Origin of the sequence: Streptomyces sp. NPDC048254, from assembly GCF_043201895.1 — a bacterium.
GTDB lineage: Bacteria > Actinomycetota > Actinomycetes > Streptomycetales > Streptomycetaceae > Streptomyces.
Genome location: NZ_JBICZJ010000013.1, coordinates 181,509 through 284,845 on the forward strand (window position 1 = coordinate 181,509; position 103,337 = coordinate 284,845).

At 71.2% G+C, this 103,337-nt stretch carries 86 protein-coding genes and 1 pseudogene; 50 read left to right on the forward strand and 37 right to left on the reverse strand.

Annotation, left to right across the window (positions count from 1 at the left end; translation table 11 throughout):
- The first annotated feature begins 351 nt into the window (after positions 1 to 351).
- The 4 genes from glgC (at position 352) to ACGFZQ_RS32890 (ending at position 7,159) form a co-directional block, all read left to right on the forward strand.
- On the forward strand, positions 352 to 1,572 hold the full coding sequence (gene glgC, locus ACGFZQ_RS32875; RefSeq protein WP_351744298.1) for a glucose-1-phosphate adenylyltransferase: 1,221 nt from the start codon (positions 352 to 354) through the stop codon (positions 1,570 to 1,572).
- 178 nt (positions 1,573 to 1,750) lie between these two features.
- Positions 1,751 to 4,072: a GH92 family glycosyl hydrolase gene (locus tag ACGFZQ_RS32880; protein WP_393843377.1), complete on the forward strand. Its 2,322-nt coding sequence runs from the start codon at positions 1,751 to 1,753 to the stop codon at positions 4,070 to 4,072.
- Between the two features lie 158 nt (positions 4,073 to 4,230).
- Positions 4,231 to 5,562, forward strand: coding sequence for a wax ester/triacylglycerol synthase family O-acyltransferase (locus ACGFZQ_RS32885; protein WP_393843378.1), 1,332 nt, complete (start codon positions 4,231 to 4,233; stop codon positions 5,560 to 5,562).
- 103 nt (positions 5,563 to 5,665) lie between these two features.
- Entirely contained in the window at positions 5,666 to 7,159 is a 1,494-nt protein-coding gene (locus tag ACGFZQ_RS32890) for an SDR family NAD(P)-dependent oxidoreductase (protein WP_393843379.1), read from the forward strand.
- Positions 7,160 to 7,250: 91 nt separating this feature from the next.
- Here ACGFZQ_RS32890 and ACGFZQ_RS32895 read toward each other — a convergent pair whose 3' ends face one another.
- Both ACGFZQ_RS32895 and ACGFZQ_RS32900 read right to left on the reverse strand, forming a co-directional pair.
- On the reverse strand, positions 7,251 to 8,009 hold the full coding sequence (locus tag ACGFZQ_RS32895) for an SDR family oxidoreductase (protein WP_393843380.1): 759 nt from the start codon (positions 8,007 to 8,009) through the stop codon (positions 7,251 to 7,253).
- 25 nt (positions 8,010 to 8,034) lie between these two features.
- Positions 8,035 to 8,412: a hypothetical protein gene (locus ACGFZQ_RS32900; protein ID WP_393843381.1), complete on the reverse strand. Its 378-nt coding sequence runs from the start codon at positions 8,410 to 8,412 to the stop codon at positions 8,035 to 8,037.
- 486 nt (positions 8,413 to 8,898) lie between these two features.
- On the opposite strand from ACGFZQ_RS32900, the gene ACGFZQ_RS32905 reads away from it, so the two are divergent.
- Both ACGFZQ_RS32905 and ACGFZQ_RS32910 read left to right on the forward strand, forming a co-directional pair.
- A complete protein-coding gene (locus ACGFZQ_RS32905; protein ID WP_351703577.1) occupies positions 8,899 to 9,072 on the forward strand; it encodes a hypothetical protein in 174 nt (57 codons plus the stop codon).
- Between the two features lie 54 nt (positions 9,073 to 9,126).
- On the forward strand, positions 9,127 to 9,609 hold the full coding sequence (locus ACGFZQ_RS32910) for a GNAT family N-acetyltransferase (protein WP_351744280.1): 483 nt from the start codon (positions 9,127 to 9,129) through the stop codon (positions 9,607 to 9,609).
- Positions 9,610 to 9,615: 6 nt separating this feature from the next.
- Here ACGFZQ_RS32910 and ACGFZQ_RS32915 read toward each other — a convergent pair whose 3' ends face one another.
- The 3 genes from ACGFZQ_RS32915 to ACGFZQ_RS32925 all read right to left on the reverse strand — a co-directional run bounded on the left by ACGFZQ_RS32915 (position 9,616) and on the right by ACGFZQ_RS32925 (position 12,575).
- Positions 9,616 to 10,572 carry an SDR family NAD(P)-dependent oxidoreductase gene (locus ACGFZQ_RS32915; protein WP_393843382.1) on the reverse strand — a complete coding sequence of 319 codons (957 nt, stop codon included), beginning with the start codon at positions 10,570 to 10,572 and terminating at the stop codon, positions 9,616 to 9,618.
- A gap of 79 nt (positions 10,573 to 10,651) precedes the next feature.
- Positions 10,652 to 11,539, reverse strand: coding sequence for an MBL fold metallo-hydrolase (locus ACGFZQ_RS32920; protein WP_393843383.1), 888 nt, complete (start codon positions 11,537 to 11,539; stop codon positions 10,652 to 10,654).
- A 52-nt stretch (positions 11,540 to 11,591) separates the two neighbouring features.
- Complete coding sequence (locus ACGFZQ_RS32925) at positions 11,592 to 12,575, reverse strand: aldo/keto reductase (RefSeq protein ID WP_393843384.1); 984 nt, start codon at positions 12,573 to 12,575, stop codon at positions 11,592 to 11,594.
- A 104-nt stretch (positions 12,576 to 12,679) separates the two neighbouring features.
- Between ACGFZQ_RS32925 and ACGFZQ_RS32930 the strand changes: the two genes are divergently transcribed.
- A complete protein-coding gene (locus ACGFZQ_RS32930; protein WP_351744268.1) occupies positions 12,680 to 13,261 on the forward strand; it encodes a TetR family transcriptional regulator in 582 nt (193 codons plus the stop codon).
- Here ACGFZQ_RS32930 and ACGFZQ_RS32935 read toward each other — a convergent pair.
- Positions 13,258 to 14,601: an amidase gene (locus tag ACGFZQ_RS32935; protein WP_393843385.1), complete on the reverse strand. Its 1,344-nt coding sequence runs from the start codon at positions 14,599 to 14,601 to the stop codon at positions 13,258 to 13,260. The genes ACGFZQ_RS32930 and ACGFZQ_RS32935 overlap by 4 nt on opposite strands.
- 255 nt (positions 14,602 to 14,856) lie before the next feature.
- Between ACGFZQ_RS32935 and ACGFZQ_RS32940 the strand changes: the two genes are divergently transcribed.
- The 3 genes and pseudogenes from ACGFZQ_RS32940 (at position 14,857) to ACGFZQ_RS32950 (ending at position 17,836) form a co-directional block, all read left to right on the forward strand.
- Positions 14,857 to 17,235, forward strand: coding sequence for an alpha-L-fucosidase (locus tag ACGFZQ_RS32940; RefSeq protein WP_393843455.1), 2,379 nt, complete (start codon positions 14,857 to 14,859; stop codon positions 17,233 to 17,235).
- A 243-nt stretch (positions 17,236 to 17,478) separates the two neighbouring features.
- Positions 17,479 to 17,616 (forward strand): annotated as a pseudogene (locus tag ACGFZQ_RS32945) (hypothetical protein); the annotation flags it as partial.
- Positions 17,612 to 17,836 (forward strand): hypothetical protein, encoded by a 225-nt coding sequence (locus ACGFZQ_RS32950; protein ID WP_393843386.1) that lies wholly within the window; start codon positions 17,612 to 17,614, stop codon positions 17,834 to 17,836. The pseudogene ACGFZQ_RS32945 and the gene ACGFZQ_RS32950, both read left to right, overlap by 5 nt.
- On the opposite strand, the gene ACGFZQ_RS32955 is transcribed toward ACGFZQ_RS32950, so the two are convergent.
- Genes ACGFZQ_RS32955 through ACGFZQ_RS32965 form a run of 3 tightly spaced genes read right to left on the reverse strand, consistent with a single transcriptional unit; the run spans position 17,833 to position 23,918 of the window.
- Positions 17,833 to 22,533, reverse strand: coding sequence for a trypsin-like peptidase domain-containing protein (locus ACGFZQ_RS32955; RefSeq protein WP_393843387.1), 4,701 nt, complete (start codon positions 22,531 to 22,533; stop codon positions 17,833 to 17,835). The two genes, ACGFZQ_RS32950 and ACGFZQ_RS32955, sit on opposite strands and share 4 nt — an antisense overlap.
- Positions 22,534 to 22,535: 2 nt before the next feature.
- Positions 22,536 to 22,871 (reverse strand): CU044_2847 family protein, encoded by a 336-nt coding sequence (locus ACGFZQ_RS32960; RefSeq protein ID WP_382531867.1) that lies wholly within the window; start codon positions 22,869 to 22,871, stop codon positions 22,536 to 22,538.
- Between the two features lie 21 nt (positions 22,872 to 22,892).
- Positions 22,893 to 23,918, reverse strand: a complete 1,026-nt coding sequence (locus ACGFZQ_RS32965) for a LacI family DNA-binding transcriptional regulator (protein ID WP_393843456.1) — start codon at positions 23,916 to 23,918, stop codon at positions 22,893 to 22,895.
- Between the two features lie 263 nt (positions 23,919 to 24,181).
- Here ACGFZQ_RS32965 and ACGFZQ_RS32970 point away from each other — a divergent pair, with 263 nt between their 5' ends.
- From ACGFZQ_RS32970 to ACGFZQ_RS32995, 6 genes are read left to right on the forward strand one after another with little or no spacing between them, the layout of a single operon-like run.
- Complete coding sequence (locus ACGFZQ_RS32970) at positions 24,182 to 25,474, forward strand: ABC transporter substrate-binding protein (RefSeq protein ID WP_393843388.1); 1,293 nt, start codon at positions 24,182 to 24,184, stop codon at positions 25,472 to 25,474.
- Positions 25,475 to 25,484: 10 nt separating this feature from the next.
- Entirely contained in the window at positions 25,485 to 26,372 is an 888-nt protein-coding gene (locus ACGFZQ_RS32975; RefSeq protein WP_393843389.1) for a carbohydrate ABC transporter permease, read from the forward strand.
- The gene (locus tag ACGFZQ_RS32980; RefSeq protein WP_393843390.1) at positions 26,369 to 27,235 is read left to right on the forward strand and encodes a carbohydrate ABC transporter permease; all 867 of its coding nucleotides are present in this window, start codon (positions 26,369 to 26,371) and stop codon (positions 27,233 to 27,235) included. The genes ACGFZQ_RS32975 and ACGFZQ_RS32980 overlap by 4 nt, the downstream gene beginning before the upstream one ends.
- Positions 27,236 to 27,260: 25 nt before the next feature.
- Positions 27,261 to 28,508 (forward strand): glycosyl hydrolase, encoded by a 1,248-nt coding sequence (locus ACGFZQ_RS32985; protein ID WP_393843391.1) that lies wholly within the window; start codon positions 27,261 to 27,263, stop codon positions 28,506 to 28,508.
- Positions 28,505 to 30,511 (forward strand): endo-beta-N-acetylglucosaminidase, encoded by a 2,007-nt coding sequence (locus ACGFZQ_RS32990; protein ID WP_393843392.1) that lies wholly within the window; start codon positions 28,505 to 28,507, stop codon positions 30,509 to 30,511. The genes ACGFZQ_RS32985 and ACGFZQ_RS32990 overlap by 4 nt, the downstream gene beginning before the upstream one ends.
- A 28-nt stretch (positions 30,512 to 30,539) precedes the next feature.
- Positions 30,540 to 33,554, forward strand: coding sequence for an alpha-mannosidase (locus ACGFZQ_RS32995; RefSeq protein WP_393843393.1), 3,015 nt, complete (start codon positions 30,540 to 30,542; stop codon positions 33,552 to 33,554).
- Positions 33,555 to 33,648: 94 nt separating this feature from the next.
- On the opposite strand, the gene ACGFZQ_RS33000 is transcribed toward ACGFZQ_RS32995, so the two are convergent.
- Positions 33,649 to 34,350 (reverse strand): FadR/GntR family transcriptional regulator, encoded by a 702-nt coding sequence (locus ACGFZQ_RS33000; RefSeq protein ID WP_351744354.1) that lies wholly within the window; start codon positions 34,348 to 34,350, stop codon positions 33,649 to 33,651.
- Between the two features lie 177 nt (positions 34,351 to 34,527).
- On the opposite strand from ACGFZQ_RS33000, the gene ACGFZQ_RS33005 reads away from it, so the two are divergent.
- Genes ACGFZQ_RS33005 through ACGFZQ_RS33035 form a run of 7 tightly spaced genes read left to right on the forward strand, consistent with a single transcriptional unit; the run spans position 34,528 to position 42,193 of the window.
- Positions 34,528 to 35,598: a sugar ABC transporter substrate-binding protein gene (locus ACGFZQ_RS33005; protein WP_393843394.1), complete on the forward strand. Its 1,071-nt coding sequence runs from the start codon at positions 34,528 to 34,530 to the stop codon at positions 35,596 to 35,598.
- Entirely contained in the window at positions 35,595 to 37,127 is a 1,533-nt protein-coding gene (locus ACGFZQ_RS33010) for a sugar ABC transporter ATP-binding protein (protein WP_393843395.1), read from the forward strand. Before ACGFZQ_RS33005 ends, ACGFZQ_RS33010 begins: the two co-directional genes overlap by 4 nt.
- On the forward strand, positions 37,120 to 38,154 hold the full coding sequence (locus ACGFZQ_RS33015) for an ABC transporter permease (RefSeq protein WP_393843396.1): 1,035 nt from the start codon (positions 37,120 to 37,122) through the stop codon (positions 38,152 to 38,154). Before ACGFZQ_RS33010 ends, ACGFZQ_RS33015 begins: the two co-directional genes overlap by 8 nt.
- Positions 38,155 to 38,195: 41 nt before the next feature.
- A complete protein-coding gene (locus ACGFZQ_RS33020) occupies positions 38,196 to 39,587 on the forward strand; it encodes an L-fuconate dehydratase (RefSeq protein WP_393843397.1) in 1,392 nt (463 codons plus the stop codon).
- Positions 39,584 to 40,339 (forward strand): SDR family NAD(P)-dependent oxidoreductase, encoded by a 756-nt coding sequence (locus tag ACGFZQ_RS33025; RefSeq protein WP_393843398.1) that lies wholly within the window; start codon positions 39,584 to 39,586, stop codon positions 40,337 to 40,339. The genes ACGFZQ_RS33020 and ACGFZQ_RS33025 overlap by 4 nt, the downstream gene beginning before the upstream one ends.
- On the forward strand, positions 40,336 to 41,322 hold the full coding sequence (locus ACGFZQ_RS33030; RefSeq protein WP_393843399.1) for an aldo/keto reductase: 987 nt from the start codon (positions 40,336 to 40,338) through the stop codon (positions 41,320 to 41,322). The genes ACGFZQ_RS33025 and ACGFZQ_RS33030 overlap by 4 nt, the downstream gene beginning before the upstream one ends.
- Before the next feature lie 40 nt (positions 41,323 to 41,362).
- Positions 41,363 to 42,193 carry an amidohydrolase family protein gene (locus ACGFZQ_RS33035; protein WP_393843400.1) on the forward strand — a complete coding sequence of 277 codons (831 nt, stop codon included), beginning with the start codon at positions 41,363 to 41,365 and terminating at the stop codon, positions 42,191 to 42,193.
- Here the strand turns inward: ACGFZQ_RS33035 and ACGFZQ_RS33040 are convergent.
- Positions 42,181 to 43,602 carry a lipase maturation factor family protein gene (locus tag ACGFZQ_RS33040; protein WP_351744209.1) on the reverse strand — a complete coding sequence of 474 codons (1,422 nt, stop codon included), beginning with the start codon at positions 43,600 to 43,602 and terminating at the stop codon, positions 42,181 to 42,183. The two genes, ACGFZQ_RS33035 and ACGFZQ_RS33040, sit on opposite strands and share 13 nt — an antisense overlap.
- 158 nt (positions 43,603 to 43,760) lie before the next feature.
- On the opposite strand from ACGFZQ_RS33040, the gene ACGFZQ_RS33045 reads away from it, so the two are divergent.
- Both ACGFZQ_RS33045 and ACGFZQ_RS33050 read left to right on the forward strand, forming a co-directional pair.
- Positions 43,761 to 45,851 carry a SpoIIE family protein phosphatase gene (locus ACGFZQ_RS33045; RefSeq protein ID WP_393843401.1) on the forward strand — a complete coding sequence of 697 codons (2,091 nt, stop codon included), beginning with the start codon at positions 43,761 to 43,763 and terminating at the stop codon, positions 45,849 to 45,851.
- 31 nt (positions 45,852 to 45,882) lie between these two features.
- Positions 45,883 to 46,746, forward strand: coding sequence for an Fpg/Nei family DNA glycosylase (locus tag ACGFZQ_RS33050; protein ID WP_393843402.1), 864 nt, complete (start codon positions 45,883 to 45,885; stop codon positions 46,744 to 46,746).
- A 7-nt stretch (positions 46,747 to 46,753) separates the two neighbouring features.
- On the opposite strand, the gene ACGFZQ_RS33055 is transcribed toward ACGFZQ_RS33050, so the two are convergent.
- The 3 genes from ACGFZQ_RS33055 to ACGFZQ_RS33065 form a co-directional block, all read right to left on the reverse strand.
- Complete coding sequence (locus ACGFZQ_RS33055; protein ID WP_393843403.1) at positions 46,754 to 47,410, reverse strand: zf-HC2 domain-containing protein; 657 nt, start codon at positions 47,408 to 47,410, stop codon at positions 46,754 to 46,756.
- A gap of 148 nt (positions 47,411 to 47,558) precedes the next feature.
- Positions 47,559 to 48,074 (reverse strand): hypothetical protein, encoded by a 516-nt coding sequence (locus tag ACGFZQ_RS33060; RefSeq protein ID WP_351744197.1) that lies wholly within the window; start codon positions 48,072 to 48,074, stop codon positions 47,559 to 47,561.
- A gap of 144 nt (positions 48,075 to 48,218) precedes the next feature.
- Positions 48,219 to 48,767, reverse strand: coding sequence for a sigma-70 family RNA polymerase sigma factor (locus ACGFZQ_RS33065; protein WP_393843404.1), 549 nt, complete (start codon positions 48,765 to 48,767; stop codon positions 48,219 to 48,221).
- A gap of 221 nt (positions 48,768 to 48,988) precedes the next feature.
- Between ACGFZQ_RS33065 and ACGFZQ_RS33070 the strand changes: the two genes are divergently transcribed.
- The gene (locus ACGFZQ_RS33070; protein ID WP_393843405.1) at positions 48,989 to 50,161 is read left to right on the forward strand and encodes a CapA family protein; all 1,173 of its coding nucleotides are present in this window, start codon (positions 48,989 to 48,991) and stop codon (positions 50,159 to 50,161) included.
- Between the two features lie 6 nt (positions 50,162 to 50,167).
- Here ACGFZQ_RS33070 and ACGFZQ_RS33075 read toward each other — a convergent pair whose 3' ends face one another.
- Entirely contained in the window at positions 50,168 to 50,641 is a 474-nt protein-coding gene (locus tag ACGFZQ_RS33075; protein WP_393843406.1) for a MarR family winged helix-turn-helix transcriptional regulator, read from the reverse strand.
- A gap of 98 nt (positions 50,642 to 50,739) precedes the next feature.
- Here ACGFZQ_RS33075 and ACGFZQ_RS33080 point away from each other — a divergent pair, with 98 nt between their 5' ends.
- On the forward strand, positions 50,740 to 51,555 hold the full coding sequence (locus ACGFZQ_RS33080) for an alpha/beta fold hydrolase (RefSeq protein ID WP_393843407.1): 816 nt from the start codon (positions 50,740 to 50,742) through the stop codon (positions 51,553 to 51,555).
- On the opposite strand, the gene ACGFZQ_RS33085 is transcribed toward ACGFZQ_RS33080, so the two are convergent.
- Both ACGFZQ_RS33085 and ACGFZQ_RS33090 read right to left on the reverse strand, forming a co-directional pair.
- Entirely contained in the window at positions 51,552 to 52,964 is a 1,413-nt protein-coding gene (locus ACGFZQ_RS33085) for an amino acid permease (protein ID WP_393843408.1), read from the reverse strand. The genes ACGFZQ_RS33080 and ACGFZQ_RS33085 overlap by 4 nt on opposite strands.
- Positions 52,965 to 53,024: 60 nt before the next feature.
- Positions 53,025 to 53,975 (reverse strand): LysR family transcriptional regulator, encoded by a 951-nt coding sequence (locus tag ACGFZQ_RS33090; protein WP_393843409.1) that lies wholly within the window; start codon positions 53,973 to 53,975, stop codon positions 53,025 to 53,027.
- A 102-nt stretch (positions 53,976 to 54,077) separates the two neighbouring features.
- Between ACGFZQ_RS33090 and ACGFZQ_RS33095 the strand changes: the two genes are divergently transcribed.
- Positions 54,078 to 55,334, forward strand: a complete 1,257-nt coding sequence (locus ACGFZQ_RS33095; protein WP_393843410.1) for an MFS transporter — start codon at positions 54,078 to 54,080, stop codon at positions 55,332 to 55,334.
- Here the strand turns inward: ACGFZQ_RS33095 and ACGFZQ_RS33100 are convergent.
- Positions 55,270 to 55,725: a universal stress protein gene (locus tag ACGFZQ_RS33100; protein ID WP_382531891.1), complete on the reverse strand. Its 456-nt coding sequence runs from the start codon at positions 55,723 to 55,725 to the stop codon at positions 55,270 to 55,272. The two genes, ACGFZQ_RS33095 and ACGFZQ_RS33100, sit on opposite strands and share 65 nt — an antisense overlap.
- Before the next feature lie 126 nt (positions 55,726 to 55,851).
- Here ACGFZQ_RS33100 and lysX point away from each other — a divergent pair, with 126 nt between their 5' ends.
- Positions 55,852 to 59,124, forward strand: coding sequence for a bifunctional lysylphosphatidylglycerol synthetase/lysine--tRNA ligase LysX (gene lysX, locus ACGFZQ_RS33105; protein WP_393843411.1), 3,273 nt, complete (start codon positions 55,852 to 55,854; stop codon positions 59,122 to 59,124).
- 150 nt (positions 59,125 to 59,274) lie between these two features.
- Entirely contained in the window at positions 59,275 to 60,108 is an 834-nt protein-coding gene (locus ACGFZQ_RS33110) for a polysaccharide deacetylase family protein (protein WP_393843412.1), read from the forward strand.
- Positions 60,109 to 60,163: 55 nt separating this feature from the next.
- Here ACGFZQ_RS33110 and ACGFZQ_RS33115 read toward each other — a convergent pair whose 3' ends face one another.
- Positions 60,164 to 60,838: a class F sortase gene (locus ACGFZQ_RS33115; protein WP_393843413.1), complete on the reverse strand. Its 675-nt coding sequence runs from the start codon at positions 60,836 to 60,838 to the stop codon at positions 60,164 to 60,166.
- A gap of 351 nt (positions 60,839 to 61,189) precedes the next feature.
- Here ACGFZQ_RS33115 and ACGFZQ_RS33120 point away from each other — a divergent pair, with 351 nt between their 5' ends.
- Positions 61,190 to 62,128 (forward strand): hypothetical protein, encoded by a 939-nt coding sequence (locus ACGFZQ_RS33120; RefSeq protein WP_393843414.1) that lies wholly within the window; start codon positions 61,190 to 61,192, stop codon positions 62,126 to 62,128.
- 81 nt (positions 62,129 to 62,209) lie between these two features.
- Here ACGFZQ_RS33120 and ACGFZQ_RS33125 read toward each other — a convergent pair whose 3' ends face one another.
- The 4 genes from ACGFZQ_RS33125 to ACGFZQ_RS33140 all read right to left on the reverse strand — a co-directional run bounded on the left by ACGFZQ_RS33125 (position 62,210) and on the right by ACGFZQ_RS33140 (position 64,522).
- Positions 62,210 to 63,058, reverse strand: coding sequence for a hypothetical protein (locus ACGFZQ_RS33125; RefSeq protein ID WP_393843415.1), 849 nt, complete (start codon positions 63,056 to 63,058; stop codon positions 62,210 to 62,212).
- Positions 63,059 to 63,287: 229 nt separating this feature from the next.
- The gene (locus tag ACGFZQ_RS33130; protein WP_351744161.1) at positions 63,288 to 64,052 is read right to left on the reverse strand and encodes a DUF4239 domain-containing protein; all 765 of its coding nucleotides are present in this window, start codon (positions 64,050 to 64,052) and stop codon (positions 63,288 to 63,290) included.
- A gap of 31 nt (positions 64,053 to 64,083) precedes the next feature.
- On the reverse strand, positions 64,084 to 64,212 hold the full coding sequence (locus ACGFZQ_RS33135; protein WP_351744158.1) for a hypothetical protein: 129 nt from the start codon (positions 64,210 to 64,212) through the stop codon (positions 64,084 to 64,086).
- A gap of 145 nt (positions 64,213 to 64,357) precedes the next feature.
- Entirely contained in the window at positions 64,358 to 64,522 is a 165-nt protein-coding gene (locus tag ACGFZQ_RS33140) for a hypothetical protein (protein WP_393843416.1), read from the reverse strand.
- 457 nt (positions 64,523 to 64,979) lie between these two features.
- Between ACGFZQ_RS33140 and ACGFZQ_RS33145 the strand changes: the two genes are divergently transcribed.
- From ACGFZQ_RS33145 to ACGFZQ_RS33155, 3 genes are all read left to right on the forward strand, one after another.
- Entirely contained in the window at positions 64,980 to 65,948 is a 969-nt protein-coding gene (locus ACGFZQ_RS33145; RefSeq protein ID WP_393843417.1) for an SCO0930 family lipoprotein, read from the forward strand.
- 349 nt (positions 65,949 to 66,297) lie between these two features.
- Positions 66,298 to 67,110, forward strand: a complete 813-nt coding sequence (locus tag ACGFZQ_RS33150; RefSeq protein ID WP_393843418.1) for an SAM-dependent methyltransferase — start codon at positions 66,298 to 66,300, stop codon at positions 67,108 to 67,110.
- Positions 67,107 to 69,251 carry a putative bifunctional diguanylate cyclase/phosphodiesterase gene (locus ACGFZQ_RS33155; RefSeq protein ID WP_393843419.1) on the forward strand — a complete coding sequence of 715 codons (2,145 nt, stop codon included), beginning with the start codon at positions 67,107 to 67,109 and terminating at the stop codon, positions 69,249 to 69,251. Before ACGFZQ_RS33150 ends, ACGFZQ_RS33155 begins: the two co-directional genes overlap by 4 nt.
- Positions 69,252 to 69,276: 25 nt before the next feature.
- On the opposite strand, the gene ACGFZQ_RS33160 is transcribed toward ACGFZQ_RS33155, so the two are convergent.
- A complete protein-coding gene (locus ACGFZQ_RS33160) occupies positions 69,277 to 69,600 on the reverse strand; it encodes an L-rhamnose mutarotase (protein ID WP_351703832.1) in 324 nt (107 codons plus the stop codon).
- Positions 69,601 to 69,832: 232 nt separating this feature from the next.
- Between ACGFZQ_RS33160 and ACGFZQ_RS33165 the strand changes: the two genes are divergently transcribed.
- From ACGFZQ_RS33165 to ACGFZQ_RS33190, 6 genes are all read left to right on the forward strand, one after another.
- Positions 69,833 to 70,675: a FadR/GntR family transcriptional regulator gene (locus ACGFZQ_RS33165; RefSeq protein ID WP_393843420.1), complete on the forward strand. Its 843-nt coding sequence runs from the start codon at positions 69,833 to 69,835 to the stop codon at positions 70,673 to 70,675.
- Between the two features lie 283 nt (positions 70,676 to 70,958).
- Positions 70,959 to 74,168 (forward strand): discoidin domain-containing protein, encoded by a 3,210-nt coding sequence (locus tag ACGFZQ_RS33170; protein WP_393843457.1) that lies wholly within the window; start codon positions 70,959 to 70,961, stop codon positions 74,166 to 74,168.
- Positions 74,169 to 74,216: 48 nt separating this feature from the next.
- Positions 74,217 to 75,314, forward strand: coding sequence for an enolase C-terminal domain-like protein (locus tag ACGFZQ_RS33175; protein ID WP_351744143.1), 1,098 nt, complete (start codon positions 74,217 to 74,219; stop codon positions 75,312 to 75,314).
- 25 nt (positions 75,315 to 75,339) lie between these two features.
- On the forward strand, positions 75,340 to 76,713 hold the full coding sequence (locus tag ACGFZQ_RS33180; protein WP_393843421.1) for an ABC transporter substrate-binding protein: 1,374 nt from the start codon (positions 75,340 to 75,342) through the stop codon (positions 76,711 to 76,713).
- Positions 76,710 to 77,642: a carbohydrate ABC transporter permease gene (locus tag ACGFZQ_RS33185; protein ID WP_393843422.1), complete on the forward strand. Its 933-nt coding sequence runs from the start codon at positions 76,710 to 76,712 to the stop codon at positions 77,640 to 77,642. The genes ACGFZQ_RS33180 and ACGFZQ_RS33185 overlap by 4 nt, the downstream gene beginning before the upstream one ends.
- Positions 77,639 to 78,556, forward strand: coding sequence for a carbohydrate ABC transporter permease (locus tag ACGFZQ_RS33190; protein WP_393843423.1), 918 nt, complete (start codon positions 77,639 to 77,641; stop codon positions 78,554 to 78,556). Before ACGFZQ_RS33185 ends, ACGFZQ_RS33190 begins: the two co-directional genes overlap by 4 nt.
- A gap of 113 nt (positions 78,557 to 78,669) precedes the next feature.
- Here ACGFZQ_RS33190 and ACGFZQ_RS33195 read toward each other — a convergent pair whose 3' ends face one another.
- Positions 78,670 to 79,554, reverse strand: a complete 885-nt coding sequence (locus ACGFZQ_RS33195) for a LysR family transcriptional regulator (RefSeq protein ID WP_393843424.1) — start codon at positions 79,552 to 79,554, stop codon at positions 78,670 to 78,672.
- 119 nt (positions 79,555 to 79,673) lie between these two features.
- Here ACGFZQ_RS33195 and ACGFZQ_RS33200 point away from each other — a divergent pair, with 119 nt between their 5' ends.
- The 5 genes from ACGFZQ_RS33200 to ACGFZQ_RS33220 all read left to right on the forward strand — a co-directional run bounded on the left by ACGFZQ_RS33200 (position 79,674) and on the right by ACGFZQ_RS33220 (position 85,010).
- Entirely contained in the window at positions 79,674 to 80,345 is a 672-nt protein-coding gene (locus ACGFZQ_RS33200; protein WP_351744349.1) for a succinate dehydrogenase, read from the forward strand.
- Positions 80,346 to 80,347: 2 nt separating this feature from the next.
- A complete protein-coding gene (locus tag ACGFZQ_RS33205) occupies positions 80,348 to 82,297 on the forward strand; it encodes a fumarate reductase/succinate dehydrogenase flavoprotein subunit (RefSeq protein ID WP_393843425.1) in 1,950 nt (649 codons plus the stop codon).
- Positions 82,294 to 83,043, forward strand: coding sequence for a succinate dehydrogenase/fumarate reductase iron-sulfur subunit (locus tag ACGFZQ_RS33210; protein ID WP_351703725.1), 750 nt, complete (start codon positions 82,294 to 82,296; stop codon positions 83,041 to 83,043). Before ACGFZQ_RS33205 ends, ACGFZQ_RS33210 begins: the two co-directional genes overlap by 4 nt.
- A 309-nt stretch (positions 83,044 to 83,352) precedes the next feature.
- Complete coding sequence (locus tag ACGFZQ_RS33215; protein ID WP_393843426.1) at positions 83,353 to 84,126, forward strand: GNAT family N-acetyltransferase; 774 nt, start codon at positions 83,353 to 83,355, stop codon at positions 84,124 to 84,126.
- Positions 84,126 to 85,010: a lysophospholipid acyltransferase family protein gene (locus ACGFZQ_RS33220; RefSeq protein WP_393843427.1), complete on the forward strand. Its 885-nt coding sequence runs from the start codon at positions 84,126 to 84,128 to the stop codon at positions 85,008 to 85,010. The genes ACGFZQ_RS33215 and ACGFZQ_RS33220 overlap by 1 nt, the downstream gene beginning before the upstream one ends.
- Here the strand turns inward: ACGFZQ_RS33220 and ACGFZQ_RS33225 are convergent.
- The 3 genes from ACGFZQ_RS33225 to ACGFZQ_RS33235 all read right to left on the reverse strand — a co-directional run bounded on the left by ACGFZQ_RS33225 (position 84,965) and on the right by ACGFZQ_RS33235 (position 88,976).
- Positions 84,965 to 86,332 carry a DUF3500 domain-containing protein gene (locus tag ACGFZQ_RS33225; RefSeq protein WP_393843428.1) on the reverse strand — a complete coding sequence of 456 codons (1,368 nt, stop codon included), beginning with the start codon at positions 86,330 to 86,332 and terminating at the stop codon, positions 84,965 to 84,967. The two genes, ACGFZQ_RS33220 and ACGFZQ_RS33225, sit on opposite strands and share 46 nt — an antisense overlap.
- 43 nt (positions 86,333 to 86,375) lie before the next feature.
- On the reverse strand, positions 86,376 to 88,712 hold the full coding sequence (locus tag ACGFZQ_RS33230) for an ATP-binding cassette domain-containing protein (protein ID WP_393843429.1): 2,337 nt from the start codon (positions 88,710 to 88,712) through the stop codon (positions 86,376 to 86,378).
- Between the two features lie 69 nt (positions 88,713 to 88,781).
- Positions 88,782 to 88,976 carry an antitoxin gene (locus ACGFZQ_RS33235; RefSeq protein WP_393843430.1) on the reverse strand — a complete coding sequence of 65 codons (195 nt, stop codon included), beginning with the start codon at positions 88,974 to 88,976 and terminating at the stop codon, positions 88,782 to 88,784.
- 164 nt (positions 88,977 to 89,140) lie between these two features.
- Here ACGFZQ_RS33235 and ACGFZQ_RS33240 point away from each other — a divergent pair, with 164 nt between their 5' ends.
- The gene (locus tag ACGFZQ_RS33240) at positions 89,141 to 91,615 is read left to right on the forward strand and encodes an ATP-dependent Clp protease ATP-binding subunit (RefSeq protein WP_393843431.1); all 2,475 of its coding nucleotides are present in this window, start codon (positions 89,141 to 89,143) and stop codon (positions 91,613 to 91,615) included.
- On the opposite strand, the gene ACGFZQ_RS33245 is transcribed toward ACGFZQ_RS33240, so the two are convergent.
- Together ACGFZQ_RS33245 and rpmF are read right to left on the reverse strand one after the other, a co-directional pair.
- Positions 91,616 to 92,614, reverse strand: a complete 999-nt coding sequence (locus tag ACGFZQ_RS33245) for an LLM class flavin-dependent oxidoreductase (RefSeq protein WP_393843432.1) — start codon at positions 92,612 to 92,614, stop codon at positions 91,616 to 91,618.
- Between the two features lie 43 nt (positions 92,615 to 92,657).
- Complete coding sequence (gene rpmF / locus ACGFZQ_RS33250) at positions 92,658 to 92,828, reverse strand: 50S ribosomal protein L32 (protein WP_393843433.1); 171 nt, start codon at positions 92,826 to 92,828, stop codon at positions 92,658 to 92,660.
- 132 nt (positions 92,829 to 92,960) lie between these two features.
- On the opposite strand from rpmF, the gene ACGFZQ_RS33255 reads away from it, so the two are divergent.
- On the forward strand, positions 92,961 to 93,452 hold the full coding sequence (locus ACGFZQ_RS33255; RefSeq protein ID WP_393843434.1) for a hypothetical protein: 492 nt from the start codon (positions 92,961 to 92,963) through the stop codon (positions 93,450 to 93,452).
- A gap of 27 nt (positions 93,453 to 93,479) precedes the next feature.
- On the opposite strand, the gene ACGFZQ_RS33260 is transcribed toward ACGFZQ_RS33255, so the two are convergent.
- From ACGFZQ_RS33260 to ACGFZQ_RS33270, 3 genes are all read right to left on the reverse strand, one after another.
- A complete protein-coding gene (locus ACGFZQ_RS33260; RefSeq protein ID WP_089106102.1) occupies positions 93,480 to 93,695 on the reverse strand; it encodes a dodecin in 216 nt (71 codons plus the stop codon).
- Between the two features lie 99 nt (positions 93,696 to 93,794).
- The gene (locus ACGFZQ_RS33265; RefSeq protein WP_393843435.1) at positions 93,795 to 94,973 is read right to left on the reverse strand and encodes a GDSL-type esterase/lipase family protein; all 1,179 of its coding nucleotides are present in this window, start codon (positions 94,971 to 94,973) and stop codon (positions 93,795 to 93,797) included.
- A 72-nt stretch (positions 94,974 to 95,045) separates the two neighbouring features.
- Positions 95,046 to 95,615 carry a TetR/AcrR family transcriptional regulator gene (locus tag ACGFZQ_RS33270; protein WP_393843436.1) on the reverse strand — a complete coding sequence of 190 codons (570 nt, stop codon included), beginning with the start codon at positions 95,613 to 95,615 and terminating at the stop codon, positions 95,046 to 95,048.
- A gap of 71 nt (positions 95,616 to 95,686) precedes the next feature.
- Here ACGFZQ_RS33270 and ACGFZQ_RS33275 point away from each other — a divergent pair, with 71 nt between their 5' ends.
- Both ACGFZQ_RS33275 and ACGFZQ_RS33280 read left to right on the forward strand, forming a co-directional pair.
- Positions 95,687 to 96,178 carry an FBP domain-containing protein gene (locus tag ACGFZQ_RS33275; RefSeq protein WP_393843437.1) on the forward strand — a complete coding sequence of 164 codons (492 nt, stop codon included), beginning with the start codon at positions 95,687 to 95,689 and terminating at the stop codon, positions 96,176 to 96,178.
- Between the two features lie 135 nt (positions 96,179 to 96,313).
- Positions 96,314 to 97,576, forward strand: a complete 1,263-nt coding sequence (locus ACGFZQ_RS33280) for an extracellular solute-binding protein (RefSeq protein ID WP_393843438.1) — start codon at positions 96,314 to 96,316, stop codon at positions 97,574 to 97,576.
- 1 nt (position 97,577) lies between these two features.
- Here the strand turns inward: ACGFZQ_RS33280 and egtD are convergent, their stop codons facing one another.
- From egtD to egtA, 4 genes are read right to left on the reverse strand one after another with little or no spacing between them, the layout of a single operon-like run.
- Positions 97,578 to 98,540 (reverse strand): L-histidine N(alpha)-methyltransferase, encoded by a 963-nt coding sequence (gene egtD / locus ACGFZQ_RS33285; RefSeq protein ID WP_393843439.1) that lies wholly within the window; start codon positions 98,538 to 98,540, stop codon positions 97,578 to 97,580.
- Positions 98,537 to 99,433 (reverse strand): ergothioneine biosynthesis protein EgtC, encoded by an 897-nt coding sequence (egtC, locus tag ACGFZQ_RS33290; RefSeq protein ID WP_393843440.1) that lies wholly within the window; start codon positions 99,431 to 99,433, stop codon positions 98,537 to 98,539. The genes egtD and egtC overlap by 4 nt, the downstream gene beginning before the upstream one ends.
- The gene (gene egtB, locus ACGFZQ_RS33295) at positions 99,433 to 100,761 is read right to left on the reverse strand and encodes an ergothioneine biosynthesis protein EgtB (protein WP_393843441.1); all 1,329 of its coding nucleotides are present in this window, start codon (positions 100,759 to 100,761) and stop codon (positions 99,433 to 99,435) included. Before egtB ends, egtC begins: the two co-directional genes overlap by 1 nt.
- Positions 100,758 to 102,086: an ergothioneine biosynthesis glutamate--cysteine ligase EgtA gene (egtA, locus tag ACGFZQ_RS33300; protein ID WP_393843442.1), complete on the reverse strand. Its 1,329-nt coding sequence runs from the start codon at positions 102,084 to 102,086 to the stop codon at positions 100,758 to 100,760. Before egtA ends, egtB begins: the two co-directional genes overlap by 4 nt.
- A gap of 279 nt (positions 102,087 to 102,365) precedes the next feature.
- On the opposite strand from egtA, the gene ACGFZQ_RS33305 reads away from it, so the two are divergent.
- Positions 102,366 to 103,193: a TIGR02452 family protein gene (locus tag ACGFZQ_RS33305; RefSeq protein ID WP_393843443.1), complete on the forward strand. Its 828-nt coding sequence runs from the start codon at positions 102,366 to 102,368 to the stop codon at positions 103,191 to 103,193.
- The last annotated feature ends 144 nt before the right edge of the window (positions 103,194 to 103,337 follow it).

Consider the following 103,337-nt stretch of genomic DNA (forward strand, 5'->3'; position numbering starts at 1 on the left):
TGACGGACAGCCCGTCTCTGCGAGGGGATCCCCAGGCAGGCGTGACGGACAGCCCGTCTCTGCGAGGAGATCCCCAGGCAGGCGTGACCGACAGCCCATCTCCGCGAGGAGATCCCCAGGCAGGCGTGACGGACAGCCCGTCTCTGCGAGGAGATCCTCAAGCAGGCGTGACCGGCGGTGAGTCGCCGCCGCGAGGAGAGGGTCAGGCAGTCGTAACCGGCGGGACCGCCGTTGCGAGGAGATCCTCAAGCGGCCGTAACTGGCAGGCCGCCTGTTCGACGCGATCCAGGTGCAGGCTTAGCGGGAGTGCTCCGAGGGCAAGCATGGAGCACCAGGGTGAGGGGAGCGGCCATGCGTCGTGGTGGGCCTTCGGTACTCGGGATCGTGCTCGCGGGCGGGGAAGGCAAGCGCCTGATGCCCCTGACCGCCGACCGCGCCAAACCAGCTGTCACTTTCGGCGGGACGTACCGTCTGGTCGACTTCGTCCTGTCCAACCTCGTCAACGCGGACGTGCTGCGCATCTGCGTGCTGACGCAGTACAAGTCGCACTCGCTGGACCGGCACATCACCACCACCTGGCGGATGTCCAGCCTGCTCGGCAACTACGTCACCCCGGTCCCGGCCCAGCAGCGGCTCGGCCCGCGCTGGTACCTGGGCAGCGCCGACGCCATCCTGCAGTCGCTCAACCTCGTCCATGACGAACAGCCCGACTACGTCGCGGTGTTCGGCGCCGACCACGTCTACCGCATGGACCCCAGGCAGATGCTCCAGCAGCACATCGAGGGCGGCGCCGGGGTCACGGTCGCGGGAATCCGCGTTCCGCGCGTGGAGTCCTCGGCGTTCGGTGTGATCACCCCGGGCTCGGACGGGCAGACGATAGAGACCTTCCTGGAGAAGCCCGCCGACCCGCCGGGGCTGCCGGACGCCCCCGACACGGTCTTCGCCTCCATGGGCAACTACATCTTCACCACCAAGGCTCTCGTCGAGTCCCTGCACCGGGACGCCGAGGACGACGACTCCGTGCACGACATGGGCGGCTCGATACTGCCCCAGCTCACCGCCCGCGGCGAGGCCCAGCTCTACGACTTCGGCACCAACCACATCCCCGGCGAGACCAGCCGCGACCGAGGCTACTGGCGGGACGTCGGCACCCTCGACGCGTACTACGACGCCCATATGGATTTGATCGCCGAGCGGCCCGCCTTCAACCTCTTCAACCGCAGCTGGCCCATCTACACGCACTCCTACCAGCTCTCCCCGGCCCGCTTCAACGCCGGCGGCATGGCGAGCGAGTCCATCATCAGCGCCGGCTGCCTGATCCGGGGCCAGGTCACCCGGTCCGTGCTGTCACCGGGCGTGCGCGTCGACCCGGGTGCCGTGGTCCAGGGGTCGATCCTGCACGACAACGTGGTCGTGGGCCGGGGCGCGGTGGTGCGCGGCGCGGTCCTGGACAAGAACGTCGAGGTCCCGCCCGGCGCCACCATCGGCGTCAACCCGGACCGGGACGCGGAGCTGTACACCGTCTCCAAGGGCGGGGTGATCGCCCTCGGGAAGGGCCAGCTGGTCTCGTAGCCCCTCTCCCCGCCCCGGGCCCGGCGCCGTTCCCGCGCCGGGCCCCACTCGTCGCGCCTCCTCCCGTCCCGTCCGCCCGCGCGACGCGCTGCGCGTGAAAAGCCCTATGTGCCGGGCTTTGCGGCTTTCCCCCCTCACGATGCAGACAACGATGTCGAACCTTCGGAGGTCATCCGACATGAGAGGGACCCGGCGCACACGGCTGTGCCTGGCCGGCGTGCTGACAGCGTCCGCGCTGCTCACCGCCCCCGCCGCAGGGGCCGCCGAACCGACCGACGGCCACCTCACCGACCTGGTGAACCCCTTCATCGGGACCCAGGACGAGGGCAACACCTTCCCCGGCGCGGCCGTGCCCTTCGGCATGGTGCAGCTCTCCCCGGACACCGGGCACAGCACCGGCTACGACTACGCCCAGCACCGGATCCGCGGCTTCTCCCTGGTCCACCTCTCGGGCGTCGGCTGCCGCATCGGCGGCGACCTGCCCGTGCTGCCCACCACCGGGGACGTCACGCAGACGGACTACGCCCGGTACGCGGCCGGGTTCGACCACGCCGACGAGGCGGCGAGCCCCGGCTACTACCGCGTCGGCCTCGACTCCGGTGTCCGCGCCGAGCTGACCGCGACCGCCCGCACCGGCGTCCAGCGCTACACCTTCCCGGCCACCGACAAGGCCAACGTCCTGCTCAACGCGGGCCAGGCGCTGCACAAGCCGGTGAGCAGCGAGGTCGAGATCCTCGACGACCACACCGTACGGACGAAGATCACCGGCCATGGCTTCTGCCGGGAGACCGCCCCCTACACCGTGTACACCGTCACCCGCTTCAGCCGCCCCTTCACCGCCTACGGCACCTGGAAAGGCACCGCGATCACCCCCGGCGCCCGTACCGGAGCCGACGGCGCCTATGTCCGCTTCGACGCCACCCGGGACCGTACCGTCGAGGCGACCACCGCCCTGTCGTACGTCGACGCGCGCGGCGCCGAGGTCAACCTGCGCGCCGAGGGCGGCCGTTCGTTCGACACGGTACGCGGACAGGCCCGGGACGCCTGGGAGCGGCGGCTCGGCGGGGTGCGCGTCCAGGGCGGCGGCGCGACCCTCCGCCGTACCTTCTACTCGTCCCTGTACCGCGCCTTCCTGGCGCCCAACGTCGGGGACGACGCGGACGGCCGGTACACCGGCTGGGACCGGCGGATCCACCGCTCCGCCGGGTTCACCTACTACCAGAACTGGTCGCTCTGGGACACCTACCGCACCCAGGCCCAGCTGCTCGCCCTGCTTGCCCCGCGTGAGGCCCGGGACATGGCGCTGTCGGTGCTGAAGGTCGACGAGGACGGCGGCTGGCTGCCCAAGTGGGGCTACGGCACGGTCGAGACGAACATCATGACCGGCGACCCGGTCACCCCGTTCCTGACCACCGCCTACCAGGCGGGCCTGCTCAAGGGGCACGAAGAGCGGGCGTACCGGGTGCTGCGGAAGAACGCCGACGGCGTGCCGCCGGCCGCCAACCAGGGCGTCGGCCGCGAGGCCAACGCCGAGTACCTCGCCGGCGGCTTCGCGCCCTACGCCAAGGGCCGCCCGCACACCAAGGTCGGCGACTCCGACTACGACCACGGCCCCTCCGTCACCCTGGAGTACGCGCTCTCCGACGCGATGCTCGCCCAGATGGCCCGGGACCTCGGCCATGGCGCGGACGCGGCCCGCTATGCCACCCGGGCCCAGAACTACCGCAACGTCTTCGACCCCTCCACCGGCTTCTTCCGCGCCCGGGACGCCTCCGGCGCCTTCACCGGCGACCCCGACCCGGCCCGCGGCATCGGCTTCCACGAGGGCACCGCCTGGCAGTACCAGTGGCTGGTCCCGCAGGACCTGCCCGGCGTGATCTCCCTGATCGGCGGCGAACACGCCGCCAACCGGCGGCTCGACTCCTTCTTCGCCTACGACAGGCTGCTCGCCGACCCCGAGAAGACCGCGCGCGAGGTGTGGGTGCACGGCAACGCCTACGCCTACTACAACGCGGCCGTCTACAACCCGATGAACGAGCCCGACCTCACCGCCCCGTACACCTACCTCTCCACCGGCCAGCCCTGGAAGACCACCGACGTGGTGCACGCGGCGCTCACCCTCTTCACCGACGGCCCTTCCGGGATGACCGGCAACGACGACCTCGGCACCATGTCCGCCTGGAACGTGCTGTCGTCCATCGGCCTCTTCCCCGTCCAGCCGGGATACGGCACGTGGGGCCTGTCGACGCCCGTCTTCGACCGGGTCGACGTCCGCCTCGACCGCCGCTACTGGCCGAGCGGCGGCTTCACGGTGACCGCGCCCGGCACCTCGGCCGCCGACCGGTACGTCCAGACGGCCCGGGTCGACGGATCGGACTACGGCCGGACCTATCTGACGAACGGTTCGCTGCGCACCCTGCGCACGCTGGCGTTCACGGTCGGCCCGCGCCCGTCAGAGTGGGGTACGTCACCCGAGGCGGCGCCACCGGCGCTGAGGTGACCTCAGGTGTCCCTTGAGTCCCGCCTCTTTCGGAGGAGGCGGGGCTTAATCTGCTGTTAACTGAGCGTAGCGTGATCGTACTTGACCGTAATCAGGTGTCGGCGCTTGACTGCGGTTGACTGCTGATCCCCCTCCGTCGACGCGAGGCACCCTTTTTGATGACTGCGACTGCTGATCTGCTCGCCCCTCTCGATCTGGCGTTCTGGAACATCGAGTCCGACCGGCACCCGATGCACCTCGGCGCGCTGGGCGTCTTCTCGGCACACTCGCCGACCGCCGGCGCCCACGCGGCCGACCTGCTCGCGGCCCGCGCCGCCGCCGTGCCCGGACTGCGCATGCGCATCCGCGACGTCTGGCAGCCGCTCGGGTTCGGCGGTGCCGCCCGCGAGACCGACCCGGACTTCGACCCCCTCGACCACGTCCGGCTGCACGCCCCGACCGCCGACTTCCAGGCCGCCGCCGGCCGGTTGATGCAACGCCCGCTGGAGCGCGGCCGGCCGCCGTGGGAGGCGCATGTGCTGCCCGGCGAGGACGGGGTGTCCTTCGCGGTGCTGTTCAAGTTCCACCACGCCCTCGCCGACGGGCTGCGCGCCCTCAAGCTGGCCGCCGGGGTCATGGACCCGCTCGACCTGCCCGAGCGCGCCCCCCGCCCGATCGAGGCGACACGCCGGCTCCCGGCGCTGCCGGACGTGCGCAGGATGCCCGAGCTGGTGCGCGGCGCGCTCTCGGACGTGGGCCGCGCCCTGGACATCGGCGCCTCCGTCGCCCTGTCCGCCCTCGGGGTGAGCTCCTCCGCCGCGCTGACCTCGGAGCCCACCGGCACCCGCAGCATCGCCGGCGTCGACCTCGACATCGACGATGTGCACCGGGTCCGCAAGGCCGTCGGCGGCACCGTCAACGACGTCCTCATCGCCGTCGTCGCCGGGGCACTGCGCCGCTGGCTGGAGGAGCGCGGCGACCGTACCGAGGGTGTCGCCCCGCGCGCCCTGATCCCCGTCTCCAAGCGCCGCCCGCGCACCGCGACCCCACAGGGCAACCGGCTCTCCGGCTATCTGATACGGCTTCCGGTCGACAACCCCGACCCGATCGCCCGTCTCGACCGCGTCCGCACGGCGATGGTCCGCAACAAGGACGCCGGCCCCAACCGGGGCGCCGGTGCCGTCGCGCTGCTCGCCGACCATGTGCCCGCCCTCGGGCACCGGCTCGGCGGACCGCTCGTCGGCCAGGCCGCCCGGCTCTGGTTCGACATCCTGGTCACCAGCGTCCCGCTGCCCGGCGTGGGCCTGCGCCTGGGCGGTCAGCCGCTCACGGCCGTCTACCCGCTGGCCCCGCTCGCGCCCGGCCAGTCCCTCGCCGTCGCCATTTCCACCTACCGCAACCAGGTCCACTACGGCCTCGTCGCCGACGCGGCCGCCGTCCCGGACCTCGACGTACTGGCCCGCGCGGTGACCGACGAGGTGGACTCGCTGGTCTCGGTCTGCGGTCCATGATCCGGTCGGGTTTGGAGGTATTGCCCGGCGCTCCGTAAAATTCCCTGTTCGAAAGCGGGCGCGAGTCGGAGCGCCGCTGGTGGATCAGGGAAGCGGCAGCGCGATGACGGTGACACAGGACGGCCCGACGGCCGAGGACCAGGTGGTCTACGGCCCGGGCATCGCCCCCGAGCGGCTCGCCGTCTGCCTCAGCGTGCTCGACGAACTGGACAAGCTGGAGGTCGACCACCCGGACGCCATCGCGGTGCGCCGGGCCACGGCCGGCGTCTACCGCACGGTCAAGCAGCGCCGCCGCCAGGAGCGCCGGGCCGCCAAGACCGCGCACGACAAGGCGGTCACCGAGGCCACCGCGACCGGCTCCGCCCAGCGCATCGACGACGAGACCGAGGGCCTGCTGCCCTCCTCGGGGACCGAGGAGGGCAGGATCGCCGGGATACTCCAGCGCCCGCGCTCCTGCTACACCTGCAAGAGCCGCTATGTCGAGGTCGACTACTTCTACCACCAGCTCTGTCCGGACTGCGCCGGCCTGAACCGGGCCAAGCGGGACGCCCGCGCCGACCTCACCGGCAAGCGTGCCCTGCTCACCGGCGGCCGCGCCAAGATCGGTATGTACATCGCGCTGCGCCTGCTGCGGGACGGCGCGCACACCACGATCACCACGCGCTTCCCGAAGGACGCCATCCGCCGTTTCAAGGCGATGGAGGACTCCGCGGACTGGCTGCACCGCCTGGAGGTCGTCGGCCTCGACCTGCGCGACCCGGCGCAGGCCGTGGCCCTGGCGGAGCGGGTCGCCGAGGCGGGCCCGCTCGACATCCTGATCAACAACGCGACCCAGACCGTACGCCGGCTGCCCGCCGCCTATGCGGCCCTGGTCGACGGCGAGAGCGCCCCGCTGCCCGCCGGTGAACTCCCCGCCCACCACGTGATCGGCGCCTTCAACTCGGGTGCCGTGGACGGCCTCGCCGCGCTGCCCGCCGGCATCAGCGGCCTCGACGCCCAGCAGGTCGCCGACCTGGCGCTGGTCGCGGGCAACGCCAGCGTCGCCCGGCACCTCGACGGCACCGCCATCGACGCGGGCGGCCTCGTCCCGGACGTCGTCGACACCAACACCTGGGTACAGACCATCGACCAGATCTCCCCGGTGGAGCTCCTGGAGACCCAGCTCTGCAACTACACCTCGCCGTTCATCCTGATCAGCGCGCTCCGGCCGGCCATGGCCGAGGCCGCGAAGAAGGCGGCGCGCGGACGGTCGTACGTCGTCAACGTCTCCGCGATGGAGGGCGTCTTCGGCCGCGGCTACAAGGGCGCCGGGCACCCGAACACCAACGCGGCGAAGGCGGCCATGAACATGGTCACGCGGACCAGCGCGACGGAGATGTTCCAGACCGACGGCATCCTCATGACCTCCGTCGACACCGGCTGGATCACCGACGAGCGCCCGCACTTCGACAAGCTGCGGCTGGCCGAGGAGGGCTTCCACGCGCCCCTCGACCTGATCGACGGCGCGGCCCGCGTCTACGACCCGGTCGTGCGCGGCGAGCAGGGCGAGGACGTGTACGGGGTCTTCCTGAAGGACTACGAGCCGGGCAAGTGGTGATTCCGGCTCGGACGCGCGGGTGCGGGTGCGTGGGGGGCCGGTCGCGCAGTTCCTCCCCCAGCCTTCGGCCGGGGGTACCCCCAGCGCCCCTTCAGGTGGGGACACGCGCCGCTCTGACCCTCGTGCCGCCGTCCACCACGAGGTCCGCTCCCGTCACCCACTCCGCCGCGTCCGAGGCCAGCCACAGCACCGCCCCCGCCACGTCCTTCGGCTCTCCTATCCGCCCGAGCGGCAGACCGCCGGCGATCTCCCGTTCGCGTGGCTCCCACATGAAGCGGGCCATCTCCGTGCGCACCAGGCCCGGGGAGACCGAGTTGACCCGGACTCGGGGTGCCAGTTCGCCCGCCAGCTGCTGGGTCAGGTGCAGCAGCGCCGCCTTGCTGGTGCCGTAGGCGCCCACGTCGGGGCCGACGTGAACCGCGCCCTCCGTGCAGATGTTGACCACCGAACCGCCGTGCTCCCGCATCCAGCCCCGCCACGCGCACTGCGTGAGCCGCAGCGGTGCCTCCACGTTGACCGCGAACGCCTCCCGCCACAGGCCCGGGTCGGCGTCCATGAGCGGGCCGTACGGGCGGTTGGTCGCCGCGTTGTTGACGAGAATGTCCAGCCGCCCGAACTCGGTCAGCGCCAGCCGGGTCAGCTCCCGGGCGTGCTCGGGCTCGGCGACACTGCCGGCCAGGCCGGTCCCGCCCAGCTCCGCGGCGGTACGCCGGACCTCGTCCGCGTCCCGCGCGCTCACGCACACCAGCGCCCCGGCCGCCGCGAGCGCCCCGGCCACCGCGCGCCCGATCCCGCGCGTGCCGCCGGTGACGACGGCCGCCCTGCCCCTGAGCCCGTACGACGACGTCATCGCCGTACCGTCTCATGACGGACCGTCAGTCAACAGCCCCGAGGCGGGAGTTGCGGGCCGCGACCAGTTCCAGGACGGTCCGCCAGTCCTCCAGTACGCCCGCGTCGAACCCCGCGGTGCGGCTCTCCTCGTCGGCCTGCCGCAGCCGCAGCACATCGTCGTCGGCGGGGGCGCCGTCTCCGCGCACCAGGTGGTAGACCCGCTCCCCGAGCAGATGCCGTACCGCGTGCGCGGCGCCGTCGGCCGGGCCCAGCAGTTCCTCGATGCCGTGCACCAGGCCCGCGACCTGGAGCTCCTTGTCGGCGGGGCGGCTGCGGCGCAGCAGAGCCGCGGTGCGCAGTGCGTGCTGGTGCCGGCAGGCGTGCAGCAGATCCATCAGCTCCTCGACGCTGCGCAACTCCATGCGTCAGTCCTTCCGCGAGACAGCCTTCGTCCTGTGCCATCGGATCATGCCGAGTTTTCGACCCGGCCAACGCAGCCTGAACTGCACAGCCTGTGAAGGGAGCGCCGGCCCGTCCATTCGAAGATGTGTTCGCCAGCTTAGGTTGAGCGGGTGGAGCGCAAACGGTGCATCATGTTACGAACAGGTGTATTTGCGGGCGCCGCGAGTGCGGAGCGACTCGCGATAGTTACACCTTGTTTGCACTCCCTATCGAGCGGACCCGCGCTCATTTGGTTAATCTATAGGGGACGGACAGCAGTAAGGGGTCCCACCCACACCCACGGTCCGTCCCGGGACAAGCCGGTCGACAACGGCCTGCTCTCTTGTGAGTTACCGGCGCCACCGCGTCCGAACTGGCCTTCCATCCAGACCCGAGCGGGCGCTCAGGCACCGGACCGCAGACTGTCCGGTACGCCCCGAGGGTGACCGACACATAAGGAGTGCGCGGTGACACCGGAGAAGACGAATCGCGAGCAGCGCCCCAAGGAACGCACGGAGCGCTCGGGCAGCCGGCCCGGACAGCTCGGCAGCCTCGACGTGTGGGCCCGGTCCGCCCCGATCCGCCTCGCGGGTTACGAGGAGGATCTCGCCGAGCCCCACATCCTGCCGAGCGTGGACTGACCGCCGGTCGATAATCCGCGATCGCCGTCGCATGGGCGTGCGAGACTCACGCCCATGCACATCAGAGCAGCCACCGCGGCCGACTGGCCGCAGATCTGGCCCTTCTGGCACCAGATCGTCGCCGCCGCCGAGACGTACGGCTGGGACCCCGACACCTCGGAGGAAGCGGCCCGCGCCCTGTGGATGAGCCCGGCGAAACGTGTCTACGTCGCCGAGGACCCCACCGGAGCCGTCGTCGGCTCCGCCTATCTCACCCCCAACTACGGGGGCCCCGCCGCGGGCGTCGCCAACGCCGGCTTCATGGTCGACCCCGACCAGGGCGGCCGGGGCATCGGGCGGGCTCTCGCCGAACACGTCCTGGCCGAGGCCCGGGCACACGGTTACCGGTCCATGGTCTTCAACGCAGTCGTCGAGACCAACCCCGCCGTCGCCCTGTGGACCTCCCTCGGCTTCACGGTCATCGGCACGGTCCCGGCGGCATTCGACCATCCGAAACACGGACCGGTCGGCCTGCACATCATGTACCGCGCACTCTGAGCGCGGTCACGCCACGAGCGCCTCGGACACGGTCCACAGCCGGGCCGCGTTGTCCCGGTCCAGGGCGTACGGCGCGACCCCGCCGACGGCACCGGCCCGCTCGGTGACCGGCTCGGCCTCCGCACCGTCCTCGAAGTAGCGGCCGCTGACGCCCGCCACCGTCGGGGCGGCGGCCAGCAGCACCGAGGTCGCGGCGCCCTGCTCCACCGTCTTCTGCGGCGGCAGCGCGAGTTCGCCCGAGGCGATGAAGGCCTCGACCTGCTGCATGTCCATGTGCCGGGCCAGGTTGGTGTCGGCGATGTTGCCCGGCATCAGGGCGTTGGCGGTGATGCCGTCGGCCGCCCAGCGCTCGGCGGCGGCCACCGCGAACAGGATGTTCGCGGTCTTCGACTGCCCGTAGGAGGTCCACGGGTCGTAGGGGCGGAACCGGTAGTCCAGGTCGTCGAAGACGACCGGGGAGAAGAGATGGCCGGTGGAGCTGACCGAGACGATCCGGGCGCCGTTCGCCGCCGCCAGCGCCGGGTGCAGGCCGGTGGTGAGGGCGAAGTGACCGAGATGGTTGACGCCGAACTGCTGTTCCCGGCCGTCGGGCGTGCGGGTGATCTCCGACGGCGCCATCACCCCGGCGTTGTTGACCAGGATGTGCAGCGGGCCCTGCCAGTCGGCCACGAAGGCGGCGACCGTCGACCGGTCGGCCAGGTCGAGCCGGGCCACGGTCAGCTTGCCCGACTCCGGCGGCAGATCCGCCGTCAGGCGGGCCGCCACGCGGTCGCCCGCGGCGGTGTTGCGCACGGCCAGGGTGACGTCGGCGCCGGCCGAGGCGAGCGCACGGGCCGTCTCCACCCCGATCCCGGAACTGGCTCCGGTCACCACGGCCCGTCGGCCGTGCAGGTCGACGCCGTCGACGACCTCGGCGGCGGTGGTGGTGGCGGTGAAGGTGCGGGGGGTTTCGGGTACGGACATGTCGGGTGTCTCCAGAGATGAGAAGTTGATCCGGTGAGATGAGAAGTGGATCCGGCCGGGCTGTGCCCGGCCCGGTCGCCTACCGGGACGCAGGTGTGTCGCCGGCGGGACTCCAGCGCCGGCCGTCGCCGTCGCGGGTGACCCGGCCGAACACCTCGTCCGTGAAGTGCCCGGCGGCGATCACCGTGTCCGGCCGCCCGAGGACCCGGTCGCGTACCTGCCGGGCCTGGTCGGGAGCGACGTCGGAGGCGAAGGCCAGGCCGGGGTCCGCTATCTGGGCGGGGGAGTGCACGATGTCCCCGACGATCCAGACCTCCTCGGTACCGGCGCCCGACGCGTCCCGTACGACGACCGCCAGATGGCCGGGGGTGTGGCCCGGCGTGGCCTCGACGGTCACCCCGGGCGCGATCGTGTCGCCGCCTGCGACGAACTCGACGACACCGGTGAGCGGCTTGAGCACCGCCTCGGCGTCCGGTCCGCCCAGGTCGGCTTCCCGCGTCGTCCAGTACCGCCACTCGGCCTCCGACATGAGGTGGCGGGCCCGGGCGAAGGTGAGACCGCTGGGCGCGTGCGCGGCCGGTGTGCCGGGGAGCGGGGCGACATCGCTGGTCCAGCCGACGTGGTCGAGGTGCAGATGCGTGTAGACGACGGTGTCGATGTCGGGGGCGGACAGCCCTTCGGCGGCGAGGCTCTTGAGCAGCGCGCCCCCTTCGAGGTGAGCGATGCCGGGCACGTCCACATCGATCTTCCCGGTGGCCAGGTCCACGAGGATCCGCTGGTCCCCGGCCTGGATCAGGAACGATCCGAAGGTGAGGATCAACTGCCCCTCGTCGAGATGGCCGGGGCGCGTCGTCCAGTCCACGCCGGGGAAGAGGGTGTCGGGGTTGTGGGCGCCGAAACCGTCGGGAAGATAGGTGATCGTCGTGTCGCCGACGGAGATCCGGGACCGCTTCGCGGGCTGGGGCATGGGTGATGAGGTCCTTTCGAAAAGCTGCAGGTCCGGGAGGGAGGGAGGGCGCTCAGCCGCCCAGGGTGCCCATGTGCTCGGGCGCGTAGCGGTCGCCGGTGACCACGCCGTGCGGGGCGACCGCCTCGATGGCGGCGAGGTCGGCGGCGGTGAGCGTCACCCCGGTCGCGGCGGTGTTCTCCTCCAGGTAGCGGCGGCGCTTGGTGCCGGGGATGGCGACCGCGCCCTGGTGCTGGACCCAGGCGAGGGCGAGCTGACCGGGAGTGATGTTCTTCTCGGCCGCGATCCGGCGGACCTCGCGGACGACGTCGAGGTTGCGGTCGAAGTTCTCGCCCTGGAAGCGCGGGTCGGTACGGCGCCAGTCGTCGTCGGCGAAGTCGTCCGGGCTGGTGATCGCGCCGGACAGGAAGCCTCGGCCGAGCGGGGAGTAGGCGACCAGGCCGATGCCCAGCTCCTTGAGGGTGTCCAGGACGCCGTCGTGCTCGATGCCGCGCTCGAAGAGCGAGTACTCGATCTGGAGGGCGGCGACCGGGTGGACGGCGTGGGCCCGCCGGATGGTCGCCGCGGAGGCCTCGGACAGGCCGATGTGCCCGATCTTGCCCTCGGCGACCAGCTCCGCCATGGCGCCGACGGTCTCCTCGATGGGCACCTGGGGGTCGATGCGGTGCAGGTGGTAGAGGTCGACGTGATCGGTGCCCAGGTGCCGCAGTGAGCGCTCCAGTGCGTGCCGCAGGTACTCCGGCCTGCCGTTGAGGCCGACCATCCGGCCGTCGTCGGTGATCTCCACGCCGGTCTTGGTCGCGACCACGGCGGCCTCGCGGCGCCCGGACAGGGCCTTGCCGAGCAGCTGCTCGTTGACGAAGGGGCCGTAGCTCTCGGCGGTGTCCAGCAGGGTGACGCCCAGCTCCAGCGCCCGGTCGATGGTGGCCAGGGACTCGGTCTCGTCGGTGGCGCCGTAGAAGACGCTCATGCCCATGAGGCCGAGGCCCTGGACACCGACGGTCAGACCCTGGCCGCCGAGTGCGCGCTGTTCCATGATGAGGTTCCCTCGATTTCATAACTAACTGGATAGATACCTTGACCGTAGACCGGCCCGCCGACGATGTCAATAACTAGATAGTTACTGCTAGGGTGGTGGGCATGTCACGCGATTCCAGTGCCACCAAGGCCCGGCTGCTCGACGCGGCCTTCAGCGAGTTCGCCGCCTACGGCATCGCCGGTGCCCGGGTGGACCGGATAGCCGAGACCGCGGGGGCGAACAAGCGGTTGATCTACGTCTACTTCGGCAACAAGGAACAGCTCTTCGACGAGGTGTTGCAGCGGGCGATGACGGCGGGCGCCGAGTCCGTGCCGTTCGACGTCGAGGACCTGCCGGGATACGCGGGCGCGATCTTCGACCACCTGGTGGCACGGCCGGACCTGATGCGCCTGCGGCTGTGGAAGCTGCTGGAGCGCCCCTCCGCCACCGGACTCGAACACGACGCGTTCCGCGACAAGGCGGCACTCGTGGCCGAGGCGCAGCGACGCGGCGACCTCGATGGGGACATGGCGCCCGACGACCTTCTGACCATGGTGCTCGCCGCGGCCCAGGCCTGGTTCTGGGCCGCCGAGGGCGTCGACCCCAAGGAGGTCAGCGAGTCCTGGCCGCAGGAGCGGCTGGCCCTGCACCGCGCGGCGGTCGTCGAGGCGGCCCGCCGGATGACCGAGCCCAAGAAGCCCTAGTCGACGGGTGCCGTCCGCTGCCACGGCCGCAGGGTCTCCAACGTCTGGGCCAACGCCAGCAGGACCGCCTCCGAGCCCGGCCGTGCCACCAGCTGTACGGCGCACGGGGCGCCCGAGGGCAGCGTGCCGAACGGCACCGACATCGCCGGCCAGCCGGTGAGATTCCAGGCCGGGGTCAGTGGCGAGTAGGCGGAGCCGGCCAGCGCGTTGCGCAGCCAGCCGCGCTCGTGCCACGGGGCCGCCTCCGGGGCGCGGCGCGCCAGCGCCGGGGTGAGCAGCACGTCGTGCTCGGCGAAGAACGGGGTGAGCCGGGCGCGCAGCCGGTCACGGGAGTCGCTCGCCCGGACCCCGCTCAGGAAACGGCGGCCGATCGCCGCGTGCACCCGGGTCCGCCGGGTCAGCAGCGCCGGGTCCAGATCGGCCGCGTCCACGGCCGTCCCCGCCGTCCAGTGCCGGAGCGCGGTGACGCCGATCGACATCGGGTACGGCGGCTCGGCACGACGTACCTGGTGCCCGGCGCCCGCCAGCAGCCCGGCCGCCTGCGCCACCGCGTTCGTATACGGCCTGCTCACGGCCGTCCCGACCAGCGGGCTGCGTCGCGAGACGGCGATCTTCAGCGGAGTGCCCTGCGTGGTGTTCTCGAATCCCTGGCCCGCGAGGACCGAGAGCATCAGCCGGGCGTCCTCGACGCTGGTCGCCAGCGGCCCGTTCTCCGACATGCCGAACCAGTCACCGTTGCCGATCCCGGCCGGGACCACCCCGAACCCCGGCTTGATGGTGACCAGACCGCAGTTGGCCGCCGGGATGCGCAGCGAGCCCATGCCGTCGTTGCCGAGGGCGATCGGCGCCAGCCCGGCGGCGACCGCGGCCGCGCTGCCGCCCGAGGAGCCGCCCGCGCTGCGCAGCGTGTCCCACGGGTTGCGGGTGACGCCGTGGACCCCGTCGGTCGTACCGAAGACGCAGAGTTCGGGCACGTTCGTCAGCCCCACGACCACCGCGCCCGCCGCCCGCAGCCGGGCCACGGTGGCATGGTCGGCGCCGGCGGGCGTGTCCGGCGTCGCGGCCGAACCGTCCAGATGCGCCTCGTCGCGCACCGCCAGATTGTCCTTCACGGCCAACGGCACACCGGCCAGCGGGAGTTCGTCGAGGTCGGTGCGGGCCGCGACCTCGTCCGCCTCGGCGAGCGCGGCCTCGGCCCGGACCTTCCGGAACGCGCCGATCCGCCCGTCAAGCCGCGCGATCCGCTCCAGATGCTCGGCCACCACCTCCCGGGGAGTGACCCGCTTCTCTCGTACTGCGGTGGCGATTTCGGCGGCGGTCCGGCCGACCCAGCTGGTCACGGGCGCTCCTGGGGGTGCGGAAGAGAGGCTTACTCGTCGGTACGAAAGGGCACTCTGCCTCGCGGCGGGCTCCGCGTCGAGAGCAACCGGCGCCGGACATGCGGGTGGAGTGTGCCGCGGGCCGGCCGTCGGTGTCTGTGCTGTTCCCGCAGATCATCCGACCACTTCCTCAACTCCTGCACGTGCACACCCCATTGACAGGTTTCTGAGCCCGCTCAATCATCAGACATCCGATGAATGGAGCCGCGCATGAGCATGTCTCCCTATCCAAGACGTCAGGTGCTGGGGGCCGCGGCGGGCGTCGCCGCGGCGGCCGCCCTGCCGCTCGCCGCGACGACCACGGCACACGCCGCCGAGCCTGCTGAGGCCCGCGCCGCCGGTGCGGGGGCCGGCGAGCCTGCCGCGTCGTCCTGGGTCCCCGTCCCCACTCCGGTCCCCGTCCCGCTCGACTCCCTCTACGACAACGACGGCATCGACACCGCCGACGCCCGGGGCGGTGACTTCGACGGCTCCGGCTACACGTTCCCGGGCGAGGAACTCCCGGCCGGCCGTATCGAGGTCGACGGCATCCCCTTCGACTTCCCCGCGGCGACGGCGGGCGCCAAGAACAACGTTGTCGCACGCGGCCAGCGCGTCGACCTCCCCAGGGGTCACTACCTGTCCGCCGTCTTCCTCACCGCCGGCAGCTACGGCAACGCCTCCGGCCGGGCCACCGTCCACTACGCCGACGGCACCACCACCACCGCCGGCCTGAGCGGCGGCGACTGGTACGCGGTGGGCGGCCCGCTGACGGCGCCGTACCGCTACCAGCCGGACGGCGGCAAGGACCAGCACAGCGTCGGGATCGGCACCTCCGAGGTGTGGATCGACCCGCAGCGCGAGGCCGTCGCCGTCACCCTGCCGGTCGGCGACCCGGCCGAGGCCGGCAAGAGCGCCCTGCACGTCTTCGCGCTCTCCCTCCAGCCCGTCGCCCAGGGGCGGGCGCTGGCCCTGCGCGACGCCCGCTCCACCGGTTCGCTGCTGGACGCCACCGGTGCCCAGAGCATCGAGGCCACCGTCGTCAACGCGGGCACCGTCGCGATCCTGGCCCGCGACGCGGTGTCCGTACGCGTCGACGTCCCCGGCGCCCGTACCGTCGAGCCCGCCCGCATCCGCCGCCTCGACCCCGGCGAACAGGCACGCGTCCACGTCGGCATCCGCAGCCGCACCGGCACCGCGCCGGGCACCGAGCGGGACGGCACGGTGAGCGTGCGCGGACACGGCGCCCAAGTCGCCGCCGCCAAGCGCACGTTGACGCTCGGCACCGCCGACTACCAGCCCAGCGAGACCTCGTTGGCCGGTCACCAGGCGCCCTACTGGTTCAACGAGGCCAAGTTCGGCATCTTCATCCACTGGGGCGTCTACTCGGTGCCCGCGTGGGCGCCGGTCGGAGTGCAGTACGCCGAGTGGTACTGGGACCAGATGCAGGACCCGAACAACCCGACCTACGCCTACCACCGGGACACCTACGGCGAGGACTTCGCCTACGACGACTTCATCCCGCGCTTCACCGCCGAGAAGTTCGACCCGCGGGCGTGGGTGGAGCTGTTCCGGGACGCCGGTGCCCAGTACCACGTACTGACCTCCAAGCACCACGAGGGCTTCGCCCTGTGGGACACCAAGGTCTCCGACCGCAACGCCGTCAAGATGGGCCCGAAACGGGACCTGGTCAAGGAGCTGTTCGAGGCGTCCCGCCGGTACACGCCCGAACTCCACCGCGGCCTCTACTTCTCCATGCCCGAGTGGTTCAACCCCGACGACCCCTGGATGGGCCACGCCCCGCGCAACCCATACACGCTGGACCCGCTGCCGTACACCGGATACACCTCCGGCAAGGACTACGTGAGGGACTTCCAGGCCCCGCAGATGCTCGAACTGATCGACGGCTACGACCCGGAGATCATCTGGTGCGACATCGGCGGCGCGAACGACAGCGTCCACGTCCTCGCCGAGTACTTCAACCACGCCAAGAACCGGGCCCGTCCGGTCGACGTGACCGTCAACGACCGCTCGGGCATCGGCTTCCACGACTTCACCACGCCCGAGTACACGACGTACGCCGACACGGTCGTCGCCAAGTGGGAGGCCAGCCGCGGCCTCGACCCGCGCAGCTACGGCTACAACCGGGCCACCCCGGACGACGCCTACATGACCACCGAGGAGGTCGTGCACAGCCTGGTCGACATCGTCTCCAAGAACGGCAACTTCCTGCTCGACATCGGCCCCCGCGCCGACGGCACCATCCCGGAGATCATGCAGACCCGGCTGCGGGAGACGGGCGCCTGGCTCGCGGTCAACGGCGAGGCGATCCACGGCACCACCTACTGGTCGCGCATGGCCCAGCTCGGCGAGGACCTGCGGTTCACCGTCCGCCCGAACGAGGCCTTCTACATCCACTCCCTGACCCGGCCCGGTGCCAAGCTCACCGTCGAGGCACCGGTGCCGGTCCGGGCCGGCGACAAGGTGACCATGCTCGGCCACCACCGGCCGCTGACCTGGACCGTCAGCAACGGCTCGCTCGTCATCGACGTGCCCGAGGCGGCCCGGCGGGCGGGACAGCACGTGTGGGTGTTCAAGGTCGAATGGCATGCTTGAGGCACTCGGCGGGAGAGTGCTGCGCCTGGTCGGCGCCGTGGCGGCACTGACGCTGCCGGCGGCCCCGACCGGCGGTCGCACACCAGCGGCAGGCGGCCCCGCCGGTCACCGTGCCCGCGCTGGCCAACTGGACGCCGAAGCCGGGGACTTACGCGTTCGATTCGGGTACGCGTCTTGTCGCCTCCGGCGCGGCCGAACGCAAGGTCGCCGACACCCTCGCCGACGATCTTCGCGCGGCCGGACATGGCGTGGTCCGGGTCGTCGCGGGCGCGTCCCGCCCGGGACGACATCGTCATCGACGTCCGCCCGTCGGCACGGTCCACGCTCGGTACCGAGGGCTACGAACTCAGCTCCGGCCGACGGCTGTCGGTGACCGGTGCCACCGCGACCGGCGCCTTCTTCGGCACCCGCACCCTCCTTCAACTCCTCACCCACGGACGGCACGTGGTCCACGGTGGTCACGGCCGGCACGGTCGGGGCCAGCCGCATCCTGCGGCTCGCCCAGCCGGTACGGGCACGGCGATGGCGGGTGCGGGTGACGGCGGCCAGGGGGGAGGTACGGCTGGCCGGGTTCGCGCTGTTCCGGTCGGCGTCCGTCTAGCCGGCGAGGTCGGGCGGGAGCAGGGCTGTGATGCGCTTCCGCTCGGAGGCGGTTGGCCCGGAGGTGCGGGAGAGACGGAGGAGACCGAGGTGGGCCTCGGCGGACTCGCGGGCCGTGAGCAGTTTTTCGGCCGCTGTGATGCGGGTGGCGGCGGGGACCTCAGGCGCGTTGAGCAACGCGACCAACGCTTCCTTCGCACGGTTGCGCAGAGCGGGCCAGTTGATGAGTTCGCCGGCTGCGGCGCTGCGCTGAGCCGGGTCCGCCTCCTCGTCGTCCAGGACTCGGCGACAGGCGGCCACGGCTTCGCGGCCGATGTCCAGTCTCTTCCAGGCCGCGGCTGCGGCGAGGTGGGCTTCGGGGTCGGTGGTCTGCGGGCCGGAGATCTCCTGGAGGATGCGGCGGCCTTCCGCACCCAGATCCTCGGCGAGGAGGGCGGCGGCGGTGGCTCGGGCGCGGATGTCGGCGGCGGGGTCTGTTGCCAGGGTACGCAGGAGGGGGATGCGGTTGTACGCGCCGCAGCCCGGGAGGTGCTCGCAGATCGCTGTACGGAGTCGGGCGGGTGTGGACTCGTCGATGCTGAGGTGGTACCAGGGGGCCCGGCCGGCGCCTTCGGCGAGTTCCGCTGCGGCGATTCTGTCGGACACGCAGGCCCCCGGGTCCTTGGCCCAGGCCAGGAGCAGGCCGTCAGCTTGATCGCGGAGGCGGCTTCTGTGCAGGACGTACGACAGCTGCCGCAGTTCCTTGACTGCTTCCGGGCGACGCAATGACAGAAGTTCGATCCACTCTTCGACGGCCGTCAGGGCATCCACCTCCGCGAGAGCACCGAGGAGGGGAGTGACCGTGTCCGAGTCCCGCTCGTACGACAGGTATTCCCAGGTTCCGGAGTAGACACCGGAAGAGCCGAGCCCGCCGGTGCCGGCATGCAGACTGAGACGGTGCAGGGGGTCGGAGGCCAGACCGGCCATGAGCTCCTTCCACCGGGTGTAGGGGATCAGCCCGAAGGAACGTGCCACGGCGAGGGCCCTGGTACCCGGCTTGGTGTCCGGGGCGTCCACGATATGGCCGAGCGTTCGCCGGATGAGGGGAACCACGGCCGTGCGATGCCGGAAGTACGCGACCTCGATGCCCAGGAACTCGTCCGGGGAAACCGTGGTGTCGCCGAGCAGCGCGTCGAGTCGTTCGCGGAGTGTCGCGTCGGGGACGAGCGCGTCAGCGAGGTCGAGCACCCTCCACTGGTCCTTTGCCGTCAGCCCGGACTCGTCCATGAGCCGGTGCAGTGTCTCGGAGGCCGCAGGGATGTCGACCTCGGCCAGGGCGCTGAGGGCCTGGATACGCCGCGCCATGCCGGAGAACGGATCCTGGGCGACCCGGCGCAGCAGATCCGAAGCGGTGTTCCGGTGGCCGGCCTTGAGGAGGCGCATCGCAGCGTCGAGGCGCACGGCTCCGGGCATGGCCGGATCGGCCGCCATGTCGGTCAGCAGACGTACCGAAGCGGCGGGATCCACCTGACGGAGTGCGCGGATCGCGGAGAGCCGGTCGTCCGCGGCGATGCCGCTGTCCTGGGCCAGCCGGGACAGGACCTCGCGCACATGCGATGACTCTCCGAGCTCGACGAGAGGGGCGGCGCACGAGAGGCGATCGTGGGTGGCCTGCTCCGGATCGCCGAAGACCTCCAACAGCAGTCGCCTCGCCCGGAATCCCTCGCCCAGTTCCCGGAACACATCGGACAACTGGACGGCCCACTCCTGCCAATCCGGGGCGTCCTCGAGATCCCGCGCACACTCGGCGGCCGCAGCTCGCGCACCGAGGTGCACGAGGCGCTGCGCCGCCATGATGCGTGTGGAGAGGGCAAGCCGCCCATTGCGGGCCGCGATCTCCACGAGGGAGGGTTCCCGACAGTTGTCGATCGTTGCCTCGACCGCGTCGTCGGATGCGTCCGGGTGACGGAGAATGTCGGAACTCAGTGCCTCCCAGACTGCGTCCGCCGAGTCTCGCTTCCTGATCAGGGCCAATGCGGCCATGTAGCGAATGTGTACGGGAAGCGTGGAGTCCTGGCTGAAGTCCTCCAGCAGTTCCGGCCGCTCCATGGACAGCAGGCTGCTCACGAGGTACCGGCACCTGTCCGGATGGGCGCGGGCCAGTGTTTCATTGGCCGAGAGCGCCTCGGCCATGACAGTCCGGCAGGCGCGGTCAGTGGAGGAGTTCAGGAGCCCCAAGCTGAGTTCGATGTTCTGCTGGAACGCGTCGACGGTGCCCAGGAAATCCGCGAGCACTTCGGTACCGGCCTCGCGATCCAGCTTGTGCAGGAACTCCGCCGCCTTGAACCTCATCTCCGGCAGCTGGTCGGGGTCGCGCGCGATGTCCGCGAGGATGCGGCAGGCAGCCGGCCGTTCACCGGCATCGGCGAGCAGCCGCGCCGCCACGATGCGCGCGGAAGCGGGGAGATCCGCCCCTTCGGCGACCTCCGCGGCCAATTCGGCGGCTCGCTCGACACCGCGTGGCACGCAGTGCTTCAACGCGTTGAGCCGCGGACCGTGCGGAACGTCCGGATCGCGGACGATCGACGTCAGATCGCGCGGGTCGAGGATGGCGTACAACCGGTCGAGTACCGTATCGGCCTTGAGATCACCGACTGCCACATCCCGGCCGTCGAGCTTGAGCACCGCTCTGGTGAAGCGGACCTTCAGCCCCTCGTCGATCACCAGGCCGTCACTCAGAATCGTGGCGCACAGCAACAGATCGCGCCAGCCGCCCACCTCCACTACGGTGCGCAGGAATTCGTCGAGCGACATACCTTTCTCATGCCAGCGCGCGGCCAGGAAGAGGACCACATTGGGCCGCTCGGACGCGATCGCCTCGCGTACGATCCCGAGCGCCTCCGGCTCCTTCGGGTTCAGCCGGTCGGCGATCGCACCTGCGCCCAGATATTCCTGGATGGTGTGGTGCGGGAAGACCAGTTCCCCACCGCGCTCGGTGACCAACCCGGTGAAGGCGAGGGCACGGAAGACCAGGTCCTTGGAGGCGGCCACGCCAGGGAAGGCCGTGTCGAGGCGCTCCAGTGTCTGATCGAGCAGGGGCCGCGCGTCTCCACCCTGTCTCGACTCGGCCACCTGACGCAGTACGTCGTGCACCGCGTCCAGCAGCTCCGGCGTAATGCCGTCCACCCTCGGATCACCGCGCCTGAGCCGCCGCGCGCCTTTGTCCCGCAGGATGCGCACGAACTGCCCGTACAGCTCGGCGGGGTTGCGCGGCAGGTCCGCGCTCGCCGCGACCACACAGATCATGGTCAGGTACAGCGGATTCCGTGCCGCTTCGCTGAGCCGCCCCCGCCGCAGGCTCGCCACCAGCTTGCCCGCCTGCCGCACCGCGTCCGGCACCTTCAGCACCGTGAACCACGCTTCGGCGACGCCCCGCATCGCGGTCTCGTCGAACGGCAGGAGCGCATACCGCCGCAGCGCGTCCAGCCGGTCCATCTCCGCCATGACCAGCGACCGACTGGCCACCGCGAACCGCAGATACGGCTCTCGGGCCCACCGCTGGATCAACTGGATGACCCGGCCGCGGTGTTCCGGATCCAGCACCTCGTCGAGACCGTCCACGCAGACCAGCCAGTCCACCTCCGGCATCGGGGCGGCCTCGAACAGCTCCGGCGGCAGCGACCGTCGCAGCCCGGGCAGGTCCCGCCCCACGGCCCCCGACAGGGCCTCGGCGAACGGCAGCCCCAGAAGCGCTTCCGCCGTCACCCGCACCGGCAGATACGACGGCGCCTTCGCCGGATCGCCGAGCCACTCGGACGCCGCTGTGAACGTCAGCCGGCGCAGCACGCTCGACTTGCCGGATCCGGCCCCGCCCGTGAAGAGGACGTGGCGGTCGGTGTCCAGCACGCTGGTGGCCGCCGTCAGATCCTCGCGCCGGGAGCGGTGGGTCGGAGCGTCGTCGGTGGGCGAAGCCTCCTGGCGGACGTAGACGGTCGAGAGCGGGATGTGCCCGACGTCGGTGAGGAGGGAGGCGTACGGGTGCTCGTCGGCCGCATCACGGGCCGCGGCCAGGTAGTCACGCACCAGCGCACCCGGATACCGAAAGCCGCCCGCCCGCAACTGGTCGTCCGTGAGGCTGCCCAGCCAGTCGACCGGTGCCGACGGCACCGAACAGCGGGCCAGGATCTCGGCGACGGGGATCAGGTGGGCGCTGCCCGCCTTGTTGGACCGCGCCAGCATGCCGCAGACCGCGCCGGTGCGTTCGTTCACCACCGGGCTGCCGCTGAAGCCCTCGCCGACGGGGACGCCGTAGCCCCGGGGCATGGCGATGGCGTCCTCGAAACTCAGGCGCGAGTCGCCCTGATACTCGAGCGCGGCCCACTGTCCCGCCCGGTAGTCGCCCTTCGGATGACCGTAGGCCCGGAGCCGGTCGCCGAGGGTGGCGGCCGGTGACGTGAGCACATGCGGTGCCTCGGCCGCGCAGCGCAGGAACGCCACGTCCAGTCCACTGGCCGACCGGTAGCGCTCCTCGTCCGCCACCGTCAGCGTGAACTCCGCGCCGGCCCCGATCCGCCCCCGCACCTCGTCCGCCCCGGCCACCACGTGCGCACACGTCACCACCACCCCCGGCGCGATCACGAACCCGGTCCCGCCCGCGTTCGCGCCGGGCAGGTCCAGTGCGACGGTCGCCGGCTCCAGCAACCTCCTCCAGCCGTCCACGTCTACGCTCCCGGGGCGGTCCACTCCAGGGTCACCTTCCACGTGGACTTGGACGACGCCTTGCCCACAACCGCCAGGAACTGTCCGGTGTCGAAGGAGACGTCGCAGCCGAACTCGACCGTCGCCTTCGACGCTCCCGTCTGCTGGAGCCGCGTGCCCATCGCGCGGGCCACCGCCGTGAGGCCGTCGAGGACCGGGGCGAGGCTGGGGCGGCGCCAGCCGATCTCCTGTTCCTCGCCCAGGGCGAGTGCCGGCGTGCCTTCGCCGGGAGCCACCGACATCAGGATCGTCTGGCCGTCGATCTCGACCGGGACCGTCGTCTGCGCACCCTCGTCCACTGGCTTCCCCCGTAACAGTCCTCAGGTAGACGGCTCATCGTAGCGAGCGGCGGCCGCCGTGCTGCCCCGTACCGTCAGCCGGGGGACCGGTACCCGGACGGCGCGTGCCGCACCGCCGTCCAGGAGGGACGACAGCTCGCGTGCCGCCACCCGGCCGAACTCGGCGCTGTCCCGGGAGAGCGCCGACAGCCAGGGCTTGACCATGCGGCACAGGGCCGAGTCCTCCCAGGAGACGACGGAGACGTCGTCCGGGACCGAGTAGCCGAGTTCGGCGGCGGCCGCCACCCCGGCCACCGCCATCACGTCGTTGTCGTAGATCAGGGCCGTCGGGGGCGGGGTGGCGCGCAGGACGCGGCGGGTGACGGCCGCGCCCTCCGCGTCGGAGTAGTCGGTGGTGACCGAGTGGACCTCGCCCAGGCCGCGCCGCCCGGCCTCGGCGCGCAGGGTCCGGACCCGGCGCTGGGTGTGCGCGAGGCCGGGCAGGCCGGCGATGTGGACGATCCGCCGGTGCCCCAGCCCGGTCAGCTCGTCGACCACCGACGCCATCGCGGCCGCGTCGTCCGCCCAGACCGTCGACAGCCCCGGGTGGCGTTCGTCGGGAGCGCCGCCGATCACCACCGCGGGCAGGCCGAGCTCGTCGAGGAGGCCGGGGCGGGGGTCGTCGGCGCGCGGGTCCACCATCAGGATGCCGTCGACGCGGTGTTCCGCCCACCAGCGGCGGTACACCGCGCACTCGTCGGCCACGTCCTCCGCCATCTGGAAGAGCAGGCCGAGATGGCGTTCGGCGAGCACCTCCTGGATGCCGGAGACCAGTTGCAGGAAGAAGGAGTCCACGCCCAGGGAGTGCGCGGGACGGGCGAGGACGAAGCCGACCGTGGCCGCGCCCTCTCCGGACAGGGCGCGGGCGGCCGTGCTGGGCCGCCAGCCGAGCTGCTCGGCGACCCGGTGCACCCGGGCCCTGGTCGTCTCGGAGACCCCGGGGCGGCCGTTGAGCGCGAAGGAGACCGCGCTCTCGGAGACTCCGGACCGGCGCGCGATGTCCTTCATCGTCGGCCGGCGCGCGGGGACGCGTTTCTCCGCCAACTCACTTCCTCATTCGGTCGGGACCGTGATCCGCTAATGCGCTTGAGTTCGAACACCCTAAAGCGTATTAGCGATCGACCGCAATACGCTGGTAACACCTTGCTGAGCAGGGACTTTGAGCCACTAATGACTTTAGCTGTGCCGAATCCATTGACTCGTCGTGGAATCGGCGTGCAAGGTCTGGCGCGGCACCTTCGGCCGCCCCCGCTGCAAAGGAGCAACGGACCATGCGTATCTCCCGCAGAGCCCTCGCCCTCGCCGCTGCCGCCTTCCTCGCCCTGCCGCTGAGCGCCTGCGGTTCCGGGGAGGACGGCGGCGGCTCCACCGATGCCTCAGGCAAGGTCGAGGGCGACATCACCTTCCAGACCTGGAACCTGCGCGCGAACTTCAAGCCGTACTTCGAGGGCCTGATCGCGGACTTCGAGGAGAAGTACCCGGACACCCACGTGAAGTGGATCGACCAGCCCGCCGAGGGCTACGCCGACAAGATCAGCGCGGACGCGGCCGGCGGCACCCTGCCCGACGTCGTCAACGTCTCCCCGGACCTCGCCGCCCCGCTCGCCAAGGCGGGCCTGGCCCTCGACCTCGACAAGGCGGCGGCCAAGTACAAGCCCGAGTACCTGGAAGGGGCCTGGGCCAGCCATCAGATACCAGGGATGAGCGGGACCTACGCCTTCCCCTGGTATCTGAACACCGGGCCGCTCTTCTACAACAAGGCCCTGTTCAAGCAGGCCGGACTCGACCCCGCGCAGCCGCCGAAGACCTATGACGACCTCTTCGCCGACGCCCTGAAGATGGCACAGCAGAGCGACGGGAAGGTCGCCACCCTCGCCAACGTCCCCACCATCGAGGACTTCGGGCGCTACGGCGTCGAGCTGATGGACAAGCAGGGCACCGGGTTCGCCTTCAACGACGCCAGGGGCGTCGAACTGCTCACCAAGTACAAGGAGTTGTACGACGCCAAGGCGCTGGACCCGCAGGCGCTGACCGCCACCCCGGAGTCCTCCGGCAAGAAGTTCCTCACCGAGGCCGTCGCCATGAACCCCGGCAGTGCCCTCGACCTCGCCAACTTCCAGAAGCAGGCGCCGAACCTGTACAAGAACATCGGCATCACCGACCAGATCACCAGCACCGGGCACGTCAACATGTACGTGATGGGCGTGATGGTCAACTCGAAGACCAAGCACACGGCGGCCTCCGTCGCGTTCGCGCACTTCGTGACCGACGCGCACAACCAGATGTCCTTCGCCAAGAAGGTCGCCATCTTCCCCAGCACCGCCGGCTCCCTCGACGACCCGTACTTCACCAAGGAGGACGGTACCGACGAGACCCGGGTGCGGATCGCCGCCGCCAAGTCCCTGAAGTCCGCGGTCAACTACACGCCGGTGCTGTTCAGCGACCAGATGAAGACCGCGCTGCGCAACGAGGTCGCCAAGGCCCTGCAGGGCAAGGAGAGCCCCAAGACGGCTCTGGACAACGCTGTCAAGGCCTGCGACCAGCTGCTGCAGCAGCAGGGCTGAGGGGCGAGGCATGGCCGGCGTGTCCCGCGTGCGGCGTCAACTGCCCACCAGTCCCTGGCTGTTCGCCGCTCCTGGGCTGCTGGTCGTCGGCGCCTTCGTGGTCTATCCGTTCGTCTCGACGGTGGTCAACTCCTTCACCGACCGCCGCACCCTGATCCCCGGCCGGTTCGTCGGCCTCGCCAACTTCCGTGAGCTGATCCACGACGACATGTTCTGGACCGGCCTGCGCAACAGCACGCTGTACATCGTCGTGGTCGTACCCGCCCTGGTGGTCCTGCCGCTGCTGCTCGCGCTGCTGGTGCAGAAGAACATCCCGGGCATCGCCTTCTTCCGGTCCGCCTTCTACACCCCGGTCGTCGCCTCGATCGTCGTGGTCGGGCTCATCTGGGTCTGGCTCCTGGACGAACGCGGCCTGGTCAACTCCCTGCTGGAGACGGTCGGGATCGGCCGGATCGGCTTCCTCAGCGACCAGTGGCTGCTCCTGCTGAGCGCGATGGCGGTCACGGTCTGGAAGGGGCTCGGCTACTACATGATCATTTATCTGGCGGCGCTCGCCAACGTCCCGCGCGAGCTGCACGAGGCCGCCGCCGTCGACGGCGCGGGGGCGGTGCGCCGCTTCCTCTCCGTCACCGTGCCCGCCGTACGCTCCACGATGGTGCTGGTCGCCGCGCTCTCGTCGGTCGCCGCTTTCAAGGTGTTCTCCGAGGTGTACCTGATGGCCGGGCCGGACGGCGGCCCGGCCGGCGAGGACACCACCCTCGTGATGCTCGTCCAGCGCACCGGCACCGGACTGACCGGCCGGGTCGGCTATGCCTCGGCGCTCTCCGTCGTCGTCTTCGTCGTCACCGTCGCGCTGATGCTGCTGGTGCTGCGCGCCGACCGGAGGGACCGCCCATGAGCGCCTCCCGGGCACGCTTCACCGACGAGCACGGGCGCCGCATCCGGATCGGCGAACTGGTCCTGCGGTACGCACTCCTGCTGCTCGTGCTGGCGGTCACCGTCGGACCGTTCCTGTGGCAGCTGTCCACCTCGCTCAAGGGGCCGACCGAGGACATCTTCAGCTCGCCCCCGAGCTTCCTGCCCGAGCATCCCACCCTGCACAACTACCAGCGGGTCGCCGACACCATCCCCGTCTGGGACTACGCCCTCAACTCGCTGAAGGTGGCGGGCGCCAGCGTGGTCACCAACTGCGTCGGCTCGGCGCTCGCCGGCTACGCCCTGGCCCGGCTGCGCTACCGAGGCCGCCGCGTGGCCACCCTCGTCTTCATCCTCGCGATGCTCGTGCCGGTGGAGGGGATCATCATCGCCCAGTTCACCACCATGCGGGAACTCGGCCTCAACAACACCCTGATCGGCGTCGTGCTGCCCGGCTCCATCGGCGCCATGAACGTGCTGCTGATGCGCAACGCCTTCCTCAACCTGCCCTACGAGATCGAGGAGGCGGCCTACGTCGACGGCGCCGACGTCTGGCAGCGGTTCCTGCGGATCGCCCTGCCGTCGGTCAAGGGCACCGTCGCCGTCGTCGCGATCTTCGCCTTCATGGGCGCCTGGGACGACTTCCTCTGGCCGCTGATCGTGCTCAGCGACCCGTCCAAGTTCACGCTCACCATCGGCCTCAACTACCTGCACGGCACCTTCGCCATCGACGAACGCCTGGTCGCCGCCGGCACCGTGATCGCCGTGGCCCCGCTCATCGCCCTGTTCGCCTGCCTCCAGCGGTACTTCTTCCGCGGGGTGGGCGAAGGCGCCGTCAAAGGCTGAACACCCGTTCCCGCAAGGAGACCGCATGCCTCCGGCCGTGCGCTTCGGCGTCAACTACACCCCCAGCGAAGGGTGGTTCCACCACTGGCTCGACTTCGACCTGGACTCCGTACGCGCCGACCTCGACTCGATCGCCGCTCTGGGACTCGACCACATCCGGGTCTTTCCGCTGTGGCCCTATTTCCAGCCCGACCGCACCCTGATCCGGCCGCGGGCAGTGGAGCAGCTCGTCGCCCTCGCCGACGCGGCCGCCGAACGCGGTCTCGACGTCAACGTGGACGGACTGCAAGGGCACTTGAGCAGCTTCGACTTCCTGCCGGCCTGGACCCGGACCTGGCACCGGCGCAACCTCTTCACCGACCCTGAGGTCGTGGCGGGGGAGGCCGCCTATCTCCGTACCCTGGCCGCGGCGCTGGCGGACCGGCCCAACTTCATCGGGATGACGATCGGCAACGAGGTCAACCAGTTCGCCGCCGGCCCGCATCCGGACCCGGACCGGGCCACCGAGGAGGAGGCGGAGCGCTGGCTGGCACGGCTGCTGGCCGCCTGTGCCGAGGGCGCCCCCGGCAGGCTCCATCTGCACGCCTCCTACGACGCCGCCTGGTACCAGGACGACCAGCCCTTCACCCCCGCCCACTCGGCCCGCCTCGGCGACCTCACCGCCGTGCACTCCTGGGTGTTCAACGGCACCGCCCAGCGCCACGGCCGCACCGCCCCGCAGACCGAACAGCACGCCGCGTATCTGGTGGAGCTCAGCAAGGCCTGGGCCGAGGACCCGCACCGGCCCGTATGGCTCCAGGAAGTGGGCGCGCCCGCGCCGCTGATCCCCGCCGAGCACGCGGCCGCCTTCACCGAGGCGACCCTCACCGCCGTACTGGACTGCCCCGATCTGTGGGGCGTCACCTGGTGGTGCTCGCACGACGTCAGCCGGAGCCTCGCCGACTTCCCCGAACTCGAATACGGGCTCGGTCTGTTCACCAACGACCGCAAACCCAAGGACCTCGCCCACGCCCTCGCGGCGGCCGAGCCCAGGGCGGCGAAGGCACGCGGCACGGCGCTCGTCGTGCCCTCCGACCCGGCCCTGCGCTCCCGGTGCGCGCCCGGCGGGCCGGTCTTCGACGCCTGGTTCCGGCTCGTCGCCGACGGCGCCCGCCCCACCACCGTCCTCGACACCCGCGCGGACGACCAGGACCATCTCGCCGCGCGCGGCATCACCGAGGTCGTCACTCCCGATCAGGTACTTCCCGCCCCACCAGGAGGCACCCGCTCGTGAACCCCAGCAGACGTACCGTCCTGATCGCCGCCACCGCGGCGGCCCTGGCCCGCTCACTGCCGGCGACGGCGGCGACCGGGGCGACCGAGGCGGCGGCCGTCACCCCGCCGTACGCCTCCTACTGGTACCCGGACTCCTTCCCCTCCGGCAGCCCCGGTACCGGTATCACCTGGCACAGCCTGAAGAGCTGGAGCGCGGCCACGGACGCCGACCTGGCCTTCAACGCCGCCTCCGTGCCGCTCGCCGCTCGCTTCACCCCGACCCCGGCCAACACCACCGCCCGCTCCGGGCAGGCCCGCGTCCAGGCGCTGGTGTCCTTCGGGCCCACCTCCAGCAACCCCTCCCAGGGCGCGGCCACCGCCGACTACTACGCGCTCACCCACTGGTCCTACCTCGACGAGCTGGTCTTCTGGGGCGGCTCGGCGGGGGAGGGGATCGTCCTCGCCCCGAACGCGCCGATCGTCGACGCGGCCCACCGGCACGGCGTGCCCGTGCTCGGCACCATCTTCCTGCCGCCCACCGCCTACGGCGGCCAGCTCCAGTGGACCCGCGACCTGGTCCAGCAGGACGCCACCGGGCACTGTCCGCTCGCCGCCCAACTGGTCGCGGTGGCCGCCGCCTACGGCTTCGACGGCTGGTTCGTCAACGCCGAGACCGGCGGCGGCAACACCGCCCTCGGCACCGCCATGCTCGGTTTCATGACCGAGCTGAAGTCCCTCGCCGCCGCCCGGGGCCAGCGGGTCACCTGGTACGACGCGATGACCGTGAACGGGACGGTCAGCTGGCAGGGCGCGCTCAACAGCCAGAACCAGGCCTTCTTCCAGACCGCCGACGACATGTTCGTCGACTTCCGCTGGAGCACCTCGACGCTCGCCTCCTCCGGCACCCAGGCAGTCCAACTGGGTCGCGACCGCTATGAGTTGTGGGCCGGTGTCGACGTCGAGTCCCACGGGTCCAGCACCTCGGTGAACTGGGACGCGATCGTGCCCAGCGGCTCGGCGCACGTCACCTCGATCGGCTTCTACCGGCCCGAGTGGACCCGCAACCACCTCCCCGCGAGCCGCACCCCCGGCGACTTCCACGCCGCCGACGACCTGTTCTGGACCGGGCGGTCACTGGACCCGTCCCGGCCGGACGGCACGGATCCGTGGCGGGCGCCGGCCGTGTCGGTGGCGGACCGGTCGACGGTGTCGGCGGTGCCGTTCGCCAGCGTCTTCAACACCGGGCACGGCCTGCGCTGGTACGAGGACGGCGAGGTCACCTCGGACACCCCCTGGAACCACCTCGGTCTGCAGGACCGGCTGCCGTCCCGGCGGTGGGCGGTGCGGACGGCGGGCACCAGGCCGGCCGTGACCTTCGACTTCGCGGACGCCTGGCGGGGCGGCAGCAGCGTGCTGGTGAACGGTGCGCTGGACCAGCCCGTGGTGCTGGACCTCTACGCGACCCAGCTGCCGATCTCGGCGCAGACGGTTGTCGAACTGACGTACCGGACCGACTCTGGAGGCGTGGACGTCGAGCTCGCCGTCGCCACCGCCGAGCCGGGCAGCGCCGGGGCGGCACCGCCGTACACCTATCTGCCGGTGGACCCGGGCGACGGCTGGTCGACCGCGACCGTCCCGCTCACCGGTCTCTCCGGCACCGTCCACGCCCTCGGTGTCCGGCTCACCGCGACCGCCGGGCCCGTGCAGTGGCGGCTCGGCGCCATAGCCGTACGGGAGGCGGTGAGTACCCCCGCCGCTCCCGCCGCCCCGGGGATCACGGCGGCCGACGGCGGAAACCTGCGCCTCGCCTGGGACGCCGCCCCCGGCACTGTGCGCCACTACACCCTGCACCGGCTGCTCCCCGACGGCACCCGGCGCTTCCTCGGCGCCACCGGCCAGCGCGCCTACTACCTGACCGGGCTCCAGCCGGAGCAGGGCGAGGTGGCGGCACGGTTCGAAGTGCGTGCCGTAGGGGAGCTGTACACCTCGTCGGATCCCGTGACCGTCACGCACACCTGGTAACCGGTAACGAACAAACGGAGCACCCCACATGCATGACGACCGCAGCTTGGTGGAAGCCCGCCTCAAGCGCGTCCTCGACGAGCGCATCCGCCCCGCCGTGTACCCCGAGTCCGTCCCGCTCGACGTCGCCGTGTGGCACGCGCCCGGCGAGCCCGTGCCGATCGACGAAGGGCTCGCGGCCGAGCCCGGGCCGATCGAGGTGGGCGCCCGGTGGGGTGCTCCGTGGGGCACCAGCTGGTTCCGGGTGACCGGAACCGTCCCCGAGGAGTGGGCCGGGCGGACCGTGGAGGCCCTGCTCGACCTCGGATTCGACGAGAACATGCCCGGCTTCCAGTGCGAGGGCCTGGTCTACCGGCCCGACGGCACCCCGGTGAAGGGCCTCAACCCGCGCAACCAGTGGGTCCGGATCGGCGCCCCGGTGGCGGGCGGCGAGCAGGTACGGCTGCACATCGAGGCCGCTTCCAACCCCGTCATCCTCGACTACCACCCCTTCCGGCCCACCTGGCTGGGCGACAAGGACACCGCCGGGCACGAGCCGCAGTACACGCTCACCCGGATGGACCTCGCCGTCTTCGACGAGACCGTGTGGCAGCTGGTGCTCGACCTGGAGGTGCTCGGCGAGCTGATGGCCGAGCTGCCGGCGGACGCACAACGCCGCTGGGAGATCCTGCGCGCGGTCGAACGGGCGCTGGACGCGATCGACCTCCAGGACGTCAACGGCACGGCGGAGCAGGCGCGTGCACGGCTCACCGACGTCCTGTCCGTCCCCGCCGGCCCCTCCGCGCACCGGATCAGCGCTGTCGGCCACGCGCACATCGACTCGGCGTGGCTGTGGCCGCTGCGCGAGACGGTCCGCAAGGTGGCCCGTACGACCGCCAACATGACCGCCCTCATCGAGGACGAGCCCGACTTCGTGTTCGCCATGTCCCAGGCGCAGCAGTGGGCGTGGGTGAAGGAGCACCGGCCCGAGGTGTGGACGCGGGTGAAGAAGGCGGTCGCGGACGGTAGGTTCGTGCCGGCCGGTGGGATGTGGGTGGAGTCGGACACCAACATGCCGGGTTCGGAGGCGATGGCCCGTCAGTTCGTGCACGGGAAGCGGTTCTTCCTGGACGAGTTCGGGATCGAGAATCACGAGGCGTGGCTGCCGGACACCTTCGGCTTCGCCGCCGGCCTTCCGCAGATCATCAGGGCGGCGGGCTCCACCCGGCTCCTCACCCAGAAGATCTCCTGGTCCCAGACGAACAAGTTCCCCCACCACACCTTCCAGTGGGAGGGCATCGACGGCACCCGGATCTTCACGCACTTCCCGCCCGTCGACACCTACAACTGCTCCATGAAGGGCAGCGAACTCGCCCACGCCGCCCGCAACTTCAAGGACAAGGGCCGGGCGCAGCACTCCCTCGCGCCGACCGGCTGGGGCGACGGAGGCGGCGGCACGACCCGCGAGATGGTCGCGAAGGCGGCCCGGGTACGGGACCTGGAGGGCGCGCCGACGGTTGTCTGGGAGACCCCGGAGAAGTTCTTCGAGAAGGCGGAGGCCGAATACCAGGACCCGCCCGTCTGGGTGGGCGAGCTGTACCTCGAACTCCACCGTGCCACCCTCACCAGCCAGGCCAGGACCAAGCAGGGCAACCGGCGCAGCGAGCACCTTCTGCGGGAGGCCGAGCTGTGGGCGGCCACGGCGGCGGTGCGGACCGGGTTCCCCTATCCGTACGAGGAGCTGGACCGGATCTGGAAGACGGTTCTGCTCCACCAGTTCCACGACATCCTGCCCGGGTCGTCGATCGCCTGGGTGCACCGCGAGGCCCGGGCGACCTATCAGCGGGTCGCCGCCGAACTCGGCGGGATCATCGACGCGGCCCAGCGGGCCCTGGCGGGGGAGGGGACGCGGAGTCTGGTCTTCAACTCGGCACCGCACGGTCGCCATGGCGTCCCCGCCGGGGGTGCCGGCGAGGAGGAGCGGCCCGAGGAGGTGACGGTGTCGGAGCGGCCCGAGGGCGGCCAGATCCTCTCCAACGGCCTGCTGCGGATCGAGATCGACGCCCGGGGCCTGGTCGTATCCGCGTACGATCTCGCCGCCGACCGGGAGGCCGTCGCCCCCGGTGCGGCCGCCAACCTGCTCCAACTCCACCCGGACTTCCCGAACATGTGGGACGCCTGGGACGTCGACGCCTTCTACCGCAACGCGGTCACGAACCTCACCGACATCGACGAGTTGTCGGTCGGCGAGGACGGCCGTTCGGTCCGGATCGCACGGTCCTTCGGCTCCTCCCGCGTCACCCAGGTGCTGTCGCTGTCGCCGGGCGAGCGCCGGCTGCTGGTCGACACGGAGGTGGACTGGCACGAGACGGAGAAGTTCCTGAAGCTGGCCTTCCCGCTGGACCTGCACGCCGAACGCTACGCGTCGGAGACCCAGTTCGGCCACTTCCACCGCCCGACCCACACCAACACCTCATGGGAGGCAGCGAAGTTCGAGGCCTGCAACCACCGCTTCATCCACCTGGACGAGCCGGGCTGGGGCGTGGCGATCGTCAACGACTCCACGTACGGCCACGACGTGACCCGCGCGGTCCGCACGGACGGCGACCGGGGCACGACGACCACGGTCCGCGTCTCCCTGCTGCGCGCCCCGCGCTTCCCCGACCCCGAGACCGACCAGGGCGTCCACCACTTCCGGCACGCACTGGTACCGGGCGCGGGAATCGCGGACGCGGTACGGGAGGGCTGGCGGATCAACCTGCCGGAGCGCCGGGTGACGGGTGCGCGGGAGGTGGCCCCGCTGGTCACGGTCGACAACGACGCGGTCGTCATCACGGCGGTGAAGCTGGCGGACGACGGCAGCGGCGACGTGGTGGTCCGCTTCCACGAGGCCCACGGCGGCCGGGCACGCGCGACACTGACGACGGGTTTCGAGATCGCGGGGGTCGGGGTGACGGACTTGCTGGAGCGACCGTTGCCGGACACTCCCGAGCGGGCAGGAAACCGCGTCACTGTGCGGCTACGACCGTTCGAGTTGGTGACTTTGCGACTGGCGCGAGTCTGAGCGCCCCTTCAGGGGCGCGGGGCTGTATCCATGTGCGGCTACCGCCGCGTGGGCGCGACCAGCCACAACGCACCCGCACCCGAAAACCCCCGGCCTACCCCCGTAGCTGCACCCGCAACCACTCCTCCACCTCACCCACATGCGAAGCCGCCGCAGCCCTCGCCGCCTCCGGATCCCGGGCGACGAGGGCGCGGTGGATCGCCGCGTGCTCCCGCCGCGTCCGCGCGAACGCCCCCTCCTCCTGAAACCCCCGCCACACCCGGGCCCGGAACGTCCTCGACGACAGCCCCTCCAGGATCGCGGCCATCGTGTCGTTCCCGGCGGCGCCGGCGATCACCCGGTGGAACGCGAGGTCGTGGGCGAGGATCTCCTCCGGGTCGTCCGTGGCGTTCATCGCCGTCAAGTGCTTCTCGACCTCGGCCAGTTGATCGGCCGTGATCCGCGCAGCGGCCAGCGCCGTCGCCGTCGACTCCAGGACCCGGCGCACCTCCAGCAACTCCACCAGCTGCGGCCCGCGTGACAGATCGGCGACCACCCCGAACGTCTCCAGCAGGTCACCCGCCTCCAGCTGGGTGACGTAGATGCCGGAGCCGTGCCGGGCCTCCAGGACGCCCAGGACCGTCAGCGCGCGGATCGCCTCGCGCATGGAGCTGCGGGACATGCCCAGCTGGGCGGCGAGATCCCGTTCGGTCGGCAGCCGTTGACCCGGCTCCAGGCGGCCCTCCCCGATCATCGCCTTGATCCGCTCGATGGCGCGCTGCGTCACCGTGCCCTTCTGCGGGGCCGGCCCGTCCACACCACTCTCGTCCACACGCTCCTCCTGTCGCCGGTGCGCCGCAGTCTAACCAGCGAGGTGGTCGGACCACTACGGCTCGAATCGCCGAAAAAACGCGTACGAAGGGTGTTGACGGCCCCGAGTGGTCTGATAAGTATGCGGGCATCTGCTCGAACACGCTCGATGAGGAGCTGCCAGATGCCCGGCAGAACACTGGGGAAGCGGAACAGGTACCGGATGATCGGCGCGACGGCCGTGGCCGTCGGCGCCTCGCTCGCGCTCGCCGCGTGCGGCAGCACGAAGGACACCGGCAGCGGCAGCGCCGGAGGCGGCGGCACCGGCAAGGTCGGGGTGATCCTGCCCCTGCTGACCTCGCCGTTCTGGCAGTCGTACAACGACTACGTACCCAAGATGGCGAAGTCCGAGGGTGTCGAGGCGCTGAAGACGGTCAACTCCAACAGTGACCCCTCCCAGCAGATCACCGACATCAACAACGAGCTGAACCAGGGCGTGAAGGGACTGGTCGTCGCCCCGCTGGACAGCGCGGCCATCGAGGCGGGTCTCGACCAGGCCGAACGCAAGGGCGTACCGGTGGTCGCCGTGGACGTGGCGCCCGACAAGGGCAAGGTCGCCATGGTGGTGCGCGCCGACAACGTCGCCTACGGCACCAAGGCCTGCGACTACCTCGGCCAGCACGTCACCAGCGGCAAGGTCGTGCAGATCATGGGCGACCTGGCCTCGGTGAACGGCCGGGACCGCTCCGAGGCCTTCCGGGACTGCGTGAAGAAGAAGTACCCGAAGCTCAAGGTGCTGGAGATCCCCGCCAAGTGGGAGTCCGACACGGCCGCGTCCAAGCTGGACACGCTCCTCAACGCCAACCCCGACATCAAGGGCATCTACATGCAGGCCGGCGGTGTCTACCTCGCCCCGACCCTGCAGACCCTGAAGTCCAAGGGCATGCTCAAGACGGCCGGGCAGAGCGGGCACATAGCGATCGTCTCCAACGACGGCATCCCGCAGGAGTTCGACGCCATCCGCAAGGGCGAGATCGACGCGACCGTCTCCCAGCCCGCCGACGCCTACGCCAAGTACGGCATGTACTACATCAAGGCGGCGATGGAGGGGAAGACGTTCAAGCCCGGCCCGACCGACCACGACTCCACGATCGTCAAGCTGCCCAGCGGCATCCTGGAGGACCAGCTCCCCGCGCCGCTCGTCACCAAGGACAACGTGGACGACCCGAAGCTGTGGGGCAACACGGTCAAATGAGCACGCCACTTGTTGAGGCCCGGGACATCGTCAAGCGGTACGGTCCCACCGTCGCCCTCGCCGACGGCCGGCTCACCGTGCTGCCCGGCGAGTCCCACGCCCTCGTCGGCCGCAACGGCGCCGGCAAGTCCACCCTGGTCAGCGTCCTCACCGGGCTCCAGGTCCCCGACGAGGGCACGGTCCGCTTCGACGGCGAGCCCGCGCCCCCGCTCGCCGACCGGGACGCCTGGCGGAGCAAGGTCGCCTGCGTCTACCAGAAGCCCACGGTCGTACCGGAGCTGACGGTCGCCGAGAACCTGTTCATCAACCGGCAGCCGCTGCACCGGGGTCTCATCAGCTGGCGGCGGCTGCGGAGCGAGGCGGCCGCGCTGCTCGACACCTGGGACGTCCATGTCGACCCCGAGGCGCGCACCGCCGACCTCAAGGTCGAGGACCGCCAAATGGTGGAGATCGCCAGGGCGTTGAGCTTCGGTGCCCGGTTCATCGTGCTCGACGAGCCGACCGCCCAGCTCGACAACCGGGAGATCGAGCGGCTGTTCAGCCGGATGCGGGCGCTCCAGGACTCGGGCGTGACCTTCCTGTTCATCTCGCACCACCTCCAGGAGGTCTACGAGGTCTGCCAGACCGTCACCGTGCTCCGCGACGCCCGCTGGATCACCACCGCGTCCGTCGCCGAACTCCCGCGCCGGGCCCTGGTGGAGGCCATGGCGGGGGAGTCGATCGCCGAGCAGGACCACAGCCGCGAGGCGGTGGCGGACGAGTCCCCCGTCGTGCTGGACGCGCGGGGGCTGACCTCACCGTCGTACCAGGACATCGACCTCACCGTGCGCCGGGGCGAGGTCGTCGGGATCGCCGGATCCAGCGGCAGCGGCAAGATCGAGCTGGCGGAGTCGTTCGCCGGGCTGTACACCCCGACCGCGGGAACCGCCCGACTCGACGGCGAGCGGCTGCCGTTCGGCGATGTGCAGGCCGCCCTGAAGGCCGGCGTCGGCTGTGTGCCGCGCGACCGGCACGGACAGGGACTGGTCTTCGGCATGAGCATCGGCGACAACGCCACCATGAGCGTCCTCGACCGGCTCGGCCGCTTCGGGTTCATCGCCGGCGACCGCAAGCGCCGCTTCGCCGACGAGCTGATCGAGCGCCTCGACATCCACGCCGAGGGACCCGAGCAGCCCGTCTCCGACCTGTCCGGCGGCAACGCGCAGAAGGTCGTCATGGCCCGCGCCCTCGCCTCCGGCCCCCGGCTGCTCGTCCTGATCAACCCCACCGCGGGCGTCGACGTGAAGTCCAAGGAGTCGCTGCTCGCCCGCATGGACAACGCCCGCGAGGACGGCACCGCCGTACTGGTCGTCTCCGACGAACTCGACGACCTGCGCCGCTGCGACCGCGTCCTCGTCCTCTTCCACGGCCGCGTCGTCGCCGAGCACCCGGCGGGCTGGCGCGACCACGAGCTGATCGCCTCCATAGAAGGAGTGGACTCCATGCCCGCAGGAGCCGGCTCCCCGGCCGAAGGAGTGGACCATGGCTGACACGAAGGCCCCGTCGGCCTCGACCGCCGGCCCCGTGCGCGTCCCCGACGCCCGTGCCGCCAAGACCGTACTGCTCCGCCGGGTCCGTGAACTCGCCCTCGTACCCGCGCTGTTGGTCCTTCTGATCCTCGGCGCGATCGTCAACGACTCGTTTCTCACCGAACGGAACCTGATCTCCATCCTGGGCGCCTCGGCGGCCCTGGCGATGGTGGTCCTCGCCGAGTCGCTGATCCTGATCACCGGCAAGATCGACCTGTCCCTGGAGTCGGTGGTCGGCATCGCCCCCGCCGTCGGCGCCCTGCTGGTGCTGCCCACCGCGGAGTCCGGCTGGGGCACCGGGTGGCCGGCCGGACTCGCCCTGGCCGCCGTCCTCGTCGTCGGCGGCGTCATCGGCGCCTTCAACGGCGTCCTGGTGGTGAAGTTCAAGCTCAACGCCTTCATCGTCACCCTCGCGATGCTGATCGTCCTGCGCGGTCTGCTGGTCGGCGCCACCAAGGGCAAGACGCTGTTCGGCATGCCCGACGCGTTCTTCTCCCTGGCCACCTCCACCTTCCTGCGGGTCCCGCTGTCGGTGTGGCTGGCCGCGGTCGCCTTCGGCGTGGCCGGGCTGATCCTCAAGTACCACCGGGTCGGCCGCGCCCTGTACGCGATCGGCGGCAACGCGGAGGCGGCCCGCGCGGCCGGTATCCGCGTCGACCGGGTGGTGCTGGGCGTGTCCGTCGTCGCGGGTGTCCTCGCCTCCGTCGGCGGGATCATGCAGACGGGCTATGTCGGCGCGATCAGCGCCAACCAGGGCAACAACATGATCTTCACGGTGATGGCGGCGGCGGTGATCGGCGGCATCAGCCTGGACGGCGGCAAGGGCACCATGTTCGGCGCTCTGACCGGCGTACTCCTCCTGGGTGTCGTCCAGAACCTGCTCACTCTGGCGCAGGTCCCGTCGTTCTGGATCCAGGCCATCTACGGCGGCATCATCCTCGTCGCCCTCATGATCGCCCGGGTCACCACGGGACGGGCCCAGGACTGATCGACCCGCGTCCCGAACTCCCCCCGACGGAAAGGCAATCCGTGTCCCCGAGCCCCGGTCCCTCTGCCCGCGTCACCGCGGTCGACACCTACGACATCCGCTTCCCCACCTCGCGCGAGCTCGACGGCTCCGACGCGATGAACCCGGACCCCGACTACTCGGCGGCCTATGTCGTGCTGCGCACCGACGCGGCCGACGGGCACGAGGGACACGGGTTCACGTTCACCATCGGGCGGGGCAACGACGTCCAGGTCGCCGCGATCGACGCGCTGCGGAACCATGTGCTCGGCCGCCCGGTCGACGAGATCTGCGACGACCCCGGAACCCTCTACCAGGACCTGATCGGCGACAGCCAGCTGCGCTGGCTCGGCCCCGAGAAGGGCGTGATGCACATGGCGATCGGCGCGGTGATCAACGCGGTGTGGGACCTGGCCGCGCGCCGGGCCGGCAAGCCGCTGTGGCAGCTGCTCGCCGACGCCGAACCCGAGTGGATCGTCCGGCAGATCGACTTCCGCTACCTCACCGACGCCCTCACCCCCGAGGAGGCCCTCGGGATCCTCCGGCGCGCCCGCGAAGGCGCCGACGACCGCCGGGCCCGGCTGCTGGAGGTCGGCTTCCCCGCTTACACCACCTCCGCCGGCTGGCTCGGCTACGACGACGAGAAGCTCACCCGGCTCGCCGCCGAGGCGGTCGCCGACGGCTTCCGGCAGATCAAGCTGAAGGTCGGCGCCGACCTGGAGGACGACATCCGGCGCTGCCGGGTGGCCCGCGCGGTGGTCGGCCCGGACATCCGGATGGCCATCGACGCCAACCAGCGCTGGAACGTCGACGAGGCGATCCGGTGGACCAAGGCGCTCTCCGAGTTCGACCCGTACTGGATCGAGGAGCCCACCAGCCCCGACGACATCCTCGGCCATGCCGCCATCCGCCGGGCGGTCACCCCGGTCAAGGTCGCCACCGGCGAACACGTGCAGAACCGCATCGTCTTCAAGCAGCTGCTCCAGGCCGGCGCCCTCGACATCGTCCAGATCGACGCGGCCCGGGTCGCCGGCGTCAACGAGAACCTCGCCATCCTGCTGCTCGCCGCCAAGTTCGGCGTCCCCGTCTGCCCGCACGCGGGCGGCGTCGGACTGTGCGAACTCGTCCAGCACCTCTCGATGTTCGACTACCTCGCGGTCGCCGGCACCACCGACGACCGGGTCATCGAGTACGTCGATCATCTGCACGACCACTTCCGCGACCCGGTGGTGATCAGAGAGGGTCACTACACGGCACCCACCGCACCGGGCTTCTCCGCCGCCATGCGACCGGAGTCCGTCGCGGAGTACACCTATCCGGGCGGCACCTTCTGGGCCGCCGACGCACAGACGCAGGCGCAGGTACAGATGCAGGCACAGCAGCAGGCACAGAAGCAGAAGGGACAGGCGGCATGACCGACTTCGAGGGCCTGAAAGCACTGGTCACCGGCGGGGCCTCCGGGATCGGCCGGGCCACCGCCGAACTCCTCGCCGAGCGCGGCGCCCAGGTCGCCGTCCTCGACCTCGACCCGTCCGCCGTCGAGAAGCCGCTGCTCGGCTTCCGGGCCGACGTCACCGACGACGCCTCCGTGCGTACGGCCGTGGAGAGCGCGGTGGAAGCCCTCGGCGGCCTCGACGTGCTGGTCAACAACGCCGGCATCGGCGCCCAGGGCACGGTCGAGGACAACGACGACGACGAATGGCGCCGCGTCTTCGACGTCAACGTCCTCGGCATGGTCCGCACCGCCCGCGCGGCCCTCCCGCACCTGCGCCGCTCGGACCACGCGGCGATCGTCAACACCTGCTCCATCGCCGCCACCGCGGGGCTGCCGCAACGTGCCCTGTACAGCGCCACCAAGGGCGCCGTGTACTCGCTCACCCTGGCCATGGCCGCCGACCACCTCCGCGAGGGCGTCCGCGTCAACTGCGTCAACCCCGGTACGGCGGACACCCCGTGGGTCGGCCGCCTCCTCGACAAGGCCCCCGACCCGGCCGCCGAACGTGCCGCCCTGGCGGCCCGCCAGCCCTCCGGCCGCCTGGTCTCCGCCGCCGAGGTCGCCGGCGCCATCGCCTACTTGGCCAGCCCGCTGTCCGGCGCCACCACCGGCACCTCCCTCGCCGTCGACGGCGGTATGCAGGGCCTCAGGCTGCGCCCGGTGGGCCAGTGAGCACCCTCGGCCGAAGCGGCGTCCAAATCGGCCCCCTGGGCCTCGGCGCCGCCGTGATCGGCAACCTCTACACCGAAGTCTCCGACCAGCAGGCCCACGACACGGTCACCACCGCCTGGCAGCGGGGCATCCGCTACTTCGACACCGCACCCCACTACGGCCTCGGCCTGTCCGAACGGCGGCTCGGCGAGGCGCTGCGGGAGTACGACCGGGACGCCTACACCCTCTCCACCAAGGTCGGCCGCCGCCTGGAGCCGGGGCCCGGAGACGGCGACGACCTCGCCCACGGCTTCGCCGTGCCGGACACCTACCGCCGGGTCTGGGACTTCAGCGCCGACGGCATCCGCCGCACCCTGGAGGCGAGCCTGGAGCGGCTCGGCCTCGACCGGGTCGACGTGGTCTACCTCCACGACCCCGACGACCACGCCGAACAGGCCTTCCACGAGGGTTATCCGGCCCTGGAGAAGCTCCGCTCCGAGGGCGTCGTCGGTGCGATCGGCGCCGGCATGAACCAGACGGCCATGCTCACCCGGTTCGTCCGCGACACCGACATCGACGTGGTGCTGTGCGCCGGCCGCTACACCCTCCTCGACCAGAGCGCCCTGGCCGATCTGCTCCCGGCCGCCGGGGAACGCGGTACGTCGGTGGTGATCGGCGGGGCCTTCAACTCCGGCCTGCTGGCCGACCCCAGGCCGGCCGCCACCTACAACTACGCCCAGGTCTCCGACGAGCTGCTCGCCCGCGCCCTGCGCCTCAAGGCACTCGCCGAACGGCACGGCAGCACGCTCCGCGCGGCCGCCCTCGCCTTCTGCGCCGCCCACCCGGCCGTGGCGAGCGTGCTGGTCGGCGCCCGCTCGGCGGCGGAAATCGCGGACGGGGCACAGCAGTTCGCCACCCCGGTCCCCGCCGCCTTCTGGCAGGAACTGCGCGACAGCGGACTCCTGCGCCCGGGCACCCCGCTCCCCACGGAGGAGCCGTCATGAGGGTCGCCCTGCATACTCTGCCCGTCGTATGGGAGCAGCCATGACCGTCGACGCCCACCACCACGTCTGGGACCTCTCGGTACGGGACCAGGACTGGATCACGGGGCCGGAACTCCAGCCGCTCAGAAGGAACTTCACCGTCGAGGACCTCGAACCCGAGGCACGGGCGGCCGGTGTCACCCGCACGGTCCTCGTCCAGACGGTCACCGTCCCGGAGGAGACCCCCGAGTTCCTGGCCCTTGCCGACACCCACGATCTGGTCGCCGGAGTCGTCGGCTGGACCGACCTGACCGACCCGGCGGTCGGCGACGAACTCGCCCGCCTCAGCGAACTCCCCGGCGGCGCCTACCTGAAGGGCATCCGCCACCAGGTCCAGGGCGAACCGGACCCGGAGTGGCTGCTGCGCCCGGACGTCCACCGGGGCCTGGCCGCGATCGCCGACGCGGGCCTCGTCTACGACCTGGTCGTACAGGCCCACCAGCTGCCGGCCGCCGTCAAGGCGGCCGACTCCCACCCCCAGCTCACCTTCGTACTCGACCACCTGGGCAAACCGCCGATCGCCTCCGGAGACCTCGACCCCTGGGCCACCGCGGTACGCGCCCTGGCCGCCCTGCCCAACACCGTGTGCAAACTCTCCGGCATGGTCACGGAGGCCGACCCCGCCGGCTGGACGGTCGACGACCTCCGCCCGTACGCCGAGACGGTCCTGGACGCCTTCGGCCCGGACCGCCTGATGTTCGGCTCGGACTGGCCGGTGTGCGTCCTGGCCGGTACATACGCCGAAGTCTTCGACGCGGCCGAGCAGTTGATCGACCCCGGCGAACGCACCCGTGTCTTCGAGACCACCGCCACCCGCGTCTACGGCCTCTGAGCCGCCCCCGCCAGCCGCGTCGGCGGCATGAACTCCCGCACATAGGTCCGCTCCCAGCACGCGCCCGTCTCCCGCAGCTCCCGCCAACTGGTGTAGCGGTAGCGGAAGAGGCGGGCGCGGACGAAGCGCGGGGGTCTGTCGGGCGGGAAGGGGGAGCGGCGCAGCAGCCGTAGCGTGTCGCGGTCGTTCTCCAGGAGGCGCTCCACCAGGCCGCCGAACCAGTCGCCGGCGTACGCGGGGGAGAGGGCGGCGAACCACATCAGCCAGTCCAGGCGCAGGTGGTAGGGCGCGAACTGGCGCGGCCAGTGCCCTGGATCGCCGGGCTTGCCCTTGAACTCGTACTCCCGCCAGTCCGAGTCCTCGCGCGCGGCCTCGTCCAGCGTGCCCTCGACCACCACCTCGTACCGCACCCGGCTGACGCTGCCGAACGCGCCGTAGGTGTTGACCAGGTGCAGCGGGTCGAAGGAGCGGTTCATGACCTGGCGGCGCGAGACCATGTTCACCACCGGGCGGTAGCTCAGGAAGATCAGCAGCGCGGCCACGGCGAGGACGACGATCTCGTACCAGAGCGGGGCCGGCGGCGCGGCGGTGTGGTCCGTGGGGAGCCGGAGTGCCGACAGGGCCAGCACGATGGTGATCCAGTTCAGCCAGGAGAAGTTGCCGGAGACCACCAGCCACAGCTGGGTGAGGATCATCAGCGACGCGGCCGCCGTCGCGATCGGCTGGGGAGTGAACAGCAGGACGGGGACCACGAGCTGGGTGACGTGGTTCGCGGCCACCTCCGCCCGGTGCACCGGCTTCGGGAGGTGGTGGAAGAACCAGCTCAGCGGGCCCGGCATCGGCTGGGTCTCGTGGTGGTAGTAGAGGCAGGTCAGCTTGCGCCAGCAGGCGTCCCCGCGCATCTTGATCAGACCCGCCCCGAACTCCACCCGGAACAGGATCCAGCGCAGCAGGAACAGGACGACGACCGGCGGGGCCACCTCGTCGTTGCCGAGGAGCACGGCGAGGAAACCGACCTCCAGGAGCAGCGACTCCCAGCCGAACGCGTACCAGGTCTGGCCGACGTTGACGATCGAGAGATACAGGGCCCAGGGGACCAGCCACAGCACCATCGCGGCCCACAGCGGGAGCAGGGAGTCCAGGCCGGCCAGCAGTGCCGCCGACACCGCGCAGCCCGCCCAGGCGCAGGCCGCGAAGAAGCGGTCCGAGTAGTGCAGGTGGAAGAGGCTCGGAGCCCGCCGGAAGGGGACCCGGTCGACGAACCTCGGGATCGGCAGCATCCCGCGCTCGCCCAGCAGGGCCCGGAACTGGAGGGCCGCCACCAGGAACGCGACGAGGTACACACCGGCCAGCGCCCGCTGGAAGACCAGCCGGCTCAGCCAGTACCCGGATGCGGTGAACCAGTCCACGGCCGTGCGCTCCTGACTCTGTGCGGCCTGCGGCCCCGGTGTCGGGAAAGGGCCTGTCACCCTGTGTACCGCGTCCGTCCGGGCGGGTAACCCGAGCGGGTGAAGTGGACAATACGGGAGAAATTGCTCGGTGGGGGTTCCCCTGGCAAGGTGGCCCCATGGCTGATCGGGGAGCGAGCGCTCCGTCTCTCCCGGACGACTGGCCCGCCCACCCGGACCACCCGATCCTGGCGCTCAACCGTCTGGGTACCTTCGACTGGGACCTGGACGCCGGTCTGTTCCACATGGACGCCCAGGCGTACGAGGTGTTCGACCTGACCCCCGAGGAGTACGACGGGCACCCCGAGAGCCTCGCCGTCCGGGTACCCCTGGCGGAGGGGATCCGGCTGGACGCGGTGGTGGCCCAGGCCATCAAGGACGGCAGCGAGAACTACGGGGCGTACTTCCGCATCCGCCGCCGCGACGGCACCCCGCGCTGGACCCACACCCAGGGCTACATCCGGCGTGACGAGACCGGCCGCCCGCGCCGGGTCGTCGGCGTGGTCCGGGACGCCACCCAGGAGCTGGAGGACAGCGAGGCGCGCAGCCTGCGGGCCGCCCAGGACCAGGCACTGCGCCAGCAGTCCGGCGTCGTCCAGGTGGTCACCGCGGCCCTCGCGCACGCCCGCAGCGTCCAGGACGTCATCGACGCCCTCAAGGACACCCAGGGCATCCCCAACCTGGGCGCGACCAGCCTGGTGATGGGCCTGGTCGAGGCCGGCCGGATCCGGCTGGTCGCGGAGGGACCGGCGGGCAGCTTCGTGCCCGGTACCCGGATCACCCGGACAGACGAGCCCTATCCGATGGGCGAGGTGGTGCGGACCCTCAGCCCGTGCTTCATCGAGTCACCGGAGGAGTTCGCCGCGGGGTACCCGATACTGTGGCCGCACATCACCGAGCTGCACATCACCTCCGCCGCCTATCTCCCGCTGATCGCCCAGGCCCGCCCGATCGGCGCCATGGGCCTGCTCTACAACGACCGGCTCGGCTTCTCCACCGAGGAACGCGCCGTCCTGGTCGCCCTCGGCAGCAGCATCGCGCAGAGCCTGCAGCGGGCCATGCTCTACGAGCAGGAGAAGGACCTCGCCCAGGGACTCCAGCAGGCGATGCTGCCGCGCACCATCCCCAGCGTGCGCGGCGCCGACATCGCCGTCCGCTACCGCTCACCGACCGCCGGCGGCGCCCTGGGCCGGGACATCGGCGGCGACTGGTACGACCTGATCCCGCTGCCCGGCGGCCGGGTCGGCGCGGTCATCGGCGACGTCCAGGGGCACGACACGCACGCGGCGGCCGTCATGGGCCAGCTGCGGATCGTGCTGCGTGCCTACGCCGCCGAGGGCCACGCCCCGGCCACCGTGATGGCCCGCGCCTCCGTCTTCCTGAACGAACTCGACACCGACCGCTTCGCCACCTGCCTGTACGCGGAAGCCGACCTGACCACCGGCGTCGTCCAGGTGGTCCGCGCCGGGCACATCGACCCGCTGGTCCGCGGTGCCGACGGAAGCTGCCGGCGGGTCCCCGTGGAGGGCGGGCTGCCGCTCGGCCTGTCCGCCGAGTTCAGGAGCCTCGAATACCCGGTGTCCACCCTGGAGCTCGACTCCGGCGAGACGCTGCTGCTGTGCACCGACGGGCTGGTCGAGCAGCCGGGCACCGACCTGGGGGACGGGATGCGGTCCCTGATCCAGCAGGTCACCGAGGGGCCGGAGGACGTGCGGGGGCTCGCCGACCGGCTGATCGAGATCGCCGAGAAGCGAGGCGGCGACGACGACGTGGCCCTGCTCCTGCTGCGCCGCCGCGGCCCGGACGCCGCGCAGGCCGTCGGCCGCCTCCAGCAGCATGTGGCCTCCGGCGACCCGGAGGCGCTCACCCTGGCCCGGCACATGATCCGGGCCGCCGTCCGGGCCTGGGGCGCCGGGGACCGCGCCGACGAGATCGAGCTGGTCGCCGACGAACTGATCACCAACGCGCTGATGCACACCGAAGGCTCCGCGATCGTCACCCTCCGGGTGCTCGGCGGCGGCGACCGCCGGCTCCGCGTCGAGGTCGAGGACTCCTCCAGCGCCCTGCCGCGCCGGCGCGAGGCGGGGGAGGACGGGGTGTCCGGGCGGGGCCTGCTGCTGGTCGACGAGATCGCCGACGTGTGGGGCGTGGAGGCACGCGGCGGCGGCAAGGCGGTCTGGTGCGAGTTCCGGATGCCGGAGCCCACCTGACCCCAGGGGCCACGGGTGGCACCCTGGACGCATGCCCGAACTGCCCGAGGTCGAAGCGCTCAAGGACTTCCTCACCGACAACCTGGTCGGCCACGAGGTCGTGCGCGTCCTGCCGGTCGCCATCAGCGTCCTGAAGACGTACGACCCGCCCGTCGGCGCCTTCGAGGGCAGCGAAGTCGTCGCCGTGCACCGGCACGGCAAGTTCCTGGACATCGAGGGCGACGGCGGCCTGCACTTCATCACCCACCTGGCCCGCGCGGGCTGGCTGCACTGGAAGGACCGGCTGCCGGACGGTCCGCCCCGGCCCGGAAAGGGCCCGCTGGCCCTGCGGGTGGCCCTGGAGACCGGCGCGGGCTTCGACCTCACCGAGGCCGGCACCCAGAAGAAGCTCGCCGTGTACGTCGTCCGTGACCCGCGGGAGGTGCCCGGTATCGCGCGGCTCGGCCCGGACCCGCTCGCCGCCGACTTCGACGAGGCCCGGCTCGCGGCCCTGCTGGGGGACGAGCGGCGGCAGCTCAAGGGCGCCCTGCGCGACCAGAGCCTGATCGCCGGGGTGGGCAACGCCTACAGTGACGAGATCCTGCACGCGGCGAGGATGTCCCCGTTCAAGCTGGCCGCGTCCCTGACGCCCGAGGAGGTCCACGGGCTGTACGAGGCGCTGCGCGCCACCCTCAGCGAGGCGGTGGAGCGCTCCCACGGCCTGGCGGCGGGCCGGCTGAAGTCGGAGAAGAAGAGCGGGCTGCGCGTCCACGGCCGGACCGGCGAGCCCTGCCCGGTCTGCGGCGACACCATCCGCGAGGTCTCCTTCAGCGACTCCTCGCTGCAGTACTGCCCGACCTGCCAGACGGGCGGCAAGCCGCTCGCGGACCGCCGGATGTCCCGGCTGCTCAAGTGACCGGCGGTCACTTGGGGTCCAGGGTCACCAGGCGTTGCCCGTCGGCGTCGCGCACCTCGTAGCGGTCGATCTCGTCGGGGTGCATCGAGGAGCCGCCCGTCATGGTGGACACCCGGTCGTCGTGGTCCCGCTCGGCCCAGGTGGTCACGATCTGCTCGGTGCCGTCCCGGCCGACCGCGACCAGCCGGCAGGAGCGCGGCCCGTCGGCGTCCTTCACCTGCAGCTCGATCGTGCTGCCCGAGTCGGTGTCCGCCGACTTCACCTGCGCCCAGATGCCCGACTGCGCGTCGGTGGCCGCGGTGACCTGTACGGCCGGCGGGGCGTCATGACCGGCGTACGTCACGATGCCGGGGCCGACGACCGCGAACACCACCGAGGCGGCGAGGCCGTACAGCAGCCTGCGGCGCTTGGCCCGGTGCCGGGTCGCGACCTCGGCGAGCAGCCGGTCGAGCAGCCGCGGGCCGGGCTGGGCCATGGGGTGCACGAAGCGCGGCGTGGCCCTGCGGTACAGCATCAACTGCCGTGCCGCCGGGCCGAACTCGGTCACGTGTGCCGAGCAGCTCGGGCACTCCATGAGATGGTCCTCGAAGCGGAAGGCCTCCGCCTCGTCCAGCACGCCGAGCGCGTACGCGCCGACGTCGCGATGCCTTTCCAGGGACCTCATGCCGAATCCTCGTGCCGTGAGTGCGGGTGGGGGTTACTCATTGCTCCTTGCTCCCACCCGTACGCAGTCGGCCGCTGTTTCACTCAAGGCACGTACAGAATCGTAATCAACGGATTCGGAGCGGCCGGGCCCGCGGATTGGTGGCGTTTCAAAAAAGATGGATGGCGAGATGTCCGAGGGGCAGACCGAGCCGCCAGGCGGGGGTCCACACCTTCGGTCCGTCGTCCTCGCCGAACACCGAGCCACCGCCCGGAACCGCGTCCAGGTCGGGCGCGAGCAGCTCGGTCTCCTCCAGCCAGCGCCAGGCGGCCGTGGCCAGATCCAGGTCGGGTGACGGCCCGCCCGACCTGACCGCCTCGGCGGCCAGCCCGGACATACGTTCCCCTACCCAGTGCTGCCACGGCTGGTCGTACGCCGTGAGCGAAAGCCAGTTCTCCAACTGGGACACGACCCGGATGCCCGACAGTTCGCCGTCCGTGTCGGAGAGGAAGATGGTCAGCGCCAGTGCGTCCCGGCCGGCCCGGAACTCGAAGGACGTCGGTGGCATGAGATCGCCGGTGCGCAGCAGCTCGTCGGCGATGTACTCGGCATACAACCAGGCCATCGGGACCGCCAGTTCCCCGCTCCCGGCCCCGTCCGTGCTCTCTTGACCTCTGTGCAGCATCCCGTCCTGCCTTCCTCCGGTGCGCGCGTGGCCCCGACCCCGGGTCCGTCCCTCTCCCGGTGCGGAACACGGATGAAGACAGCTGATTGCTCAAACACGGTCCTCAGCAAGGCGCTTTACCGAGGTTTGACCTGGCTTACGGTTTCATCGCAGGTCGGGTGCATAACCGGGCAGAACCCGGCGCAGGGCGCGCAGCGCGTAGTACGCCCGCGACTTCACGGTACCGGCTGGAATGCCGAGGGTCTCCGCGGCCTCCGCAACACTCGCCCCTTGGAAATACACCAGCACCAGGACTTCACGGTGTTCCGGGGTGAGAGTCTTCACAGCCTCCCGCACGTCCAGCGCCGCGGCGGCGCGTTCGGCGTGGTCGCCGATGGCCCGGGTGTTCTCCAGGACCGCGTCGTGCACCTCGGCCGGCCGCGCCTGCCGGGCCCGGCGCGCGTCGATGGCGAGCCGCCGGCCGACCGTCAGCAGCCAGGGCAGTACGGAGTCGAAGTCGTCGGCGCGCAGTGCCTCGGGGTGCTGCCAGGCGCGTACGAGGGTCTCCTGCACGAGGTCCTCGGCCCGTTGCCGGTCCCCGTCGCTGAGCCGCAGCAGCAGCGCGAAGAGCGGGCGGCCGTGCTCGCGCTGGAGGGCGGCGAGCTCGTGCTCGGCGGTCGTCGTCCCGTCGGGAAGGGTGGTTCCGGCCGTCATGGCCGTATGGCATCGCAGGGCCGGGCCGGGGGACAGGGGGCGCACAGGGGTCTGCGGCGGACGGTCGATCGCGTCGGCGAACGGTGCGACGAACGGTCCGTCACACCCCTTACCCGACCCGGATGGGTCAATCGGGGCGCCTGAGTTGTTTGCGACCCGGCTCGGCTTCGTACCCATTGATCTGTAAATCGGACAAGGCTTGCGACTCTGGGGTGCTCCTGATGATCAATCGCAGACGCCAGGTGGCCCTGGCCCTGACCGCCCTCCTCGCCACCGCAGCCGCCTGCCAGAACCACGTACGGCAGGAGAACGCCGCCCCGCCCGGCCAGCCGGCGCCCGCCGTGCCCGCTCCCGGTGGCGGCTTCACCCTCGTCGCCTCGGGTGACGTCATGCCGCAGAAGTCCGCGCTGGACCACGCGAACCTCGACGCGGGCGGCAACGGCCACGACTTCCGCCCGATGCTGGCCGGCGTCGAACCCGTGGTCTCCCACGCCGATCTGGCGCTCTGTCACCTGGCGACCGTGACCGACGCGGAGAACGGGGAGAACGCGGAGTCCGGCTCTGCCGGTGTCACCTCCCCGCCGCAGCTTGCCGAGGGCCTCGCCGCCGTCGGGTACGACAGCTGCTCCACCGCCTCCGACCGCGCCCTCGACGGCGGCGCCGACGGGATCCAGCGCACCCTCACCGACCTGGACCGGACGGGCCTGCGGCACGCCGGCACCGCCCGCACCCAGGCCGAGGTGGCCGCGGTCACCCTGCTCAACGCGGGCCGCACCAGAGTCGCCCACCTCTCCTACACCTTCGACGTCAACGGGAACACCCTGCCGCCGGGACAGCCCTGGGCGGTCAACCTCCTCGACGAGAACCGCATCCTCGCCGACGCCCGCGCCGCCCGGCAGGCCGGCGCCGACGTGGTCGTCCTCTCCGTGCACTGGGGCACCGACGGCCAGGACGCCCCCGACCAGCAGCAGCTCACCCTCGCCAAGCAACTCACCGCCGCCCGGACCGGCGGCCGCCCCGACATCGACCTGATCCTCGGCACCCACGCCCACATCCCGCAGGCGTACGAGAAGGTCAACGGCACCTGGGTCGTCTACAGCCTCGGCGACCAGATCGCCGGCGAGCTGAACAACAGCCAGGGCCACCAGGACCCGCGCGGCAACCAGTCCACCCTCGCCCGCTTCACCTTCACCCCGCCCACCCGTCCCGGCGGCCGCTGGGAGGTGGCCAAGGCCGAGTTCATCCCCCAGCTGTACGACCTCGACGCCGGCCGGGTCGTCGACCTCAACGCGGCCATCGACCAGGGCGCCGACTTCACCTCCGTGCGCGACGGCATCCGGGACGTCGTGCTCGGCCGCGGGGCCGCCAAGGACGGGCTGGTGATGGGGGAGTAGCGGCGGTCACTCCACGTCGACGTGGTCGAACGTCCGCAGCAGCTCCTTGAGCACCTTCACGCACGCGGTGATCTCGGCGTCGGTCAGACCGCCGCCGACCTGCCGGTTCACCGCGTGTTCGCGGGCGAGGATCGCGGTGATCGTGGTCCGGCCCTCGTCCGTGAGCCGGATCAGGGAGGAGCGCTGGTGCGCCGGGTTGGGGGTGACCTCGGCCCAGCCGTGGGCCACCGCGTCGTTCACCGTGCGCTGCACGAACTGCCGGCTCAGCGCCATGATCCGGCCCATCTGGGGCACCGTCATCGGCCCGAACCGGAGCAGCAGGTCCAGCACGGAGCGCACGCCGACGGAGGCCCCCTCGATCTGCTCGCCCAGCTCGATCTTGCGGAAGGCGCGCCGGTAGAGCGGGCCGATGAGGTCGTACACCTCGGTGATGCGCTCACCCAGCTCGTCGGGGGCGAGGGGCTTGTCGATGTCGTTCACCCGGCCATCATGCACCGGGCCGTGGTGACACCTCGGGTGTCAAAATCATCATGACAACCCAGTTGTCAAAACTCCCCGATGATGACACCTTGGTTGTCATGAATGGTGCTGCGGACGTCCGCTTCTTCCCGTCCTCCGACGGCGACCTCGCCTACCTCGACACCGGCTCCGGCGACCCGGTGGTGCTGCTCCACGCCGGATACGTCGACCACCGCTTCTGGGCCGGCCAGATCCCGGCCCTCGCCGCCGAGTACCGGGTGATCGCCCCCGACGTCCGCGGTCACGGCGCCTCCGCCAACGCGAGCAAGCCCTTCCGCTGGGCCGACGACCTCGCCGAACTGCTGCGCCACCTCGACGTCGGGCCCGCCGTCCTGGTCGGCGTGTCGATGGGCGGGGTGATCGCCACCGACACCGTGCTGGAACACCCCGGGCTGGTCCGTGCGGTGGTCACCTGCGGAGCCGTCACCGGCGACTTCCGGTACACGGATCCCTGGCACCGGGAACTCCAGGCCGAGTACGCCCGCACCCTGGGCGCCGGCGACATCGAGGGCTGGCTCGACGCCTTCCTGCGGGTCGCCGCGGGCGCACACCGCGACCTCGACGCCCTCGACCCGGAGATCCCGCGCCGGCTCGGGGAGATGGCCCGCCACACCCTCTCCAAGCACATGCCCGGCGAGACGGACTGGCATGTGCGGGTGACCGACTCCTGGCCCAGGGTCCCGAAGATCGACGTCCCGGTCCTCACGATCAACGGCGGCCTGGAGCCCGCCGATCTGCTCGCCGCAGCCGAACGCCTGGCCCGCGAGGTCCCCGACGGCCGCGCCGAGATCGTCGAAGGCGCCGACCACTACCCGAACCTGGAGCGCCCGGACGTCTTCGACGACCTCCTGCTCGGCTTCCTGCGCGCGCTCTAACGCCCGGCCAGCCGGGACCTCTTGTACGAGTAGCCGAAGTAGATCACGCACCCGATCACGAACCAGACCGCGAACCGCACCCAGGTCTGCCACGCCAGGAACGTGATCAGCCACACCGAGAAGACGACACCCAGCGCCGGCACGAACGGCATCCACGGGGTGCGGAAGGCACGCGGCAGATCCGGCTGCCGGTAGCGCAGCACGATCACCGCCACGCACACCACCACGAACGCCAGCAGGATGCCGATGTTGGTGAGTTCGGCCGCCTCGCCGATCGGCACGAACCCGGCGAGGAGGGCCGAGGCCATACCGACGATCCAGGTCACCCGGGTCGGCACGTGCCGCGTCGGGTGCGTCTTCGCGAACCAGGAGGGCAGCAGCCCGTCCCGGGACATGCTGAACCACACACGGGTCACGCCCAGCATGAAGGTGAACATCACCGTGAGGATGCCGATGATCGCGCCCACCGCGATCACGTCCGCGAGCGCGCTCAGCCCCACCGACTTGAACGCCGTCGAGAAGCCGCTCTCCGGGTCGATGTCCTTGTAGTTCTGCATGCCGGTCAGGACCAGACAGGCCGCCACGTACAGCACCATGGAGATCGCCAGCGAGTAGATGATCGCCTTCGGCATGTGCCGCTGCGCGTCCTTCGACTCCTCGGCCGCCGTGGACATCGCGTCGTAGCCGAAGACCGCGAAGAACACCGTCGCCGCACCCGTGAACGCCCCGCTGACGCCGAACGGGAAGAAGGGGTGGTAGTTCGCCGAGTTGATGTGGAACACCCCGACGCCGATCACCAGCAGCACCACCAGCACCTTGAGCACCACCACGACCGTCTCGAACCGGGCCGCGCTGCGGATGCCGAGGTTGAGCAGGTAGGCGATCAGCAGGCAGAGCACGGCGGCGAACAGGTCGACCCGGTGGCCGGCCCCGGTGCCGGGCGCGCCCAGCATCCACCGCGGCAGCTCCGCGCCCATCTCCTCGACCAGGAAGCCGAAGTACCCGGAGATGCCGATCGCGACCACCGCCACGATCGCCGTGTACTCGAGGAGCAGGTCCCAGCCGATGAACCAGCCCGCGAACTCGCCGAGCACCGCATAGCCGTACGTGTACGCCGAACCCGCCTTCGGGATCATCCCGGCGAACTCGGCGTACGACAGCGCGGCGCAGGCGCTCGCCAGCCCGGCGATGAGGAAGGAGATCAGCACGGCGGGCCCGGCCGTGCCGTTGGCGACCGTGCCGGCGAGGGTGAAGATGCCCGCGCCGATGATGCCGCCCACCCCGATCGCGGTCAGCTGCCACAGCCCGAGCGATCTGTCGAGCTGGGGCCCCTGGCCGACCTCGGTCTCCTCGATGTGTTCGATGGGTTTGCGACGGAGAATTCCTTCACCCATACGGAGCTTGGCCATGTGCCTCACCTCTTCGCCGATCGCGAACGGCTGACGGCGGATCATGATGGCTCAGGGGCGTCACGTACGGAAGACGCCACGCACGCTCTCGGCCCAGCCGGGCACCCAGCTCCGGGTCGCGGGGCGGGGCGGCCGGGTGCCGGCGAGATGGGCGCGCAGGGCGGCCAGCGCCGGGTGCGGGTTGGCGGCGGTCCACACCAGGGAGTGCGGGTAGACGGGGGCCGGGTCTAGCAGCGGGATGCGACGCAGGTCGTGGCCCTCCGGCCAGACCAGCCGGGTCCCCTCGCTGACCAGCGTCGCCAGGGTGTCGGAGGCGGCCACCGCGTCCTGCACCGCCCCGCTGAAGTTGGGGCCCGAGGAGTCGATGGTGAGGCCGAACTCGGCGGCGAGCGAGGCGTAGTAGGCGGCCCACTCGGTGCCCTCCACGATGCCCGGCATCCAGATCCGGTGCCCGGCCAGCTCCCCGGGCGAGACCGCGCGACGGCCGGCCAGGGCGTGCCCCGGGCCGGTGAGCAGCTGGACCGGCTCGTCGTACACCCGGGCCGCCTCGACGCCCCTGGGCAGCGGGCGGCCGGGCATGGCGACGGCCCGGAAGGACGCGTCGATCGCACCGGAGCGCAGGGCGGTGAGCGCCGAGTCCACGTCGAAGAGCGTGACGACGTCCAGGGCGGTCTCCGGGTGCGCCTCGTGGAAGCCGCGCAGCAGCGCCGCCGGGGCGAGCCGCGCGCCCACCACGTCGACCCGCAGGGGACGCCGCCCGGACCGTACGGAGGCGGTCGCGCGCTCCTCGGCGAGCAGCAGCTCGCGGGCGTGCGGCAGGAAGGTCCGGCCGTCCACGGTCAGGTCGGCGCCCCGGGGGGTACGGCTGAACAGCCGCACCCCCAGCTCCTTCTCCAGCGCCGCGATCCGTTTGGAGACGGCCTGCTGGGTGACCGCCAGCATGGCGGCGGCCTCCTGGAACTGCCCCGAGTCGGCGACGGCGACGAAGGTGCGTACGGCTCTGAGATCCACACCCACACCGTACAACCGCTGGTTGTGGCAGACCCCCCGTGAGTTGTTTGATTCGGCGGTCACCTGCACGTTTTCATGTCCCGGGTCAACGGGAGGTTGTGCATGGGGCGGCGGTTCGGGTGGCTGTGGGCCGCGTACTCGGTGAGTGCCGTCGGCACCTATCTCGCCTTCGACGCGTTCTCGGTGATCGCGGTCATCGCGCTGCACGCCGACTCCGCCCAGGTGGCGCTGCTCGCCGCGACCGGGCCCGCCGTGGGCGCGGTGGCGGCCGTGCCGCTCGGGCCGTGGGTGGAGTTCCGGCGCAAGCGGCCGGTGATGATGGCGATGGACCTGGTCCGGTGCGCCGCGCTGCTGACCATTCCCGCCGCCTACGCGCTCGGCGGGCTCGGCCTCGGCCAGCTGCTGCTGGTGTCGGTGCTCGTCGCGGCGGCCGACATCACCTTCAACGCGGCCTCCGGCGCCTTCCTGAAGAGCCTCGTCCCCGCCGACCGGCTGCTCACCGCGAACGCCCGGTTCGAGTCCTCGAACTGGACCGCCCTGGTCCTCGGACCGCCGCTCGGCGGCGCCGCGATCGGCGTGTTCGGCCCGGTGGCCACGGTCGTGGCGAACGCCGTCAGCTTTCTGCTGTCGGCGCTCGGCATCCGGGCCGTCGGCGGCGGCGAGCCGAGGCCCGGGCGCACCGGCACGGACCGCCTGCGCGCCACCGACCTCCTCGACGGGTGGCGGCACATCCTCGGCAGCCCGGAGCTGCGGCCACTGTTCTTCAACAACCTCGCGGCCAACGCCCTGATCATGGTCGCCGTACCCCCGCTGGCCGTCCTCATGCTCGGCCCACTCGGCTTCGCCCCCTGGCAGTACGGCCTCGCCTTCGCCGCGCCCTGCCTGGGCGGTCTCCTCGGTTCCCGGCTGGCCCGCCCGCTGGCCGCCCGGCACGGGCAATGGCGGGTGCTGCGCGGCGCGGCCACCCTGCGCACCCTCTGGCCCCTCGGGCTGGCCTTCGTCCGGCCCGGGCTGTCCGGTCTGCTGCTGGTGATGGTCCTGGAGTTCGGGGTGATCACCTGCTCGGCCGTCTACAGCCCGGTGTACGCCACCCGCCGCCTGGAATGCACCCCGAACGACCGGGTCGCCCGCACCCTGTCCGCCTGGTCGATCACCGGCAAGGCCACCACCGCGGCGCTCACCGCGCTCTGGGGCCTGCTGGCGAGCCTCACCGGCCCCCGCACCGCGATCGCCGTGGCCGGTGTGCTGCTCCTCGCGACCCCGGTCCTGCTCCTCAGGGAGCCCCGGAAGGCGGCTACGGCACCACCGTCACCGGCCACCGTCCCGCCTTCACCAGACGGATCGCCACCGAGCCGATGAACCGGTGGCCGGCCTGCTCGGAGGCGCCCACCACCACCGCGTCCGCCTTCAGTTCGTCGGCCGCCTTCACCAGCCCGCTGTAGGCGTCGCCGCGGAAGGTGTGGAACTCCCAGCGCACCTCGAATATCCCCTTGAGGCGCTCGGCCGCGTCCCTGACCTGGGCGACCAGGTCCTCCGCGATCTCGTCGGTCGTCTCCGCAACCGGTGCCCCGAGCGCCGCCCCGGCCGCCAGGACCGGCTGCACGTACACGACGGCGAGCAGCGCGTGCTGCCGCCGGGCCAGCCCACCGGCGTAGGAGGCCGCGCGCCACGAGGAGTCCGAGCCGTCCACACCGACCACGATGACCTTGGGGCCGTCCGTGCCCCGCTCGAACTGGTGTTGTTCCGCCACGTCCCGAGGCTATCGGAAATCGCAGGTCCCATGGCTGCCGGGGCTCCTCGCCGGGCAAACGGGGCGCCCACTTGGCCGCAGGCCGCTCGACGGGCGAGGTGGCCCGGCGCTTCCTACAGTCGGAGCATGAGTGCCGCCGTGCAGCCCGCCCCGGGGAAGGAGACCGCGGGGCCGCCGCGCCCGTCCGGCGGTGGGCGGCTGACCTGGGTGCCGGAGGCCTTCGGGAGTTTCTTCGGCGCTCTCGCCCTGCTGTGCGCCCTGCTCTCCTTCATCGCCCCGCTGCGCACGCTGCTCCGCCCGGTCGTGCACTTCCTCAACGCCGTCGTGGTGCCCGTCAGCCCCAACCTGGCCTACGCCGTCTTCCTGTTCCTGCTCGGCGGTGCCACCGCCGCCCGCAAGAAGGTCGCCTGGTGGCTGGTGGTGATCTACCTCGGCCTCCTGGTGCTGGCGGACATCCTGACGGTCGCCTTCGGCTTCGACTGGTACTCCTTCAGCTCACTGCTGGTGTGCGGACTCGCCCTGGCCCTGCTGATCGTGGCGAGACGCGAGTTCTACGCCGCCTCCCGCCGCGCCGCCGTACGCCGCGCCCTCGCCGTCCTAGTCGTCGGCCTGGTCGTGGCGATCCTGGCCGGCTGGGGCCTGGTCTCGCTCTTCCCCGGCTCGCTCCCGCACGGCCAGCACCTGGCCTGGGCGGCCGACCGGGTCTGCGGCGGCCTGGTCGACGGCGGCAGCTACGGGGGCCGCCCACCCCGCTTCGTCGCCTTCCTGCTCGGACTCCTCGGCGCCCTCGCCCTGCTCAACGCCGCCGCCACCCTGTTCCGTTCACAGCGCCTGGAAGCCGCCCTGCACGGCGACGACGAGACCCGTGTCCGCGCCCTCCTCAAGGCCTACGGCGACCGCGACTCCCTCGGCTACTTCGCCACCCGGCGCGACAAGGCCGTGGTCTTCTCGCCCAGCGGCAAGGCCGCCGTCACCTACCGCGTCGAGGCCGGCGTCTGCCTGGCCAGCGGCGACCCCGTCGGCGACCCGGAGGCCTGGCCGCACGCCGTCGCCGCCTGGCTGGACGTGGCCCGCCGGCACGCCTGGGTGCCCGCGGTGATGGGCGCCTCCGAGGGCGGCGCCAAGGCCTACGTCCGCGCCGGGCTCGGCGCCCTGCAACTCGGCGACGAGGCGATCCTGCACGTCGCCGGCTTCGACCTCGGCGGCCGCGAGATGCGGGTCACCCGGCAGGCCGTCAACCGGGTCCGGCGCTCCGGCGCCACCACCCGCGTCCGGCGCCACGCCACCCTCACCGAGGCCGAGATGGAGGAGGTCGTCGACAAGGCCGACGCCTGGCGCGACACCGAGACCGAGCGCGGCTTCTCCATGGCCCTGGACCGGCTCGGCGACCCCGCCGACGGCGACTGCCTGCTCGTCGAGGCCCTCGCCGAAGACGGCCGACTGCTCGCCCTGCTCTCCTTCGTGCCCTGGGGCGGCGAGGGCGTCTCCCTCGACCTGATGCGCCGTGACCGCGCCGCCCCCAACGGGGTCATGGAGTTCATGGTCGCCGACCTGTGCGCGGCCGCCCCCAAACTGGGCGTCCGCCGCATCTCGTTGAACTTCGCCGTCTTCCGCTCGGTCTTCGAGGAGGGCGCCCGCATCGGCGCCGGACCGGTGCTGCGCCTGTGGCGCCGGCTGCTGCTCTTCTTCTCCCGCTGGTGGCAGCTGGAGGCCCTGTACCGCTCCAACGCCAAGTACCGCCCCGAGTGGTACCCGCGCTTCCTCTGCTACGGCGAGGCCGGCTCCCTCGCCCGTATCGGCCTCGCCTCCGGAATCGCCGAAGGATTCGTCTCCGTACCTTCCTTGCGCAAACTCTGGGGAAAGGGGCACCCGAAGACCGGACCGCGGCCCGTCCAGGCGCAGCGGTCTTCGCCGGTGCCCGGTCTCGACGGAGGGGACGAGGCCGGGTCCGGCGCCCCCGGGCCCGGCCTGCCGGACCAGTTCCGCGTCCGGCGCGGCAAGCTGGACCGGCTCCGCGCGGCGGGCGTCGACCCCTACCCGGCGGCGACCGTACGCCCCACCCGCGCCCTCGCCGACATCCGCGACGGCGAGACGGTCACCGTGGCCGGGCGGATCATGCTGGTCCGGGACTTCGGCGGCATCGTCTTCGTGACGCTGCGCGACTGGTCCGGCGACCGCCAACTCGCCCTCACCCGGGACCGGTCGGGTCCCGCCCTGGCCCGCTTCACCGCCGACACCGACATCGGCGACCAGATCACCGCCACCGGCCGGGCCGGCCTCAGTGACAAGGGCGAGCCCACCGTCTTCGTCACCGACTGGCAGCTCACCGCCAAGTGCCTGCGGCCCCTGCCCGACAAGTACCGAGGCCTCGCCGACCCCGAGGCCAAGATCCGCCGCCGCTACCTCGACCTCGCCACCGGCCCCGCCGCCCGTGCCGTGGTGCGCGCCCGCTCCACCGCCGTACAGGCGCTGCGCCAGGGCCTCCTCGACCGCGGCTACCTGGAGGTCGAGACCCCGATGCTCCAGCAGATCCACGGCGGCGCCAACGCCCGCCCCTTCACCACCCACATCAACGCCTACGACCTCGACCTCTATCTGCGCATCGCCCCGGAGCTGTATCTGAAACGGCTCTGCGTCGGCGGGATGGAGAAGGTCTTCGAACTCGGCCGCACCTTCCGCAACGAGGGCGTCTCCTACAAGCACAACCCCGAGTTCACCATGCTGGAGGCCTACCAGGCGTACGCCGACTACGATGTGATGCTCGACCTGGCCCGCGAACTGATCCAGGGCGCCGCGACCGCCGCCTTCGGCTCCCCGGTGGCCCGCAAGGACGGGCGGGAGTACGACATCGCGGGCGCCTGGCCGGTCAAGACCGTGTACGGGGCGATCTCCGAGGCGCTGGGGGAGGAGATCGGCCCCGGCACCGAGCTGCTGCGGCTGCACCGGCACTGCGACCGGACCGGGGTGCCGTACACCGCCGACGACGGGCCCGCGGACGTCGTCCTGGAGATGTACGAACGGCTTGTGGAGGGGCGGACCCGGCTGCCCACCTTCTACAAGGACTTCCCGACCGACGTCTCCCCGCTCACCCGGCAGCACCGCACCGACCCGCGGCTCGCCGAACGCTGGGACCTGGTCGCCTTCGGCACCGAACTCGGCACCGCCTACTCCGAACTGACCGACCCCGTCGAACAGCGCCGCCGGCTGACCGCCCAGTCGCTGCTCGCCGCCGGCGGGGACCCCGAGGCGATGGAACTCGACGAGGACTTCCTGGACGCCCTCGAATACGCGATGCCGCCCACCGGCGGACTCGGCATCGGCGTCGACCGGCTGGTCATGTTCCTCACCGGCCTGACGATCCGCGAGACGCTGCCCTTCCCGCTGGTCCGCCGCCGCTGAGGCCTCCCCGGCTCCGGGACACGCCGTCGGCCAGGGGCACTTGACCGTTTCTTTCCGAGACCTCCCCGCGCTGGTCCGTGCGGGTGTTTTCGCGCCGCCGCACCGGTGTCTAAGTGGTGCGCCCAAGCCCGGCCGGGCGACTGATGAGTCATGCAGAAGGATCAGTTGTTCACCCGACGCCGGCTGCTGCTCGCCGGCGCCGCAGCTCTGGGCGCCGCGGGCACCACGGGCATCGTGCTGGCGAGCGACGGCGAGGAGGCCGCGGGCACCGTCGCCCCGGCCGCCGGACCGCCGGTCCGCCAGGCGCTCAAGTCCTCCGCCTTCCGGCTCCAGCCGCTCACCGGATACGGCCCGCCGCCGACCGGGCCGCGCAAGCTCAAGGTCCGCAAGCAACCCATCATGCGGATCTCCGGAAGCGGCCGGCGCATGATGCTCACCTTCGACGACGGACCCAACCCGGCCTACACCCCGCACATCCTGGACACCCTCGCCCAGTACGACGTGCGCGCGATGTTCTTCCTGTGCGGGGAGTGCATCGTCCAGAACCGGGAGCTGGTGGCGCGGATGGCCGCCGAGGGCCATGTCGTGGGCAACCACACCTGGACGCATCCGCTGCTGACCACCATGAAGCGCCGTGAGATCCGCGACGAGATGGAGAGCACCAGTGACGCCATCGAGGACACCTACGGCGAACGCCCCCAGTGGTTCCGCGCCCCCTACGGCGCATGGAACCGCGCGGCCTTCCAACTCGGCGCCGAGCTGGGCATGGAACCCATGGCCTGGACCGTCGACAGCACCGACTGGACGACCCCGGGCACCCGCACCATCGTCGACACGATCGAGAAGGGCGCCGCCCCCGGCGTCGTGGTCCTCTCCCACGACGCCGGGGGCGACCGCTCGCAGAGCGTCCGGGCCCTGCGCGAGTATCTGCCCTATCTCCTGGACAACGGCTACCACCTGACCGTGCCGCGCCGCCGGACCTGAACCGGATCCGGCCCGCTGACGCGAACGGGCCTTGGCCCGCCCGGCCGGGTCCGCCTCAGCGGGCCTCGATCAGGCGGGCGAAGACCACCACGTTCCCGTCGTAACCGTTCTGCTTCGAGAAGCCGCCGCCGCAGGTGATGACCCGCAGTTCCGGTGTGCCCTTGGAGCCGTAGACCCGGTCGCCGGGGAAATCGGCCTTGGCGAAGACCTCGATGCCGTAGATCTCGAACACCGCGGTCCTTTTGTCGGTGCGCTCGATCTCGATCCGGTTTCCCTTCTTCAGGGAACCGAGACCGTAGAACACCGCCGGGCCCTTCGTGTTGTCGACATGGCCGACGATCACGGACGTGCCCTTTTCGCCGGGCGAGACGCCACCGGTGAACCAGCCGGCCAGATTGGGGTCGTCGGGCGGAGGTGCCGCGACCCAGCCGTCCGCGTCCAGACCCACCGGCATCACGGGCGCGTCGACCCGGATCGCGGGGACCCTGATCCGGCCCGCCGCCGAGTACGGCAGTGAGGCGGGCTCGGTGGCGAAGGTGTCCGGGACCGTGCTACGGCTGTCCGGGGCGGCGGCCGAGGCCGGCTGCGGCGGACCGACGTCGAACTCCCCCGAACCATTGCGGATGAGCGCCAGACCGGTCAGCAGAACAAGCGCTATCACACCCCAGGGGGCACGCTTGCGCCGCCGCTCCTCCTCTTCGGCCAGCTCGGAAAGTTCGGACGCAGACATTCGCCATCCCCTCTCGACGCGGCCGCCGCGATGTCCGTGGCGCGCATGTCCGTAGCGCGCCATGGGAAAACGCTAAGTCCCGCGCGCGCGAGCGGCGACGGGGCAACGGGCGAACGGGTGGCCCGCGCCCATTCCGGTGCGCCATCCGAGTTGCCGTTCCCAGGATTTTTCTGACGGTCCGTGACCTGCGGCAATATCCGATTGTGTGCTTTTCGCTCGGCGTGTCCCCTCACCAGGACGGACCATTCTCGAAATGCGGGCGTGTTCAAGGCATCTGAGGGTCTATTCGGGAGGTGCTTTCTCGCCGATCTACCGGGGACGGTTCCCGGGGCGCCTTCCGCGGAGGAAGAGATGCGAAACTCACGTGCCCTCGCGGCAGCGTGCACGGTGGTCGCCGTGCTTGGAGCCGCCGCCCCCATGGCCGTCGCGGACGGCCTGGGCAACGGCGGCGGCCCGGCCAACACCCAAGCCCCGATCGTCGGCGGGACGGGCGTCGCCCCCGGGACCGGCGTCGCCCCCGGAACCGGCGTCGGTGTCGCGCCCGGCGTCGGGGTCGCCCCTGGCATCGCGGCGGTGCCCGGGGTCGTCGTTCCCGGATACGGCGTCGGCGGGTTCGGCGGTCGAGGCGGGGACGGCTTCGGCGGGCGGGGCGGGGACGGCTTCGGCGGGCGGGGCGGGGACAGATTCGGAGGGCGGGGCGGGGACGGAGGGCGGGGCGGCAACGGCTTTGGCGGGCGGGGCGGGGACGAATTCGGAGGGCGGGGAGGCGACGGCTTCGGCGGGCGCGGTGACGACGGCTTCGGCGGCGGTAATGGTGACGACGGGTTCGGCGGCGGTAATGGTGACGACGGGTTCGGCGGCGGGAACGGTGGTGACGGGTTCGGCGGCCGGGGCTTCGGGGTGCGCAACATCCTCGCCCAGCCCAGGGCGATCACCAGCGGCGCCCGCCTCACCGTCACCGTCAACGGCTGCCGCAGGGGCTCCATGAGCTCCCGCGCCTTCGGGACGGCCTCGCTGTTCCCGTTCGGCGGCGACATGGCGCGCGGAGTCGCCACCATCGACCGGGACGCGCGCCCCGGCCCTTACGACCTGACGGTCCGCTGTGACGGGCGGACCCTGACCCGGCCCTCCGCGTTCTTTGTGCTCGGCGGGGTCAGGGGCGGCCTCGGCGGCAGCGTCTCCAGCGGGGCCACCCCGGCCGACATGGCGATCGGCGGTGGGCTGGTGGGCGCGGCCGTGCTCGCCGGCTGCGGGTTCTGGCTGCGCCGCCGGCACGAGAAGCGGCTCTGACCCGTGCGGACCGTCTTCGCCCTGGCCCCGCGCAGGACCGGGGCGAAGCTCCGCACGGTCGGGCGGAGGGCCGGGGGGTGATCAGGCACCGCCCTCGTCGGGACGCCGGCGCGCGATGCGGTAGGCCGTGCCGACCGAGGCCACGACGAGCGCGGCGCCGAGGCCGATCTCCTTCGGATCGAACCCGCCCACGCTGCCGCCCGCACCGGCCCGGACACCGCGATCGGGCGGGAGCGGCTGCGGGTTGAGTTCCTCACGCCCGTCGGTACGGCTGTCCGACTGCCCGTCGGCACCGCCGTCGGCACCACCGTCGGTACGGCCGTCCGTGCGCTCGTCGGTGCTGTCGTCGGACTGCGCGTCGGTGTGGCTGCCGGACTGGGCGTCGGCGTGCGCGTCGGTGTGGCTGCCGGACTGGGCGTCGGCGTGCTCGTCGGTGCGGCTGTCGGACTGGCCGTCGGTGTGTCCGTCGGTACGCCCCTCGGACTGGTTGTCGGTACGCCCCTCGGACTGGCCGTCCGCGCGGGTGTCCGTGCCGCCGTCGCCGTGTTCCTCCGACCGGCTGCCCGCGATGCTGAGTTCGGTCGACCCCCTGGTCCCGTCACAGTCGAACGTCACCCGGTACGAGGCCTGTGTTCGCGCGTCGCGGTGGACCGTGGCCGCCACCGAGTCCCGTCCCTCCGGGATCCGGACCGTGTCGAACACGTCCGAGCTGACCGTCGCGGCCCCCCGGCAGCCGTCGTCACGGTTCAGCTGCAGGCTGACCCGGCCGCCGGCCGAGACGGTGGACGGTGTGACGTGGACGCCGAAGGAGGCACGCTGACCGCTGTCCCGGCCCCCGTCGCCCGCGTAGTTCGTGAGGGCGGCCGGAGCGCCGAGGACGAGGGCGCCGACGCCGAACAGTGCGGCCGGAGCGAGGCGTATTGCGTGCATGGTGGTTCCTCCGGTCCCGAGGAGCTGTCCGCGGACCTTTTCCGCTCGCGCCGGAAATGCACCTCGATGATCGGAACGCTAGGAACATCCGCACACGCGCGCGAACGCAGTAGCGCGAACGGGTGAGGCGGGTGGGCCGACCGGGGGATGCGGATACGGCACCCGGGGGACACTCGCGGCGTGGCGCGGCGGGATGTCCCCACGGATGGCCTCCGGCGGTCCGGGACCCCTAACCCCTGATGTGCGGGAAGAGGTTCAGGAAGGGCTGCGCCGTCGCTGTGATGCCCCGACTGTACGGTTCGTCGAAGTCCCAGATCAGGAACAGCATGAAGGCGATGGTCGCGGAGAACAGCCCGGCCAGGATCAGCTCGCGCCGGGTGCGCCTGATCTGCAGCGCGAAGACCATGCCGATGGTGACCGCGGCTCCGGTCAGCAGCCCGAACCACACCACGTTCGGCATGGTCGCCCCGGTCGCGTCGGCCCGGGCGCTGCGCGACTGGTCGAGAGCGGCCACCTGGTCCACCAGCGGCTGGTAGGCCTGTGCCTGGAAGTCGGTCTTCGGCTCGTAGTCGGTGACGTCCTGACGGATCTTCGCGAGCAGATCCGCGCCGCGCGGGGTGAGACGGCCGTGGTCGGCCATCTCCTTCCACTCCTTGCCGACGACCTGCTGGGCGTAGGCCTCGACGTCCGCACGGATCCGGTCGCGGGCGTCGGGCGGATAGACCCGCACCCGTTCATAGATCTCGTGCAGCGCCTGCGCCTCCGCCTGCACATGGTCCTGGGCGGCGCTGCGGGCCTCCCACACCCCGGCCACCGCCAGACCGAGGACGATGGCGTAGATGACGCCGATCCACATGGTCATGTACTCGATGACGTCCGGCGTCTCGGAGGGATCCTCGTCCTCCGCCGCCCTCTTGTGCCGGACGAGGGTGATGATGACCACCACGGCACAGGCCGCGAGCATCGCGAGGACGAGAACAAGCCAATCCGGCAACGGAAGCCTCCAGAAATCAGCGGGCCGGCCGTCAGCGCGCGCGGAACGCGGCGATGGCGACGATGGCGGGTACGGCGATGAGCAGGACGTAGGTGACCGGAGAGGTGCGGTTCGGGGCCGCCGTGCCGGTCGACTGGATGTGGTACGGCGGATAGGTCACCGGGGTCGGTGAGGGCCGCGGGGTGGGCTTCGGCGACGGGGTCGGGGTGGGCGTCGGCCTCGGCTTGGGCTGGGGAGCCGGTGGCGGGGTGGGCGCGGGCTTCGGAGCCGGCGCCCGCCGGGGTGGCGGCGGTGGCGGCGGTGGCTCAGGGGCCGGCGGGGTGGGGCGCGGTGGCTTCGGAGTGGGTTTCGGCGTCGGCTTGGGCGTGGGCTTGGGGGTGGGGGTCGGTTTCGGAGGCGGTGTGGGCGTCGGAGTAGGGGTGGGCGTGGGTGTCGGCGTGGGGCAGGGCGGCGGTGTGGGAGGCGGGCACGGCGGGGGAGTGGGCCAGGAGCCGCCGGCGACGGCCACCGCTTGAACGCCGTCGGGGCCCGTCGAGGCGTAGGCGCAGGCGTCGGCCGACGCCGTGCCGACCGGGCAGCCCACCAGGGTCCAGGTGAGTGTCAGCAGAGCCAACACCCTCGGGACGGGCGCGAGTCGGGTCGCTTCGGGTGCATGCACGACCGAGATCATGAGGCGTCGCGTGCCGTCGCACGCCGGAGTGCGGAGGGATTGGTCCGAACGGGGGACGGATGGCGTAAACCGGTTTGAATCACACGGCCCGTCGATTGGCTCGAAGCGTACGTCCGTGCGGGGCGGGCACCGGCGGCACAGTGTCCGGAAAGAAATTTGTGCGGCCGTTGAACACTTCGGCCCCCGGCGTCCGTACCTGGTGTCGTGCGGCGGAACACAGGCGCTGCAATATCCAGGCGATGTATGGGGAGTTGAAGATGAAGACCTCCTGGAGGAGCGCCTCTCTGGTGGCCACGGCCGCAGGCGTGCTTGCCTTGACGACGGGATGCGGTCAGGACAATGTGACCACCCCGTCCTCGGCGGCCCAGAACGTGGGTGCCACGGCCCCGGCCGGTGTCGGCAGCGTGGGCAGTGTGACCAGTCCCTCCACCGGTGCGGGCAACGGCTACGGCGCGGACGGCAGTCAGGCTTCCAGCTCTCCGGCCGCGGTCGCCCCCGCGGGCAAGCTGACCGTTGCCAGCAACCCCGATCTGGGCAAGGTGCTGACCGACGGCAGTGGCCTCACCCTCTACCGTTTCGACGCGGACACCGCCAATCCCCCCAAGTCGAACTGCGACGGTGACTGCGCCACCACCTGGCCGCCGGTGCCAGCCGACGACGCCTCGGCCGGTGCGGGCATCGACAAGGCGCTGCTCGGCGAGGTCACCCGCACCGACGGCACCAAGCAGCTGACCGTCGGCGGCTGGCCGGTGTACCGCTATGCCAAGGACGTCAACGCCGGTGACGTGAACGGCCAGGGCGTGGGCGGCAAGTGGTTCGCGCTGGCCCCCGACGGCAAGAAGGCCACCCTGGCCGACCTGCCCGGCCTGTCCGTTCGCAAGGACGCCAAGCTCGGTGACATCGTCGTCGACAAGAACGGCATGACGGTCTACCGCTTCATCAAGGACAAGGCGTGGCCCAAGGTCGTCTCGAACTGCACCGGTGACTGCCTCGTGAAGTGGCCGGCCGTCGCGGAGGTCGCCTCCAGTGACACCAAGGGCATCGTGAAGAAGGGCCTGATGGGCTTCACCCGGCCCGACAACGGCGCGAAGCAGCAGACGGTCAACTGCTGGCCCATCTACACCTTCTCCGGCGACGCGAAGGCCGGAGACACCAACGGTCAGGGCGTGGGCGGCACTTGGTACGCCGTCTCGCCCGAAGGAAAGCTGGTCGGCGCGCCGAGCTAGTAAGGGATCACCTCCCCAGGGTTGATCGCCCCGCCCAAGTCCACATTCGCGCATCGCGGAAGGGAGGGCAGAGGTCAGCGAGAGTCCCGGACGACGACACAACGGCGCACGACCGCCCGCCCCCTCCACACCGCACGGAGGGGGCGGGCTCCTGTGCTTTGTGTCGCACCCGCATGTGCTCTGCGTCGCACCCGCGTCCGGCGGACTGCCCGAACACCCCCAAAGCGCACACGGAATTCCCAGGTAGTGACCGGGAACGGACGGTCAATTTCCGGTTCCACTCGCCCAGTTCGCAGGCGATCAGTAGCCTCTGCTCGAACACCGGATCGTCTCAGCCTTGGAGAGATACATGGAGCGTCCCGCCTGGGCCCCACGGAGCATCGACATCTCGGTGCCGAGCGTTTCGCGTATCTACGACTACTACCTGGGCGGTTCGCACAATTTCGAGGTCGACCGGGAAGCGGCCCGCAAGGCGATGACGTACCTGCCGGGCCTGCCGAAGATCATGCAGGCCAACCGTGCCTTCATGCGGCGCGCCGTCCGCTTCGCCGTGGGGGCCGGCATCGAGCAGTTCCTGGACATCGGCTCCGGCATCCCCACCTTCGGCAACGTCCACGAGGTGGCCCAGACGGCGCACCCCGGCGCACATGTGGTGTATGTCGACCACGACCCGGTGGCCGTGGCCCACAGCCAGGCCGTGCTCGCGGGCAACGAGGAGGCGGACGTGGTCGCCGCGGACCTCCGCAAGCCCCAGGAGATCCTGTCGAGCCCTCAGGTGAGCCGCCTCATCGACTTGAATCGGCCAGTCGCCTTGCTCCTCGTTGCCATACTGCACTTCGTGGAAGACGCGGACGACCCGTACGGGACAGTGGCACAGCTGCGCGAAGCACTCGCGCCCGGCAGCCTGCTGATCCTCACGCATGCCTCGTACGAGGGAATCCCGCTGCCTCCCGAGCGGGCCGAGAGCGCGGTGGACGTATACAAGGACATTCGAAACCCGCTCATCATGCGCTCGCGCGACGAGATCGCAAGGTTCTTCGAGGGGTACGACATGGTGGAACCCGGACTGGTGCCGATGCCGCACTGGCGGCCGGAGTCGGCGCCGGAGGACGAGGATCCGTATGCCTTCTCCGGATTCGCCGGCGTGGGGATCGCGGCGTGATCGCGGAGCCGGACGGCCCGGAGGACAGACTGCGCCGGTTCGCGACGATCTGGAGCCGGGCGGTGTTCCCGGTGACCTCGACGTCCTTGACCCGGCCGGAGTTCGAGGAGCAACTCCTCCCGCTGGCACGCCGGTTGAGCGAGGTGCTGCTGGCGCACGGCTTCGACGCCGAGGAGGCCCGGCAGGTGGGGGCCGCGCTGATCGACGCGCACTGCACCGACCCCGAGGCGCTCAGCCGCACCCTCGACTGCGTCGACGCCTATCTGGCCCTGTACTGCGGTGCGGACGGCCCCCAGGACGAGCTGCGGATGCGTTCCTCGCGGATCCAGCACGCGATGGCCGCCGGGTTCGCCCAGGCGCTGCGTGAGCGTACGCTGGCCGAGCAGGAGGCCATCGCGCAGGCCGCGTTGCGGGCCCAGGGTGTGGTCGCGCAGGCGTTGCACGCCAGCGAGGCCCGCTTCCGCGCCGTCTTCGAGGGCGCCGCGATAGGAATCTGCATCGCCGATCTGGAGGGCAACGTCCTTCAGGTCAACGGTGCGCTGCTGCGTATGTTCGGCGGCTCCGAGCAGACCCTGCGCGGCCGCAAGGTCATGGAATGGGCGCATCCCGAGGACGCGCCGCAGACCTGGCGGCTCTACGAGGAGCTGGTGCGCGGCGAACGCGAGCACTACCACGTCGAGAAGGCGTTCAACCGCTCCGACGGGACGGTCCTGTGGACCAACCTGACCGTCTCCCTGCTCCGGGACCCGGACGGCGACCCGCAGTACCAGCTGGCCCTCATGGAGGACACCACCGAGCGTCGGCTGCTCAACCTGCGGCTGCGCTACGAGGCCACCCATGACGCGCTCACCGGCCTGCCCAACCGCACGCTGTTCTTCGAGCGCCTGGAGAAGGTCCTGGCCGCCGGTGAGGGCCAGCGCTTCGGGCTGTGCTACCTCGACCTGGACGGCTTCAAGACCATCAACGACAGCCTGGGCCACTCGGCGGGTGACCGGCTGCTGGTGGAGGTCGCCGACCGGCTGCAGTCCTGCGCGACCGCGCCCGGTGAGATGGTGGCCCGGCTCGGCGGCGACGAGTTCGTGGCGCTGACCACCGGACCGGCCACCCAGCGTGAGGTCGACGACCTGGCCGACCGCATCATGAACGCCCTGGTGACCCCGATCAGCATCGACGGCCGCGAACTCATGGTGCGGGGCTCCATCGGCATCGTCGAGGGCCCGGCGGGCGAGCGCACCCCGGCAGAGGTGCTGCGCAGCGCCGACATCACGATGTACCGGGCCAAGTCGGCGGGCGGCAACCGCTTCGAGCTGGCCGACCCGGAGGCCGACGCCCGCGCCATCACACGGCACGGCCTGACCACCGCGCTCCCCGCGGCCCTGGACCGGAACGAGTTCTTCATCGAGTACCAGCCGCTGGTCCACCTCGGCGACGGCAGCGTGCGCGGCGCCGAGGCGCTGGTCCGCTGGCTGCACCCGCAGCACGGCGTTCTCGGCCCCGACCGGTTCATCCCGCTCGCCGAACACACCGGCCTGATCGTGCCGTTGGGTCGCTGGGTCCTGGAGGAGTCGATCCGCCAGGCCCGCGAATGGGGAGAACGCTACGGCGAGCAGACCAGCGCCGGCCCGCTGCGGATCAACGTCAACCTGTCCCCGTGCCAGCTCAGCCACCCCGGCCTGGTCCAGGACACGGTGGACATCCTGGAGCGGACCGGAGTGGCCCCCGACGCGCTCTGCCTGGAGGTCACCGAGTCGGCCCTGATCGGCGCCGACGACGACCTCCTCAAGCCCCTGCGCCGCCTCGCCGAGATGGGCGTCGACATCGCCCTGGACGACTTCGGCACCGGCTACTCCAACCTCGCCAACCTCCGCCGCCTCCCGGTGAGCATCCTCAAACTGGACCGCTCCTTCACCCAGAGCATGCAGCAGTTCCCGGCGGACCCGGTCGACCTGAAGATCGTGGAGGGCATCGTCTCCCTGGCCCACAGCCTGGACCTCGCGGTCACGGTGGAGGGCGTGGAGACGGGTGCCCAGGCGGAACAGCTCCGTATACTGGGCTGCGACACGGCCCAGGGCTGGTACTACGCCCGTCCGGGCCCACCGGAGCGCCTGCACGACCTGGCGCTGGTGGACGCGACGGGCTGACGGCCCGGCGTCCCTTCGTGGGCCCTCAGTCGAGGTGGAACACCTCCTCGGCGGGGGCCCACCACTCGCCCTCGGCCACCGTGTCCAGCGGTTGCTGACAGGGGTCGGTCAGGGCCCACCACTCGCGGGTCACCGGGTCGGCGGCGATCTGCGCGGTGTCGGCGGCGTAGTCGGTCCCCGAGTATTCGAGGTAGCTGAACAGCAGCCCGTCCCGCAGGAAGATCGAGTAGTTGCCGATCCCGGCACGCTTGAGGGCCGCCAGCACGCCCGGCCACGCGGCGGCGTGCAGTGCGCGGTACTCCGACTCCTTCTCCGGGCGCAACCGGATGACGGCGGCGAAGCGCTGCATCTGACTCACCTCTCCTTCCTGAGAGACGAACGGCGAAGAATCAGTTTCATCCGACGGGCAGGACCCTAAGGATCAGATCCTTCCCGCGCAATGGTTCGGGGAGATGTCGCGTACGGGCGGTATTCCCCTGTCTCATCAGGCACTTGAAACCAGTTCCGTTCGACATCTTCCCTCCGTGTAACGCGGATGTCATAGTGACCACCGCCGATGAACCTGATTAATCCGAGCATCGATGAGGGGGTACACCGTGGCCGATCCGTCACCGGTCTCCGACGGTCCCTACCGGCCGGGGTACGAACTGGTCGCCGAACAACTCCTGGAGTACATCGCCGAACAGAACCTGCGACCGGGTGACCGGCTTCCCACGGAGGCGGGTCTGGCCGAGATCCTGGGCGCGACCCGCAACGTCACCCGTGAGGCGGTCAAGGTCCTCGCCGCCATCGGCCGGCTGAGCGTGCGGCGGGGCGCGGGCATCTTCGTCGCGGAGGCGTCCGGCGGGCTGGTGGACGACCATCTCTCGCACTTCCGGCCGACGAGCATGGAAGACGTCCTCATGCTCCTCGACTACCGCACGGTGATCGAGTCGGAGACGGCCCGCCGGGCCGCCGGCCTCGCCAACCCCGTCGAGGTCCGCACCATCCGGGAGGGCGCGCAGAGCTCCCTGACCGCGGCCCAGCAGAACGACGGGCACGCCTTCGCCCGGGCCGACGAGGCCTTCCACGACGCGGTGGGCGCGGCCTCGCACAACGTGTTCCTGAGGTCGAGCGTCGCCGGCGTACGGCGCCTCGCGTCCCAGTCCGACGTGCTGCTCTTCCACGGCGACGCCCCCGGCTCGCTGGAGGTCGCGGCACGACAGCATCTCGCCATCGCAGAGGCGGTCGCCGCGGGGGAGGCCGATCTCGCGAGCGAGCTGATGGTGGAGCACATCGCCACCACGCAGAGCCAGTTCGAGCGGAAGATCCGCGACCGGCTGTTCAACCTCGACGACCGTGCCGCCCCCGGGGCATCCGCGCGGCCGTCGTCGGACAGCGGTCCCGGGGACTCCGGCCTTCCGCCGCAGACATCGGTGTCGTAGGCCGGTCGGCGCCATACAGGCGCGGGCCGGTGGGGGCTGGTCGCGCAGTTCCCCGCGCCCCTTTCGGGGCGTGCACCTGACGCCCCTGAAGGGGCGCGGGCAACCACCCGCGGCCCGCACCCGTACGACGCCGACCGGCATCCCGGTAACCGGGCGGACGACCCGGTTCCGATGTTCCATCCCACCAGGCGATTGGATCTCCGTGTCTCTTCTGTCTGTGCGCAGGGGCAGAGCCGTGCCCCTGCCGAGAACCCTCATAGCCGCCCTGCCCGTTGCCCTGGCGATGGCCCCCCTGGCCGTCGCCCCCGCCCAGGCGGCCCCGAAAGCGTCCGGGCTCACCGTCTACGTCTCCCCGACCGGCAAGGACACCGGCCGGGGCAGCGCCGACCACCCCTTCAAGACCCTGGAACACGCACGGGACTACGTGCGCGACGCCAAGAGCAAGGTCGACGGCGATGTTCATGTCCGGCTGCTGGCCGGCACGTACCGGCTCAGCCGTACCTTCGCCCTCACCGCCCAGGACTCCGGCCGGGACGGGCAGCGGATCGTCTACGAAGCCGCGCCCGGCGCACATCCGGTGGTCAGCGGCGGCAAGCAGGTCACCGGCTGGACCAAGGCCGACGCCGACGGCAAGGTCTACAAGGCGAAGCTGACCGGCCTCGACACCCGCCAGCTGTACGTGAACGGCGAGTTGAGGACGCGGGCCCGCAGCGGGAAGAACCCCGCGGGCTTCAGCAAGACGTCCACCGGCTACACCTTCACCGACAGTGGCATCAGCGGCTACAAGAACCCCTCGGACCTCGAAGTCGTCAGCTCCTGGGGCTGGAAGCTGATGCGCTGCCCGGTCGAGTCGATCTCCGGCAACACGATGACGATGCGGCAGCCGTGCTGGCACAACGCCAACCTCCAGCAGGGACAGGAGATCCAGAACCCGACCTGGCTGGAGAACGCCCGCGAGCTGCTGGACAGCCCGGGGGAGTGGTACCTGGACAAGAGCGCCGGCGAGATCTACTACATGCCCGAGCAGGGCGAGAACATGAAGACCGCGGACGTCACCGTGCCCGTGGTCCAGGACCTGGTCGACCTGAACGGCACCCGTGACCACCCCGTCTCGAACGTGTCCTTCCAGGGCATCACCTTCTCCTACTCCGCCTGGCTCGAACCGAGTTCGTCCGACGGGCTCATCGAGGGCCAGGCCGGCTTCCGGATGGTCGGCGACGACAACCCGACCTTCGACTCCACGCGCCTGAACTGGAAGAAGACCCCCGGAGCCGTCAACGTCAGCCACGGGCAGGGCATCGAGTTCACCGGCAACACCTTCACCCACCTCGGTGCCGTCGGCCTCAACCTGAACACCGGCACCCAGCACACCACCATCACCGGCAACGTCTTCCGCCAGATCGCCGCGACCGGCATCCAGATCGGCGGAGTCACCTGGGGCGACGCCCACCCCGACGACCCCCGTGACATCACCAAGGACACCCTGGTGAACGACAACGTCGTCACCAAGGTCGCCGACCAGTACAACGGCTCGCTGGGCATCCTGGCCGGCTACACCGACTCCACGGTGATCACCCACAACAAGGTCCACGACCTGCCCTACAGCGGCATCTCCGTCGGCTGGGGCTGGGGCCTGACCGACCAGGGCGGCAACTCGGCCTATCCGAACAACGCCGGCATCCCGGTCTCGGACACCCCGACGATCAGCCGTGACAACGTCGTCAGCGACAACGAGATCAGCGACATCATGAAGTCGCAGGCCGACGGCGGAGCGATCTACACGCTCAGCAGCGACCCCGGCGGCAAGGTCACCGGCAACTACATCCACGACGTCCCGGCCCCCGCCTACGGCGCCGTCTACCACGACGAGGGCAGCCGGCACTGGGAGAACACCGGCAACGCGTTCTGCGACGTGGCCTTCCAGTGGCTGCTGATGAACCACGCCCAGGACAACGCGGCGACGGGCAACTACACCACCCAGCCCGCCTTCAGCGTCCAGTACCTGAGCCAGAACAACGACGTCAGCGGCAACACCACGGTCGGCTCCTGCGACCAGCTCCCCGCCTCGATCGTGAACAACGCCGGCCTGGAGAAGCCGTACCAGCACCTCGACCCGGACCCCGCGGTCACCGACCACCAGGCGCCCACCGCACCCGGCGACCTGACCTCGGTCACCGACTTCCCGACCGTCGCCGACCTGAGCTGGACCGCCGCCACGGACGACACCGGGGTCACCGGCTACTCGGTCTTCCGGGACGGCAAGCTGGTCAGCGCCTCCGGCAAGGCCTCGGTCCGCCTCTCCGGCCTGACGGCGGGACAGACGTACACCTTCACCGTCACCGCCCGTGACACGGCCGGCAACGAGTCCGCGCCCAGCCGGTCGCTGAAGGTCACCACGCCCGACGGCTCGGACCTGGCGCTGAACAAGCCGGTCACCGCGTCCTCCGACTCCGAGGGCAACGTCCCGGCCAAGGCGGTCGACGGCGACCTGTCGACCCGTTGGGCGCAGGGCCTCGGGCTGCCCGACCCGTCCTGGATCCAGGTCGACCTCGGCGCGTCGTACGACGTGACCGGCGCGATCACCACCTTCGAGAAGAGCAGCGGCTACAAGTACCGCATCCAGGTGTCGCCCGACGAGGTCCACTGGGGGACCCTCGCGGACCACACCGCCGACAACACCACCGCGCAGACCGACTACGCCGATACCGGCACCCCGGTCACCGGCCGCTTCGTACGGCTCACCGTGACCGGCTCCAGCGGCAACGGCGGCAGCATCTACGACTTCCAGGTCTACGGCACCGCCCGCGCCCCCGGCTCCGACCACACCGCTCCCAGCAGCCCGGGGCAGCCCACCGCCAAGGCGCTGCTGCCCAGCCTGGTGGACGTCAGCTGGCCGGCCGCCACCGACGACACCGGGGTGACCAGCTACGTCGTCTACCAGGACGGCACGCGGATCGGCGTCACCGGTGACACCTCCTACCGGGTCTCGGGCCTGAAGCCCGGGACGAAGTACTCCTTCACCGTCGTCGCCCGCGACGCCGAGCTCAACGCCTCCGACCCCAGTGTGGCGGCGGAGGTCACCACCCCGCCGGACGACGACCTGGCCCTCAACAAGACGGCGACGGCGTCCTCCGACTCGGAAGGACACGTTCCCGCGAAGGCGTTCGACGGTGACCTGACGACCCGCTGGGCGCAGGGCCTCGGCCTGCCCGACCCGTCCTGGCTCCAGGTGGACCTCGGCAAGGACACCAGCGTCTCCGCCGTGGTCACCACCTTCGAGAAGGCGGGCGGCTACCAGTACCGCCTGGAGTACTCCACCGACGGCGCGAACTGGTCGGTCTTCGAGGACCACACCGCGGCCGACACCGTCGCCCAGACCAACTACTCCTTCACCGACGAGCCCGTCACCGCCCGCTATCTGCGGCTGACCGTCACCGGCTCCAGCTGGAACGGCGGCAGCGTCTACGAGCTCCAGGCGTACGGCGGCTTCTGAGCGGTCAGCCGAAGAGCCGTCCCCGCACCCACAGAAACGAAAGCCAGGATGAAGATCACCCATGTCGAAGTACACCGGATCGACGTTCCGGCGGCCAGCCCGCCCTTCCGCTGGCGGGAGGGTCTGAGCGGCAGCGCTCCGGTCGGCGACGGCGCGGTCCTGCGCATCGGCACGGATGAGGGGGCCGAGGGAGTGGCCCTGTTCGCCCGCCCGGGAGCCTTCACCACGCTCACCGAGCTGGTGGACCGGGTCTTCCGCGAGGAACTGGTCGGGGCCGATCCGTTCCAGCGGGAGTGGCTGTGGCACCGGGTGTGGGAGCTGGACCGTATCCACGAACTCCCGCTCCCCACCCTGGGCCTGATCGACATCGCCCTGTGGGACCTGGCCGGCCGCTACCACGGCCAGCCGGTCTGGCGGCTGCTCGGCGGCTTCCGCGAAGCCATCCCCGCCTACGCCTCGACGTCGACGTTCGCCACCACCGAGGAGTTCCTCGACGTCGCCGACCAGTGCCTGGACCTCGGCTACCGGGGCATCAAACTGCACGCCTGGGGCGACGCCCGCCGCGACGCCGACCTCTGCCTCGCCCTGCGCGCGCACGTCGGCCCGGACGTGCCCCTGATGTACGACGGCTCGGCCGGCTTCGACCTGCCCGACGCGATCCGCCTCGGGCGGGCCCTCTCCGAGGCCGACTACCTCTGGTACGAGGAGCCGATGCGCGAGTTCAGCGTCTCCGCCTACCAGCAGCTCGCCGCGGCCGTCGACGTGCCGCTGCTGGTCGCCGAGACCTCCGACGGGGCCCACATGAACTCCGCCGACTTCATCCGGGCCGGCGCCGCCACCTTCGGCGTCCGGGCCGGCACCACCCTGCGCGGCGGCATCACCGGCGCCATGCGCACCGCCCATCTCGCCGACGCCTACCGGCTGCGCGCCGAGGTGCACGGTTCGGACATCCCCAACCACCACCTGTGCATGGCCATCTCCAACACCACCTACTACGAGTCCCTGGTCACCGCCACGACGGTCGTGCGCGAACGCCACGTGGACGACCGGGGCCTGGTCCACGCCCCCACGGGACCCGGCATCGCCCTTCCCCTCGACCTCGGCTACGGCAGCGAACTCCTGCCGTTCGTCGAACAGCCGCGCTGACCGGTAAGAACAGAAAGGCAAGACGATGAGGTCTTCCGTCTCCAAGAGAGCAGGCGTTCTGCGTACGGCCGCCGCCGCGCTCTCCCTGACCACCGCGGCGCTCCTGGCCGGCTGCGCCAGCGCCGACACCACCGCGCAGTCCTCCTCCGACCAGTCGACGTTCAAGCCGGCCACCCAGAAGGACGGCTCACAGATCACGGTGTGGGCGGACTCGACCCGCCTGCCGTCGGTGCAGGCGTACCAGAAGGCCCACCCGGACGTGAAGATGGACATCGTCACGTACGACGGCGGCGCCGACGGCTCGACCTACCTGCAGTCCAAGGTGCAGCTCTTCGACCGGACCGGCAGCGGCTGGCCGGACGTGGTGTTCGGCTCGCCCACCGACGTCACCTGGGCCTCCGAGCCCACCAAGCCCGGTGTGCAGCCGTTCGCCGCCCCGCTGGACGACAAGCTCGTCCCGCAGAGCACGCTGAAGGGCTTCGCCAAGGGCTCCCTGACCCCCTGCCAGTTCGACGGCCACACCTACTGCCTGCGCAACGACATCGCGCAGGTCGTCCTCTGGTACAACAAGTCCCTCATGGACAAGTGGGGTTACCCGGTCCCCACCACGTGGGAGGCGTACGAGGCCCTCGGCAAGAAGGTGGCCAAGGAGCACCCCGGCTACCTCGTCGGCTCGGTCGGTGACACCAACTCCCACGAGTCGTACTTCTGGTCCGGCCAGTGCCCGGCGTTCGACCTGGTGAAGCCGGACACCCTGCGCACCGACCTCCAGGACCCGAACTGCACCCGCACGGCGAAGCTCCTGGACGGCCTGATCGACGCCAAGGCCGTCACCACCAAGGGCTTCTTCAGCCAGGGCTTCGCCAAGGAGAGCGGCAGCAAGGTCCTGATGGCGTACGGCCCGTCCTGGTACGGCCAGTACCTCTTCAAGGCGGCCTTCAACGCCCCGGCCAAGCAGATCGCCGCGGCACCCCCGCTCACCTGGGCGGGGGAGTCGAAGGCGGCCACCGGAAACGTCGGCGGCGGGGTCTGGATGGTGTCCTCGCACAGCGCCAACCTCAAGGCCTCCACGGACCTGGTCACCTGGCTGACCACCTCCGACGAGAACCAGGCGTCCGCGCCCACCTACCCCGCCTACACCAAGGCCGCGCAGGCCTGGCTGAAGAACCCCGCCAACAGCGACTACTTCGCCGCCGACGTCAGCGAGGCGTTCGAGCAGGCCGCCGACGAGGTGTGGACCGGCTGGTCGAACACCAGGTTCTCGGACGCCACCGCCTGGTCCAGCGTCGTCCTGCCCGCGCTGACCGCCGGGAAGAGCCTGACCGACACGCTGCCGGCCTGGCAGCAGGAGATCGGCAACGAGGCGAAGGCACACGGATACAAGGTGGAGAACCAGTGACCCTGCTGGAGACCGAGCGCGTCGCCGTCTCCTCCCCGCGCCGCGGCACCCCGCCGCGGCGCGGGGCCCGCGGCCGTGCGGGCTACTACTTCGTCGCCGGCTACGCGCTGCTGCTGCTCGCCTTCGGCGTAGTCCCCACCGGCTACTCCTTCTACCTGGCGTTCACCAACGACCGGGGCCAGTTCACCGGCCTGAACCAGTTCGTGAAGGTGGTGCAGGACTACCGCTTCGGGCCGGCTTTCAGCCACATGCTGATCTACCTGCTGCTGTGGCTGGCCGCGCTCGTGGTCCTGGTCGTCCTGGTCGCCGTGATCCTGCGCAGCCGGGTCCGGCCCGGTACCTCGGCCCTCTTCCGCTTCCTCTACTACATCCCCGGCGCCCTCGCCGGCGTGGCCAGCGTCCTGGTCTGGCTGTTCATGCTGGATCCCGACGTCAGCCCGGTGTCCTGGCTGCTGAAGAGCATGGGCATGCAGACCTTCGCGGCCGTCCTCGCCCCCGCCAACCTGCCGTGGATCCTCATGCTCATCGCCTTCTGGACCGGCGCGGGCGGCTGGATGGTGGTGATGTACGGGGCGCTCAACAACATTCCCGACGAGGTCCTCGAAGCCGCCCGGATGGACGGCGCGGGCCCCTGGCGGACCGCCTGGCACATCCAGATCCCGATGATCCGCCAGTGGATCGTCTACATGACCATCATGGCGTTTGCCACCGGCACCCAGTTGTTCGTCGAGCCCCAGCTGCTCCAGACGGCCAGCCTCGGCCGGGTCAGCCCCACCTGGTCGCCCAACCAGCTCGCCTACGTGTACGCCTTCCAGCAGGGCGACTTCAACGGCGCCGCCGCCATCTCCGTCGTCCTGCTCGCCGTGGGACTCCTGGCCGCGGGCCTGCTGGTCGCCCGCTCGAACCTGTTCAAGTTGGATGAGTCATGACGCAATCAACTCTCTCCCCGGCAGCGGCGACCCGGCGCGTCGGCCGGCCGGCCCGAGCCCTCTCCTTCCTGGTCGTGGCCGTCCTGCTGGCCTTCCTTCTGGTGTTCTTCGTCCTGCCGGTGGTCTGGCTGCTGCTCGCCCCGTCCAAGACGGCGGGGGAGATGGTCCGGAACAATCCTCTGTCCTTCGGATCGTTCGGGCAGATCGGTGCGGCCTGGCACCATCTCTTCTCCTTCCAGGACGGCGCGATGCTCACCTGGCTGAAGAACTCGGCGATCTACTCCGGCGGTTCACTCGTCCTGACCCTCGCCGTCAGCGTCCCGGCCGGCTACGCGCTGGCCCTGACGAAGTTCAGGGGCCGCAAGACGCTCCTCGTGATCACCCTGGTCACCATGATCATGCCGCAGGCCACCCTGGTGCTGCCGGTCTTCCTGGAGCTCAACCGCTTCCACCTGATCGGCACCGTCTGGTCGGTGATCCTGCCCTTCTCCTTCTACCCGTTCGGCGTGTACCTCGTGTACATCTACTTCGGCAGCAGCCTGCCCAGGGACCTGCTGTCGGCCGCACGGATCGACGGCTGCACCGAGTGGCAGCTCTTCTCACGCATCGCGCTCCCGCTCGCCAAGCCGGTGATCGGCCTGGTCGCGTTCTTCAGCTTCGTAGGCAACTGGAACAACTTCTTCCTCCCCTACCTGGTCCTCCCGAACAGCAACGAGTTCCCGGTCCAGGTAGGCCTCAACCAACTCCTCACCTCCACCCCGTCGTTCAACCCGGTGGCAGGCGCGGGCCTGAACATCACGATCCCCGAACTGGCGCTGGCGATCATCATCGCAATCCTGCCGGTCCTGGTCCTGTTCCTCTTCTCCCAGCGCACGCTGGTGTCGGGGATGCTGGCCGGGGCAACCAAGGAATGAACGGCTGCTGAAGCGCCCCTACAGGGGCGCGGGGCTGTTTCAATTTGCGGCTCCGCCGCGTGGGCGCGACCAGCCCCCACACACCCGCACCCCACCACGGCGCTCCCGCCCCGTCACCTCTCCAACAGCATCCTCTGAAGCTCCCGTGCCGCCCGAGGCGGCGCAACGTCACTCCGGTGCGCCAAAGCGATCGTCCGATGCAACCCCGGCCGGGCCAACGGAGTGACCCGCAACCCCCGCCCCGACCGAGCGGCGACCATCCGGGGAACCACGGCCACCCCCAACCCCGCCCGCACAAACCCCAGCACCGCGTCCATCTCACCCCCCTCGACAGCGAAACCCGGCTCGAACCCAGCGGAGCGACACGCCGCGACGGTCAGCTCCCGCAGGTCGTACCCGTGCCGGAACATCACCAGCCGCTCCCCCTCCAGATCGGCGATCTTCACCCCGCCCCGCCCCCGGCCGGGCGCCGTCGCCTCGGGCGAGGAGACCACCACCAGGTCCTCCCGCAGCAGCTCCACGGTGGTCAGCGCGGGCGACGCCGGCGGCAGCGGCAGCACGATCAGCGCCAGATCCAGCGCCCCGCGTGCCAGCTCCCGTACCAGGTCATGGGAGCCGCTCTCCTCGATCAGCAGCTGGATCCCGGGATACCGGTCGTGGAAGGACCTCAGCACGTCCGGCAGCAACCCGGTGCACAGGCTCGGCGTCGCCCCCAGCCGCACCCGCCCGCTCCGCAGCTGCACCAGCTCCTGCACCTCGTGCCGGGCGGTGTCCGCGTCCGCGAGGATCCGCCGGGCCAGCGGCAGCAGTGCCTCGCCCGCGTCGGTGAGCGTGATGTTGCCCCGGGCCCGCAGGAAGAGATCCGCCCCCAGCTCCCGCTCCAGCGCCCTGATCTGCTGGGACAGCGAGGGCTGGGCGACATGGACCAGCTCGGCGGCCCGGGTGAAGTGCCGGGTCTCGGCGACGGCGACAAAGTACTGAAGCTGCTGGAACTGCATGGTGACACGATAGCTTCTGGCTATGGAATCCAGCCGGACCATGTCTTGGACCGATCAGGTGTCCGGGCCTTACCGTCCTGAACATGGCTCTGGCAACGCGGACGGACCGACGGCCGTCCATGGCACGCACGATGTGGGACAGCTCCGTCGGCAAGAAGACCGTGATGGCCGTCAGCGGCCTGATCATGCTGCTCTACCTGGTCGTGCACATGATCGGCAACCTGAAGATCTACTTCGGGGCGGGCGAGTTCAACCACTACGCCCACTGGCTGCGCACCGTCGGCGAACCCTTCATGCACTACGAGTGGACGCTCTGGCTCATCCGGATCGTCCTGGTCGTCGCCGTGGTCGCGCACGCCACGTCCGCGTACCAGCTCAGCCGCCGTGACATCAGGGCGCGCCCGACGAAGTACGTCCACAGCAGGCCCCGGGCCAGCTACGCGACCCGCACCATGCGCTGGGGCGGGATCATCCTGGCCCTGTTCATCGTCTGGCACATCCTCGACCTGACCACCGGCACCGTGCACTCCGGCGGCTTCCAGGAGGGCCACCCGTACCAGAACGTCGTGGACACCTTCTCCACCTGGTACGGCAACGTCATCTACATCGTCGCGATGCTCGCGCTCGGCCTGCACGTCCGGCACGGCTTCTGGAGCGCCGCCCAGACCCTCGGCGTCGGCAGCCGCACCCGCGACCGCGTCCTCAAGGCCACGGCCAACGTCCTCGCGCTGCTGCTCACGGCCGGCTTCATCGCCGTACCCGTGGGTGTCATGACCGGAGTGGTGAGCTGAACATGACCGACTACGTGAACTACACGACCGGCGAAGCCGTCGCCGACGCCAAGGCACCCGCCGGACCGGTCAACGAGCGCTGGGACACCCGCCGCTTCGAGGCCAAGCTGGTCAACCCCGCCAACCGGCGCAAGCACACCGTGATCGTCGTCGGCACCGGTCTGGCCGGCGGCTCCGCCGGGGCCACCCTCGCCGAACAGGGCTACCACGTCGTCCAGTTCTGCTACCAGGACTCCCCGCGCCGCGCCCACTCCATCGCCGCACAGGGCGGGATCAACGCGGCGAAGAACTACCGCAACGACGGCGACTCCGTCCACCGGCTGTTCTACGACACCGTCAAGGGCGGCGACTTCCGGGCCCGGGAGTCCAACGTCCACCGGCTCGCGCAGATCTCCGTCGAGATCATCGACCAGTGCGTGGCGCAGGGCGTGCCGTTCGCCCGCGAGTACGGCGGTCTGCTCGACACCCGGTCCTTCGGCGGTGTCCAGGTGTCCCGCACCTTCTACGCCCGTGGGCAGACCGGGCAGCAGCTGCTCCTTGGCGCCTACCAGGCGCTGAGCCGGCAGATCGCCGCCGGGAACGTGGAGATGCATCCGCGTACCGAGATGCTCGACGTGATCGTGGTCGACGGGCGGGCGCGCGGGATCGTGGCCCGGGATCTGATCACCGGGAAGATCGATACCTACTTCGCGGACGCCGTCGTCCTGGCCAGCGGTGGCTACGGCAACGTCTTCTACCTGTCGACGAACGCCATGAACTCCAACGCCACCGCCGTCTGGCGGGCGCACCGGCGCGGCGCCTACTTCGCCAACCCGTGCTTCACCCAGATCCACCCCACCTGCATCCCGCGCACCGGCGACCACCAGTCCAAGCTCACCCTGATGAGCGAGTCGCTGCGCAACGACGGCCGGATCTGGGTGCCCAAGGCCAAGGGTGACACCCGGCCCGCCAACCAGATCCCCGAGGACGAGCGCGACTACTACCTGGAGCGCATCTACCCGTCCTTCGGCAACCTCGTCCCGCGTGACATCGCCTCCCGCGCCGCGAAGAACGTTTGCGACGAGGGACGGGGCGTCGGGCCCGGCGGGCAGGGCGTCTATCTCGACTTCGCCGACGCCATCGCGCGGCTGGGGCGGAAGGCCGTCGAGGCCAAGTACGGCAACCTCTTCGACATGTACCAGCGGATCACCGACGAGGATCCGTACCAGGTGCCGATGCGGATCTATCCCGCCGTGCACTACACGATGGGCGGGCTGTGGGTCGACTACGACCTCCAGACCACCGTCCCCGGGCTGTTCGCGGTCGGCGAGGCCAACTTCTCCGACCACGGGGCGAACCGGCTCGGCGCGAGTGCGCTGATGCAGGGCCTGGCCGACGGTTACTTCGTGCTGCCGGCCACCATCAACGACTACCTCGCCCGCAACCCCCACCAGGAGGCGGTGACGGACGAACACCCCGTCGTGCAGGAGGTGCTGGCCGAGACGGAGGACCGGCTGAACCTGCTGCTGTCCGTCGACGGCGACCGCACACCCGACTCCTTCCACCGTGAACTCGGCGAAGTGATGTGGGAGTTCTGCGGCATGGCCCGGACGGACTCGGGGCTGCGCAAGGCACTTGAGCGCATCCCGCAGATCCGCGAGGAGTTCTGGCGGCGCATCAAGGTGCCCGGGACCGGCGAGGAGTTCAACCAGTCGCTGGAGAAGGCCAACCGCATCGTCGACTACCTGGAGCTGGCCGAGCTGATGTGCCTCGACGCGCTGCACCGCGCCGAGTCCTGCGGCGGCCACTTCCGGGAGGAGTCCCAGACGCCGGACGGCGAGGCCGCCCGCAAGGACGACGAGTTCGCCTACGCGGCCGCCTGGGAGTTCACCGGCACCGGGGACGCCCCGGTCCTGCACAAGGAAGACCTGGTCTTCGAGTACGTCCACCCCACTCAGCGGAGCTACGCATGAAGCTCACCCTGCGCGTCTGGCGGCAGCAGAACGCCGACGCCGACGGCGCGATGTCCACGTACGAGGTGGACGGCATCTCCTCGGACATGTCCTTCCTGGAGATGCTCGACACCCTCAACGAGGAGCTCATCCTCAACGGCGAGGACCCGGTCGCCTTCGACCACGACTGCCGTGAGGGGATCTGCGGCGCGTGCTCCCTGGTGATCAACGGGGACGCGCACGGCCCGGAGCGGACCACCACCTGCCAGCTGCACATGCGGTCCTTCAAGGACGGCGACACGATCGACATCGAGCCGTGGCGGGCCTCCGCCTTCCCGGTGATCAAGGACCTGGTGGTCGACCGGTCCGCGTTCGACCGGATCATCCAGGCCGGCGGGTACATCACCGCGCCGACCGGCGCCGCGCCGGAGGCGCACGCCACGGCGGTGCCGAAGGCCGACGCCGACTTCGCGTTCGAGCACGCGGAGTGCATCGGGTGCGGTGCGTGCGTGGCGGCCTGCCCCAACGGGGCGGCGATGCTGTTCACCTCCGCCAAGATCAACCACCTGAACGTACTGCCCCAGGGGGCTCCCGAGCGGGAGACGCGGGTGCTGGACATGGTGGCCCAGATGGACGACGAGGGCTTCGGCGGCTGCACGCTGACGGGGGAGTGCGCGACGGCCTGCCCGAAGGGCATTCCGCTGGTGTCCATCACGAGCATGAACAAGGAGTGGCTGCGGGCCACCCGGAAGGCGGGAAAGCGGTAGCGCCGTAGGAGGCGCGTAAATGAACGTTCGCCGACAAGTGCGAGCGGGCGGGGCCGGGGCTGGTGCTCCCCGGCCCCGTTTCGCCGTTCGCCAACCGTCGCGCCACGGGCGCGCAACGTCCGGGCCGGGTCACGGTAGCGTTGCTGCAACGCGTCCGCAGGGACACGCGCGGGGGTGAGCCACCCACCGAATCCCGGCATTCAGCAGCCGCACATCCACGGGTCCCGCGCACGTCACGCCGAGTCCAGCCTGCCAAGGAAGAAAGCAGGTGCAGATTTCCTCAGCTTCCGCTCGGCGCAGGAGACCTCCATGACCGCCATGCCCGCCTCACCCCCTGCTCTCGCCGCCCCGCCCGGGGACTCCGGCTATCTGGTACAGCTCGCCCGCGACGAGGACGACGTCCGGGCCGCGCAGCGACTGCGCTACCAGGTGTTCGCCGGAGAGATGGGCGCCCGGCTCGACGGGCCTGAACCGGGTCTGGACGTGGACGCCTTCGACGCGTTCTGCGACCACCTCCTGATCCGGGAAGCCCTCACCGGCGAAGTCGTCGGCACCTACCGACTGCTGCCGCCCGAGCGCGCCGCCGTCGCCGGCCGCCTCTACTCCGAGGGCGAGTTCGACCTCAGCCCGCTCGCCGGCATCCGCTCCAACCTGGTCGAGGTCGGCCGCTCCTGTGTGCACCCCGCCCACCGCGACGGCGCCGTCATCGGCCTCATCTGGGCCGGCATAGCCCGGTACATGGTCGACCGCGGCCATGAGTGGCTGGCCGGCTGCTGCTCCGTCCCGCTCGCCGACGGCGGTGCCCTCGCCGCCGCCACCTGGGAGCGGGTGCAGGCCAAGCACCTCGCCCCGGAGGAACTGCGGGTACGACCGCTGCGCCCGTGGGTGCCCGAGGGACCGGCCCCGGAGGGCCGTGCCGAACTGCCCGCGCTGCTCCGCGGCTACCTGCGCCTCGGCGCCTGGGTGTGCGGCGAGCCCGCGCACGACCCCGACTTCGGGGTCGCCGACATGTACGTCCTGCTGTCGATGCGCCGGGTCAACGCGCGCTATCTGCGGCACTTCCTCTCGCTCGTCCCGGCCTGATGAGCGTCTGGCTGCCCAGCGCGCCCTGCACCCCCGGCGCGTGCGTGGAGTCCGCGGGGTCGCTCATGGTCGTTCCCCGCGCCGTGCTGCGGTTCGCCGCGGTCGTGGCCCTGATGCTGGTCGCGATCACGCTGCTCCCGCTCGGCTGGGGGTGCCCCCGCTTGCGGGGGAGGATCCCCGCCGAGTGGGTGCGCCGGTTCTCCCGGCTGGTCGTCCGGGCCGCCGGGGTCCAGGTCCGGATCACCGGCCATGCGCCGGACAGCGGCGGGGTGCTCCTTGTCGCCAACCACATCTCCTGGATGGACATCCCGCTGCTGGCCGCCGTCCGGCCCGCGCGGATGCTCGCCAAGAAGGAGATCCGCGAGTGGCCGGTGGCCGGCGCGCTGGTGGCCGGTGCCGGGGCGCTGTTCATCGACCGGGACCGGCTGCGCGCGCTGCCGGACACGGTCGGCCGGATCTCGGGCGCGCTGCGGGAGGGCGCCGCGGTGGTCGCCTTCCCGGAGGGCAGCACCTGGTGCGGCCGGGCCCAGGGCCGGTTCCGCCGGGCCGTGTTCCAGGCCGCCCTGGACGCCGGCGCGCCCGTGCAGCCGGTGCGGCTGCACTACCGGCTGGAAGCAGGCGAGGCCAGCACCGTGCCCGCCTATGTCGGTGAGGACACGCTGCTGGCCTCCCTGTGGCGGGTGGTGTCGACCCGTGGCCTGGTGGCCGAGGTGGACATACGGCCGCTGATACCGGCCGGCCGCCACCCGGACCGGCGCACCCTCGCCCGCGCCGCCCAGCCGGTGACCCACGGGCCGGCCTGGACGCACGCGGCTCTGGTGAGCCCCGGCAAGGGCTCTCAGTGGTCGGTCTCCAAGTGGAGCTTGAGCAGGTCGACGCCGTAGTCGCCGCCGTTGGGCGTGCGGATGATGGTGTGGATGTGCTGCTGGGTCGGTGTGCCGCCCGGACCGCCCATGCCACCGCCCCCGCCCGGCTGGCCGGTGGGCATGCCACCGGTGGGCCGGCCGGTGGGCTGCCCCGCGGGCTGGCCGCCGCTGCCGGTCTTCGTCCCGTAGGCGAGCGGTGACTGGGCGTCGTACTCGATGAGGACGACCGGGCTGTGCACCCGGTAGTAGAAGGCCGAGGTGTCCTTGGTCTCGCCGAGCCAGTAGAAGTACGTCTGGTCCAGGTGTTCCTCCACCTCCTTCATCCGCACGCCGGCGTGGCCGTCGTCCAGGTAACCGACGTAGACGCCGACCAGGTCGAGGAGCTTGTCCCGCTGGGCCGAGGTGAGTTCGGAGCCGGGCAGGCCCTGGTAGGCGAGCTCGAGGTTGTCGGCGCCGGCGCCCGCCTTCATGTCGGTGCCGCTCTTGCTGACCTTGGCGTCGATCACCTTGGCGCGCTGGGCCGAGGTGAGGGAGCGGAGCAGGGCCAGACCGGCCTTGGTCTCCGGCTTGAACAGGGTGATCTTCTCGCCCTGGTAGGTGGCCGAGGTCGGCTCGGAGCCCATGAAGGTCGGTGTCATGACGACCTGGTCGCCCAGGACGAAGTAGTTGATCGCCACATGGTGGCCCTCGTACTGGAAACCCCACGGCTTGCTCGTCGACGGGGTGCCCATGAAGGTGAAGAAGTAGGCGCCCTCGGTGAGGGTCTCCCGGTTGCCGCCGTTGTAGTCGCCCAGGAACGCGTTCAGCTTCATGATGTTGCGGGTCTGGGTGAGCCCCTTCGCGGACAGCGCGGCGCCGAGCAGCGCATAGCCCAGCTCCCGCTTCGCGTCCGTGATGTCGCCCATCCGGACGCCCTTGCGCTCGTAGCCGTCGACGTTGCTCCAGGCCAGCCACTCGTCGTCGGCCACGTCGAAGGTGCACGAGGTGCGCTCCTTCGTGCTGAGGCCGTCGAGGAAGGCCTGCGCGGCCTTGACGACCTTGTCCGTGGAGACGTCGGTGGAGTGGACCGAGTACAGGCCATCGACGACCTTGCCGTCCGTGGTGAGGCCCACGAAGTCCTTGTACTTGACCTCGGACTGGCCGGGGCCCATGCCGCCGGGTCCGCCGGAGGGCATACCGCCACCGGGGGTGCCGGAGGCCGAACTCGACGTGCCCGACGAGCCGTTGGAGCAGCCGGTCATGGTCGCCAGCGCGGCGGCACCGCCGGCGAGCAACGCCTTGTTCATGAACCAGCGGCGGGTGCGCTCGGCTTCGGGGGTGCGGGGGTGGTGTCCATGCATACGCCCAAACTCCAGGGGCAACCTGAAGCGTTCCTGAAGATCATCAGGGCAGGGACCGGGACAGATAGGGTCCCGTGACACTGCCCTCGGCCCGCGCGACCTCCGCCGGCGGACCCGCCGCGACGATTCGGCCGCCCCGGTCCCCGCCGCCCGGACCCAGGTCGATCACCCAGTCCGCGCCCGCCACCACCGCCATGTCGTGTTCGACCACCACGACCGTGTGCCCGGCGTCCACCAGCCCGTGCAGCTGGCGCATGAGCACCTCGACGTCGGCCGGATGCAGCCCCGTCGTCGGCTCGTCCAGGAGGTAGAGGGTGTGGCCGCGCCGCCCGCGCTGCAACTCGCTCGCCAGCTTGATCCGTTGGGCCTCGCCACCGGACAACTCCGTGGCGGGCTGGCCCAGTCGCAGATAGCCGAGCCCCACGTCGAGCAGGGTGCGCAGGCTGCGTGCCACGGCCGGGATGTCCGCGAAGAACTCCGCCGCGCTCTCCACGGTCAGCTCCAGCACCTGGGCGATGTTCCGGCCCCGGTAGGGCACTTCGAGCGTCTCGGGGTTGTAGCGGGCCCCGCCGCAGTCCGGGCAGGGTGCGTAGGTGCTGGGCAGGAACAGCAGCTCCACGCTGACGAAACCCTCGCCCTGGCAGGTCTCGCAGCGCCCTCCGGTCACGTTGAAGGAGAACCGCCCCGCGCCGTAACCACGCTCCCGCGCCCGGTCGGTGGCCGCGAACACCTTCCGTACGACGTCGAACAGGCCGGTGTAGGTGGCCAGGTTGGAACGCGGGGTGCGGCCGATCGGCCTCTGGTCGACGGAGACCAGCCGGCCGACCCCGTCCAGCTCCTCGGTGATCTCGCCGATCAGCGTCGACTTGCCCGAGCCGGAGACTCCGGTGACGGCGGTGAGGACACCGAGCGGGAACTCGGCGGTGACCGCGCGCAGGTTGTGCCGGGTGACCGGGCCGACCTTCAACCACCCGACGGCAGAGCGGAGCCGACGGGCCGGAGCGGGCCCCGCCGCGAACAGGTGGCGGGCGGTGGCGGACTCCGGGACCCCGGCCAGTTCCGCCACCGACCCGCTGTGCAGCACCCGGCCGCCGTGCTCACCGGCGCCCGGGCCCACATCCACCAGCCAGTCGGCGCCGCGCACCACGTCCAGGTGGTGCTCCACCACGAACACCGAGTTCCCGGCCGCCTTCAGCCGCGCCAGCACCGTGAGCAGCGCCTCGGTGTCCGCCGGGTGCAGCCCGGCCGACGGCTCGTCCAGGACGTACACGACACCGAACAGCCCGGAGCGCAACTGCGTGGCCAGGCGCAGGCGTTGCAGCTCACCCGCGGAGAGCGTGGGGGTCGACCGGTCCAGACTCAGATAGCCGAGGCCGAGTTCGACGACCGGTGCGATGCGGGCGGTGAGGTCATCGGTGAGCACCCGCGCGGTCTCCGACGCAGGGCCGCCGCCGAGCAGTCCGGCCAGCTCGGTCAGGGGGAGCCCGGCCAGCTGCGCGATCGTACGGCCCGCGAAGGTCACGGCGAGCGCCTCCGGCCGCAGCCTCCTGCCGCCGCACACCGGACAGGGCGCGCTCGTCAGGAAGCCCTCCGCCTTCGCCCGCAGCGCCGGGCTCCTGGAGTCCGAGAAGGTCTTCATGACGTACCGGTGGGCGCTCATGTACGTGCCCTGGTACGGCCGTTGGATGCGGTCGGCGTCCCGGACCGGGTGCACGGTGACCACCGGCTGCTCGTCCGTGAAGAGGATCCACTCCCGTTCCCCGGCCGGCAGTTCGCGCCAGGGCCGGTCCACGTCGTGACCGAGCGCGTCCAGGATGTCCCGCAGGTTCTTGCCCTGCCAGGCACCCGGCCAGGCGGCGATCGCGCCGTCCCGGATCGACAGCGACGGGTCGGGGACCAGCGACTCCTCCGTCGTACGGTGGACCCGGCCCAGACCGTGGCACTCCGGGCAGGCGCCCACCGCCGTGTTCGGGGAGAACGCGTCGGAGTCGAGCCGCTCGGCGCCCGGCGGATAGTCCCCGGCACGCGAGAAGAGCATGCGCAGGGAGTTGGAGAGGTTGGTGATGGTGCCGACCGAGGAGCGGGAGGTCGGAGCCGAGCGGCGCTGCTGGAGCGAGACCGCCGGCGGCAGCCCGCTGATCTCACCGACCTTCGGCGCCCCGACCTGGTGGATCAGCCTGCGCGCGTACGGTGCGACCGACTCGAAGTAGCGCCGCTGGGCCTCGGCGTAGATCGTGCCGAACGCCAGGGACGACTTCCCCGAACCGGACACGCCGGTGAAGACGGCCAGCACGTCCCGCGGGATGTCCACGTCGACGCCCTTGAGGTTGTGCTCACGGGCGCCACGGACGCGGACGTACGGATCGTGGGGGCTGTGCATCGGGGGAGGCTCCGTACGGACGACTCGCCGGGCAGGGACAAACCCCGCGAGTCTAGTCCGTGCGGTCCGTCAGGGATGCGGAGGGTTGTTCCGGTTCCGCTCCTGCTCGATGTAGTCGTCGGCCTTCTTCTGGCCCATGTCGACCTGGGACTGGTACTTGTTCCCGGTCCGCTGGTCGATCATGTCGCCGCCCTTTTCGACGCCTTGTTTGGCCTGGTCCTCGTGGCCCTTGAGCATCCCCTTGAGCTTGTCCAGCATGGACATGGCAGCCCTCCTCGCTGGTTGCGGCTTCCTCACCAGCGTCACCGGCCCCGGCCCGGTCCGCATCTCGGCGGGCGTCCCCGTGCGGGCCCGGCGTGCCTGTGCGAGGTTGGAAGACGCGGAATCCCGCCGATTCGCAGAGCCGACCGCAGAAAGGCCCGGGCCCCATGAGCACTCCCGGTTTCGGATTCGGACGCAGTCCCTTCGAAGACTTCGACGAGCTGATGTCCCGCTTCTTCGGCGGATCCGGACCGGGCACACCGGCCCGCCGACCGCAGCGCGTCGACATCGGCAGCCTGCTGTCCGAACGGGCGCGCGAGCTGGTGGCCGAGGCCCGCGACCTCGCCGCCGTCGAGGGCAGTGAGGAGCTGGACGCCAGGCACCTGCTGGCCGCGGCCACCACCCACGACTCCACCCGGCGGCTGCTCACCGAGGCCGGCGCGGACCCCGACCAGCTCCGCGAGCGGCTCACCGCCGGCCACGGCGGCGGCGAGAAGACGGAGCCCACCACCCTCACCCCGGCCGCCAAGCGCGCCCTGCTCGACGCCTACCAGATCTCCCGTGCCGAGGGTGCCTCCTACATCGGCCCCGAGCACCTGCTGCGCGCGCTCGCCGCGAACCCGGAGTCGACGGCCGGGCGGACGCTCGGCGAGAGCGGCTGGGAGCCGACCCGGATGCCGGTCGAGGGCCCGGCGGAGCGGAAGAAGCCCAGCACCACGCCGACCGTCGACGAGTACGGCCGTGATCTCACCGAGGACGCCCGGGCCGGGCGCCTTGACCCGGTGATCGGGCGGGACGACGAGGTCGAGCAGACCATCGAGGTGCTCTCCCGGCGCAGCAAGAACAACCCCGTCCTGATCGGTGACCCCGGCGTCGGCAAGACCGCCATCGTCGAGGGCATCGCGCAGCGGATCGTCGCCGGGGACGTGCCCAAGACCCTGGATGGCAAGCGGCTGGTCTCCCTGGACCTGGCCGGGATGGTGGCCGGAACCAAGTACCGGGGCGAGTTCGAGGAGCGGCTGAAGAAACTCCTCGACGAGGTCCGCGAGCACAGCGACGGACTGGTGCTGTTCCTCGACGAGTTGCACACCGTCGTCGGCGCCGGCGGGGGCGGCGACGGGTCCCTGGACGCGGGCAACATCCTCAAACCCGCCCTCGCCCGCGGCGAGTTGCACCTGATCGGCGCGACCACGATCGACGAGTACCGCAAGCACATCGAGAAGGACGCGGCCCTGGAACGCCGGTTCGCGCCCATCCTGGTCGGCGAGCCCACGGTCGACGACACCATCGAGATCCTGCGCGGCCTGCGCGACCGTTACGAGGCCCACCACCAGGTCCGTATCACCGACGAGGCGGTGGTCGCGGCGGCCGAGCTCTCCGACCGGTACATCACCTCCCGCTTCCTGCCCGACAAGGCGATCGACCTGATGGACCAGGCCGCCGCCCGGGTCCGGCTGCGCTCGAAGACCCCGCCCACCGACACCCGGGACATCGAGGACCGGATCGCCGCCCTGAACCGGGAGAAGGACCAGGCCGTCGCCGACGAGGAGTACGAGCGCGCCAAGGAGGTCCGTGACCGGATCAGGGAGACGGAGGCCGAGCTGGCGCAGGCGGGCACGGCCGAGGAGCACGCGCCCAAGGTCACCGCCGAGGACATCGCCGAGGTCGTCTCCCGTACCACCGGCATCCCGGTCGCCCAGCTCACCGAGGAGGAGCGGGAGCGGCTGATGAAGCTGGAGGAGCACCTGCACGAGCGGGTCGTCGGCCAGGACGAGGCGATCACCGCCGTCGCCCGGGCGGTCCGCCGTGCCCGGGCCGGCATGAGCGACCCCAACCGTCCGGTCGGCAGCTTCCTCTTCCTGGGCCCGACCGGCGTCGGCAAGACCGAGCTGGCCCGCGCCCTGGCCGCCGCCCTCTTCGGCGACGAGACCCGCATGATCCGCCTCGACATGAGCGAGTTCCAGGAGCGCCACACGGTCTCCCGGCTGGTCGGCGCCCCGCCCGGATACGTCGGCCACGAGGAGGCCGGTCAGCTCACCGAGGCGGTGCGCAGGCAGCCGTACGCCGTGCTCCTCCTCGACGAGGTGGAGAAGGCGCACCCGGACGTCTTCAACACCCTGCTCCAGCTGCTGGACGACGGCCGGCTCACCGACGCCCAGGGCCGTACCGTCGACTTCAAGAACACCGTCGTCATCATGACGTCGAACATCGGTGCCGACCGCATCCTGGCCGCCGGCACCGAGGACTACGCCAAGGTCCGTGAGGCCGTGATGCCGGCCCTTCAGCAGCACTTCCGGCCGGAGTTCCTCAACCGCATCGACGAGATCATCGTCTTCCGCGGCTTGGACCGCACCCAACTGCGCCAGATCGTCGACCTGTTGCTGGAGCACACCCGGCGCCGCCTGCACGCCCAGGAGGTCGGCCTCGAAGTCACCGACGCGGCCGCGGGGTTGCTCGCCAACCTCGGTCACGAACCCGACTTCGGCGCCCGCCCGCTGCGCCGCACCATCCAGCGCGAGGTCGACGACCGCCTCGCCGACCTGCTGCTCTCCGGCCAGCTCACGGCGGGCGACCGGGCGGTGGTGGACGCGGCCGACGGCCAGATCGTGATCAGGTCCGACAAGCCGGCCGAGGTCGGCTGATCAGGCCCGCACCAGCGCGGCCAGCCGCCGGTAGGAGTCCAGCAGGGCCGGGCGGTCGTAGCTGCTGGTGGTGACCAGGACCTCGTCGGCGGCCGTCTCCTTCAGGACCGACTCCAGCTCGTCCGCGACCTGCTCCTCGGTACCGGCGAGGTGCCCGGCGAGCCCGGACTCGTAGAAGCCGCGCTCCTTCACGGTCATCGCCCTGCTCTCGACCGCCTCGGCCGGGGGCAGCGGCGGGAAGGTGCCGTGGGTGCGGGAGTAGGCCATCGACCAGGCCTCGGGGACGAGCAGCCGGCGGGCCGCCTCGGGGGTACCGGCGACGGCGACGGTCCCGGAGATCACGACATAGGGCTCGGCCGCCCAGGGGGAGGGGCGGAAGCGGTCGCGGTAGTGGTCGATGCCCCGGCGCATCTTCTCCCGGTTGCGCAGATCGCCGATGACCATCGGCAGCCCGGCGCGGGCCGCGATGCCGGCGCCCTCGCCCATCGCGAGCACGAACGGCGGCACCCGCAGCCCCTGAGCCGGGCGGGCCCGCACCCCGGTCGGCGAGGTGCCCTCGAACCAGCCGAGCAGCTCGCCGAGTTGCGCCGCGAAGTCCTCGGCGTCGTCCTTGTCGCGCCCCAGCGCCTTGCGGACCCCGTCGGTGAACCCCACCGACCGGCCCAGCCCCATGTCGATCCGCCCGGGGAACAGCGACTCCAGCACCCCGAACTGCTCGGCCACGACCAGAGGCTGGTGGTTCGGCAGCATGACACCACCGGTGCCGACCCGGATGGTGCGGGTCGCGGCGGCGACGGCCGCGGCCAGTACGGTCGGCGCCGAACCGGCGACCCCGGGCACCCCGTGATGCTCCGAGACCCAGAACCGGTGATAGCCGAGCGCCTCCACCTCCCGCGCCAGCGCCACGGTGTCCCGCAGCGCCGCACCGGGGGTGTGTCCCTCCCGGGTGCGCGAGCGGTCGAGGACGGAGAACCGGGTCCCGGCGATCAGCGCGTTCACAGAGGGTTCAACACCGGAGCGGCCCCAGGATTCCCGCCGCCGGTCAGTCCCCGGGGCGCAGCAGACCGCGCTCGTAGGCCCTGACCAGGTGCTGCGGAACCAGATGCCGGACACCGTCGACGGTCACCGGGACGAGCGTCGGGGTGCTCGCCTTCCACTGGGCGCGGCGGTGACGGGTGTTGCTGCGCGACATCTTCCGCTTGGGTACGGCCATGGGGATCCTCCTCGGTGCTGCTGTGACGGTGCCGACCGGGCGGCACCGAGGAGGCTATATGAAAATGGATCCCATGAGCAATTGGCTGTCCGGTGCCCAGGGCCGATGCCGGTGCCCGACTAGGGTTGCCGCGTGACCGACAGCAGCAAGCGTCCGATCGCCGTGTTCGACATCGACAACACCCTCGCCGACACCGCGCACCGCCAGCGGTTCCTGGAGCGAAAGCCCCGCGACTGGGACGCCTTCTTCGCGGCCGCGCCGCACGATCCGCCGCTCGCCGAGGGGATCACGCTGGCCGTGGCGACCGCGGAGGAGTGCGAGATCGTCTATCTCACCGGACGGCCGGACCGCTACCGGCGCGACACCCTGGACTGGCTCGCCGCCCATGGGCTGCCCGAGGGACGTGTGCACATGCGGCGCAACGCCGATCGCAGGCCCGCCCGGCACACCAAGCTGGAGATCCTGCGCCGCCTCGCCGAACGGCGTGAGGTCCGCGTCCTGGTCGATGACGACGAGCTGGTGTGCGACGACGCCGAACGGGCCGGGTTCACCGTGGTGCGGGCCCGCTGGGCCGACCGCTCGGCCGCGCTGGAGCAGGCCCAGGAGGGGGAGGGGCGGACCTGAGCCCGCCCGGCACGGGTCCCGTGGCCGTCAGCCCTCGTCGTCGATGCGGAAGCCCACCTTCAGGCCCACCTGGTAGTGCTCGATCTGCCCGTTCTCGATCTGGCCCCTGACCTGTGTCACCTCGAACCAGTCCAGGTTGCGCAGAGTCTGGTTGGCGCGTGCGACACCGTTGCGGATGGCCTGGTCGATGCCCTCGTGCGAGGTGCCGACGATCTCGGTGACCCGGTAGGTGTGGTTCGGCATCGGGATGCTCCTCTCGTCGTCATTCCAAGGTGCCGCATCCGGGAGCGGAGCGCGAGGCGTCGGTGATCGAGATCCCGGTCGCGGGTCGCCGGTCGCCGGTCAGCCGGTCTCGACGGCGAAGGGGCCGCCGGCGCCGAATGCGAGCCGCCCGAAGTTCTCGGCGATGCGCCGGTGCCCCGCCTGATCGGGGTGCACCTCGTCGGGCAGCGGGAACTCCGCGTAGTCCCGCTCGCCGTACAGGTCGCGGCCGTCGAGGTAGTGCAGGTTCGGGTCGTCGGCCGCCCGCTGTCCGACGATCCGGGCGAGTTCGGCACGGATGACGTTGAGCGTCAGGCGCCCGGCGGCGCGTTCGGCCGGATCGCCGGACGCCTTGAACCGCAGGGATTTGCCGTCGAAGTCGGGCGCGAGCGGTCCGGGAGTGTCCTCCTGGACCGGGCACAGCAGGGCGGACACGACCAGCAGCGGAGCCGTCGGATGCCCCTCGCGGAGGGTGTCGAGGAAGCCGTGCACCGCGGGGACGAAGGCGCGCAGGCGCATGGCGTCGGCGTTGACGACATTGATGCCGATCTTGAGGCTGATCAGGTCCGCGGGGGTGTCCCGCATCGCACGCGCGGTGAACGGGTCCAGCAGCGCACTGCCGCCGAACCCCAGGTTGACCAGCTCCACTTCGCCCCGGGCGGCTGCCAGGGCCGGCCAGGTGGCGGTCGGATGCGTGGCGTTCGAGCCGTGGCTGATGGAACTGCCGTGGTGCAGCCACACCCTGCGCCCGCTCTCCGGTGCCCGCTCGACGGGGGCGTCGGTGCGCAGGGCGATCAGCTCGGTGATCTCGGTGTGCGGAAGCCAGATCTCGACGTCCTTGTCACCGGCGGGGAGGCCGGTGAACCGGGCGGTGCCGGCCGGCCCCTCGGCCAGCTCGGCCGACTGGGTGAACATGTCGGTGATGGTGTGCACGTTGCCGCCGGCCACCGTGGCCTGGGCCGTGAGGCGGCCGTCGACCAGCAGGTCGTACACGCCGTCCGCCGGGGCCGGGAACCCGCGGTACACCCGTTTGGTGGGCCGCGTGTCCAGTTCGACGGCGGTGGCCCGGGTGCGGAAGGCAAGCCGCACGCCGGAGGGCTGGGCCTCGGCCATGGCCAGTTGGCTGTCGGGGATCTGCCGGCGGGCCCGGGCGGGCAGCCGATGCGGCAGCAGACCGTGCGCGGTCGCTTCCACGTCCAGGAAGCCGCGCAGGATGTCCACGGTGACGGGTGTGGTGATCCAGTCGTGTTCGGTGCTCATCGCCTCAGCCTGTTGATCGATATGTCCGGTTGGTTCGGAGGGGGGCGGTGCGCGGCGTCGCACCGCCGCCGGTCAGGACGTGGCCCGGTTCCGCAGCAGAGCGTCGAGGGAGTCCACGATCCAGGCCCACGACTCCCGTGCGTCGGGGGCGCTGTGCTCGAAACCCCCGGCGAGCTCCAGGCTGACGTAGCCGTGGAAGACGCTGCCGAGCATCCGGACCGCGTGTGTCTGGTCCGGCTCCGTCAGGTCGTAGCCGCGCAGGATCGCCCGCGTCATCTGGGCGTGCCGCACCCCGGCACTGGCGGCCGCGGTCTCGTGGTCGAGCCGGAGCCGGGCGGCGGCGTACCGGCCGGGATGCTCCCGGGCGTAGTCGCGGTAGGCGTCCGCGAAGGCGGCCAGGGCGTCCTTGCCGGCCCGCCCGGCCAGGGCGTCGGCGACCCGGTCGGCGAGTTCCTCCAGGGCGAACAGGGCGATCCTGGTCCTGAGTTCCTGGGAGTTCTTCAGATGCGAGTACAGACTCGCGACCTTGACGTCGAACCGCCGGGCGAGTGCCGAGACGGTCACCTGGTCGAAGCCGACCTCGTCGGCCAGCTCCGCCCCCGCCACGGTCAGTCGCTCCGGGGTCAGCCCCACTCTGGCCATAGCCTTCCTCCTGTCTGGCGACAGTCATAATGCATTTGCCTAAAGGGTTTAGGCAAATTAGCCTACGGCACATGAGACCCCTGAACGAGCGGGAGATCCGCGCCGCGTTCGTGAACTGCACCAAGGGCGAGGCCAAGCGCCTGTCCGTCCCCCACGACCTGGCCGACCGGCCGTGGGACGACCTGGACTTCCTCGGCTGGCGGGACCCCCAGGCGCCCGACCGCGCCTACCTCGCCGTCGAGCTGGGCGGCCGCCCGGTGGCGCTCGCCCTGCGCTCCTCCGGTCCCACGTCCTGGCAGGCGCGGCGCAGCATGTGCTCGGTGTGCCTGACCACCCACACCGGGGGCGTCTCGCTGATGGTCGCCGCGAAGGCCGGCAAGGCCGGGCAGCAGGGGAATTCCGTGGGCGTCTACATATGCAGCGACCTCGCCTGCCCGCTGTACGTGCGGGGCAGGAAGGACGCGGGCGTCGGTGCGCGCCTGCCCGAATCGCTCACCCTGGAGGAGAAGATCCAGCGGACCGTCGCGAACCTCGCGGCGTTCGTCGCCAGGGTCACCGCCTGAGACGGTCATGGGTTGCGGCCCTTGACCCTGCGCATTGGTCCATACCAAAATCCCGTACACCCGTACGAGCACCCGTGCTCGTTCCCCCACGTCGGGCCTTCTCCCCTGTCCGCCAGACAGAACAGGAACCCCCTCGTGAGACGTCGTCGCCCGCTCGCCCTCGTCTGTGTGTCCGCCGCGCTGCTCAGCGCCTGTGGCGTCCTGCCGGGCGGATCGGGCGGGCGGCACACCATCACGGTGTGGCTGATGCAGAACAGCGCGTCGCAGGAGTTCCTGCACCGCTTCACCGCCGACTTCGAGCGCACCCACAAGGACATCCGCCTCGACATCCGTATCCAGCAGTGGACCGGGATCGTGGACAAGGTGCAGGCGGCGCTCAGGTCCGACTCCGCGGACGCTCCCGACGTCATCGAGGTCGGCAACACCCAGGTCCCGCAGTACGTCGAGGACGGCAGGCTCACCGACCTCACCCTGGAGTCGATGCGGGACTGGGGCAAGGAGCACTGGCTGCCCGGCCTCGCCGAACCCGGCCGGGACGAATCGCGTCAGTACGGCATCCCCTGGTACGCGGCCAACCGTGTCGTCATCTACCGCAAGGACCTCTTCGAGAAGGCCGGCATCACCTCCCCGCCGAAGGACCGCGACGAGTGGCTGGCCGACACCGAGAAGCTCAACTCGGGCGGGAACCAGGGAATCTACCTCGCCGGACAGGACTGGTACACGCTCTCCGGGTTCGTCTGGGACGAGGGCGGTGATCTCGCCGAGCAGACGGACGCCGGCTGGAAGGGCACCCTGGACAGCCCGGCCGCACTGCGCGGGATGGACTTCTACCGGCGGCTCCAGGCCCTCGGCAAGGGGCCCGTGGACGCCGACGAGGAACACCCGCCCCAGGTCGGGGTGTTCGCGGGCGGCCAGGTCGCACAGCTCGTCGCGGTGCCCGGCCTTGCCCAGTCGATCGTGCAGGAGAACCCCGAACTCAAGGAAGAGATCGGCTTCTTCCCGGTGCCGGGCCGCACGGCCGACCACCCCGGAGCCGTCTTCACCGGCGGCTCCGATCTCGTCGTACCGCAGAACACCGACCGGCCCTACGACGCGACCGCCGTCGTCGGCGCCCTCGCCGGAGCCAAGTGGGACACCGAACTGGCCCGCACGATGAACTACGTGCCCAACAAGACCACACTGGCGGGCGCGGTCGCCGGGTCGGAGGGGGTCGCCGCCATGGCGGCGGGAGCCGCGCAGGGCCGGGCGACCCCCCACACCCCGGACTGGCCGGCGGTCGAGGCCGACAACCCGATCAAGGGCTACATGACCGAAGTGCTCAGCGGGGCGGACCCCGTGACCGAGGCCCGCCGTGCCTCCCGGCGGATCACCGAACTGCTCGCGCCGGACTTCGGGTGAGTCAGCGCGCGACGCTGAGGGAGAGCGCGAAGCGTCCCTGCGAGTCGGTCCACCAGTTGGTCAACTCAAGCCCCGCGGCGGCCAGTTCGCTGGTCACTCCGGCCCGCCGGAACTTCGCCGACACCTCGGTGCGCAGCTCCTCACCCGCCGCGAAGTCCACCGCCAGGTCGAGCGCGGGCACCTTCACGGTCTGCGCGACCCGGGAGCGCAGCCGCATCTCGATCCACTCCTCGTCCGCGTCCCACAGGGCGACATGGTCGAAGGTGTCCGGGTCGAAGTCGGCGCCCAGCTCCCGGTCGACGACGGCCAGGACGTTCTTGTTGAACTCGGCCGTCACCCCGGCCGCGTCGTCGTACGCCCGGACCAGCACGTCCTCGTCCTTGACCAGGTCGGTGCCGAGGAGCAGCGCGTCACCGGGCGCGAGCAGCGACCGTACCGAGGCCAGGAACCGGGCCCGCTCGGCGGGCAGCAGATTCCCGATCGTGCCGCCGAGGAACGCCAGCAGCCGCGGCCCCGGCGTCTCGGGCAGGCTCATCCGGCCGGTGAAGTCGGCGATCAGGGCGTGCACGGACAGCGCCGGCCGCTCCTCGATGAGCGCCTGCCCGGCCTGGGTCAGCGCGCTCTCGCTGACGTCGACCGGGACGTACACCTCGAGAGCGGTGAGCGCGTCGATCAGCAGGCGGGTCTTCTCGGAGGAGCCGGAGCCGAGCTCCACCAGGGTGCGGGCACCGCTCGCGACGGCGATCTCGCCGGACCGGGCGAGCAGGATCTCCCGCTCGGCCCGGGTCGGGTAGTACTCGGGCAGCTCGGTGATCTCCTCGAAGAGTTCGCTGCCCCGGGCGTCGTAGAACCACTTGGGCGGCAGTGTCTTGGGGGTGGCGGTGAGGCCGGTCAGGACATCGGCGCGCAGCGCGGCGTCCGTCGCGTCCTCGGGAAGGGTGCGGGTGACACGGAGGGGACTCACGTACAGGGCTCCTTCGGGGATGAGGGTGCCCCCGCTCGAACGGAGTCGAGAGTGGGGGAGGATGCCGGGGCCTGGACCGGGTTCTCGACCGGGTCGTCCTGGGGCCGGGCGTCCTGGGCGGTGCCGTCCTCGACCGGCTTCCCGATCGGCTTCCCGACCGGGGTGAGGGTGACGCCCCGGCGGCTCGCGATGAGCAGCGTGCGGTCGGGGACCTCCCGCCAGCGCGGGTCGTCGTCGTACGGCTCGGAGGCGACGACGGTGCGGTGGCCGGGTTCCGAGAGGTAGCAGAGGCTGTCGCCCCAGGCGGTGGCGGCGATGGTCTCGCCGTCGGTGAGCAGGAGGTTCAGCCGGGCGGTCGGGGCCGCCTCGGCGACCTGGAGAACCGTTTCGGCAAGGGCGGGGCCCGGCGGTGTGCCGGACCGCAGCCGGTGCAGGGCCAGTGCCCAGACGAACGCTGAGTCGGTGCGCGCCTCCATCGACAGCAGGTCGACCGGGGGCAGCAGCGGGACGAGGGACGCCACCGTCTGCGGCCAGCCGGGGATCGCCCCGTTGTGGCTGAACAGCCAGCGGCCCGCGGCGAACGGCGCCGCCGCGGCCTCCGCGTCCGCGCCCGCCAGGGTCGCGTCCCGTACGGCGGCCAGCAGCGCGCCGGCGCGCACCACCCGGGCCAGGTCGGCGAAGGACTGGTCGGCCCAGATCGGCCCGGCCCGCCGGTAGCGGGCCGGCTGCGGATCCTCCGGGGCGTACCAACCCACTCCGAAACCGTCGGCGTTGACCGTCCCGTACCGCTGCCGCCGGGGTGCCCACGACTGGCGGTACAGGGAGTGCCCGGGCTCCACGAGGAGCCGGCCGAGCGGCTCCTCGGGGCCCAGACACGCCAGATGACGGCACATCAGACGGTCTCCGCGGTACGGGCGGTGCGGAAGCCGGAGAAGATCTGCCGCCGGATCGGGTAGTCCCAGTTGCGGAACGTCCCCCGGCAGGCCACCTGGTCCACGGCGAACGAACCGCCGCGCAGCACCTTGTACTCGGGGCCGAAGAACACCTCCGAGTACTCCTTGTACGGGAAGGCGGAGAAGCCGGGGTAGGGGAGGAAGTCGCTGGACGTCCACTCCCAGACGTCGCCGATCAACTGCCGTACGCCGAGCGGCGACTCGCCCTCCGGGTAGCTGCCCGCCGGGGCGGGGCGCAGATGCCGCTGGCCGAGGTTGGCGTGCGCCGGGGCCGGTTCGGCGTCGCCCCACGGGTAGCGCCGGGACCGGTTCTCGCCGGGGTGGTGCCGGGCGGCCTTCTCCCACTCGGCCTCGGTGGGCAGCCGGCGGCCGGCCCAGCGGGCGTAGGCGTCCGCCTCGTACCAGCTCACGTGCAGCACCGGCTCCTCGGGCGGCACGACCTCCGTGACCCCGAACCGGCGCCGCAGCCACTGGCCGCCCTCACGGTGCCAGAAGTGCGGGGCGACGATCGAGTGCTGCCGGATGTGCGCCCAGCCCTCGGGCGTCCACCAGCGCTCGGTCTCGTAGCCGCCTTCCTCGATGAACGCCAGGTACGCGCCGTTGGTCACCGGGGTGGTGTCGATCCAGTAGGACGCCACCTCCCGCCGGTGCGCGGGGCGTTCGTTGTCCAGCGCCCACGGCTCGGTGGAGGTGCCCATGGTGAACGGGCCGCCGGGGACCAGGACTTCGGCCGGGCCGGTGAACGGCGGCGCCGGGTCGGGGTCCGGGGCGGTCAGGGCCTGCGGGCCCGTGCGGAGCTGATGGGTGATCAGCATCGTCTCGTCGTGCTGCTGTTCGTGCTGGGCGATCATCCCGAAGGCGAACCCCGCCTCGGTCAGCCTGGTGCCGCCGCTGAACGCCGAGCCCTCCAGCAGGTCCAGGGCCCGCCCGCGCACCTCCGCCGCATAGCGCCGGGCCTCGGCGGGCGGCAGCAGCGGCAGCGTGGGCCGTTCGGAACGCGGGTGCTCGAAGGCGTCGTAGAGGCTGTCGATCTCGGGGCGCATCGCCTCCCGGCCGCCGACGTTGCGCAGCAGCCAGAGTTCCTCCTGGTTGCCGATGTGCGCCAGGTCCCAGACCAGCGGGGACATCAGCGGGGAGTGCTGGGCGGTGAGGTCGGGCTCCTCCACGCAGCTGGTCAGGAGCGTGGTGCGGTCCCGGGCCGTGATCAGGGACTTCAGGGCCCGGTCCCGCAGGGTCTCGATGTCGATGTCGGTCTCGGGGGCGGTCATGCGGGGATGTCCTTCCCGTGGGCGCGGCCCGATGTGCCGTGCAGGGGGTCCAGCAGGTCGTCGGCCGGGCAGCGGCCCTGGAGGACGTACCGGTCGTGGTACGCCGCCACGGCGGCCACGACCTCGGGGGTCGCGCCCAGCCGGGGCAGGGCCTCCAGTGCCGCCGCGAAACAGGCGACGGCGGCCTCGTGCAGTTCCGGGTCGCCGAGCCCGGTCCGGGCCGCGTCGATCCACAGCGGATTGTGCGGGGCCGACCGCGGCCGCGCACGCTCGGTCAGCGGTTTCACCGTCCGGTACGCGGTCTCGGCGGCCTCCGGGTCGTCGAACAGCGCCGTCGTCACCGCGAGCGGCACGATCCAGCCGTCGTCGCCGGGCTGCGCGTCGATCATCCGCAGCTCCAGATGACCACGCGGCCGGACCGGCGGGAACAGCGTGGTGAGGTGGTAGGCGAGATCAGCCCTGGTGGGCGACCCCGACCGGGTCCACTCCCGGAAGGTGAGCCCCTCGGGCACCTCCCAGGGGCCGCTGTCCCGCCGTACGCACATCACCGGGGCGTCCAGCACGTGCCGGGCCCAGGACGTGCGCGGGTCGCCGGCCAGCGGGGGCGCTCCCGCGCGGCCCGCGCCGATCTCCATCCACAGCAGCTGCCGGGTGGAGACCCAGCCGGTGGGACGGCCTCCCACCAGGGGGGAGTTCGCGAAGGCGGCCACCAGGACCGGGCCCAGCTGGTGGGCCAGCCACCAGCGGCGCGTGTGTCCCAGCGGGCCGGGCTCCTCCTGGCCGGCGTCCAGGCAGACCTGCACGGAGGCCGAGGCGCACATCATGTGCCGGCCGGCCGGGCCGGTCCGGTCCAGGCAGGCCTCCATCGCGTCGTAGCGCGGCTCGCGCAGGAAGCGGCGGGGCGGGTGCCAGGGATCGTGGCCGGCGCCGACGAGACCGAGACCCAGCTCGGCCAGGACCGCCCGTACGGCGTCCAGATCATCGGAGACGGTGCCGATGCACTCCATCAGGGAGGCGGCGGGCGGCGAGCTCAGCTCCAGCTGACCGCCGGGTTCGACGGTGAGCGCCGACCCCAGGGGCACCGGGCGCAGTGCGGCGTAGGCCGCTTCGAGTCGTTCGGGTGTCACGGGGAGCTGCGGTCGCCGCAGCTCGTGGACCAGCCATTCCACTTCCACCCCGACCGTGCGGGGTGGACCTGTCTTGAAGCAGATGCCCTTGACCAGGGCCTCCACCTCGGCTTCGGTGACAGCGGTGCGGTCGTCCGAGAAGTCGGTCTTCACCGAGCCGTCGGTACAGTCGCCGCCGTCGGATATCGAGTCGGACATGTCGGGATCCTCCTGAGATTCCACCATGCCGCCGGCCCGGCCGTGGAGGGGTCCGGGACGGCTACGTCCGTTACACCCAAGACCTTCGCGCCGATTCGCACAAGGGCACCTATCGGGACGTTCTAGATCGGTAACCTCTGCTTCCTCGCACGTTCCGGAACCGTTTCGGGCGCACGAAACTCCGTTGCACCGCATCACCAGCATCACCCAGGATGCGTACATGAGCACGACGGGGGAGGCCGCACAGGCCGCGGTCATGGCGCCCACGGGGGTGGCGCCATGAGCGCGCGCCTGCGCGGAATCGCCCAGGAGACGGAACGGATCGTGGCGGCGGGGGCCTATCGGACCCCCGACGGCCGGGAGGTCCTGCTGGCGGCCGACATCGCGGCCGCACAGGCCGGGACGCGGATCCACGGTCCGGAACCGGTGCCGGTTCCGGCGACCGCTCCGGTGCGGACGGTCGTCGAGGTCACCGGCGAGAGCAGCCTGGAGGCCGCCCGCCGGCTGGCCGACGCCCCGGTCGCGGTCCTGAACTTCGCCTCGGCCCGAAACCCGGGCGGCGGCTATCTGAACGGCGCCCAGGCGCAGGAGGAGGCCCTGTGCCGCGCCTCCGCGCTCTACGCCTGCCAGTTGCACGCCAGAGCCTTCTACGACCACCACCGCGCCCACCGCGACCCGTTCTACTCGGACCGGGTGATCCACTCCCCGGCCGTCCCGGTCTTCCGTGACGACCGCGGCCGCCTCCTCACGGAGCCCTACCGCGCCGGATTCCTCACGTCCGCCGCGCCCAACGCGGGCGTGATACGCCGTACGACGCCGGAACGCACCGTTGAACTGCCGGGCGCCCTCGGCGCCCGGGCCGGGCGGGTCCTGGAGGTGGCCGCCGCGCACGGCTACCGGCGGCTGGTCCTCGGCGCCTGGGGCTGCGGGGTCTTCCAGAACGACCCCCGGCAGGTCGCGGGGGCCTTCCAGGGGCTGCTGGGCCCCGGCGGACCGTTCGCCCGGACCTTCGAGCACGTGGTGTTCGGGGTCCTGGACCGTACGCCGGGATCGGTGGTCCGGGCGGCCTTCACGGAGGTGTTCCGGGAAGCCGCCCTCGACGCCTAGGGTCTGTCCGGCGGATCAGGTCGCAGGAGAACAACGGCACATCATCAGTGCCGGTGAGCGGGGCCTGGTGCGTCCGACTGCAAGGCGGAGGAGGGCGGCAACGCGGTGGGGGCACCCCCGGCCGAAGGCTGGGGGACGTTGACA

Bases quoted from the DNA above. Each gene is read 5' to 3' on its own strand.
- ACGFZQ_RS32920 (WP_393843383.1), bottom strand. From the start codon at position 11,539: ATGCCCCAGCCCGCGAAGCGGTCCCGGATCTCCGTCGGCGACACGACG.
- rpmF (WP_393843433.1), bottom strand. From the start codon at position 92,828: ATGGCCGTACCCAAGCGGAAGATGTCGCGCAGCAACACCCGTCACCGC.
- ACGFZQ_RS32985 (WP_393843391.1), top strand. From the start codon at position 27,261: ATGCCTCCGGCCGTGCGCTTCGGCGTCAACTACACCCCCAGCGAAGGG.
- ACGFZQ_RS33200 (WP_351744349.1), top strand. From the start codon at position 79,674: ATGGCACGCACGATGTGGGACAGCTCCGTCGGCAAGAAGACCGTGATG.
- ACGFZQ_RS33220 (WP_393843427.1), top strand. From the start codon at position 84,126: ATGAGCGTCTGGCTGCCCAGCGCGCCCTGCACCCCCGGCGCGTGCGTG.
- lysX (WP_393843411.1), top strand. From the start codon at position 55,852: ATGAGTGCCGCCGTGCAGCCCGCCCCGGGGAAGGAGACCGCGGGGCCG.
- ACGFZQ_RS32910 (WP_351744280.1), top strand. From the start codon at position 9,127: ATGCACATCAGAGCAGCCACCGCGGCCGACTGGCCGCAGATCTGGCCC.
- ACGFZQ_RS33055 (WP_393843403.1), bottom strand. From the start codon at position 47,410: ATGAGGTCCCTGGAAAGGCATCGCGACGTCGGCGCGTACGCGCTCGGC.
- egtC (WP_393843440.1), bottom strand. From the start codon at position 99,433: ATGTGCCGTCATCTGGCGTGTCTGGGCCCCGAGGAGCCGCTCGGCCGG.
- ACGFZQ_RS33190 (WP_393843423.1), top strand. From the start codon at position 77,639: ATGACGCAATCAACTCTCTCCCCGGCAGCGGCGACCCGGCGCGTCGGC.
- ACGFZQ_RS33005 (WP_393843394.1), top strand. From the start codon at position 34,528: ATGCCCGGCAGAACACTGGGGAAGCGGAACAGGTACCGGATGATCGGC.
- ACGFZQ_RS33050 (WP_393843402.1), top strand. From the start codon at position 45,883: ATGCCCGAACTGCCCGAGGTCGAAGCGCTCAAGGACTTCCTCACCGAC.
- ACGFZQ_RS32890 (WP_393843379.1), top strand. From the start codon at position 5,666: ATGACGGTGACACAGGACGGCCCGACGGCCGAGGACCAGGTGGTCTAC.
- ACGFZQ_RS33195 (WP_393843424.1), bottom strand. From the start codon at position 79,554: ATGCAGTTCCAGCAGCTTCAGTACTTTGTCGCCGTCGCCGAGACCCGG.
- ACGFZQ_RS33125 (WP_393843415.1), bottom strand. From the start codon at position 63,058: ATGCACGCAATACGCCTCGCTCCGGCCGCACTGTTCGGCGTCGGCGCC.
- ACGFZQ_RS32900 (WP_393843381.1), bottom strand. From the start codon at position 8,412: ATGGAGTTGCGCAGCGTCGAGGAGCTGATGGATCTGCTGCACGCCTGC.
- ACGFZQ_RS33015 (WP_393843396.1), top strand. From the start codon at position 37,120: ATGGCTGACACGAAGGCCCCGTCGGCCTCGACCGCCGGCCCCGTGCGC.
- ACGFZQ_RS33045 (WP_393843401.1), top strand. From the start codon at position 43,761: ATGGCTGATCGGGGAGCGAGCGCTCCGTCTCTCCCGGACGACTGGCCC.
- ACGFZQ_RS33230 (WP_393843429.1), bottom strand. From the start codon at position 88,712: ATGCACAGCCCCCACGATCCGTACGTCCGCGTCCGTGGCGCCCGTGAG.
- ACGFZQ_RS33095 (WP_393843410.1), top strand. From the start codon at position 54,078: ATGGGGCGGCGGTTCGGGTGGCTGTGGGCCGCGTACTCGGTGAGTGCC.
- ACGFZQ_RS33115 (WP_393843413.1), bottom strand. From the start codon at position 60,838: ATGTCTGCGTCCGAACTTTCCGAGCTGGCCGAAGAGGAGGAGCGGCGG.
- ACGFZQ_RS33025 (WP_393843398.1), top strand. From the start codon at position 39,584: ATGACCGACTTCGAGGGCCTGAAAGCACTGGTCACCGGCGGGGCCTCC.
- ACGFZQ_RS33265 (WP_393843435.1), bottom strand. From the start codon at position 94,973: ATGAGCACCGAACACGACTGGATCACCACACCCGTCACCGTGGACATC.
- ACGFZQ_RS32880 (WP_393843377.1), top strand. From the start codon at position 1,751: ATGAGAGGGACCCGGCGCACACGGCTGTGCCTGGCCGGCGTGCTGACA.
- ACGFZQ_RS33165 (WP_393843420.1), top strand. From the start codon at position 69,833: ATGAGGGGGTACACCGTGGCCGATCCGTCACCGGTCTCCGACGGTCCC.
- ACGFZQ_RS33205 (WP_393843425.1), top strand. From the start codon at position 80,348: ATGACCGACTACGTGAACTACACGACCGGCGAAGCCGTCGCCGACGCC.
- ACGFZQ_RS32970 (WP_393843388.1), top strand. From the start codon at position 24,182: ATGCGTATCTCCCGCAGAGCCCTCGCCCTCGCCGCTGCCGCCTTCCTC.
- ACGFZQ_RS32915 (WP_393843382.1), bottom strand. From the start codon at position 10,572: ATGTCCGTACCCGAAACCCCCCGCACCTTCACCGCCACCACCACCGCC.
- ACGFZQ_RS33270 (WP_393843436.1), bottom strand. From the start codon at position 95,615: ATGGCCAGAGTGGGGCTGACCCCGGAGCGACTGACCGTGGCGGGGGCG.
- ACGFZQ_RS33035 (WP_393843400.1), top strand. From the start codon at position 41,363: ATGACCGTCGACGCCCACCACCACGTCTGGGACCTCTCGGTACGGGAC.
- ACGFZQ_RS33145 (WP_393843417.1), top strand. From the start codon at position 64,980: ATGAAGACCTCCTGGAGGAGCGCCTCTCTGGTGGCCACGGCCGCAGGC.
- egtA (WP_393843442.1), bottom strand. From the start codon at position 102,086: ATGTCCGACTCGATATCCGACGGCGGCGACTGTACCGACGGCTCGGTG.
- glgC (WP_351744298.1), top strand. From the start codon at position 352: ATGCGTCGTGGTGGGCCTTCGGTACTCGGGATCGTGCTCGCGGGCGGG.
- ACGFZQ_RS33150 (WP_393843418.1), top strand. From the start codon at position 66,298: ATGGAGCGTCCCGCCTGGGCCCCACGGAGCATCGACATCTCGGTGCCG.
- ACGFZQ_RS33260 (WP_089106102.1), bottom strand. From the start codon at position 93,695: ATGCCGAACCACACCTACCGGGTCACCGAGATCGTCGGCACCTCGCAC.
- ACGFZQ_RS33305 (WP_393843443.1), top strand. From the start codon at position 102,366: ATGAGCGCGCGCCTGCGCGGAATCGCCCAGGAGACGGAACGGATCGTG.
- ACGFZQ_RS33120 (WP_393843414.1), top strand. From the start codon at position 61,190: ATGCGAAACTCACGTGCCCTCGCGGCAGCGTGCACGGTGGTCGCCGTG.
- ACGFZQ_RS33065 (WP_393843404.1), bottom strand. From the start codon at position 48,767: ATGACGGCCGGAACCACCCTTCCCGACGGGACGACGACCGCCGAGCAC.
- ACGFZQ_RS33110 (WP_393843412.1), top strand. From the start codon at position 59,275: ATGCAGAAGGATCAGTTGTTCACCCGACGCCGGCTGCTGCTCGCCGGC.
- ACGFZQ_RS33010 (WP_393843395.1), top strand. From the start codon at position 35,595: ATGAGCACGCCACTTGTTGAGGCCCGGGACATCGTCAAGCGGTACGGT.
- ACGFZQ_RS32940 (WP_393843455.1), top strand. From the start codon at position 14,857: ATGTCTCCCTATCCAAGACGTCAGGTGCTGGGGGCCGCGGCGGGCGTC.
- ACGFZQ_RS32895 (WP_393843380.1), bottom strand. From the start codon at position 8,009: ATGACGTCGTCGTACGGGCTCAGGGGCAGGGCGGCCGTCGTCACCGGC.
- ACGFZQ_RS32980 (WP_393843390.1), top strand. From the start codon at position 26,369: ATGAGCGCCTCCCGGGCACGCTTCACCGACGAGCACGGGCGCCGCATC.
- ACGFZQ_RS33060 (WP_351744197.1), bottom strand. From the start codon at position 48,074: ATGCTGCACAGAGGTCAAGAGAGCACGGACGGGGCCGGGAGCGGGGAA.
- ACGFZQ_RS33215 (WP_393843426.1), top strand. From the start codon at position 83,353: ATGACCGCCATGCCCGCCTCACCCCCTGCTCTCGCCGCCCCGCCCGGG.
- ACGFZQ_RS33180 (WP_393843421.1), top strand. From the start codon at position 75,340: ATGAGGTCTTCCGTCTCCAAGAGAGCAGGCGTTCTGCGTACGGCCGCC.
- ACGFZQ_RS33275 (WP_393843437.1), top strand. From the start codon at position 95,687: ATGAGACCCCTGAACGAGCGGGAGATCCGCGCCGCGTTCGTGAACTGC.
- ACGFZQ_RS33210 (WP_351703725.1), top strand. From the start codon at position 82,294: ATGAAGCTCACCCTGCGCGTCTGGCGGCAGCAGAACGCCGACGCCGAC.
- ACGFZQ_RS33225 (WP_393843428.1), bottom strand. From the start codon at position 86,332: ATGCATGGACACCACCCCCGCACCCCCGAAGCCGAGCGCACCCGCCGC.
- ACGFZQ_RS33080 (WP_393843407.1), top strand. From the start codon at position 50,740: ATGAATGGTGCTGCGGACGTCCGCTTCTTCCCGTCCTCCGACGGCGAC.
- ACGFZQ_RS33240 (WP_393843431.1), top strand. From the start codon at position 89,141: ATGAGCACTCCCGGTTTCGGATTCGGACGCAGTCCCTTCGAAGACTTC.
- ACGFZQ_RS32885 (WP_393843378.1), top strand. From the start codon at position 4,231: ATGACTGCGACTGCTGATCTGCTCGCCCCTCTCGATCTGGCGTTCTGG.
- ACGFZQ_RS32965 (WP_393843456.1), bottom strand. From the start codon at position 23,918: ATGAAGGACATCGCGCGCCGGTCCGGAGTCTCCGAGAGCGCGGTCTCC.
- ACGFZQ_RS33085 (WP_393843408.1), bottom strand. From the start codon at position 52,964: ATGGCCAAGCTCCGTATGGGTGAAGGAATTCTCCGTCGCAAACCCATC.
- ACGFZQ_RS33070 (WP_393843405.1), top strand. From the start codon at position 48,989: ATGATCAATCGCAGACGCCAGGTGGCCCTGGCCCTGACCGCCCTCCTC.
- ACGFZQ_RS32930 (WP_351744268.1), top strand. From the start codon at position 12,680: ATGTCACGCGATTCCAGTGCCACCAAGGCCCGGCTGCTCGACGCGGCC.
- ACGFZQ_RS33235 (WP_393843430.1), bottom strand. From the start codon at position 88,976: ATGTCCATGCTGGACAAGCTCAAGGGGATGCTCAAGGGCCACGAGGAC.
- ACGFZQ_RS32995 (WP_393843393.1), top strand. From the start codon at position 30,540: ATGCATGACGACCGCAGCTTGGTGGAAGCCCGCCTCAAGCGCGTCCTC.
- ACGFZQ_RS32925 (WP_393843384.1), bottom strand. From the start codon at position 12,575: ATGGAACAGCGCGCACTCGGCGGCCAGGGTCTGACCGTCGGTGTCCAG.
- ACGFZQ_RS33175 (WP_351744143.1), top strand. From the start codon at position 74,217: ATGAAGATCACCCATGTCGAAGTACACCGGATCGACGTTCCGGCGGCC.
- egtB (WP_393843441.1), bottom strand. From the start codon at position 100,761: ATGACCGCCCCCGAGACCGACATCGACATCGAGACCCTGCGGGACCGG.
- ACGFZQ_RS33160 (WP_351703832.1), bottom strand. From the start codon at position 69,600: ATGCAGCGCTTCGCCGCCGTCATCCGGTTGCGCCCGGAGAAGGAGTCG.
- ACGFZQ_RS33170 (WP_393843457.1), top strand. From the start codon at position 70,959: ATGGCCCCCCTGGCCGTCGCCCCCGCCCAGGCGGCCCCGAAAGCGTCC.
- ACGFZQ_RS32975 (WP_393843389.1), top strand. From the start codon at position 25,485: ATGGCCGGCGTGTCCCGCGTGCGGCGTCAACTGCCCACCAGTCCCTGG.